Below are 111,633 nucleotides of genomic sequence, written 5' to 3'. Positions count from 1 at the left end.
CCGGGCCGGCCACGCGAGCCGCCCCGCCGCCCGCCGCCGCGCCCGCGCCGGCCACACCGGCTCCCGCCAAGGCGCCCGCGCCCCCGACCGCGAGCGCCCCGGTGAGCGCCGCGCCGGCGCCAAGGGCGGGTCCGCCGGTGACCAGCGCCGAGGCGAGGTTCGGTATGAAGACCGCGAGCATGGCCAGCAGGATGGCCGCCACCAGGATGCTGAGACCTTCGTAGATGTCGGGATTGGTCGACGGCTGAAGCTGGTCGAAGATCGTTCGGGCGCCAGAGACGACGATGGCGAGGGCCAGCACCTTGAGCCCCGAAGACACGACGTAGCCCAGCGGTCGTTCGGCGAGGAAGGCGGATCGGTTCCAGATGCCGAACGGCAGCAGGACGAACCCGCCCAGGGTGACGATCTTGAACTCCAGAAGGGCCACGACGATCTGGAGCGCCAGCACGGCGAAGGCCAGCATGATGCCGATCATGGCGAGCCCGAGGATCAGGGCGTCGGCCATGTTCCCGACGACGTCCAGCGGGTTGTCGACGGGCGCCGGCGTCTCCCCCAGCGCCTTCACGATCTCCCAGCCCTGGGCGAGGATCGCTCCGGGGTTCAGGAAGTCGGCCCGGCTCAGCGATCCCCCGCCCGCCGTCAGGCCCAGTTCGATGAAGCCGGCGTAGATCGTCTCGGACAGGCGCTGCCAGTCGTTGATCAGCCAGGCGAAGGCCCCGATCAGCAGCACCTTGCCGAAGCCCGAGGCCAGCACCTCCCGGTTCGGCGATAAGGCCCACTGGATGCCGGTCAGGGCGACGACCAGGGCGATCAACAGGCCGAACACGCCATTCACCGAGCCCTGCAGGGCGTCGAACCCGGCCGAGATGGTGTTGGAGAACACCACCATCAGCTCATTCGGGGTTTCCACTCCGACCGACATGACTCGGCTCCTCAGTCGCGCGCGTGGGAGAGCGGATCGAAGCTGGGCGGCGCCACGGTTCCGGCCGTCCCGGACCAGCGCCGACGGCGGGCCTCGTCGCCGGACGCCCGATCCGCGGCCTCTCTGGCAGTGGCTTCGGCGAGCAGGCGGGACTGGGCGAGCATGATGGTGCGCAGGGCGGCAAGGTCTTCGGCGAGGACCGCAAGCATCTGGTTGGTGGACTGAACGGCCGCCGTCTGACCCGTGGCGCCTTCGCTCGCCGACAGGGCTCCGCTGAGGCGACGATCACGACCCTGTCCCAACCGCTCCAGTTCGGCGGCCGTCCGGGCCACGTCCTCGGCGGTCCGGCGCGCGGTCTCGGTGCGCGCCCCGCCCTGGGCCAGCAGACGATCGAGGTCCGCCCCGGACAGGTCGTCGGGATAGAGGGACCGGAACTGTTGCTCCAGGCCGCCGATTGAACTGGCCAGGCCTCGTGCGGATCGCGCCAGTTCAGCCATCTCACGCAGGGACTGGCTGTTGTCGGCGAGGTGGCTGTAGGGCGAGGCGGCCAGGCTCCGGGCCTCGTTGGCGAGGCTCTCCAACTGGCGAGCCGCCTGCAGCAGATTGGTGATGTGGTTGGTGGGATCGACCACCACCAACTGGGCGGAGACCGGGGTCGCCCCCATCATCCCGGCGGCCGCCAGACAGGCGATCAGAGCCCTGAGCGGATTACTCCGCCGCGAGCGGCGGGGCGAAGGCGTCGAGAACAGCGTCAACATGGCAAACTCCCTTGGCTGTGAGGAATTCCCGCGCGAACCGGTCTTCGCCGGCGCGTGCGAGGATGTCGTCGATGAGGGTCTGATCTTCGGGCGACCCGGCGCCGCACAGGGCGAGGGCCACGCCGGTCAGACGCAGGTCGAAGAGCCGGCGGCCCGCGGGCTGGCGCCAGTAGTAGGCGCGCTTGGGCGTCGCGAAGGCGATCAGCTCCAATTGTCGCCGGTTGAGTCCGAAGCCCTGGTAGAGGCGGGCCGAGGCGGGTTCGAGCGCCCGGGGATTGGGCAGGAAGACCTGGGTCGGGCAGCTCTCGATCAGGCTGGAGGCGATCGGCGAGGCGGCGACATCATCCAAGCTCTGGGTCGCGAAGATCACGGCCACACGCTTCTTGCGCAGGGTCTTCAACCACTCGCGGATCTTGGCCGCAAAGGCGGTCTCGCCCAGGAACAGCCAGGCCTCGTCGAGCACCAGCAGGGTGGGCCGTCCGTCGAAGCCGCGCTCCAGATGATGGAAGAGGGCCGACAAAACCGGCGCCACGGCGGACGGCGTGCCCATGAGGCTCTCGAGTTCGAAGGTGTCGAAGCGGGTCGGGACCGGGGCCTCGCCCTCACCGTCGAGCAGGCCGCCATGCGGCCCCTTCAACGTCAGGGGCTCAAGGGCGGCCGCGACGGCCCGGTCCTGCACCAGAGCGCAGAAGACCGTCAGGGTGCGCTGACCGACCGGAGCCTCGGCCAGGGCGCCGAGGGCCGACCAGATTTCCTCGCGGACGCGGGGCACGGGCTCCAGACCGGCGAGCCGCACGGTCTCGGCGATCCATTCGGAGGCCCAGGCGCGCTCACCCTCCTCATCGATGCCCGCCAACGGCCGAAGCGAGAAGGCCGCGCCCGGCGCCAGCGCCCGCCACCGTCCCCCGGCCGCCAGAGTCGCGGCGCGAGCGGATCGTCCCTTGTCGAAGAACACGACCCGGGCGTCCGGATAGCGGAACCACTGCAGCGCCAGGAAGGACAGGAGCGCGCTCTTGCCCGAGCCCGTCGGTCCGATGACCATGGCATGGCCGACATCGCCGACGTGCAGCACCAGCCTAAAGGGCGTCGATCCCGTGGTCCGCGCGGTCGCGAGCGGCGGGCCGCCAAGGCACTGATCCCCCATCGGCCCGGCCCAGACCGCCGAAACGGGCAGCAGGTCGGCCAGGTTCAGTGTCGACACCAACGGCCGCCGGACGTCCGCGTAGGGCTCGCCCGGAAGAGAGCCCAGCCAGGCCTCCACCGCGTTCAGATCCTCGATGCGCGCGACGAGACCCTGGGCGTTAAGGGCGGCTTCGACCGCGCGCGCCTTGGCGGCGGCGCCGGCTTCCTCGTCGTCGAGCACGGTTACCGTGAGGGTCAGATAGCCATAGGCGCAACTCTCCGCCCCCAAGGCCGCCAGCGCCCCATCGCATTCTTCCGTCTTGGAGGCGGCGTCGGTGTCGAGGAGGGGCACCTCCTCCTTGGTGATGGCCTCGCGCAGCAAGACGCCGACGCCCTTTCGCTTGGCGAACCAGCGCTTGCGCAGACGAACGATCTCCCGCTCCGCTTCCGGCTTGTCCAGACCGATCCAGCGCGCGGTCCAGCGGTAGGGAAACGGCAGGGCGCCCAGGGCGTCCAGCAATCCCGGTCGGGTCACCGAGGGCAGACCGCGTACCGAGATGACCTTGAGCCAACGCCCGCCCAGTCGCGGCGCGACGCCTCCCGAGAGGTCCGCGTCCGCGAGCCAGGCGTCGAGGAACATCGGCTCGTCCGGCGGCTCCACCCGGTGGCCGCGCGGCGACACGCACTCATGGAGCCAGGTCAGAAGATCGGCGTCGTCGAGCGGCGCCACCTCGGGCAGGCCGTCGCGCAGGAGGTCGAGGGTGGTCGCGGCTTCCCGTACGAAGGCGGCGAGCGCCTGACGCCAATCCGCGTCCGCCCTGGACAGGCCGTCGAACAGCCAGCGCTCGATCCGACGGGTTTCGTCAGCCGGCGGCAGCCAGGTGAGGGCCAGTCGGAAGTCGCTTTCGAAGGCCGGCTCGCCCGCCTCGAACCGTTGGCGACGCTCCTCGTCCAGCAGCCAGGCGATGTCGGTGTCGAACCGGCTTTCGGGATAGGGCGTGGCCTCGCGCCGACGCGCTTCCATGTGCAGACACCAGCCGGTCCCCAGGCGTCGCAGGGCGTTGTTGAGGCGCGCCCGCACCGCCATGAGCTCGTCCTCGGTCGATGAATCCAGATCCGGTCCCCTGAACCGGAAAGCCGTGGTGAAGGAGCCGTCCTTGTTGAGCACGACGCCGGGCGCGACGAGGGCGGCCCAGGGCAGGTGATCCGCCAGGGCGGCGGGACGGCGGCGGTGTTCGTCGAGGAAACGCATCCGACCCTCACGCGTCCAGATGGCCGGGCAGGGCGAGATGCCGCTTCAGGACGTCGAAGAAGCGCCGGTCGGCGCGCGCAGCCCACAGGCCGATCGCATGGGCGGCGGCCCACCACAGCAGGCCCAGCCACCAGATCCGCAGGGCCAGACCCAGCACCATGGCGATGGTGCCCATCGCGATCGCGTAGTCCCTCGGCATGCCGGCCATCAGGACGGGCTCGGCCAGAGCCTGCGCGACCGGCAGATCCCAACCGTTCGGACGACCGTCTGGAGCGGAGCCGGTCATCAGCCGATCTCCGCCCCTCCGGCGAAGCCGAAGAAGTCGAGGAAGAAGGTCGAGGCGGCGAAAGCGATCGACAGACCGAACATGATGCCCAGCCCTCGGCGCATCGAGGAGCCGTTCTCGCTCATGGCGATGCCCGCCCCGAAGATCACCACGGCCACCACGGCGGCCGCCTGGACCACCGGTCCCGTGATCGACTGGACCACCTGCTGCAGCGGTCCCTCCCACGGCATTCCCGATCCTCCGGCGAGAACCGGCCCGGCCACCATCAGGCCGCACGTCATCGTCGCGCCGAAGAGCCGGCGCCCCAGTATCCGTCGCATGTCAGACTTCCTTTGTTTCAGCGCATCTCAACGCGCCGCAACACATTGCAAGCAAATATACCCACAGGTTGTCAACAGGTCGCAGTGAATATTCTTCTCGACTTTTCGAAGACTTTAGCTCGACTCGTCTCAACTTAGGATAAGACTTGTAGAGACTTGCGTCCAACGACTTGGGGAGAACTCAGCATCAACTCGCGATGACTTGGGCTTGGAGCCCGCCACGGCTGCGTTCCTGCCGTGCGCAGCCACATTCTCCGGTGCTCAAGCCAGGCGGGTGATCGCGTAGCCGCCGTCGTCCGACGGCTCGACCCCGAGCACGGCTTCGACTGTCCGGCCGGTCTCGGTCCGCCGGATATGGACGATCCGGTCGACCGCCTGAGCGATCGCTCGACGGGGCGTGCGGGCCGAAACCTCCGCGATGAGGTCCTCGACGCGGCGTAGTACATCGTCGGCCGAGTTGGCATGGAGGGTCGACAGACCGCCGGGGTGTCCCGTGTTCCAGCTCTTCAACGTCTCCAGTGCGGCGGCGCCGTCCCGCATTTCGCCAACCACAATCCGGTCAGGCCGCATGCGAAGGGCGTCCCTCACCAGGTCCACCACGCCGATGACGATCGGCTGCCGCCGAGTGAGCACCGAGACAACGTCCCAGGCCGAGCACTGCAGTTCCGGCGTATCCTCGACCAGGAACACCCGATCTCCGGCAAAGGCCGGCTCCGCGAGCACCGCATTGGCGAGAGTGGTCTTGCCCGACCCTGTCCCGCCCGAAATCAGGATGTTCATCCGGCCGGCTGCCGCGGCTCGAAGTGCGTCGGCCTGACCAGCGGTCATCACACCATCGCGCACATAGTCGTCCAGCGTCCAGATTACGGCCGGACGCTTGCGGATGGAAAAGGTCGGGCCCGGCGCCACGGGTGTCAGCAGCCCCTGGAACCGCTCGCCTGTGCCGGGCAAGACGCCCGACACGCGCGGATCATCGCGCGTGACCGTCTCGCCAACATAGTCCGCGATCAACCGGACCACCCGTTCACGCGCCTCGGCGGTCAGGCTCTCTCCGGTGTCGCGTCGCCCCTCCCCGCTTCTGTCCAGGACGAGACGCCCATCGGGATTGGCCATGATCTCGACCACAGCGGGTTCGACGAGGGCCTCCAGAACGGTTTCGCCGAGCGCGTGACGGAGCGCCTCCAGCTTTCGATTGGCGATAAGCGGATTTTCGCTCATCAGTTCGGCCCGAACGATCGTTCCTCTGCAGGCACGCCGCCCTCCGACGTCGCCCGCCCGGCGACGATCCTGGCGGCTGTCGCGTCCAGCAGGCGCTCGATCCGGCGGTCGACGGCCGCCTGAACGGTCGGGTCCTGGTCCACAACCGCGTCGGGCAGGCGCAGGAAGAAGGCCCGGGCGACCTCGATCAGAAGCTCCTGGACGATCTGCATGTCCCGGGCGGTCGAGCGCATATGGTCGCGAAGACTGCGGTCCAGGTGCAGGAGACGATCATCCGGATCGGCGTGCGGACTCTTCTGGAGTCCCCGGGCAATCACCCGTCCCGCCGCCTGGCTGAGCGGAACCTTGCCCACCCGCGCTTCCCGGTTCAGGGCCGCGACCACCTTCTGATCCGTCAGATAGACCTGCACGCGGCAGGCGCCGGCATCCTTCCTAGCCATCACCCAGTCCTCTCAAGTGATCCAGAGCCGCGTCCTGCGCAGCCATCTCCTGCGCCACCCGCCCGTAGATGTCGGCCACCCGGGCGGCGACCTTCCGCTCGTCCATCGCCGCCGCGACCTCCTTGAACAGCGGCAGGGAGGCTTGCGGGTCTTCGCCACGGCTGCGGCGCCCCGCCCAGGGATGGGGCGCGACAGGCGGGCCATCCAGCCCAATGGACTGATCCGGCGCCACATCGTGCGCCCGGGTGCGAAACGGCTCACGCTTGTCATAGTGGAGCTTGCGCGTCCGAAGCGGTCGGACGCCGGCGGCGAACACCAACTGGACATCGTCCGGCAGTGAGCGGATCTCGCCGGGCTCGACCAGCGGTCGCTCGATTTCCGATCGCGACACCGAACTCCGCCCGGCCCCGAGACCCGCCGGCGCGCTCCGGCTCGACCGGGTCTCCAGGACCGTCCCCGTGAGCTTGGAGACCTTGTCCTGGGTCAGCGGATCGAGCGCCGAGAAGGCGGTGTAGACGGCGCAGTTGTCGAGGATGGTGTTGTTGGCCCCGTAGGTTTCGACGATGTCGTTGAGCGACTGGGCCACGAACATCACCTTCACCCCGTAGCCGCTCAGCAATCGCAGCGACTTCTCGAAGAAGCTCACCCGACCCAAAAGCGGAAACTCATCCATGAGCATGAGGAGCCGATGCTGTTTCGGCCGGCCGTCCGCCGCCTCCCCCTCCTTCACCGTGAGCGCCTGGGCGGCGGCGTAGAAGAACAGACGCACCAGCGGCCGAAGCGCCGCCGCGTCGGCGGGCGCCACCTGCACATAGAGGGACACAGGCACCTCGGCGCACATCAGGTCCGCCATCGAGAAGTCCGAACGCGACAGGGCCCGTTCGACATCCTCGCCCGCCAACCACTTCAGATAGGACCGAGCCGTGCCCTGGACCGACGTCCGGAAACGGTCGTGCATGGCCGCATAGCCTTTCACGGCCGTGGCGATGAAGGGATGCACCTCGGGCGAACCGGATATTCCAATCCGGTGCAGCGTCCGCCCCATGACCTCGGCGGCATCGTCCAGATCCGCCAGGAGCCCCCGAACCGTCAGCAGCGTCTTGTCGCCGTCCTCGGCGGTGTAGAGCACGTGAAGGATCACCGCCTCGAGGATCTCCGAAGCCGCCCGGTCCCAGATCGCCTCGTCGTCCCGCGCTCCCCCGGGGTCCGACAGGATCGCGACCAGGCGCTGGACATGAGCGAGTTCCCCCGGGCCAGGAAGGATCTCCGCCAGCGGGTTCCAGCAGGCGGACGCCGGATCGCGGGGATCGAAGTAGAGCGCGTGGCTGAAGCGGGACCGCCATCCGGCGCTCAGTCTCCAGAGCTCGCCCTTCGGGTCATGCACCAGAACACTGGCGTTCCAGGACAGGAGAGTCGGCATGACATGGCCGCGCCCTTTGCCGGACCGGGTTCCGCCCGTCACGAGACTCGGGCGCAGATCGGTCGTCGCCAACAGCTGCCGGCCAAGCAGGCCAAGGATGCAGCCGCCCGGGGCCGTCAGACCGGCGGCGCGGGCCTCGGCCGCTCCGCCCCAGCCCCGGACCCGCCTTATCCGGCCGGCGCCGTCGACCAGAACGCCGAGGCCCAGGCCGCCCATTCCCCCCAGGAGGATGAGTGGGGCGCAGGACCCGACCGCGCGGGCCGCCTCCTCACCAAACCGAAGGCGCCAGACATAAATCGACCACGGCGGGTAAAGGGCGATGTCCGGCGCGGGACGCCAGGCAGGGCCCAGAACGGGGTCGGCCCCGTAAAGCCAGGCAAAGGCCTGTCCGGCGGACTGTGAACCGAGCAGCAAGCCCAGGGCCAGCAGGATCAGCCGGATCCTCACCTCAGTCGCCGTCCGCCGACCGCGGACCGCGGCGCTCAACCTCCAGCACCAGAAGGGCGGAGGCGTCCATGCGTCGACGGTGATAGCGGGTGACCGCTTCGGTCAGATCCTGCCGGGCGCCCTCGCGGCCGAGATGGGCCAAATGGGCCGCCTCGGCGTCGGCATCCGGGAACAGGCGGAACTCCGCGTCGCCCAGCATGCGCAACTGGGCGTCGACCCGTCGGAAGGCATCGACCAGTGACCGATTTCCCGTGGCGCGAACCAGACGGTCGAAGAGTTCGCGCACCGCATCCTCGGCGGACAGGTCCGGTGCCGGCGACGCCTGGGCGGCCAGATCGATGGTCAGTTCCAGGCTCGTCGTCAGCGCCCGCAGGCGGAGCCAGAACCGATCCCGCAACATCGCGGCATCGAGCCGCGGGGCGAGGTAGCCCGCACGCGGCGCGCGCTCCAGGAGGCCTTCGCCACAGAGCCAGGCGAGCGCTTCGCGAACCGGTGTGGTCGACAAATTGAGGCGACGCGCCTCCTCGATGATCACGATGGACCCGCCCGGGCTGTAGACACCCCGCAGGGCTCGATCGCGAATGTTCTCGAGCGCCAGGCTGAAGGGATCGCGGGCTCTCGGCACAGCCAACTCCGTACAGATAGACTCCGCGTTATCGTCAGCCCGTCGGCCTTCGCCAATGGATTGCATCTCCCGGTTGGCCGATCCGCAAGAAATCGTCGGCAAGCCCGCAATAAACCGGCGGTCGGACCGCAACTTTCTTGCGGATGCGACAAATCAGCTAGGGACAGATACACGCGAGCGTTGATCGCAAGGCGATCCCGTCGCACGATGACTCACCGTCGATCACATACCGGGAGCAATCATGGACGAGACCTCGTTGGAGTCTCGGGACGACGGGAGTCTTCGATCGGCGGTGTTGAAGGGCGTGCGGAGACTGCGGGGTCTGTCCACGCAAGAAACGGCGACCGCGCTCAACATGCCGCTGCGAACCTACGAGCATTTCGAGGCCGGCCATGGGCGGCTCAACCTCGACTACCTGCACCGCTTCAGCGTCGCCACAGGCTCCGACTTCTACGGCCTCATGCACGCCATCGCGATCGGATCGCCCGAGTTCGCCGTGCGGACGGCCGACAACAAGTTCATGACCACCTTCACCATCCTGCTCCAGGCCTATGACCGGCAGATGGGAGACCGCATCCGAGACCTCGACGCCCGCTCGCTGATCGCCGCGTTCGGAGAGATGTTCGACGCGCTCGCAGAGGTTGGCGGCCGACGGGCAGAGGAGGCGGAGACCTTCCTCGAGGAAGGCCGGACGGACCTGAACTCGCGCCGGCCCAAGCCGGGACGCTGACGCAGATATACGCCGGATATAGCTTTGCAGCGGCTTCATCCGGGCGCTGACTGATCGGGCCACATCCGTGGCGATCAACCAGGGAGACTACGATGAAGACCACCAGGATCGCGCTCGTCCGTCTCGGCAGCGCCCGGGCCCTGACCCAACTCGAGCCCGAGGGTCGGTTCGCCGAGATCGGCCTCGACCGCAGCAAGACCCCGGTCTGACGCGGAAGGGGCGGTCGCCTCTCCATGGGGCGACCGCCCTTTGCGATCCGGGCCCTTTCATCGTCTCCCGCACCACCGGAGAGACCCTGATGAAAACGACCCGACTGACACTCATCCGCCTCGGCCGCGCCCGGGACCTGACCCGGCACGAAGTCGAAGGCAACTGGGCCGAGATCGGCGTCATGCGCAGCCGGACGCCCGTCTGAACGTCTGCCCGGGCGGCCGTCAAAGCGATCGCCCGGGCTTTTTCCAGCGACCGGGACATGCCTGAAGACCACACCGTTTTCCTAGCGCCCCACATCCATCTGGCGCGATGCCACGATGACATCGTGGTCCTCGACATCCTGGGCGACGACTATGCCCTCCTTACCGACGCGGCGGCGATGATCCGGTTCGAACCCGATCCGGGGCGGATCACGGTACCCCGCGACGTGCACGATGATCTGCTGGCGGCCGGCCTCCTTGCCGCTCACCCCTCACCGGCTCGCTTCGCGCCGCCAGAACCGGTGGGAGACGTCCCGGCGTGGACAGACGCCCTGCCCCGGCGACTGCTGATCGGCGCGGCGGTCAACAGCCTGGCGGCGAGCGTCAGCTTCGCCCGCGCCCCGTTCGACCATCTGGTCGCCACGGCCGCGCGCCGCTCCACTCCGGATCGGGACGTCAGCGACGATGAGGCATCGCGGGCGATCGGCGCCTTCCTGGCCATCCACCCCTGGATTCCCTTCGAGGGCGACTGCCTGCAACGCGGCTATCGTCTGCATCATCATCTGCATCGATCAGGCATCCCGGCCCGATGGGTGTTCGGCGTGCGCACCTGGCCGTTCCTCGCTCACTGCTGGGTCCAGGTCGGTGACCGCGTCGCCGGCGATACGGCGGAACGGGTCCGCACCTTCAGCCCGATCCTGGCCGTCTGATGGGCGCCTATCTGCTTTGCAGCCAGTCCGCCGACTGCGGGGTCGAACATCCCCTGTCACCTAGGCTTCAGGAGCAGGCGCGCGCCGCGGGCATGACCATCACCCCCCTGTCCGACGCAACCTGGCTGGCTGTCGCCGGCCCCGGCCGCCCCGCCTCCACAACGATCGGCGGCTGGACCCTCGTCGGCGAGGTCTTCAATCGTCACGATCCCGCCGTCCGCCAGATCCCCGACGATGATCCGGCCTCCTACGAGAAGAAGATGCTCGCCCGCTTTTGGGGGCGCTTCATCGGCGTGCGTCTGGACGGCAAGGGACGACTGGCCGCGCTCCTGCGTGATCCGTCCGGCGCCCTGGATTGCCTCTGGTGGGCGCAGGGTCCGGTCACCCTCGTCGCCTCCCAGGTTCCAGAGTGGCTCGCGCGGAGCGCTGGCGCCGGCTGGCGGATCAATCCCGCCCGCGTCGAGGCGGCGCTTCATGATCCATATTCGACCTCGGGCGATCTCCTTATCGACGGCCCCGCTGCTGTCCTGCCCGGCGCCATGGTGACCCTGAACGACGGGATTGTGAGCGAGCTCTGGCGGCCTGACTGGCTGGCCCGGTCAGCGCCCGCCCTTTCTGACGACGAGGCCGCAGAGCGACTGCGAGACGCTCTCGACCAGGTCGTCGCAGGCGTTCTGAAGTCTGGCGGCGTCCTGGCGGCCGAGGTGTCGGGCGGTCTCGATTCCAGCATCGTGGCGGCGACACTGGCGCGGACCGAGCCCGACCGGGTGCGGCTCTGGCTGAACGCCTGGGGACCCGACGCCACTGCCGACGAACGGCCCTGGGTCGATCTTCTGGCGGCACACATCGGGATCACCGCGACGTGCCAACCCCGTGCGACCGGCCGGCTGACCCTGGAGATGCTGACCCATCTCACGCTGGGCATCCGGCCCGGACTGGCCGCCATGGATGCCCTTCATGACGCCGACTGGGCGCGGCGGTTCGTGGCCGCCGGCATAGACACGGTCATCACAGGCAAGGGCGGGGACTCGATGTTCATCCAGCCAGCGGACGCCGGCGTCTTTGTCGATTTCCATCGTCAACGGGGATGGCGCGCGTTCCTCTCCAGAGCCAACATCGACCTCGCACGCTGGAACGAGCGATCGGTCTGGACGCTGATCGGGGCCGCCCGTCGGCCCAGGTATACGCCGGCGGCGATCGATGATCCCAATCCGTTGCTGCGTCCCCGCATCCACCCGGAGATCGCGCGCCATCCCTGGCTTCAGGGCATCGACGATCTCGGACCGGCCAAGCGACGCCAGATCCTGGGTCTGGTCCAGGGATGCGGCCTTCACGGGGCGTCGTTCCAGACCGAAGTGGCGACCGTGTTCCATCCCCTTCTCGCCCAACCGGTGACCGAAGTCTGCCTCGCCCTGCCAACCCCCCAGTTGACCCTCGGACGGCGAGATCGCGCGCTCGCCCGCCGGGCCTTCTCCGATCGCCTGCCAGACGCGATCACCACCCGAAGGTCCAAGGGTGAGATGACCGCCTTCTATGGTCACCTGATCGCCGACGGGCTGGACGTCCTTCGGCCCTGGTTGCTCGACGGGCGCCTGGCGGCCATGGGGCTGATCGATCGCGACAGGGGCGATGTCGCCCTGACCCGGGAGTCCCTCGCCTGGCGTGGCGGCTACGTCGACATCATGACGACGGCTGCGATCGAGAGTTGGGTCCGGGCATGGGAGCGGCGCCTACCGGGAGGTTGAGCGCCTCATCGCCGAGCGTGCGGTCGAGCCAGTCGAAGATCTCCCGATAAACATCGCGCACATTGGCCGGACTGGCGTTGGAGTGACTCTCGCCCCAATAGGTCGCCAGTCGCGCCCATTTGCCCTGCCGGTGCATCGCGGACAGCATGCGCTGGGCGTTTGCCATGGGCACATAGTCTCGATCGGCGGTGATCAGCAAAAGCGGCGCGACGATCCGGTCCGCCTGCATGTAAGGGCTGGCGCCTGCATACTGATCGGCCTCGGACCAGGGCGGACCGCCCAGTCTGGCCTGCCCGTTCTCGACGGCGCCCGGTGCAGTATCGAGCGACATCGCATACTCCGGCCAAAGCCAGGCATGGGGTCGCAGTTCGCCCCATTTGGCCGCCGGATCCGTCGGCGCGGCCCAGGCGACCACACTTCGATATCGCGGCGACCGTGTCGCGATCGCCAGGGCGGTGTATCCCCCGAAACTGTGGCCCAGCAGGGCCAGCCGGTTCGACGGCAAGCCGGGTTCTTCGGCGAGCGCGGCGTCGACCGCCGCGTCCGTCGCACGGGTAAAGTCGTCAAACATCGTCGGCCGTGTCGTCTGACTTTCGTCGGGCAGGGCCGCGGACAGGACCGCGTAGCCTTCGGTGGCGAGGATTTGCGCGCGCGGCCCCAGAGACTGGAGGCCTGTCGCCTCCACATAGCGGCCATCCTCCACGACCCCGGGGTAGACCATGACGATAAGCCCCCTGACCTCGGTCGCCGTCCGACCAGGCGGCAGGAACAGATAGCTGGTCACGGCCTGTCCGAACGGATCGCGATGATGGATCGGTTTCGCCTGAGGGATGGCGACCTCGGCCAGGTCAGCATTCACGCGATCCAGCACCCGATCCACCCCCGGCGTGGCCAGGGCGAGGGTCTCCACACCCTGATCCAGACATGCCGTCAGGATTCCCGTCCGCACAACAGACCGCCCGATCAGGGTGCCGTCGCAGGTCTGCGTCGAGGTTATCCCTGTGGCTCCGCCTCGATCCAGAATGCGCGTCCCGGAGGGCGATCGCGCCGCGATCCAGGACTGCCTCGGGGGCTCGTTCGCCTGGATCCGGAACGGGGTCATGAGCGTGAAGGTGCGGCCATCGCTCAGGGTATCGCCTTCGGCGGACAGCGGCCTTGTTTCGCCGCCGCGCCCCAGAGACCACAGTCGTCCTCCGGCGAACGCCAACGCCTCGTCATCGAGCACGGCGGACAGCCGCGACGGAGATGACGCCATCCCCTCCGTCAGATTGAGCGGCGCGCCCGCGCCGAGCGTCCACCAGTCGAACCGGTCGGACCCGGGTCGTCGGGCCCGCAGGATGGCGTCCCGCCCGAGCCAGTCGGCCTGAACGACCCGGACTTCATCCACGTCCCGCCCCTCTTCGAAGGGGCGCAGCCCAGCCGTCTCGAACCGCTTCAGATCGCCGTCGATGCCGGCCGCGAGCAACGTGGCGGCGCCCCATCCCTCCCCGTCCCGACGCGCCCAAATCAGCACGGCGTCACCGGCGGGAGACCAGCGCAGGAGATGCGGAGCCACGTCGAGGTCATCGCCCGGACGAACCGCCTCTCCCGTCCCAACCGCTACCAGGGTCAACCGGCTACGGGTCTGGACCGCGCTCTGGGCGATCGAGCTCAGTGGGACCCTCGCCACCGGCGCCCCGGATGTCAGGACCGCGATCCGGTCTCCGGCGGGGGACGGTGCGAAGTCCCGTATCGCTCCCTCGGCGAGGACCTGTTGCAGCCCCGTCCGCACATCGAGCACGATCAGACGGACCGGCGGCGCCGCGGCGTCCGTCGTCACCTGGCCGGCGCGCGTCTCGACCCGGGTCCGGGACGGCTCGCGCCCCTCGGCCGTCCGCGTCCACCGTTGGTCCATCTCCGACTGGCCCGTGCCATCGAAACGCAGAAGCCAGGGCAGATCCCCGCCCGGCCGAATGGTGAGGGCCAGCCGGTCCGCGTCCAGCCATGCACTCGTCACCCCGTTGACTAGGTCCGGCGTGAGACCGGTCCACCTCACCGATCGATCCGCCAGAGTCACGACGCCGATCTCAAGCCGATCCCCGCTCAACCGGTGGACCAGAAGACGACGACCGTCCGGCGACCATGACCCCAGCAAGAGGCCAACGCCTGGCTCCGAGGGCAGGAGGTCTTCCGGCGCCCCACCGTCGGTTCGGGCGATCTTCAGGTCGCTGACGGCCCAACCCGACCGGTGGGACCGATCGAACCGGGGCGCGGTATCGTAGGGACGCCGCCGTTCATAGACGACCCATTGTCCATCCGGAGAGAGCGAAGCCGTACCGAAGGTCTCCATCGAGAGGACATCGTCCAGGGACAGGGTTCGGCCCGGTGCGGCGACGGGCGGGCCGTCCTGCAAGGCGAGGACCGGGCCAGCGGACGTCAGGCAGGCGAGCGCCAGCGCCGCCGCGAGGCGGTTGTGAGCAAACATGATCCGCCTCTCACCAGCGACGGATCAGTTGCAGGCTCACGACACGGCCCAGAAGGTCCGCCTGGCCCGGATCGTAGCCGAAGCCCGTCGGGGAATCGTAGAAAGGCGGGTCCTGGTCGAAGAGGTTCTGGACGGTTCCGAGAATCCGCCAGCCCGCGAGAACGCCAGACGCCGGAGACCATCCGACCTGCAGGTCGGCGGTGTTCCATGCCTCGATCCGGCGGTCGGCGTCATCCCGGTAGGCCGACACATGGCTCCAGTGAAGCCCGGCGCTGAAATCAGCCCACGTCCAGACCGCGCCCGTTCGCGCCCGCAGTCGGACCGGGTAACCGATCCGGCCAAGGACGGACTGGCCCTCCGCCGTGGGTGTCAGCCGTGTCTCGTAGTCGAGCAGCCAGGACGCCCCGGACTCGATCGTGACCCTGTGATCCCCGAACGCGAAGGGTCGCGAGGCCTGAAAGTCGAGGCCCCGGACGCGAACCGCCGCCGCATTGACCCAGCGTGCATCCAGGATCGCGCCATAGGATACTGGCGGGAACAACGATCCGTAGGCGTAGGCGGGATCGTCGGTGAACGAGCGGATCAGCGCCAGGTCCGCCGCGCTGTTCGCCGGATCGATGATGCGGACGAACGGGGCCAGGGCCGGATCTGTCAGAGCGGCGTCGAGGTGCTCGTTGACGGGTTGGGAGATGCGGTTGTCGAACCGCGTGTCGAACAGGTTGACGCTCAGGCGAAGACCGCCGCCTCCCTCGTAGTCGCCTCCGAGCGTCCAGGTTTCCGCCGTTTCCGGCTGGAGCCCCGCATTGCCGCCGTAGCGGTACAGCGACAGGATCGAGGCGCCGTCACCTCGCGTCACGAAAGTCGGCGCGGACTGATCCGCATCGTTCAGCTGCGGCAAGGAGGGCGCCCGGAAAGACGTGCCCCACGAGGCCCGCAGGTTAAGACCCGACACAGGCGACCAGACCACGCCCACCTTCGGGTTGGAGGTTCTGCCGAAGTCCTCGTAGTCCTCGACGCGCCCCGCCAGCGACAGTTCGAGCCGTTCGATCCCCGGACGGGCGTTGGCTTCTCCCACCAGTGGCACGCGCACTTCCGCGAAGAGCGCTGAAATCGTCCGGTCACTCGAAGGGGACACGATGTCCAAGGGCGCGACCGAACCGGTCAGCGTCGACAGTCGGGTGTCGAACGTCTCGCGACGCATCTGCAGGCCGACCGCCACATCGACATCGCCGCCGGGCAAAGACAGGGCTGATCCCTGAAGCAGGAGGTTGGCGGACTGGGACCGACTGCGATCCAGTGAGGCCGAGTAGCCCGAACTGATGAAGTCGAGCACCGCGGCGCCATTGGCGTCGCCCGCGCCGAACGGGTTGAAGAAGCCGTCACGAGACGCGGAATAGGCGGTGGCGGGATTTTCCAGCGTATTGCCGAGAGCCTCATTGAGGAAGGCCGAGTTCACGATGCCGAACGTTCGCTTTTCGCCCCGCTCCTCGGCCCAGGCGAGATAACCGTCCAACGTCCAGCCGTTCCCGAGATCGTAGTCAGCGCCGGCTGTGAAGCCGAGGCTCCGGGACTCGCCTTCCTGCCGACTGTTTCCCAGATCCTCCAGGAAGGAGTAGCCGATCAAATGCCGCGTCGATCCATTGGGCGATACGAAATGGGGGTTGGCCGAGGTGACCTGAAAGATCGTCACAGACCCCGTATTGGCGAAGCCGTAGTCCCGCTGGCTGAAGCGCAGATCCGCTGACAGGTCGAGCCGGTCGCCGATTGATTGGCGGACGCGACCGTAGACGCTGTGTCGGTTCACTTCGGGCAGAAGGTCCACCCCCGCGATCTGGCCACTGAGATTGGTGGCGCCGGCGACGAAGTCCGACGGGCTCTGCGCCGTCCCCGAACTGTTTGGCCGAATGGCCCAGGCCGAGACATATCCGCCAGTGCCGGGATCGACGGCGACGATATTGCCCGGCACGCTGTAGAGCATACGCCGGTCCGAGCCTCCGAACGGACGCAGATCGCCATCGCGTGTGAATGCTCGATCCCCCGCGCCCAGCGGATTGGCGTCCTGATACTCCCACGACAGATACCCGCTCCCGCCCGACCAGGTGGTCCCGGCGATATGGGACACCGTCACATCCTCGGCGCCGCCTCGCGCGGCGCCCACGCGCACTCGGCTCTCCTGGCCGTCGAGCGATCGGCGCATGATGACGTTGACGACGCCCGCGACGGCGTCCGAGCCGTATAGGGCCGAGGCGCCATCGAGCAGCACATCGACCCGCTCCACCGCGGCGGATGGCAACGCCGACACATCGGCGAACTCCCCGCGCGAACCGGTGCCCGCCATCCGTCGGCCGTTGATGAGGACCAGGGTCGCATCCGCCCCGAGCCCCCGCAGATTGATTCCGGTCGCCGCCACGCTGTTGGAACCGGCAGGGTCCGCACGCGACAGCAACGCCGCCGGCGTTCCCGATCCGGAGTAGTTCTGGGGCAGATCCGTGAGCGCCTCGGCGACCGTCGCAAATCCGCGCCTGTCGAGTTCATCCCGGCTCAAGGCGACGACCGGCGACGCCAGTTCTCCGGACGATCGGAGCAGAGTGCCAGTAACCACCACATCGCCGAGTTCGGTCGTCGGCGCTTCCAGCGCGGCCTGCGCTCCCGAACGACGCACAACGAAAACTCCCGGCCGGCTCTGGCTCCAGGTCAGGCCGGACCCCCGCAGCAGCAGATCGAGAGCGGCCGCCGGCGCGTGTCGTCCGCGGAGCCCCTCGGACCGAAGGCCCGCGACCAGGTCCCCCGGCACGAAGATCTGTTGATCGGACTGGGCGGCGAACGCGTTCAGGGCGTCCCGTAGCGAGCCCGCCGCGATGTTGAAGTCTCGAGCCTCCTGGGCGCTGACGGGCCCGGCGGCCAGAACGCAGGCGACCAGGGCGCTTCCGGTCAGCAGGTTCAATCGGTTCATGATATTGTCTCCTCCCCTCGACGCCATCTGGCGACGTGGGAGAGACGGGCGGCAGGCGCCCGAACCCCGGAGCCCGACTGATTTATTTTGTCCGCCTTGAGAGGATCAGGGCGCCGTCTGAACGATCGCGCATGGCGAGGTCCAGCCCTTCGGACGTCGCCGAGGCGAAAGCATCCCGATCTCCTGTACGGAACACACCGTTGACCGGCACCTCGCCAAGATCGCCGCCCTCAAGAACGATCGGGTCGTCCAGGTAGCGGTTGACCTCGTCCACCGCGGTCCGGAGCGGCGTGTCCTCGAACACCAGGCGTCCCACGGTCCAACTCGTTTCGGTGCGGGCGTCGACGGCCCTGGTGGTCACCCGTTGGGCCGACACCCTGGCCTGCTGCCCCGGGGACATTCGCGCGGGCGGCGCGCCTGCGCGTCTCACAACATCGACCGCTCCCGACACGAGGGTCACGCGCACATCATCATCCGACCGCCGGACATCGAAAACCGTGCCGACCGCGGTGACGTCAGTCGACCCCGCGCTGACAATGAACGGACGGGCGCGATCATGCGCGACCGTGAACAGCGCCTGCCCTTCCTCCAGGATGATCCGTCGCTCTTCGCCGGACATCTGGACCCGAACCCGTGTCGCTGTGTCGAGCCGGACCGTCGATCCATCCGTCAACTGCAGGAGCCGCTGTTCGCCAACGCCGGTCGAATAGACAGACCGGCTGTCCATCCAGGCCCAAGCGCCAAGGGCGAGTGCGGCGGCGGCCAGAACGCTGACGACGCCGTAGAGCGAGCCCCGTATGCGCTCGCGCATCCCGGAGGCCGGCTTTCGATCCATGATTTCGGTCAGGACATCATGCATCTGGGGGTCGCCGGACAGTCGTCCTGAAGCGGCCCAGACCTTTTCGACGCGCCGATACGCCTCCGCATTGGCGGGTTTCGACCGCCAGGCGAAGAACTCCTCCAGCGTCTGGGTCGAAACGCTGCGGACGCCGAGTCGGGAGTGCCACTCGGCCGCCTCTGTATCCGCCGCAGCAACCCGGGTGTTCGGGTTGGCCATGTCGCGCCCCATAGTTATCGCCGGAGCTTGGCTGCGCAGTGCGCCAACGCCTTGGTCATGCGCCACTCAACCGTTTTCGGCCTGATACCCAGATGCTCGGCGATCTGGTCATTCGTGAGCCCGCCGAGCCGAGACAACACAAAGACATCGCGGAGAGGTTGTGGCAAGCCAAGGATTGTCTCGCGGAGGAGCAACGTTTCGTGTTGTTCTGCACCTACCAGATCACCGGGATACGGCGAGGCAGATTCCGCCCGCTCCAGAGCGACCTGCTTTCTGGTCTCGGTCGTCGCAGAGTTCACCGCCACTTTGAGAAGAAATGACTTCGGGTGTCTGATGGCATCCATCGAATGAAGCTTGGCCATGCTTAGCCAAGTCTCTTGAAGGATGTCCTCGCTACGATCGGCGCCAAACCGCCGGCGAACTTGGCCCTTAAGCCAAGTGCCGTACTTCTCATAGAATTTGGCGAGTGTGGGGCTCTGCCGATCGTTCAGGCTTCCTGCACTGTCTGACAAGTTGCCCTCCTACTGACGTGCCCGCGATGCAAATCAACCACTCCAAAATCATATCGGGACATCTCGATTAGTCACTATAGTGACTGGTTCGATATGAGCTTTCTAGTGCGCTTGGGCCATGGGTTTGGCTCAAGTCTTCGGCAAGAATGTTCGGCGCGTTCGGGCTGAGCAGGACGTGACGCTTGAGGCGCTCGCCCATGATGTGGGCCTGTCGTACAGCTATGTTGGTGAGATCGAGCGCGGACGGCGAAACCCGACGCTTGCGGTTGTTGAGCGCATAGCGAGCGCCCTGCGGGTGGACCCGCTGGATCTCCTGCAGAAACCCTGAACCTGGCAGCGCCAATCTTCTGCCATCCGCCGTGGGACAAACCCGACGGTGAAGCGAACGCCCTGCACTGTCTGACAAATTGCTCTCCTACTGACGTGCCCGCGATGCAAATCAACCACTCCAAAATCATATCGGGACATCTCGATTAGTCACTATAGTGACTGGTTCGATATGAGCTTTCTAGTGCGCTTGGGCCATGGGTTTGGCTCAAGTCTTCGGCAAGAATGTTCGGCGCGTTCGGGCTGAGCAGGACGTGACGCTTGAGGCGCTCGCCCATGATGTGGGCCTGTCGTACAGCTATGTTGGTGAGATCGAGCGCGGACGGCGAAACCCGACGCTTGCGGTTGTTGAGCGCATAGCGAGCGCCCTGCGGGTGGACCCGCTGGATCTCCTGCAGAAACCCTGAACCTGGCAGCGCCAATCTTCCGCCCTCCGCCGTTGGACAAACCCGACGGTGAAGCGAACGCTCGGCACGGCCGGCAGATGATCTATCGCCACAGTTGCTTCCGAGACTCACTGGATTCGGCCGCGACCGCGTGGGAAACTGCGCCTCGAAATCGTGATTTGCTCGCAGAAACTGCAGCAGATCGTAACAAACCTGGCGCGGAAACTGTGACCCTCGTTATCTCCAACTGCAGCAAAAGAAAGCGGACCCCGCTCGACCCGACGCTGCACGCTGGCGCCTTGGCGGAGGGGTCTTCGGCCACCGTAGCGACGGCGTGGGCCAAACGTCTGCGGGCTGCGAAGCCGACCGTCTTGGCTGGCGAACTCTATGGCGGACGGGCCTTTCATGACGCGGCCAAAACCGCGAAGTCGCTCGACGCCCGTCTCGCCATCGTGTCCGCTGGCCTCGGGTTGGTCGCTGGAACGACGTCTGTTCCCTCCTACAGCCTGACGACCGCCGCCGGTGATCCGGACGGCATCCTTGTGAAAACCGCCAGCACGCCATCGGAATGGTGGGCGTCAATCCAGACCCAGTCCCCCTTTCACACCACCGCCGTCGAGACCGAGGATGGACTGATCCTGGCGGCGCTCTCGTCCGGCTACCTCGCCATGGTCGCCGAAGAGTGGGCCCAGTGGCCGTCAGAGCGCCGCGATCGCCTTCGCCTTTTCACGAAAGAGCAACCCCACGGCGCGGCGGAAGATCTCCTGCCCGCCTGGATGCCCTATGACGATCGTCTCGACGCCCTGGGGAACGGACATGCCGGCACCCAAAGCGACTTCGCTCAGCGCGCGCTCAGGCACTTCGCCTCCGCCATTGCCGCCGAAGGCACCCAGGATGAGCATCGTCGCGCCGTGGAAGCGAGCCTGGCGGGATACTTCGCTCGCCAACTTCCCACGCGAGCGAAGAGGTCGGACGAGGAGATCACGGCCATCATCAAACGCGACTGGGACATCGTCCAGGGGCGGTCGGGGGCCATGTTGCGACGGCTGCGCGACGACCTGGCCACAGCTTGCGAGCAAGGGCGGTTCAAACGTCTGTTCGCGCTCGTCTCCGCCGCCAGAAAAAACGGACGTGTTCGATGAAGGGGGCCAAGCTCTCGGTTCGCGCGCTCAAGACCCGGCAAGGTCCGGACATTGAAGTGTACGCCTTCTTCCTGCCCGGCGATCAGGTCACCGAGGTCGCCGACATCAGCCGCCTGCGACGGGGCGAGGGCAATCTCGAAGGCTTCCAGCGTAAAGAGATCCGGGCCCACGTCTCGGAGATCGCCGAGTTCCTGAGCCAGGGTCCCGTCCTTTTCCCGAACGCTATCATCCTGGCGCTGTCTCCTCAGGTCCGGTTCGAGTCCGCCCGCGGTCCCGCTGCCGAGCGGGGCGACGTCCGCAGCGGAGTGCTCCACATCCCGATCCGGGCGGAAGGGCAGAGGGCCGCATGGATTGTCGACGGCCAACAACGATCGCTCGCACTGTCGAAAGCCAAGCAGGCCCAACTGCAAGTGCCGGTCGTCGCCTTCATCTCGGACGAAGTCGAGACCCAGAGGGCGCAGTTCATCCTCGTGAACAAGGCCAAACCGCTGTCGTCCCGACTGATCGACGAACTGCTGCCAGCGATGTCGATCGCCCTACCCAAGTCGCTCAAGCCGAGACAGGTCCCCAGCGCCCTGTGCGCCGCGCTGGCGGACCATCCCGAGTCTCCGTTCGTGGGGCTCATCAAACGCGAATCCCAGAGTGACGGCGCAAAAGGCGTGGTGACCGACTCCGGCCTGACGCGGGCGATCGCGGCCAATCTGCGTCCGGCCGGCGCGCTTGGCGCCTATGATCTCGAGGGCGGGACGGACGCCGCATTCCAGGCGCTCTGCATCTACTGGAGCGCGGTCCGCGACGCCTTCCCCGACGCCTGGGGCCTGTCCTCCGAGGACAGCCGCCTGATGCATTCGGCCGGCATCCAGGCGATGGGCGCCCTGATGGATCCGATCTGGACCCGCGCCGACGCCAGCGCCGACCCGGCCGCGGAAGTCGCAGCCGCCCTGGACCGCATCGCGCCCCGATGTCGCTGGACGAGCGGCGACTGGGAAGGGCTGGGCTGGGCCTGGGACGACATTCAAGCCACCAGCAAACACGTCAAAGGTCTGAGTGAGCATCTGCTCAAACTCGACCGAGAGCTTTCGAGGCCGACCCGTTGAAGTTCATCTATGCCGACAGCCTGGACTTCGTGGATCCGGGCTACGACTTCATCAACGATCGCAACACCCCGGGCCGCAAGCCATATTGGGACGATGCCTATCCGCACGAGATCCTCGGCTATGCGCCCTATCACGGGATGCTGGTCTCGCGGGGGATCGTCGGAGACGGGCCGGTCAGGGGCAAGTACACCGAAGCGCAGGCCATGCGTTTCCGTCGGGTCGGCGCGCGCGAGTTTCTGCGCCTCAACAAGCCGGAGTTCGCGGATCTGGACCTGTTCGGAGATTGCGGCGCCTTCACCTACGTCGCCGACGACAATCCGCCCTACACCCCAGCCGACACGGTGGAGTTCTACCACGACTGCGGGTTCACCCACGGCTGCTCGGTCGACCACATCATCTTCGACTTCGACGAGAGCGTCTTCGGAATGACCGGCGGTTCGGCCGAAGCGCGCCGGCGTTACGACATCACTCTGGAGAACGCGGACGCCTTCCTGCGCGAGGCCCGGAGCGTGAAGGATTTCACGCCGATGGGCGTCATCCAGGGCTGGTCGCCGGACAGCATGGCCGAAGCCGCCCGGCGCCTCGTCGCCATGGGGTACGACTACCTCGCCATCGGAGGCATGGTTCCGCTGAAGGCCGAGCAGATCAAGCGGTGCCTCATGGCGATCCGGGACGCCGTCCCGCCCTCGACCCGACTTCATATTCTCGGCTTCGCCAAGCCCAACGAGATCCACGAGTTCGTGCCGTTCAACGTCACCAGCGTCGACACGACCTCGCCGCTGATCCGCGCCTTCAAGGACGACAAACAGAACTACTGGCTCGGAGACGGCCCCCGACTGTCCTACTACACGGCGATCCGCGTTCCCCAGGCGATCGAGAACCCGCGTCTGCAGCGCCACGTACGCCAAGGGGATTTCAAGGCGGAGCACCTCACCCGCATGGAGACCAGCGCTCTGGCGGCCTTACGGGCTTACGACCACGACGACCAGGATCTCGAAGCGGTTCTTGAGACGGTTCTCGAGTACAACGCCGTGCTGGCGACTGGACAGGCCTACGAGTTTGTTCGCGACAAGCCGACCATGGAAAAGCTGCGGTCGCGCTACCGAGAGACCCTGACCGACAAACCCTGGCGCCGCTGCGGCTGCCGAATCTGCAAGGACGTCGGCATCGAGGTGATGATCTTCCGCGCCAGCAACCGCAACAAGCGCCGCGGCATCCATAACCTCGCCGCCTTCAAGACCGTCGTCGACGCTCTCACACCCGCCAAGGACCAAGCCGCATGACGACCCTGAGCTTCATGGCGGCGCGCGCGAAACAGAGCGCCGTCCACGACGTGCTGACGTTCGCCGCGACCGCCGAACAAGTCCTGAGTTTCTCCGAGATCGACCGCGTCAGCCGGGATGGCGAAGGCGTCCTGAGCGGCTTCCAGCGCCCCCAGATCGCCGGCCATATCCGCGAGATCCGCGACTACCTGGAGACGCCGACCGCCATCATTCCCAACGCCATCGTGGTCGCCTTCACCGAAGGCGTGACACTCGAGGAGATGGGGGACGGGATCTGCAAGGTCACGATCGACCTCACGGACGGGCCCAAAGGCCTGGTCGTGGACGGCCAGCAGCGACTGACCGCACTGGGGCTGTCCTCCCGCAAGGACTTCCAGCTCTTCGTGTCGCTGATGATCTGCCAGGACGAGGCTGAGCTGCGCCGCCAGTTCGTGCTGGTGAACAACACCCGTCCGCTGCCGAAGTCGTTGATCTACGAACTGCTGCCGACCGTAGACGGCCTGCCCGACCGGATGCAGAGCCGGCAACTGGCGTCCAAGCTGACCGACCGGCTGAACTTCAATCAGTCGTCCTCCCTGCATGGGATGATCCATCTGCACACGAATCCGTCGGGCGTGATCAAGGACACGGCGATCCAGAAGGTGCTGATGAACTCACTCAGCGACGGCATCATGCGGGCGATGATCACCGAGCCGAACGGCGAACGGCAGTGCTTCGATCTGATCAGCGAGTTCTACAAGGCCGTGAAGATGGCCTTCCCCACGGACTGGTACAGCCACAAGCCCTCGACCTCCCGCCTGGTCGGCGGCGCCGGCATCCAGTCGCTCGGCTACGTGATGGAAACCCTCGCCCAACTCGGCGGCGCCCGCACCTGGAGCCAGTTCCTCGACGGGCTCGCCTGCCTGGAGGGTCGGACGGCCTGGACCTCAGGCCAATGGGACTTCGGCAATGGCGATGTCCGGTTCTGGAAAGCGATCAATGTCACCGCCGGCGACATCTCCATGCTGGCGCGATACCTCGACGGCATCGTCCGCAAGGACCTGCGCGCCAGACGCGCCGCCGCGGCCGAGGCCGCCGACGCATGACGCTGCGCCAAACCCGCGACTCATGATCTTCTCTCGCCACGCCATGTATGAACTGACCAAACAATTCCGCTTCGACTGCGCCCACACCCTCGAACGTGTCGTGGAGACCGAGGGCAGCCGGCGCATTCACGGCCATTCGTACCGCGCCCAGGTGACCCTGCGCGGCAAGCCCAACCCGGTCAGCGGCATGATTATCGACACCTCCCTGCTGGCGATGAAGCTGGCCCAGGCGCGCGATGCGCTTGACCACCGCTTCCTCGATGAGATCAACGACCTCGGCCCCGGCACGATGGAGAACCTCTGCGCCTACATCTGGCGCAAGCTTGAGGATGACATCCCCACCCTGTTCAGCGTCACGGTGCTGCGCGACTCGACCGAAGATCAGGTCACCTATTTCGGCGAGGCGGCGTGAGCGGCGCCCTTGTCCTGTTCTCCGGCGGACAGGACTCCGCCACATGCCTGGCCTGGGCGCTGGATCGCTTCGACCACGTCGAAACCATCGGCTTCGACTACGGCCAACGACACCGCGCTGAACTTGACGCCCGCACGGTTGTCCTCGACCGGATCCGCGCGCTGAAGGACTGGGGCGACAAACTCGGCGAGGACCGGATCCTCAATCTCGGCGTCCTGGGCGAGATCAGCGACACCGCCCTGACCCAGGACGTGGAGATCGTCACGGCAGCCTCGGGCCTGCCGAACACCTTCGTGCCCGGCCGCAATCTGTTGTTCCTCACCTTCGCCGCCGCGATCGCCTACCGGCGCGGCCTAAAGCATGTCGTGACGGGGGTCTGCGAAACCGACTACTCCGGTTATCCGGACTGCCGGGACGACACGATCAAGGCGCTGCAGGTCGCCATCAACCTCGGCATGGAATCCCGGCACGTGCTCGAGACGCCGCTGATGTGGATCGACAAGGCGCAGACCTGGGCCCTGGCCGACGCGCTCGGCGGCGCTGAACTCGTCGAGTTGATCCGCGCCGAAACCCTCACCTGCTACAAGGGTGACGTCGACACGATGAACCCGTGGGGCAGAGGCTGCGGCGAATGCCCAGCCTGCGACCTCCGCCGGAGCGGCTTTGAACGCTGGGCGAGCCTCGCGACACAAGCGTAACTCTCACTTTACGGTTGCAAATCAACTTCATCCGCGCGAGCGTCACCGCTCAGTTCGGGGAGTGTCGATGAGTCCGGTCCAGCCGGTCCGACCGGTGTGCGACCGGCGGGCTTTCGAGTGCGCTTTCGCCATCGAAATCGGCGACCGGAGGCTCGTCGTCCAGTGTTCGTAACCGCCATCGCGGGCGAGGCGCGCCACTGGGGGATCGGCAAGCTGATCGCCCAGAATGGCCCCGACTGCACCGTCGAATATTTCGATACGCCGATGGACGAGCCAGTCCTTCATCAGTGTCTGGCCGCCGACATTCGGAGCCTGACCCTGCCGTCTCAGACCCGGGTCTATTCCTACAATTCGGGACTCGCGGCCTGGGAAATCGGCCGCCTCCTGGATGACCATGGCGACACTCAGCTCGTCCGGTTCCCGAACGACATGACGCGACACCTCGACGTGGGGTCCGTGTACGTTCGTTGGGATCGCCCCATCATCGATCCGACCCGTTTCCTGTCCGCCGGGATCACCGAAACACCCCGTTTCACGGACGGTCGCGCGCCGTTCATGCGATCGTTGCTGCGACAGCGCGCGGCTTCGCTGGGCATGTCCGCCCTCGCCTCATCCGCAATCGAACTGGAAGCACACCAGGTCGAGGTGGTTCGTCGCGTTCTCCAGGACCCCATCCAGCGCTATCTGCTCGCGGATGAGGTGGGCCTGGGCAAAACCATCGAAGCCGGCGTCCTGATCCGACAGTGCGTTCTCGACGATCGGGACGACGCCGTCGTCGTCATCCTGGCGCCTGACGCCCTCGTGTCTCAATGGCGGGCGGAGCTCACCACCAAATTCTTCGTCGGCGACCTCCTGGACAGCACGATCATCGTGGCGCCGCTGTCAGCTCGGCCCGACAAGATCCGCCGCCATCTGGCTGCCGCGACGATGCTGGTGATTGATGAAGCTCACCATCTCACCACGGACTCCCGGGCGCCGGAGGCCGCGCTCTACAGCGAAGTCGTGGCCGCGGCGCCGGCCATCGACAGGGTCCTGCTCCTGTCCGCCACGCCGGCTCTGCACAACGAGCGCGGATTCCTGCGGATGCTCCACCTCCTGGACCCGACCGGCTACCCGCTGGACGGCGAGGCGGCCTTCCGCAAGCGCATCGAGGGACGTCAGGCTCTTGCGGAAATCGTCGCCTCGCTGACGCCCGACAACGCCCTGTATCTGGACGATACGCTCGACCAACTCTCCGAGATGTTCCCGGACGATGTCCGGCTCATGAGCGAGGCGGGGCGCCTGCGTCAGATCATCGTGACAATGCCGCAGGAGGATGATCCGGACCTGATCACGGCGATCGATCTTGTGCGCGACCATCTCAGCGAGGTGTATCGCCTCCACCGGCGGGTGTTGCGCCATCGGCGCCGGAACGTCGCCGGCCTGACGCCGGATCGCGCGGGCGCCGAGGTCGTCCGATACCGGTCCGCGGCCAGCGGTGCGGCTGCGGCGGCGAGCGAGAACTGGCGGTTCGCGGAGATGGTCGGGCAAGACGCGACGGCGGTCGATGCCGGCAGCCTGTCCGCGTCCCGGGATCTCGCCGAGCGCCAGGCGACCTACGCCATCAACCCGGCCTCCGAACCTCCACCCCAAGGCCCCCGGGCGCGGGCCGAGTATCATCAGACGCTGACGTCGACGATCGCTTCCCAGCGCGCCCGCGATCGGATCGATCAACTGGGCATCGCCCTGCGTGACCGGTTGACGACGAAGAGCCAGTTTATCGTCTTCTGTTCGGACCCGGAGACCGCCGACGAGATCGCGAGTTCGCTGAAGCAGTCTCTTGATCGCCCCGTCGATCGTCACGACCCGGCGAGCGACGACTGGCGGGCTTTCGGAGACGACCCCACGCGGACCGTGCTGGTCTGCGATCGCCGTGCGGAGGAAGGCCTCAACCTGCAGGGCGGTGAAAAAACCATCGTCCACTACGATCTTCCGTGGAATCCCAACAGGATCGAACAACGTCTCGGTCGCGCGGATCGCTATGGTTCCGGCGCCTCGGTGAAATCCCTCCTGCTGTGCTGCGAGGACGACGTCACCGAACTGGCCTGGAGTCGCTACGTCGACGAGGGCCTGCAGGTGTTCGACCGATCGATCGCCAGTCTGCAGTATCTCATTGAGAAGACCGTCCACGATCTGCCGGCCCTGCTTCTCACGGAGGGTGCCGAGGGCCTTGTCGACCTGCTGGCGCAGGATGGCGGAGACAGCGGGCGCATCGCCCGCGAGATCCGAAACATCAACCAGCAGGATGCTCTGGACGCCCTCGGATCGCCCCCCGCGGACACGCTGGACGCCCTGACCGACATCGACGACGAATGGCGTCAGATCGAGGCTGATCTGGGCGGATGGATCCAGACGACCCTGATGTTCGGTCGCAACCCGGAGCCCCCCGGCGAGGCTCCGTCAGGCCTGGGCGGCGCATTCCGCTACCGGTATCTGACAGGGGCCCAACACACCCTTCTGCCCCTGGACGCCTTCTTCAGACACTGCGAGCCGGCTATTGATCGGGATGTCCGGGTCACCCGCTCACGCGACGTATGGACAACACCCTACAGCTATCGTCGGCTGTCCGTCCTGTCCCGCCAGGGACGCAGTCTCGGGACCCGATTGCTCCGCTACGGCGATCCCCTTGTGACCGGTCTGCGGTCTCTGGCGGAGCGTGACGAACGCGGTCGGTCCACAGCGTTCTGGCGGCATCTTCCGGAGTCCGAAGGCGGCTCGCCACGACTGTATTTCCGGTTCGATTTCGTCGTGGAGGCCGACATCGCTCCGGCGTACGACATTCTCGAACTGGGCAATCGGCTGACGCCAGCCGCGGCCTCCTCCCTCAAGCGTCGTGGCGACATGGCGCTGGAGCCGAGCTTCCACACGATCTGGCTGGACAGCGAACGGCGCATCGTCTTCGACGCCGAACTTCTGTCCGCGCTCGAAGCACCCTATCGCGTGAATGCCACCGATCGGGGCGGTCGGGATTTCAACATCAACCCCAGACGATGGCGCGCGCTCAAGACGCTCGGCGTCGACCATCTCTCCGATTGGGCGGATCTGTGCAGCGAAGCCCGCGCCGCCGCCGAAGCCGCCTTGCGAAGCCTGCCGGCGCTCAATGAAGAACTGGCGGTCGCGGCGCGCCGGGCTGAAACCCTCGCCTCGGGCCGCCTCGGATTGCTGCAGGCGAGAGCGGCGCGAACGGGACAGTCCGAAGGCAGTGACGAACGCGACCTGCGGCTTGAAAGCGATCTGGCGGCGCAACTGATCGACGGCATCCGAACACCGAAGATCTCGCTCGACGCCGTTTGCGCCTGCTTTGTCAGTGCCGACCTGGCCGTCGCCACAGCGTTGGCGCGGATATGACGGAGAGCGCGCTCGACTTTGACGGCCTGTCGGTCGTCCTTGAACGGTGGCCCGACGCAGCCATTCCCAATCATGCATACGACGGCGTATTCGACCGGGTGCGGCAAATCCTAGTTTCGGCTCGCGACAGCGGTGTCGCCGATCGCATGGATGATCTGGCGCCCATGCTCAAACACCTGCTGAGGCGGGAGACGCTGCAGACCGGCGCGCCCGCTCAACTGCGCGTGCCGATCGGCGCACCATGGCCTGATGTTCAGACCTGGTCGCGATACGGTCTTAACGCGCACAGCAGCACCGAAACCCACATTCTGATCGAAGGGCGGGCGCATCGACCCGACTGGTTGGCCGACACGGATCGGCCCCTGTTCGATGACGCCTTCGCCGAGACCCGTGCTCGTCGGGACTGGTCTACACTGATCGATCCCTTCCTGGCGGAGGCAAGCGGCTTTTCGACCTACGTCACGCCGGGTCAGCGGGAGGCCGTGCGCAGCGCCTTTCTCATGCCTCCGGGCGAAACCCTGCTGGTCTGCCTGCCGACCGGGTCAGGCAAGAGCTTCGTCGCCCAGGCTCCGGTGATCGCCCGAGGACTCGAAGGCGGACTGAGCCTGTGCGTCGTCCCCACCACGGCGCTCGCCCTGGATCAGGCCCGTCAGACGTTGCGCATGCTGTCTTCGAAACTGCTGTCCGGCGTTCGGCCCATCCTCGCCTGGCATTCCGGCCTTTCAGCCGAGGAGAAGGGTGAGATCAAGGCGGCGATCCGCGAGGGACGCCAGGGCATTCTCTACTGCTCACCAGAGGCCATGACCGGCGCCCTGCTGCCCTCGCTCTACGCCGCGGCCAGGGCGGGACTTCTGGATTACCTGATCATCGATGAGGCGCATCTGGTCAGCCAGTGGGGCGACGGGTTCCGGCCTGCGTTCCAGATGGCCGCCGGCGTTCGCCGTGGTCTCCTGCGGGAGTGTCCGGGCTCTGGCTTCCGCACCATCCTGATGTCCGCCACGCTGACCGCGGAAGCGATCGATACGATCGACACCCTCTTCGGCCCGCCCGGCGCCGTGCAAATGGTGTCGTCGGTGCACATCCGGCCCGAACCGCAATACTGGATTTCGCGCGAAGATGATGACCGACTGAAGGAGGACAAGGTTCTTGAGGTGATCCGGCACGCTCCCAGGCCCGTCATCCTCTACGTCACGAAACGGGCCGACGCCCGAACGTGGTGCAGGCGTCTGAAAGCCGAAGGCTACAACCGGGTCGATATGTTCCATGGCGAAACGCCGGACGTGGACCGCGACCGGATCATCGGAGCGTGGTCACGCAATGAGATCGACGTGATCGTCGCGACATCCGCTTTCGGCGTCGGCATCGACAAGAGCGACGTCCGGACCGTCGTGCATGCCGCGGTGCCCGAGACCGTCGATCGGTTCTACCAGGAAGTCGGACGAGGCGGGCGGGACGGCGCGGCGTCCGGGTCTCTTCTGATCTACTCGGCCAAGGACCTCGGGGTCGCCGAGCGCATCGGAACCCCGTCGCTCATCAGCGAGGAGCTGGCTTTCGAGCGTTGGGACGCCATGGTGCGAAACGCCCGGCGGCTTGACGATGTCGGGCTCCGCCTCGAGATCGATCTCGCCACGGTTCCGCCGCGTCTCAGACAGCAGACGGACTACAATGCCGCCTGGAACATGCGCACCATCATCCTGATGGCGCGTGCCGGCATGCTGGAACTCGACGCGTCAGCGCCGGAACTCCTCCAGCGTGACGCCGACGAAGACAAGGCCGCTTTCGAGGATCGGGCTGAGGCTTACTGGGCCGAATACTACATGCGCTGCGTCGTCGAGATTCACGAGGCGGGGCATCGCGACCAGACGACCTTCACGGCTCGCCTTCAGGAAGAACGACAGACCTCCTTCGACAATGCCCATCAAAATGTGGAACGGCTGCGCCGACTGATCACTGGAGACCAGGAAGTCGGCGCCCTTCTGAAGGACCTTTACCAGCACTATGCGCCGGGCCGCATGGTCGTCGTGTCATCATCGTGCGGCGGCTGCCCGGTCCATCGCCGCGAAGGCGTCCGGGACGTCGACTACTCCGAACCGGCCGTGTTCGGGATCGAACGGGTCACAAGTCAGGACCTGAGCGTCTGGCGAGACACTTTCCCGCATCTGGCGCGAAACCGGATCGTTTTCCTTGTTCTCCCCGACCCCATCGACCTGATCCAGGTCGGGTCCGTCCTGGGAGAGGCTGTCTCCCTGTTCAACATCAGGGAGATCGGCGTCACCGAGGATACCCGCGTCGCCCTTCCGCGGCTCAGTACGCTACATCGCAAGGCCGAGAATCCGTTCGTCATGATCCAGGATCTCGCAGAAGAGGCGATCATGCCGACGCTCTACCCGGTCGCGCGGATCAGCGTCGTCGCGGCGGGTCCGATACCTGCTCATCTGCTGGAGCTTGACCGGCCCTTGCATATAATCGTCGCGGGGGCCGACACACCCGATCCGTGGCATCCGGGACGCCGCCTCGGCGACGTCGGCGCCAACACCCTTACTCTCGAGCAATTTCGATCAGGCTCTCGCTCATGAGCGTTCTCAACCAAGCCAGTGATGGTCAGTTCAATGTTCTCATCGCCCTGGTGCGTGCGTCGGTGAGGTTCGGCCCTCGCGAGCGGGCCGAACTGTTAGCGATATGCGGGGCGGACGCCCCCGGGGTGGATTCCAGCAAGCTCAATTCGACGTTCATCCGCTGGCATGAACTGGGCCTCTTCGAAGCGCCGGATGGCTCCACGGTCCTCAGCGAGCCCTATCGAAAGCGACTCGGAAAGGACCCGGACAAGGCGGAGGCCGGGCTTCAGGCCGTGGCCCGCGAAATTGTCCTGAAACCGGAGAACAACCAACGCTTCTGGGAGGCGAAGGAGAACAAAAGCGCCGACCTGACGCGCGCGCTCGCGTGGCTTCTGGCTCAGGACGTCTACGCCATCGACACCTCTTCCCATTACGCGATCGAGGCGCTCGAACGCGACCAGGTTCGCGAGGAGTCCAAGCTCGTGCTGCAGAACGACACGCGCTGGAACGGCCTCAAGGCCTGGGCCACCTACCTCGGGTTCGGGCGAGGGGACGCGTTCACGATCGATCCGACGCCTGCCCTGCGCGACGTGTTGCCGGATGTCCTTCCCAACTCGTCGCAGATCACCGCTCGCGACTTCCTGGGACGGGTCGTCGAGCTCCTGCCGGTCCTGGACCACGGGATCTACCGCCAGATGGTGGAGGGCGTGCTCGACGACAAAGCCTGGTCGAAGCCGGCTGAGAACCGGCTTTCGACCTCGTTCTCGAGGGCGATCGAAAGACTGGCTCAGGCCGGCGAACTGGCGATCGAACAGAAGGCCGATGCCGCGGACGGACTCCAATTGACAGGCGTGAACGGCCGTCTCTGGCGATCCTTCACCCACGTGTGGCGACCTGCCCAAGCGCCGGGAGCGCGGAGATGATCGACGCCTACTGGCCGAACGCCGCGCAGGTGAACGCCTGCATTAAGAACGAGGCGGAGACCGCCGATGTGGCCGTGCTGCTCGCGGTCCACCAGCCCTCGCCCCTGACCACCCGGGACGTGGGCTCGGGCCTCGAAAGTGAAGTTTCAGAGGAGGCGCTCCTCGAGGCCTTCCTCACCGACGATGTGCCAGCAGGTTTCCTGCTCTTTCCGATCACCGGAGCCTCGGGTGTCGGCAAATCGCACATGATCCGATGGCTGGATGCCCAACTCCAGCGGTCGGCGAAACGCGATCGCCTCCACATCATCCGGATTCCCAAGAGCGCCAGCCTACGCACGGTCGTGGAACGGATCCTTGAACCGCTGGCGGACAACCCGGCTTACGCGAAGGCTCGCGGCGAACTCACCAAAGCGGTGGCTGCTGTTGATATCGAGGCCGCCGCCGTCACCTTCCGCGCCCACCTCGAGATCACCCTGAAGGAGATCGGCGCGCGCCTCGAAACCGAGTACCGAGAAAACCCTGACCGGACGGACCTGCGCCTCCGGATCGGTCATTCCCGCGACTTGCCCAAGCTCTTCGCGGACGCCGCTCTGGCTGATCATTTCCTGGAAAAGGTGCTGTCCCGGATCGTGCAACGGGCGCTCAAGGGACGTGCCGAGACGAGCACGGAGGAGGACGACCGGAAGAGCCGGTTCGTGCCGGAAGACCTTGAACTGCCGCAACACGTCGACCTGAACCAGGCGGCGCTGGCGGTTAAAAGCTATTTCCAGCGCAACCTTGCCTCGGCTGACCCGTCGAAGATCAAGATCGCCGTCGATCTGCTGAATGATGCGATTGATCCGGCGATCGGCAACGTGTTCCAACTCCAGCAATCCACCGGAGGCATGACCTTCCAGGACATCATCCTGGCGGTTCGGGAAACCCTCCTTCAGGAGGGTAAGGACCTCGTCCTCCTCGTTGAGGATTTCGCGGCCCTGTCCGGTATCCAGGATGCCCTCCTGAAGGTTTGCATCCAGGAAGGCAGCTATGGTGGGAAGACGGTCCGCGCCACGATGCGGACCGCCATCGCGCTGACAGACGGCGTCCTGTCCTTCCGGGACACCATGTTCACTCGGGCGCAAAAGGAATGGGTCGTCGGCGGCCGCGACCTGAACGACGCCGAAATCAAGGATGCGACCGTCAACCTGGTCGGCGCCTACCTCAACGCCGCGCGGTGGGGCGAGACGGAACTGCAACGGTTGTTCAAGCCGACCGCTACCGGGACGGCTAGCGATTGGCTGCCGATCTGGCGCGACGACAACGACGCCGACCGGGACCAGACGTTGCTCAACGCCTTTGGCTACTCAGCGGCCGGCGCGCCGCTGTTCCCCTTTAACCGGCAGGCGATCTCGGTCCTCGCCGAGACCCACCTGATCAAGAACGGCGTCCTGGTTTTCAACCCGCGCAAGATCATCAACGAGTTGCTTCGCAATACCCTGCTGCTTCGTCGCCTTTACGAAGCCAACAACTTCCCGTCGGCGGATCAGAAGACCTTCGTCCCGAACGCCTTCCTCGCCGGCTGGATCAAGCGTACGAACCAGAGCGAGAGCATTCGTCACAGATTGGCAGCCTTCCTGCCGGTCTGGGGCGGCAATCCGTCCGACGAGGACGGACTATCACATCTGCCGCATGGCCTCTTCGACGCGTTCGGCCTCCCGACGCCGCACAAACTGGCCAGCATCGCCTTCGTCGAACCCGCGACAGACGCTGCCTCGCAAGCCGCATCGGCGACCAGCAACGCGAGCGCACAGGCAGAGCCCGTCCCTACACCGGACGGCGACCCCTTCGTCACCCGATGGCTGTCGGTGCTCGACGACTGGGCGCGGGGCGTTGAACTTGGCCAGAGTGACGCGCGGTCGATCCGCAACGCCCTTCTGCCACATCTTGAGAGATCGATGGAGTGGCCCCGTCTGCGCGTTCGCAAGCGCGCCATACCCGCCACCAGTCTCGCGATCCCCAATGCCAGGGGCAACCCTCCCAAACGGGCCCTTCAAGTCTGCGAGACATCCGAGGATGAGGACGGCGCCATTCGCGCGGGGTTCCTCGGCGCCCTTCGGTACGAGGAAAGGCGGTGCGGCTGGACCTACCCCGAAGCCGATGACGACTATGTCGCCGTTCATGCGATCATCGATCGGCTGGTAGCCCAGGCGGAGCAGATTGCTGTTCAGGATGCGGAGTTGCAGGTCCAGACCCTGGCGCAGGGTTTGCTCGTCCAGGCCCGGATCGGCGGCCTCGCTCCTCCGCTTAAACCCGGAAACGTCAGCGCAACGCTGAAGGGCCTCTTTGACCCCCTTCCGGAATTCAAGCGCCAGGACTTCGAGCCGGGTTGGGATTCGCTGAGAGAGGGCGTTCGATCACCCATCGGCGGACGCCCAGCGCGAGACTTGCTGCAGGCGGAGCTTCACGGACTGCTCTCCGTATTCCAGGGGAGTGGCGGCACCCCCTTCGCCATCGATAGCGTTCGCTTGCTCGACAGCCTCGGCCGGACGCCGGAAGACCAATCCCTCGCCGAGGATGTCAGCCCGGATATCCTGAACTATCTTCGACCCTTCGGTGATAAGCGCGTCTGGCTGCAACTTCAGCCGCTCATCACCAAGCTTCGCCAGTTCCGGGCAGAACTGGCGGTGTACGTCGACGACGATTTCGACAAGGCGAAATTTATCGAGGATTTGAAGGCGATTGTCCGCCTCCTGTCCGAGACCAGCACCTGGCCGGAACGTGCGGACCTCGGCGTCAAGGCCTTCACGCAACTCATCGAAGATTTCAGGACCAGTCCCATCGTCGAACTGGTCGACAAGGCAAGGATCGCGGACGAAGCGTCCGCGGATCAGGTGCACAAGCTGCTCAATGCTCTGGGTTCACTTGACCTGACCCAACTGGCCCGCACACGGTCTTTCCTTGAAGCCGCCGAGAAGATCGTCACCCTCGCCCAAAGCAATGTGGATAGGAAGTACGCGCTCAGCGACCAGGCCGACCCGGATCGTATCGCCAATGAGATCGACGATCTTCTGGCCAGCTTCGATGTGCATCCGAACCCTGCCATCGATGGAGCGGCGTCATGAGCTTGACCCTCCCGACCCGGGTCGCTGAACTGCGGGATAAGCTCGGGCGTTTGCAGGCCCTTTCCAGCAAGCAGGCCGAGGCCAGTGAACTCGCGGGCCTGAGAGCCGATCTCGCCGCGCCGGCGCAGTCCCTTGGCAGCCTCTCGGCGCGCCGGAGGCTCCTTGAACAGGCCTCTGTTCCAGTGAGCAGCCCGGACAGCCTCGGCAGGCTGCGCCGCAAAGCCAGCACGGTGCGTGAAAGGTTCAAAGCCGACCGGACCGCTACCACTTTGAAGAAGGGACAAGGCTGGCGTCTCATGGTCGATGAAGCCGCCGTCGCCATCGTCGATGTCGACAAGGCTTTGCACGACGCCTGGCGCGACTATCGAGCCACCCTGTTCTCGGGTGAGGCGCCGGGCAAGATCCGCAGCGTACTCGCAGGCACGAAGGAAAATACCGACGCCCTCGAAGCCTATCGGGTGACCCACGAGAAGTTCATGCAGCACTTCCAGTCCCTGCCGACGGAACCGGCGGCTATCGAAAGGGCTCGTGCGCTCGCCGCAGAACTGGTGCGAATTGCCGAGCGGTTCGACTACAACGTCAATCCGGACGTGAAAGCCTTCCTCGCAGCCGTTCAGGCCGGCGGCGCGCCATTGGCGATGCTGACAGACGACGTGCTGGTCTGGTTGAAGGACGGCAACGGCATGAACGGCTACCGGATCCGGGCCGTGGATACCCAATGAGTCCTGACGACGCCCTCGTTTTCGCCGTTCTGGACCAGGTGGAGCAACTGGAAGCTCGCCTCCTGTCCTGGGGACTGGTGGATGCCTTCATACCCGATGCCGACCTGCAGGCGATCGTCGGGGATCAGATCGACCAGCTTGCATCCTTCGAGGGGCTGACGCTGACGACAGTGGACGCCGTCGTCGATCGGCTAGTCGCGCTCGGGCTCGTCTTCGACGTGGGCGAGGATCCAGGCGAACGGTATCGGTCGCGAATGGCCGAGAGCGTCCGGCTGATGTTTCGTCTGCGGCAGTTGTTCCCCAAACACGACGGAGCGAACGGCTGGCAAGTCGCCCCAACCCTGGTCGCCGACTTCCGGTTCATATGGCGGAGAAGGCGATATCCGCGGCGCGAGATCATGCCCGCCCAGGCGCTGTCCGACATCGGCAGCGCGGCGGATGAGCCTGAAACCCGCTCCGCCCTGTCCGCGCTGATCGGTCGATACGGGCCCAAGTTCAGGCTCGCCAACTTCCAGGTCGAGGCCGCCAAGAGGATCCTCTCCGGCTTCAGCCAGCCCTATTCCCGCGCCACCCTTGTCAGCGCCGGGACGGGCAGCGGCAAGACGCTCGCCTTTTACCTCCCGGCGCTTGCCCGCGTGGCGACCCACATCCAACGCGACGAACCGGAGAGCCGCTGGGTGAAGGTCCTGGCTCTCTATCCGCGCAATGAACTGCTGAAGGACCAGTTCGCGGAAGTTTATGAGCAGGCGCGATCGCTCGACGCCGAACTCGCGGCCAAGGGGCGGCGAAAGATCCTCATCGGCACGCTTTTCGGACCGACGCCCCAATCGCACAAGAGTGTCGCGACCGGCCATGACAAGTGGCCGCCCCACCCTGACGGACTGATCTGCGAATACATCCGCTGTCCGACGGAAGGCTGCGGCGGCGACCTTGTATGGCGAACCGGCGATCGCGAGAATCGGGTCGAGAGCCTCCATTGCGACACCTGCGGTCATCACATCGGCAGCGACGAAATCATCCTCACCAGGGATCGTCTCGAGGCGGTCAGCCCCGACATCCTCTTCACGACCACGGAGATGCTGAACCAGCGGATGGGAGACTCCCAGTATCGCCATCTTTTCGGCCTCGGCGGTCGGGCCGAGCGCGCCGTCGAGATGATGCTGCTTGATGAAGTGCACACCTACTCGGGCCGCTCGGGGGCGCAGGTCGCATTTCTCCTCAGGCGTTGGCGCAAGATGCTGCGCAAGCCTGTCAGCTTCGTCGGTCTGTCGGCGACACTGCGCGATGGCTCCCGCTTCTTCGCGCGCCTGACCGGGCTCAACGAGCAGGCATCTCTGGAGATCGCTCCCGTCTCGTCCCAGATGGTCGAGGAGGGTGCGGAATACATGCTCGCCCTGAGAGGCGATCCGGTGTCGCGGACCGCACTCCTCTCCACGACCATCCAAGCGGCGATTTTGACGTCCCGAACGCTCGATGCGCCGCTCACGCGCAAGAGCGAAGGGATTTTCGGCGAGCGACTGTTCCTCTTCACCGACGACCTCGACGTCACCAATCGCATGTACTTCGCGATGCTGGACGCCGAGGGGCGCAACTCGGCCGCGCGGCATGACATGAACCGCCACCCCCGGGGTGGACTCGCCGTCCTTCGTCGTCCGATGCCCAACCGTCAGCGCAAGCTCCACGGCCAGGACTGGGCAGTTCCGCAGGAGATCGGCCATCCCCTGACCCCGACGGATCGAAAGGCCGTCGGCAGGGTGATGTCGCTGGACCCGGGCGTAGGAAAGAACCTCGATATCGTCGTGGCCACCGCGACTCTGGAGGTCGGGTTCAACGACCCGCGCGTCGGTGCTGTCATTCAGCACAAGGCTCCACGAGACGTCGCCCAGTTTCTCCAGCGCAAGGGTCGGGCGGGCCGCTCGAGACGCATGCGTCCATGGACCGTGGTGGTTCTCTCTGACTACGGTCGCGATCGCATCGCCTATCAGGCGTACGATCTGCTGTTCGATCCGGAGCTCTCCGTCCGCAGTCTACCCACGAGCAATCGATACGTCCGTCGGATTCAGTCGGTCTACGCCACGTTCGATTATCTGAGCGAGCAACTCGGAGGAGCGCCCAAGGGCAGCGTCTGGCGCGACCTCGTCAAGGCGTCCGACTGGGCGGACAACCGGACCCGTCAGGCCCGGCTCGCCCAGGCGATCTCGCGCATCCTCAACGAACCGGCGGAGCGGGATCGATACGCCCAGTATCTCGCCAGAGCGCTTCGTCTAGACCCGGGAGAGATCGATCTTCTACTCTGGGACCAGCCGCGTCCGCTACTGACCGAGGTGCTGCCCACAGCCTTGCGGCGCCTTGAAACCCGGTGGACCCAGACGCCGCCGATGACCGAGACGGTGATCAACAACTCACCGCTCCCGGAGTTCGTCCCGGCCAACCTGTTCAGCGATCTAAACCTGCCCGAGGTCGTCATCCATCTCCCGCCGATCAATGGCGGGGACGCCGATCCGAGGGTGATGCCGATCTTGCAGGCCATGCGCGACTTCGCCCCTGGACGTGTCTCGCGGCGTTACGCGCTACAGCATGGCGGAGAGCGACATTGGGTCTGTCCCGTTCTCAATGACAGCATCAGTCAGGCGATCGACGTCTCCACCGTCATGGAGGCGGACGTGCTGGGCCACTGGTCGATGTGGTCGGGCGATACAGTGTTCAGCCTTCCGGTGCTGCGTCCCCTGGCGATCAGGACGGCGCAGACGCCGCCGAATGTGCTCGACACCTCCCAGGCGATACTCGAGTGGCGGACCCAGATCGTGACGCGCTTTGCAGGAATGGCCTTGCCGCTTCCTCGCAACAATCCATGGTCCGATCTGGTGACAGAGGTGCGGTTCCTCACTCACCAGAATCTGTCGCCGATCGAAATGAGGCGCTTCGCCATTGCGAGCCATGCCGACATCCGGTTCCGGGACGGATCAACCACCACCAAGACCTTCACCTTCGAGAACCAGGAGACACAGGCTGCGGTCGGCTTCACCCTGGCTGTCGACGCCTTGCGGCTGGGCATCGCTTGCCCGACCGACTTATGGTCCTCGCTGGGTGGTGAGGACGGCGCGCTGTATCGGGCCATCCGGACGGCCCGTTTCCATCACCAGGCGCGGCAGGGGCCTTTCCTCGCTGCGGTGGACAATGTCTTCGCCCGCGAATGGCTGGCGCAAATCCTGATCTGCGCCCTGACCGGAGAAGCTGTTCTCAAAGGCGTCACTCTGGAAGAAGCGGCCCTCAACCTGCAGCGGGATCTCGCGGATCTGTCGCTCCAGGCCACCCTGCTGGTTCTCTTCCAGTCAGCGATGGTGGATGACGCTGACGCCCACGGCAACGTGCAGGACAAGCTGCGCGCAGATCTGGAAGGCTACCTCCAGGACCCCGGCGTCGTTTCGGACCTCTACCGCCTCGCCACCATTCTATGGACGCCCATCGACGCAAGTTGGGAGTCTTGGCTTCAGGAGAAATTCTGCGCGACGGTGGCGGCCGCGGCAATGAAGGCGATCGCGAGCCTTTGTCCCGAGATCGATTCCGACAGTCTGGTTGTAGACGTGCAGAGCGGTCCTAGCGAGGAGGATGACATCTTCCGGTCCGAGACCACGGCAGAAGTCTGGATTAGCGAACTGTCCCCCGGCGGGAACGGCCTGATCGAGGACGTGCTCAAGCAGTATGCGGACGATCCTCGCCGCTTCTTCAGCCTCATGACGGCGGCCCTCCGTGACAATGAGTTCCTGCTCAGCGATTTCCAGATGACTCGTTTCCTGACGGAGGTTCAGGACGACCCGTCGGGCGACCTCGGTGCTGCGACGGCCGAGTATCGGGCGGCCTACGGCGCGTCGGAAAGTCACGCCCGGTTCACGCGCCTTCGGGAAACGCTGGCCCGCCAGGGCTATGTCACCGGGCACTCCTTCATCGTCGCGCTCGCCAATCGCGTGCTGCGTCCCGGCAGCGGACCGGCAAGCGATGCGTTTCTTCTCGACGCCCTGACGCGATGGACCACCGAGGAGACGCGCCTTGGCGTCGAACTCGACGCGCGGGTTCTGGCCTATCGCCTCGCCAGCCTGCCGAGGATCGATGACGCGCTGATGGAGGCCGGCATCGAAACGCCCGCGGTCGGGGCGGACCAGTGGCGCTTCAGCATCATCTACGGCCTGCTCTGGCCTCGCGGGGCACAGATCCGACGCTCCGGTCTGGAGCTGTATTCATCCTTCGGAGAGATCGCCCCCGCGGAACCGCTGCTGATCAAGGCGTTTCTGGGCGAGGGGCTCGATGTGATCGATGTCCGCGACGAAGACTGGCGGGCTCGATGCCTCGACAGGCTCGGCGCTCTTGGCGCGGCGACGCTCGTGTGCCCGATGAACGAAGCGGATCGCCTGTCGGGCGCGTTCAGCTTCCTCGCCACCAATCCCGTACAGTCCGACTATCTGTCCGTCTTCGCGAGGGTGCAGGCGGTGAGGCGGGTGGAGGACACACTGGCCGTGGACGTGGATATCGCGGAGGCCGTCCAATGACCTTCGAGAGCCGCAGAATCTTCAAGAGCGTCGCGACGAGTCAGAACCTGGTCCGCGAACTTCTGCAAATGATGGTTCTGGCCGAAGCGGTCTCGCCCGGCGATCAACGCGCCTGGCTGGTCAGCCCGTGGATCAGCAACGTCGTCCTGTTCGACAACCGCGCCGGAGGTTTCGCGTCCGTGAACCCGGCTTGGGGCGAACGGGAGATCCGGCTCATCGAAGTGGCGTTGCACCTCATGGCGCGTGGCACCCGTCTCGGGATCGCGACGAATTTCGACGACCACAACGACGCGTTTCTCCATGCGATGCGTGTGGGAGCGGATGAGGCGGGTCTGTCTGACAAGCTGCTGATCGTTCGCCGCCAGAACCTCCACGTGAAAGGCATTCTGCTCAAGCGTGGCCTTCTGACGGGCTCGATGAATCTGACCTACAACGGGCTCGAACTGAACGACGAGACAGTGGTCTACGACACGGCGAGCAGCACCGTCGCCCAGGCGCGGCTGAACTTCGAGGCCTATGCGAGGAGCGAAACGTGATCGGCTCTCTTCCCGAGGCGGAACACGTCTGGCTGCAGAAATACTTCAGCGAGCCGAACGGGCTTACCTGGGACGCGCTCGTCTCGGGAACAGCGCGCCGAGACCAGCTCGACGCCGTAGCACCCTGGCTCGTCGCACTGGCCGGCCCGGCCTCTGACGGGCCTGTCATCCTCCCCTTCTATCGCGGCGAGGAGTTGGCCGGCTGGTACGCGACGGCCCGAACCGATGCCGGCCAGCACGCGCTGAAGTCCACCATCAAGGCGTGGCTTGGATCGTCATATCTGAGCGCCCTGCAACCCGCCCCGTCCAGCAACCCGTCATCGGCGGCTCTTCAGGAGCGATTCGGACGCCAGGTTCTTTCATTCACCGGAGCCGACAAGGCCGCGATCGCCGCGAAACTTGCGCTCTACGCTAGGCTCGCCAGCCAACGTCCCGCGCTGGCTCGCACAGGGCCGCGGCCGGTTGGCCTGATCCGATCCGATCTTGAGAAGGCGCTCGGGTCCAGGGACGAGACCTCGGCGCTCCGCCTTATCGCCGAACTCAGGGCGACCGGAAGATTGAATGAGGAGAACCTCAAGTTCCTCGACGTCCGTCTCAAGGCCGGATTGGGACAATGGGACCAGATCGCGCTGGATCACTGGTCGATCCGAAATCTGTCCGAGTTGCCTCTTCCGCCCCAGACGCTCTCCGACCTGATTGAGGCGCTCTATCGGGTACACCTCGACGACGCGGAGTCACGCGGCGACATCGACGGCGTCCTGAGCGCGTTCACGGATCAGATCCTCTCGCCCTATCCCCGGCTGTTCGCGTCCCGCCACGGCGTCCGAACCCCGCGGATCGTCAAGGCCTTCCTCCTGCATGAGGTCGTCCAGCCCCGGCCGACCGCGCAGATCCTCGAGACCCTGGCGGACCTGCTGCCAGATGATGAGACAGAGTGGGCGGCCCCCTACCTCGCCGCGACGGTGGGGGAGGCCGCCGAGCCTCGTGCAGTGCCGCCGGCAACGCCCAACCTTGAGCCGCCAAGTCCCGCCCCCTCGACCCGGGCGGAAGATGGTGAAGGGGCGTTCGACGATGGGCTGTTCGACCGGGCCTTCGAGATGGACCTCGCGCTGCCGCTTCACCGTAAATCGGTCTCACGATTGCTTTCGTGCGTTCGCTTCATCGGAACTGACGAGGCGCGCGTCAGATTCCTCGCGGCGGTAGACGACCAGCCTTCCGTTCACGACAGTCTGTCGGCGTCTCTAAAAGATCGAATCGCAGAACTCAGGACCGTCCAGAATTCGTCAGGCCCGGCCGAAAGTCTGACGCCGGTGACGGGATGGCTCGACTGGGCTCGCCGGTTGGCCGACGGAGGCGATCCAGATCAGGCCTCCGCCGATGCCTTGGACAACCGGTCGACTTGGGAGACGGCCTCGCTGAGGCGAAACGCCGGCCAATGTCGCGAATTTGCGGACCTTATCGGCAATCTCACCGGACCTGCGGCGGATATGATCCGGCAAGCCTTGCCGATGATCGTTGCCGCATTCCTGCCCGATGATGAAGCCTACGCCCCGGCGTCGAAACCCGTCGCCCAGATGGCGCTCATGATCATCGCCCTCGGCGACTCTGTATCCCGCTCAGACCTCGAGGTGCTCTCGACGGTTATGTCCGCCTTGCTCGACCTGGGGCTCAGCAGCGCCGAGTACATCGCGGCTGTTCAGGACCTCGCGTCCGTTCAGCAGCAGGTCGCTTCATACGCCAACCTGGCTTGGTCGCTGGACATTTGTGAGACGCTCGCGATCGCCCCCGTGCCGTCAGCCGAAGCAAGCGAAGCACGTCTCCACCTGTTCGTCGCCATACTGGGCCAGTGCCAGGCATTCGCTCACCGATTGGTCGCGTCCGACTATCTGCCTATAGAATATCTCGCCCACGATTTTGGCGTGGATCCGTTGTCGTTTGCGACGTTGAGACCGTCTGGCGAGAGCGCCGAAGAGACCTCGGACGCAACGGATCTTACGGGTAAACTGGTCGGCATCTACACGCTGACTGAGACGGCCGGAGCCCGCGCCAAGGCCGCATTGCAAAGCCTGTATCCTGGATGTCTGGTCGAACTGAACTCCGACAAGGTCAGCACTTCGGCGCTCGCCAACCTTGCGCGGACGGCAGACATCTTCATCTTCGCCTGGCGTAGCAGCAGCCACCAAGCCTTCTACTGCGTGAAGACGGCACTTGGCGGCAAGGACCCGATCTATGCCGCCGGCAAAGGCACCGCGAGCATTGTGAACGCGGTACGGGAAGCGGCGGCTTGATGTCTCGGGGGTAGGCCTCGAGTTCAACGTGCAAGGTCTGAACCTCTCGTCGGCAGTACCTGCGCCAGACCGGTCGGCGAGACCCTCAACTCAGCGATCTGTCCCGCCTTCAGGCTCGGGCTTCCGGTCCGAAGCCTGGCGTAGTGTTCGACGCCGTCGCCGTCCCGAACCACCGCCCAGGGCGATGCGCCGGCTTCATCGTGAAAGCCGGTCGTAACCACCCGACCGCGTACCGTTCCTGCCTCCAGAACACGAACCTCGCGGGCGCCCTCCAGTCGCCGCTGGTTCAGCGTTCGAATGATATCCCGGCGCATCTGCAGGCCGCGCAACCTGGACTCCAGATCGACGTCGAGACGATATCGACGGCCTTGGCGGGTCGCGAGGCCAAGCCGCTCCAGGTGCCTGAGCCGGCCTCTCGTCAGGGCGGCCCAGGCGTCGGTCGCGCCGACGCCATCCTCGACCAGTCCGTTCTCGTCCAGCTGAGTGATCAGTCGGCGGTCGAAGCCGGTGAACCGGTCGGCCTCTGTCTCTTTCCAGATCCGCCGCTCGGCCTCCACCCGCGACAGATCGCCGAGCCGTTCCTGGGCCACCTCCTGCGCGCGCGCGCGAAAGCCGTAGCCAATGTAGTCCCGTGGGATCACCAGATCCCGGCCGTCGGTTCGACGACCTCGCAGGAGGACGTGGGCGTGGGGCTGATCGGTATCGAAGTGACAGGTCGCGATCCAGGCCAGCTCGCTGTCGCCGAGGTCCGCACAAACCCGCCCCATGACCTCGCGCACATAGGATTTCATCTCCAGCCGCTCGCCGTGTTCGGGTGAGATGATGAACCGGAAATGGTGTCGATCTTCGCGCCAGTCTGCGGTCTCGGCCGGCGCGCTCAGGGCGTTCGATCGGTCATTGAAGAACTCCGGACGATCGCCCTCCACGCCCGCACCGGACCGACCCAGATAGGCGACATGTTTGCCAAGGCCTGCCCCGCGTTCAAGGCCGCGGCCCATGTGCCGGGAAACCAGCGCCTTGACGATCACCCTCTGGCGGACATCGAGACGGAAGGCTCGACCGGAGCGAGTCTGGGCGGCGCGAAGCACGCCGGACCGATCCCCGAGGGCAAAGGTGCGTGATCCCGCAAGACGCCTCAGTAGTCCGGTCCGGACACTGACGGCGTCCGTTTTGAGACGATTGGGAAGGGCGACACGCGGCCCATCCACACCGGCCCTGACAACAGGATCGAGTCGATCGTCGATGGCGCTTCGCACGGTCATCGGTGGCCTCCCGGGACACTCGGTCCCCACGCCACGTCGGCAAGTCACCGCAAGTCGGCGCGGCCTCTCCGACGTCGCCACAAGTGACGGGAAGAATAGAAGAAGCGGGAACCGCCAAACACTCCCTTTTATCTTGCCCTCCAACCTCTTACGCAGATTTCCATCATCACCGTTCAATGTCTGGCGCAGGTCGTCCCACCCCGTCAAAGGTCCGACGAGCTCCCGGTCGACAGAGAAAAACCCGCCCGGCCGGAGCCGAGCGGGTTGATGTTGCACGAGCCTGGGGTCAGGCCGCGCGCGCCTTGATGGACAAATGTCGCAGTCCGTTCTCCATCGCCTTCTGACCCAGGTTGAGCGCGGGCCCGAACGGCCGGTGATCCATCCGTTCTTCGGCCACGGAATGCGCCAGGGTCAGGCAGACTTCCGGCTCCAAGGCGATCAGTTCATCATTTGCCCGGAAGGGAGCCGCCTTGCCGTGGGCATCGAAATCCGCCCGGGCCAGGATCAGCTTCACGCCCTTCTGCTGAGCCCATTTGATCGCCAGTTTCTCGGAGCCTTTCGCCCCGGTCGTCGCCAGGGCCATGTCCGGCCACTCCGCCTTCGCCCAGTTCAGCGCGTCGAAGATCCGGCCCGCGTCCTCGGCGCTATCCGCCGCCGGCGCACCCCGGAAGGCGATGACCGGACCGCCCGGATCGGCCTCTCCGGCCCGGCGACTGCGGATCGCGCGGATCGCCTGCTTGGCCTCCAGTTGCGCCGCGGTGAGATGAGTGCCGCGCCGCGACCCGCGCCAGGCCGTCCAGACCTCGCCGGTGGCGACCGTCCAGGCCTCCGAAGCCGCATCCCGGATCAGTTCGGCGGCCCGGGTCGCCACATCTCCGGCGCGAGCCCGCGACGTCGCTTCCTGAAGTTCGGTATCCGCCGCCTCGGATCCATCGAAGTCCCGATCCAGAGCCCGCATCGCATCCCGCGCGCGATCTGCATCCCGCTCGATCCGGCCGGCCGCCGAATGGAAGGCGCCGATGAGGGCTTCGCCGAGGAGGACCTGAAAGTCTTCCAGCGCCGTTCCGCAGATCACATCCACCAGTTCGGTCATGAGCGCGCGCCCGAGATGGACCAGGGCGTCTTCGGTCGGGTGAGGACGAACGTCGCCAAGGGAGGCGGTCAGGTCGTCAAAGGCGGAGTCGGTCTTTGCGGCGGCGAAGACGGGAGTGCTGAAGGAGGTCATGGGTTCATTCCTTGGGAATGCCGTGCGCCCCATGCGCAACGACCCCGCTCCTGGCCACGACGGGGTCCCCGGCAGTCACCGGAACGGAGGGCTGCTCGCCCTCCGTGGAGGGGAACGGCGCAGCCGTTGACTTCCGGGGTGTCGTGACAGGATCGGAGGGCGTTGTGTGGGGGCAAGTCGTCGTCGCCCTTCGCGACGACGACACAACTCGGCGCATCGCTTGCGCCGATACCGTCGCACGTCCCGGGCGCCGGTCAGGCCCGCGGCGTCCAGCCGCCAGCCATGACAAAGGCGGCGATCTCCGAAGAGATCGCCGCTTGGTCTGTCAGTTGCAGGCTCGCCCCCTGTTCAGGCCAGCCCGGCCATCGCCAGGAGCGAGGGGAGCCCGCCAGGCGGCGTTCGATACCCAACCTCGGCATGACCCGAGCAGAAGGCTCCCCGCGCCACGGGGCGACCGCAGAACGACACCCCGGTGCGCGGATCGCCGTAGGGCCACCGGCACTGTCCCGAACGCACGGTCAGAATGCTGAACCCGCCGGAGGGCAGGTCGACACACGCGCGACGCCGGGCCTGATCAGTCCCTTCGCCGCGCCCCTGGTCCTGGCCGTCCTGCTGGACAGGCGACGGTCGTTCGACGGCGGCCTTGCGGACAATCGGCCGTTCCGGGCGGCCGATCGACAAGCCCATGCGGTGCACCTTGCCGAGTACGGCGCTTCGGGTGATGCCGTTCTGCAGTTCGGCGGCGATCTGTTCGGCGGTCCGGCCCTCGCGCCAGAGCGTCTTCAATCGTTCGATGCGGTCGTCGGTCCAGGCTGAGGCGGTCATCTCGGATCTCCCGATCATCGGACCGGATCGGCCCGCCCGAACCCACCCTTCCTCCGCCCTCCCGCGACCATGCGAAGACGGCCCGGGACATCGCCCCGGGCCGTCTCGCACTTTCGCCCGCCCTAGAACGGGATGTCGTCGTTCAGGTCGTAGCCGCCAGCCGGTTCGCCCGCCGCCCCGCCCGTGGGCTGATCATCCGAACCGTCGGCCTCCCGACGATTCTTCAGGCGGATGTCGCCGACGATCAGGCGCAGGTCGTAGTGCTCGACCCCGTCCTTGCCGGTCCAGGTGTCATTCTCGACATGACCCTGGATCACCACCCGCGTGCCCTTGCGCGCGAACGGCGCGATGTATTTCTCGGTCGTCGTCTCGCTGAAGCACAGACAGTTGAAGCCGGTCGTGCGCTCGCCCGGGGTGCCGGACTTGCGGAAGCGGGTCGTTTCCAGAACGCGGAAGCTCGCGCGCTTCCGGCCCGATCCCTGGGCCGACAGGATGGAGGGGTCGGCGGCCAGATAGCCTTCGATGATTAGCGTCTGCATGGTCAGTCTCCTGTTGATGGGGTGAAGGGGAATCAGGCCGCCCGCGCCTTGCGGCGACCGGCCCGGGGCGCCGCCTCGGAAGACGCGTGAGACGGGGCGGCTGACGGATCGTCGTTGGCGGCGGCGTCCCGGGCCTCGGCCCAGTCCAGCACCGTCAGCCGATTAACCACCAGTTCCTTCGCCGTACGCGCCTGGCCGTCCCGGGTCTCGTAGGCCGTGTCGATGAAGGCGCCGGTCACCACCGCCTCGCAGCCCTGGGCGAGGCCGCGCGCGATGACCTTCTCGTTCAGGCCCTTGGACCAGGACACGCAGTTGACGCCGACGAGACGGTCCTTGCCGCCGGCATCGACGCCGCGCTTCTCGATCAGGCGGAAGATCGCCTTGCCGAAGTCGTCGCTGATCTGGGGGGCGGCCGCCAGACGGCCCGTGAACACCATGGTCTGCATGTCAGTCTCCTTGGAACCGAAGCCGCCGGGGAGCCGATCTCCCCGATCCCGCTTCGCCCGGGACCTCCCTTCCCTTCCTCCTCCCGGCGGGAACCGCCTTCAGCCGCCTTGATGGCCCACCGTCTGAAGAAGACCGGGGCCGTCGCACGACCGTGCGACGACCCCACAGCCCGATCACTCCGCCGCGTGGGCGATCGCCGCCTCTCCCTGAGGCGTGATCTCGAACGCACCGGCTCCGTCGTCGTCTGCTCCGGCCTCCGCCCCCCGGGCCGCCGGCGTCGTCGGCTCCCGCATCCGCCGGATCGTCAGTTCCGTCGTCATCAGCCGCCGACCAGAGCAGCGCCTTTGGCGCCCAGTTGCGCGCGGCCGCCGTCGCCTCGACGAGGACGACAAGTTCGGCCTTGCCCGGAACGCCGGTCGTGGGCGCCGCCTTGCCCATGTCGGCCAGCATCGTCAGAAGCATCGGCTTGGAGTGGGCGGCCAGGAAGGTCGCATCCGGCGTCCAGTGCCGGGTGATTTGGGCTTTCGACAACGCGGCGAGCTCCGACGCCTCCGCACGCGCCGCGCCCCGGATCAGGTCCGTCCGCTCCTCCCGCAGGTCGATGGTGAGGGCCGTCAGTTCGGCCAGGAGCCCCAGGCGGTCCTCGTCCGCCAGATCGTGAATCCAGCGGATCGCCGTCTGGCCGGAGGCCTCCCACGCAGCGCGGCGGGCGTCGATCCGCTCATGCACCACTCCATCGAGGTCCGGGATCACGCGTCCGCCCCGGGGCGCGAACACCTGTACGCTGACGGCCAGAACGGATTCGCTGCGGGGCACGCCCCTCTGGACCACGGTCAGAAACAGACGCGTCAGCAGGGCGGTGAGCGCCGTACGGGGATCGTCGGCCAGGGCGCGCATCAGCCCCCGGGTAGCGACATCGGTTCTCAGCGCATGCAGGCTGTGACCCACACCCTCCACCTCGGGTTCCGGCGCATCCGCAGTCGGCGCGACGAATGCCGGGGTCTGCGCCTCGACGTCCGCCGGATCCTCGTCGGTCCCGCCGATCCCCGTCTCGCGCTCCGGTTCGATGGGGGTCCAGGCCTTCACCTTGAGACCGGTGCGCGTCGATGGACTGAACACCAGGGTGGTGACCGCCCGCCCGCCCAGGGCGATCTGGTCCATGGCGAGACCAAGTCGGATCATGGCCACCATCGCCCGGTCGACATCCTCGGCGTCGGCCGCCTCCGAGATCGCAAGGCCGACGCTGTCCGCGCCCGCCTCGTGAGCGGCGCGCGCGTCGCGGTAGGCGTCCATCTCGGTCGCCGGCAACATGCCGCCATAGACATACCCGGGCGTCTCCAGGTCCTCGGGCAGGTCGATCTCGCCGGCCGCCGCCACATGGACGGTCAGCCCTTCGAACTCGAAAGTCTCCGCGATCGACCGCGCCCGTGCGGTCCAGAGTTCGGTCAGAATGGCCGGATCGAGCAGGACCGGGGCGCGCTCCCCGAACAGATCCGCCTCGGTGCGCCCACCCGAAGCCGCATAGGCTTCGGCGCTGACGAGCGCGCACCGGGGGTCAGCCGCCGTGACCTGGGACCGGTCCAGCTTCTCGGTGATCCTCCAATCGGCGAACCCGTGGCCGTCCAGCGCCGACTGCGCCAGCAGCTCTTGTTCGGCAGGGTCCGGCAGCCGCGCCAGAAGCTTGGCCTGCCTGAGGTTCATCCGTCCGGCGCGAAGGGCGTCCAGCGCGACCTCCGGCAGGGCCGAGAGGGCCGCGAGGCGTTTGATGTCGACCTCCGCATGACCGAGCGCACGGGACATGGCCGGCACGGTGAGCCTGGACTTCAACATCCGCCCGATCGCCGCGATGATGTCGGCGACATGGACCGGAAGGGCGGTGTTCGTGAGCACGGCCGCGGCGGCCTGGCGCGCCGGATCCGTCTCGACAAAGACGTCCACCAGGAAGCCGTCGTCGATCCGCCCCTGCTCCAGCAACAGGCGCAAGGCGAGCAGTCGCCGGCGACCATCCAGCGCCATGAAGGGTGACTCCCGGCGTCGGCCCGGACGAACGGTGATGGGCTGCAACTGACCCGCGGCGAACAGGGTGTCGGCCAGAAGCGGAATGTCGTCGTCGGCCGGTTCGCCGGCGCGCAGATTCTCGGGCGCGACATCGACCTCGCGAAGGGCGATGGACTGGCGCGCCCGCGTGGCGGTCGCCTCGAACGGCGTCTGGACGACAGCCAGGGCGGATGAAGAACGGGTCATCGGTTATCTCCCGCCGGCGGTGAGGACCATCCCCGTCGACCGGCGCCCGTCAGCCCCCTTTCTTCCGCCTTTCCGCCATGGCGAAGGTGTTCCAGTCCTCGGCCCCGTGCGGCGGCAGGGCGAGCGCGCTCTCGACGCCTGCCGTCTCCAGGCGTCTCAACAGAGTTTGCGCGGCGGTCTCGCCGGGTGCGCCCCGGTCGGCGGCGATGATCACCCGTCGGATCCGGCCGGGCGGGGTCCAAACGGCGAGGTTACGGGCCGACAGCAGCGCCCACGCCGGCAGGCCCAGATGATCCGACGCCGACAGGACGCTCATCACGCCCTCGCCGACGACCAGCTCTGTCTCGGCGAACGCGAGACGGACGGCCGAACCGGCGGGCGCGAGGCCCACCATCTTTCGCGAGGGACGGAGCCGTTCGTCGCGTCGCCCGGATGGCGAGAGGTAGGTCAACTCCACTGCGGTCAGGGTCTCGTCCGGTGCGGTTATGGCGGCGATCAGCGCCGGCCGGGTGGCCCCACCGGACCGATAGACCGAGATCTCGGCGGCGCCGTGATGGCGCAACCCGGCCAGTCCGGCGGGATCCTGCCGGATGGCGCGATGCTCAAGGTAGCGTCTGGAGGTCGTCGCGGGCGCAAGGGTGCCGGCGCCCTCCCACAAGCGTTGCGCCGTCGCGATCCTCTGGGCGCGGTCCGGCCTTGGGCGCGCTGTGCCCGCGCCCGTCCGGCCCGACCCGAGAACCCGGCCAGACCCGTCAATGAGACCGAGATCTCGCAGATGGGCCCGCACGCCCGACCAGGACGCTTCGCCAAAGCAGTGGACCACCAGACGGTCTCCGCTCAGGAGCAGGGACACCGATCGATCCGAGGCGCTGTGCCCGGGGGCGGGAATACTGGCGCGCGTCCCGCCGGCGTAGAGGTCGCCGCCCAGGGCGGCGACGATCGAATGCAGGGACATCACGGCCTCACATCAGACCCAGGGCGCGAAAGCTCGCCGTCCCCTGTCGCCCGACCACGAGATGGTCATGAACCTGCAACCCGAGCGCCCGCGCCGCCTCCACGACCTTGCGCGTCATTTCGATGTCGGCCTGGGAGGGTGTCGGGTCCCCTGACGGGTGGTTGTGCACGAGGACAAGCGCGGACGCCGACAGTTCCAGGGCGCGACGAACCACTTCGCGTGGATAAACCGGGGCATGATCCACTGTCCCCTCGGCGCGCCACTCGTCCTGCAGGAGGCAATTGCGGTGGTCGAGGTAGAGCACCCGGAACTGCTCACGGGGGCACTGGGCCAAGGCGATCCGGACGTAGTCCTGCAGTGCGGTCCAAGACGCGATCACCGGCCGTCGGGCGGCCTCCGTCCGGGAGAGCAGAACCGCCAGTTCGCGCACGGTCTTCAGGTCGAGGACGACATCGTCCTCAAGGCCCGCGCGACGAAGTTCGCTCGCATCGGCTGACAGCAGCGCGCCCAGTCCGCCGAAGCGCGTCAGGAGGGCGCCAGCGGTCCCGTCGGCGCCGTCGATGCGCCCTAACAACTGCTTGAGCAGGTCGAGTTCGGGGCGATCCCGGCCCTCTCCGCCCGAACACTGTCGCGACGTCAGCGGCCGAGCGGTGGGTTTGGCGAGTATGATCATGGCGGGCTCCTTTGCCGCTCCCATTCGGAGCGCCCGTCCGCCGACCTTCCTTTCCCTCGTTCGACCTTGCCGCAGGGTCTCACGACGGTCAGGCTGAGGCGATGAAATGGCTGCTGATCGCCTCGCCCCTCCTGCTGATTCCGACGGCCGCCCTGGCCGACCCTTGCGAGGGCCGCCTGCCGTACCGCGCCGGCGAGACCTTCTCGGGCGTGGTCCGATATGTCGGCGATGGCGACGGGCTGTGCATCGGCCCGTCAACCGACCCCTCGACCTGGATCGAGGTCCGCCTGTCGGATTTCGACGCGCCTGAACTGAACCAGACCGGCGGCCGGGCCGCCCGGGAGCGCCTGTCCGGACTACTGCGCGGTCGGGTGCTCGATTGCGTCGCGGTGCGGGGCCGGAGCGGCCGGGTGATCGTCTATGACCGCGTCATCGCCGCCTGTCGCCTGAACGGACGCGCGGTCGGCGATCTTTTGCGCGCCTCCGGGGGTCAGGAGGGCGGCCGCTGAAGTCCGACATTCATTTTCCGGCTTCCACGCTCTCCGCAATCAGGCCTAGAAATTCCCTTCGTTCACAGGGGAAATAGGTGGCCAAGATCAATGTCAAATGGGTCAGGACCGACCTGATCAGCGTCTCGGATCAGGCGCGCGATCTCGGGTTCGACCTCCGCAAGTTCGACCAGCAGGATGAGGATGTTCGGGCCGCGGTTCGCAAGGCGTCCATAGACCGGGTTGTCCGGGAGGTCCGGGAGACCTGGGATGACGCCGCGGATCCAAAGGCGAAGCGGTTCAGCGATGTGCGCAACGGCGTCTATGCGATCTCGGTCGGAGACGGGTTTGGTGTGAAGTACGCCGGGGGCGTTTCGGAGGTCATGTACATCGGGCGCGGCGTCTTCTCGAACCGGATCCGCTCCCACCTGCACAACTGGATCTTCGACATGTCGCGATCGCTTCGCGACGTCTCCTTCCGCTTCTACATGGGCTCCATCGGAGACAAACGAAGCCCCGAGTCCTTCAAGGACTTCGAGCACTTTCTGCTCGATCAGTTCAGGGAGAAATTCGGCGAGAAGCCTCTGCTGAACAAGTACGCGGGCCGTGAGGGTCGGATCGCCCACGAGTTCAACGGCGACTGGAACGCGCCGATGAACAATCGGGGAAAGAACTATCAATGGGAAATCCGGCCCACCGAGAAGAACGCCTGGTTCAAATACTATGAGGACGAATGATCGTCCCGGGCCCGTCCCAGACCGTTCACCTCAGGCCTCTTCACTGTCGTCCCACACGCGGTTGAGCACCTGGGCCGCCAAGGCGGCCTTGTCCTGAGGAAGAAAGCGGCCGTAGTGGTCCGCGACCGTGGCCGCCGTGTCCTGGATGGCGTAGCTGGCCTGCTCGTAGGAGCCCGTCTGTTTGAGAATATGGGTGGCCAGCACGTCGCGGACGCTATGCGGTCCGTGCGGCAGGAGACCGGGAATGGCTCCGCGTCGCGTCCAGGGATTGTAGATCCCGTACCTCTGGATCGTCAGTCGCCAGGCTTCGTAGAACGTCTGCTGATTGTAGGAGGGATCCCGACTGGTGCGCTTCACCGTCTTGATGAAGAAGACGCCCGGATCGGGCGCGCCGTTCAGCAGACGGTCCCGATGGACGCCGAGGTAGGCGTCGATCCACGCGTAGAGATCGCCAAGGTCCGGCAAGAGCAGCCTGAAGGGTCGCTTGGCGAAATAGGCGGAGTGGGCGTTCTTGAACGCCGCGCAGGGGATGAAGACCTCCCAGCCGGCGTCCCGATCGTTCCAGCGGAGTTCTCCGCATTTCAGACGTTCGAGATCGCGCTCGCTGGTGTGCGGCTGGCCCCGTGGACGGATCAGAAGCTGCCGCAAATTCTTCTGCCGAAGACCAAGGTGAAGCCCGAGCCGGAGCATCAGGAAGCTGCGAACGCTTTCGGCCGCCGCCCTGGGATGGCGGCGCGCGTCGGGCATGCGTTTGAGGATCTCGTCGGTGATCTTGCGATACTCCCGAACCGGGCTCGCCGCCTCCAGCACGGGCAGCAACGGTTCGAAGGGATCACGATGCACCCGGGCGACCCGCAGGATTTCCTTGGCTCGCGCCAGGGCGTGTTGATGCATGGCATCGCAGGCGCCCGCCCAGTCGCTCCGGATGCGCTGGATGTCGTCGGCCGAGATCAGACCGTCGATCGGCGATAGCGCCTCGGCCAGCGCCGGGCTCTGTCGGAGCCAACCCGTGCCCGTCCGCGTCAGGGCGGCGGCCAGAAGCAACATCTCCGCCTCCCATCCGGTGTAGAAGCCGCGCCGGGTCTCCCGCCACTGGACGTACCAGTCCCAGACGTCCGGAGAGATCAGGAGCGCGAAGGTCAAGCGGTCGTGGGGCAGCCCCAGGCCGGCCGTCACGCTGTCGGGCGCCGCGGCGAGCGCACCGAACATCAGGCCGAGATGCTCGAGCTTCTGGGAGGCGGTCTCGGCGCCCCAGACGCCCGATCGTTGAAACCCCACCGCCGTGAGCGTCCGCGTCTTGAACCGCAACAGGTCCGCCATCTCCCGCTCATGGCTTTCCGGCGGAACGAACTCCGCCCGGATCTTTGGAGACGTCGGTCGTCTGGACGTCTCCAGCAGGTGATCGAACCGCAGGGCGAAGCGGTGTTTGGAGATCGCCGAGTGATAGCGATGGTAGGCCGTGCCGCCCGTCAGGATCGACGAGCGCACCCAGTCGATGATCTCGGTCTGCTCCGCCGCAGGCCGACGGGCGAAGTCATCGGGCAGATGCCAGGCCAGGCGGCGCCGTTCCGCCAGTGGAATGCCGGGGAGCACCTGCCCGCTCACCGCGCGCCCCTGCCCCAGGCGGGATCGCAACGCTCCGGGCGTCAGGCCATACCGCGTTTCGATCAGATCGACGGCTCGCAAGCTGGCGGCGGTCTCTGGCGCCTTGGCGTCCCGGCGCCAGGCGGCGAGCGTGGTGCGATCGACCTTTGCGCCCTTGGTGACCAACGCACGGTGGAGCATCCACGCGCTCTCTCCGTGCCGCTTCATTTCCGCATCGAGCGCGGCTCCGAACCCCTTCGCCGTCGTCGGTTCGTCCCACAAGGCGGCCGGATGCTCGACGAGCGGTTTCGGGGGTCTTCCGCGCCCTCTGCGCGGTTCGGCGGGCATGGTCTTTTCGGCGGCGAGAGCCGCGGGGACATCGGGCATGGGGTCTCTTCAATCCGTCGTCGGGTCGACGACCGATGAGAGACGTTTGGACCAAGCGATGACCCTGATCCGGATCCCAAGCAGGCTGTGGATAGTAGTCGCGCGAGTTCGCCCCGCGGACGTCACCCAGACCGCGTCACCGCGTTCAGCCCTTGGCCGAAAACGCCCTCAGGCTGTCCAGCGCCGCCTGGACCTGGTCACCCAACCGCAAGGGGTCGGTGGCGTACCGACCGAGATCTTCCCTCCAGTTCGGCTCGGCCTCCAGCCAGGCCTGAAGCCGTTCCGCCTCGACGCGGAACTCGGGATGGACCTCGAAAATCCGGTTGGCCAGACGGTTCGAGGCGAACCGCGCAACGGCGGGCTGATCCTGCCGGAAGTGCTGGATCCCGCGCGCGACCGCGTCGAACTGGCTCGCCGCGATGTCCTGGTCGTACCGGCGCATGAAGTTGGGACCGGAGAGTTCCGCGATCGCCCGGAGCGCTTCGCTCCGCGCCCGGATATGGTCCACGAGGTCGTCGATCATTCCGGTCGTGCGGCCCTCCCGGATTAGCCGTCCAGCGACCCTGGTCATGGCCGGGCCAACGAGCCGTAACAGGTCAAGGCAGCGGCGGCGGACATAGGTCAGCGTCAGGCCGGCCTGTTCAGCGAACTCGCCGAGCGTTTCAGGCGTGAAGTCCTCAAGGCGACCCGCGCCGGCCATAGGCATCGCCATCCGGGCATGCACTTCCGGATACCAGGATGTGGACAGCAAGTCGTAGAGCGGCGCGAGCCGCAGGCCGTCCCGGTCATAGAGCAGGCTGAAGTTCTTTCCGTGCGCATCGGCGTTGCCGATGATGAGGTTGAACAGGGCCGCATCGATCAGGGCGAGGATGGCGTTCGCCGGAACCCGGATGACCTGCCTCAGAAGATCGAAGCTCCGCCTGAAGGTCGGCCCGCCTTCAGCGGCGTACTTGTGCTCGGGCATGACGCCCAGGGCCTGACAGAAGTCTTCCTGATGGAGACGACCCAGTCCCGCGTCGGCTCGCTGGACCCGGTCATAGCGCTCGACCAGCAGAAAGAGTTGGTCCTTCGCGCGGCGCAGTTCGACCGGCGCGACCGCCAGCCCCAGTTCTGCGGCCAGTCGCATGCAGAAGGCTTCGTTCTCCGGGAAGGTGGGGTACTCCTTCGGCGCCGGCTTGATGATGTGGGTCGTCGGCTGACCCGCCGCCGGCAGGGCCACGGCGCCATCCACCAGAACGACCGGCACCTTGGGCTGGGCTCCGGCGAGGGAGAGACGGATTCCTTCCTCTCCGGCCAGGAGCGGTCGTCGGGGCAGGCCGGCGAGAATGTCCGCCAGTCTCGCTTCGTCCAGAACGGTGGCCTTGCCCGTAGGATCGGGGACCGGAACGGCCTCGCCGACCGGCCACAGGGTGAGCGCGCCGGCGACGTCGCCGCCGAGCCCTTCCAGAAGGCCGAAATCATTCTGCTGCGAAACGCCCAGCGCCCTGGCCGCCTCGGTGCGGGGCGTTTCCTCGGGCAGCAGGCCGGCGAAGAAGGGCCGCGTCTGGGCCCGACTGAACGTCTCCGCCTGGTTCGGAAGCGAGATGGAGACGCCGGGCGCGCGCGGAGCGTCCAGCCACGCCGGAGCGTAGCTGAACGTCATGTTGCCGTTCTCATTGAGGGCGAGCACGCCGACTTCCGTCTCATCCCACCAAACCGTCAGCGCCCGGCTCAAAACCTGCCTCCGTCAATGATCCGGTGCGTTGGGGCTACCTCCAGGCTCAAGCCCAGCGCCGTGAGGACCTGAAGCACCTTGCCGAGTTGGGCGGTCTGCTTGCCGCGCTCCAGTTCCACGACGAACCGCAGCCCCACGCCGGCGCTCGCCGCGAGCTGATCCTGTCGCAAACCCGCCGCCTTGCGCGCGTCCCTGACGGCCTCACCGATGTTCACATGCGCCATAGAAATTTCCCGATCGGGAAAAATCTAGAGTGTTCAGGCCAGATCGCAAGCATTATTTCCCGATCGGGATAATTTGCGCGCAAATCGGCCGATATGTCCCCATACTTTCCCGATCGGGAAATATTCTGGCCTGAGTCTCTAATCCGATCAAAAGTTTCCCGATCGGGAAAAATGTGCCGTGTGACGGCCTCATATATCCACGAACTCGTTGGCTCTCGGACTGTATCCGCGAAGCGTCATCCGCCCGCCGCAGTGAAGCCGCCGACACTTCGCCGACTTCCCCCAGGGGCTCCAGTCTCGCCCCTTGGCCCGGGCGATGGTGTCGACGTTCGCGACCATGGCCAGACCACACCGGCCGCAATGGGCGGTGAGCTTCCACTCCCGCCGCGCCATGTCGCCGATCGTCGGGCAGTAGCCTTGCCAGTCCTCGTTCGACCACATGCGGAAGCGGGGATTATGCCCCATGGCCAGGCATCGGATTGCCGGCCTTGTCGGCGACCTGCTCGATGACCTTGTGTTTGACCTTCGACCACCAGTGCACCCGCATCCAGGCCTCCTCGCCGGTGAACTCCGGGTACTGACCTGGCGACAGGAAACTCAGATGGTCGAACAGCCCGCCCGAATAGCTCAGGACGCAGTAGAGCGTTTGAGAGCCGTCATTCGGCAGGGACCGAAACCGACGCAGATGCAGGATGCGCTCCTGCGGATTTCGCTGGGCCATGTCAGAACCACAGGGCCAGGGCGGCCGGATGGATCGTGCCCTCGGCCGCATAGGCGTCGCGGGTATAGGCCACCGTCGCCTGCCGGCTCCCGCATACACAGCGGAAACGGGTGGACGCGCCTTCCCTGGGCCAGTCGCGAGCGTCCGAGAAGTAACGGCGCTGATCGATCAGGGCGGCATGTCCGCAGGCCTTGGCCAGACAGCGAACGACCATGCGGCGGCCCACGGGCGGCGGGATGTCCTCCCGCGCCATCTTCGGTTCACGATCGGCGATCATCAGAGCGGCGCCAGACCCAGAAGTCGGCCGATGCGTCGCGCCTGGACCTGATCGACCGCGCCGGGCGCCACGGCGTCTATGGCGTCGAGCAGGGCTCGCACGCGCCCCTGCCCGTCGGAACCCCTGGCCCACAGGTCGGCGACCAGATGGTCGAGCGTCACGGTATCGGGGGTGGGAACTGCGCCCATCGCCGTCTCTCCTCATGCTGCTCCGACCCGGATCGCTTCCACCACACGGACGGAATGATCACAAGAACAAAACCGGAACATTCTGTGGAAGTTCCGGAGAGGATCGCCTATATGAAGGTCATGACCGATCAGACCGACGCCGAGTTGGTCATCTTCGGAGGCCGCCTGAAGAGCGGGTCCGTCGGCTATGCGAACGACAACGGAGACTTCGTCCCGTTCGAACGCGCCCAGCTTTGGAACCATGAGCGAGCGATGACACGGGCACGCGATCTTGCCGTCTCGATCGGTCGGACGGTGTTAGTGGCGCCCCTGCGGTGCGGCATCCCGGACGTCGAGGTCCTGGAGATGGTGTCGCCCGACCGCGCCTAGTTCAGCGATCCCGTCCTCTTCGCCAGCTCGCCGCGCTCGATCAGCGCCTGGCCGATCTCGATCGCCGCGTCGGGCGTGAACACGAAACGGCTGGTCCGCCCTTCCAGCAGCAGAAGCTGTTCGACGGTCTCGGCCGCGACCAGCTCCAGGGCCACGGCCTCGTCCACCACGCCGGCGCTGAACTGAACCACCGGACGCAGCGGCGCGTCGTCGTCATCGCTCAAGCCTCGGCCTCCAGCGGATCCCGTTTGCCGCCGCGCTGAACGATGGTCAGGGCGCCCGCCGGCAGCGGACGCTGCAGGGCCAGCGCCTCGTCCTGAGGCGCCCGCATCCAGACATCCCGTTCTTCGGCCGTCGTCAGGATGACCGGCATCGCCTTGGGATGGAACGGCGCGACATCCGGACTGGCGTCGGTGGTCAGGAAGCCGAAAGCTTCGAACTCTTCCCAACCGGTGCTGATCTTCCGGACGCAGGCTTGAGGCGTCCAGACACCGGCGAAGAAGGCCAGCGGCCGGTCCTCGCCCAGTGCGAACCAGACACTTTCGGTCCGATTGACCTGGTCGGGCTCGTTGAAGGATGTGAACGGGACCAGACAACGGTTCTGCGGCCCCAGCCAAGGCCACCAGTGTCGGCTTTCGGTTCGCCGGATGTTGGTCGTGCCCTTGTCAGGCTCCATCCGCAGCAGTTCGTCGAAATCGACCGCCCCGCCCTTGGCCCGAACCTTGTCCGCCCGTTTCGTCGCCGCCTCGAACAAGGCCCGTTTGCTGCTCGGCATGCCCCAGCGGGCCATGGCCAGCTCCAGCGGGCCATCCGCCTGGACGCGCAAGATCGGCGCGGAATAGTCCGGGAAGATGCCCGGCATCGGCCCGAAATTGCCGATGTCCTTGGTCATCGCGGCCACCATCTCGAGGATGGCCTGCAGACGGTGCGACAAGCTGTAGAGATTGCACATGTCGTGACCCTACATGACCGCCACCGGTTGTTAAGCGGGGCCCGTCACGCTGGCGGCCCCTCATCCGCCCGCAACAATTCAACCCCGACCCCGCTGCCAGCAACGCCAGTCAAACCGCGGAAGTCCGAGCGATCGAAGACGCCGAACGACGAAGAGCCGCCCCCCGGCGTCTTGAGGCCGCAGGGGTCAGACATCAAACCCGGCGTCTCGCAGTTCCTTCAGCCGTTTTGCGCGCGACTCCTCGATCTCTTCCTCGGTCTGGTCGAACGTCGTGTGCAGGATGTTCAGGAGTTCGGGCCGGAAGCCCGGAATCAACGCGGCCGCATCGCCCTGCATGTCCCGATGCCACAAGGCGGAGCGGTGGATGGGCTCCTCATCGACAGTGACCGACTCACCTTCAAGGATCACAAACTTGGCGAGGGTGTCGGACCGATAGATGACCCGAAACACGGACTCGTACAGGTGGTTCTCGAACTCCGGGCCAAGGTGGTGCCGCAGGAAGCTCATGATGCCGTTGTAGGCGAGACCCACGCGAACCAGACGCGACGCATAGCGGGGCGATGGGTCGGCGTACCAGGTCTCAGCGAGACGGCCGAGGGCGTCTCCGACGTCTTTCAGGCACGTGAACTTGTTCGTCTCGCCCGGATAGAAGTCGGCGGTCAGGCGATGGATCGTCCCCCCATAGGTGACGAGCGCCATGGCGACTTTCGCGCCGTAGAAGTCAGCCCACATCTCGAGGCCACGATAGTCCTCGATCGGCTGTCCGCTGGCGCCGTGCAGGTGTTGGTGAACCAGGTGTGCGATCTCGTGACCCAGTGCGAACAGGTGGAGGAACATCGTCATCGGCGAGTCGACGACCTGATCGGCCATGTCCTTCGGCAGGAGGATCACCACCGCATCCTTGATCGCCCGGATGGTGGGCGCGCCGACGGTCCCGACGACGACGTTGACGTGAGGGGCCTGGCCCGGCTCGAAGAAGGCTTCGAAGTCCATGGCAGCGGCGAGGGCGAGGTGGCGACCGGTCACTGCGGGTCGTTCAGGATGGGGTTGGGGCTGGGTCATGGGTACACATTGAAAGGGCGCGCGGATCGCCCGCGGGCATTACGGTATCGGTTACGAAAATCGGCGCCGGGTTGAATCGCAGGGATCGGCGGCCAGGCCTCAGGCCCAACCGCCGACCCCTTCGGCATCACGCTCAGGCGCAGGACGGGAGCGACAGGAGGTTGTCGTTCGCGCGGCCGTCGGCATAGGTGCGCAGGTACTTGCCGTTCGGCCCGTTGACGACGCCGATGTCGCCACGGTTGCCGTTGACCAAGGTGTAGAAGGTGTTGGTCTTCGCTTCGATCGAAGCGATGACCTGGGCCCGGGTCCAGTACCAGCCCGAGCCACCCAGGTGGGTGATCCCCTCGTGCTTGCTGTCCCGGTCTTGCTTGGTGATGCAGGTGACGCGAACGTCGGCCATATCAATCTCTCTCATAGATGTGTTGGATTGAGAGCTGGCGCGACAGGTCCCCGGCCTTGCACGCAGCGATGGGCCTGATAGGGACAATGTGCAGCGTCGCGTCAGCGTCGTTGGGAGGGGGTGGCGGCCCGGGTCCTTCCAAAAACTGGGGCCGTCTCCTCTCCGGTCGTTTCCTGGCGAACCGCGTCGCGCGGTCGATCCGAAACGGAATGCCTGGGTGTCTGGGCGCTGAATCTCCTTGCTGAAGGGCTCTCGGCTCAGTTCGGCGTCACGCCGCTGAACTGCTCGAGGATGTAGTGATAGGCGGTGTCCCGGGTCTGGCGGGTGCTGCTCAGGCTCCAGCCCTGCGGCTTGCCCTGGCCATCGAACTTCTGAACCAGGATCTTGCCTTGCCAGCCGGGGTTGCCCTGCTGGTAGGGGTCCTCACTGTCCCGGGCCATAAACGGGCCGGTGAACTGGCCGTCGATGGTGATGTCGCCAGCCAGACGGGCCAGACCTTCGCGCCAGTCGGTCGACTCCCGCCAGTTCTTCCCGGCCTTGTTGAAGTCCTCCCAGATCTCGAACGCGAGACGGAACATCGGGAAGAACATGATGTTCGACATCGCGAAGGAGGTCTTGCGCAGATCCTGACGGGCCTTGCCGGAAGCCGTGGGCAGGAAGGCCGGGAAGTGTTCGGCCCAGACGGTGTAGAAGGCGCAGAAGAAGGCGATCAGGTCGGCGTAGGCCTCCTTCTGCTTCTCGAGGCCCCGGAGCTTGACGTTGAACGGCTTGATGGCGACGTCCAGCGTCGACACCGTCGTGATCTTGCGCGAGGCGGCGGCGATGGTGTTCGCGCGGGTTTCGACTTCGCTCGGACCGAAGATCTCGCATTTCCTCTGCAGTTCGGCCACGAAGCGACGGCTCGCGGTCTTGTCGGAGAACATGTCGATCGATGCCGAGGTCGACGGCTTCTTGCCCTCGACATTGTATTCGTCGAACAGCTTGCCCTCCATCTCGCGGGGCACGTTGAAGACCTGCACCAGGATGGCGCTTTCCTCTGCATCGTCCGGATCGAAGCCCTCCAGCCAGCGGACGAGGCTGTCCTTGTCGACCGTCTCGCCGTCCTCGGCGATCACCACCTCGTCGGGAACGGTCTCGCTGTCCGTCTTCCATTGCTTGAGCAGGTAGTAGGCGTAGTGCCGGTGAGCACTGTCGGGCACGGTGATCGTGGAGTGGAGCGTCAGGCGACGGTTTTTCTCGTCGTAATCGGCCGCCGGCCGGTTCGGCTCGCGCCGGGCGTTCCAGATGACGTCCGGGTTGAACAGCATGCGATCGCCCTCGCCGGACAGAGCCATCAGATATTTCGCGGCCATGGCCTCGGCGCGCTTGCTCTCAATCAGCAGCTTGTCGCTGTGGATGTCGATCAGGCTGTCGGCGTCGTAGACGTTGTCCTCGGACACCTTCATGCCACGCTGGTACTTGGGCGCGTACTTGATGTCCCCGTCAGACAGCGCCTGCGCCAGGTCGCCGATGGTGATTTTGCCGACGAATACGGCCCCGATGCCGGGGCGCTTCACGCGGTGAATGTCGCCGATCACGACATTCTTGGTGAACATGGCCATGGGAAAGCTCCGTAGCGCCGCAGACAAATCACGGCTTAGCCGCGTCCTAGCACCTCGGATTTCGTCTGTAAACAGCTACGAAGTCGCAACGAAGAAGATAGGTGCTTTTCTGCGAAGCGTCGGCTTCCGACCACCTCCTTTTGACTGGCGGTCTCCAACCAGGGAGGGCCGTGCGGATCGGTTTTCAGGGACGCGCTAGACAGAACGTCGTTCTCAGGATCAACCTGAGGGTGGAGCGGAGGGACCTATGCGGGCGATCTTGGCGGTTGGTGTGACTATCGCAGCATTGTCAGCGGCGACGCCTGGCCATGCCTTCGGCCTAAGAACCCACCTCTACATCGCCGATCAGGTCTGGCAGGATGTCAATCAGGACTGTCTTGTGGGCGTCGGCGGCCGATCCGCTCCCATCGAGCCCGCACTCTGCCAGGCAATCCGGAACAACCGTGGCGCTTTCCTCGCCGGCGCCATCGGACCGGACGCCTTTCCGGACCTGCTCGTGGGCCAGAACTATGTGCACCCCGGCACGCCCGACGGACGTCAGACCGCCGACTGGCTCCAGCATGTGCTGGAAACGGCGCGGACGCCTGAAGAGGTCGCCTTCGCCTATGGCCAACTCATCCATGCGGCCGGAGACACCTTCGCCCACAGCTACGTCAACAACTACGCCGGCGGCGTCTTCGAACTCACGGCCCGCTGGCACAAGGATGTCGAAAAGCGGCACTTCCAGCTCGAAAAGTACATCGATCAGCACCTCAGCTATCAGGCCCCCGTCGACGAACTGAGAGTCCCGTCAGGCCTGCTCGTCCGGGCCATGGTGGAGACCTCCTATGTTCCCGGCGACTTCAACCTGACCGAGGCCGACCTCAGGGCTTTCGGGAGAGGCCCGGGGCCCGCCGCCCAACAGGCGGCCGCCCTCTTGGCGGTCAAGGTCGGCCGGGCCGCCCCCGCCACGCACATGACCGCGATGTGGGCCATGCTGGAGGTCTCCAGCCGGGAAGCGGATGCGGCCGTCTGCGCCGATATTGTGGCCACCCACCGCCTCGCCGACGCTTATGGCCAGTATGTCCAGGCCGAGGCCGCGGCTCGCGGCGTGACCCTGACCTGGTCGTCCCGGTCCGCCGCTCCGAATGTCTGCACTCCCGAAGCGCAGGCCGCCGCCGAGGCCGAACTGGATCGCGCTGACGCCTTGCGATCCCATATCCCCTGGCATGACCAGGCGGTCAACGAACGCGACACGTGGCTGGCGACCCTTCCGTCAGCCCGTCACCAGCGTCTGGTCGCCACCCGCGCGGCGTATCTCGAGGCGATGAGGGCAAGGGAGGAGACCAAGGCGATCGCGGCCTTCGCTCCACAATGGCGGGATGATGTTCGCCTCGCCGTGGAAGCCTATATGCAGGCCAGTCTCGCATCCGCGCGGATCATGGTGCGGAACAGCGAGCCCTATCCCACGCCGGAGCATCGCCGGCGTTCAACCAGCCAGCCTTACAAGGCCTGGTGGGACTGCTACGGCCCGGTCTTCTCCGGTGATCCGATCGAGGCGGCCGATGCGCGGTGCGCCCGCTTGGCCAGTCTGGAGGTGGATGACAGCCTGTCGGACGTCGCCCTGCGCACCGGCATCGGCCGGGCGCCTCGCGGACTTCTGTTCACCTATCTGCGTCTGCAGGACTGGGCGGAAGACCTCCGCAACGACATCCTTCTGGGGCTGGCCGAGCAGGTGAACCCGGCCGCGGTGGAACTGGGCGAAGGCATGCTGGAGCCCATCCGCGTGACCCGTTCGGACATGAACGCGACGTTCCGGGCCGGTCGCAATGGCCAGATCACCTTCCAGTGCGTCAGCGACTTCATCGACGTCGATCTGGGCCTGCTGACCCAGAAGGGCGGAAACGACGAGATCCTCCCGGACGAACCTTGCCGGGACCGGCCGGCGGGCGGCGACGGCGCCGGCGAGTTCTTCGATCCGGCCCGGGTCGTGCCGGTCCAGCATGCCGTCACTCTTGGCAAACTGGCGCTCGTGGGCCGCCAGGAGGTCAGCGATCTCGCCTTCGACTGGTCCGGCGAACGCCCTGCCCTCGGCAGCCCCAGCCAAAGCGGCCGCTACTCCGTGGTGCTGGACATGGCCCGATCCCTGGACGGCTCGCAACAGTGGACGACCATCTCCCTGCCGCCTCCGCTCGCGCGGGGCCTCGCTACCGGCACCCCCACCCACGGCGCCGGATATCCAGCCGAGCGCGCGCGTGACGTAGTGGCGACAGTCCCACTCGACCCGGTGATCGATCAGGCGCGGCCAGGGTTTCCCTTCTACCGCACCCCCAACCTGCGGCGGACGGCTTTCGCCGCACTGTTCCCGGGTCCCTATGAGGGCCAGATCCTTCGCCGGGTGGAGTACGGCGTCAACCTCTACCCCTTCCGGCCGTGCGACGGCGACCCGTTCCGCCCCGGGTTGTCAGGCCCCGAACGCACTGAACTCTGTCCAGAAGTCAGGTCACCTGGTCAGAGAGCCGTGGACGATGCCGGCGCCGCCCTGCGTCGGGCCTGGACCGAACAGCTTGATCGCTGCCTGGGTCGCGAGGACGGACGGTTGACTCGACTTCAGGCGGGCTGCCTCCGCTAAAGTCGCCGAAACGGACGTTCGGCCCTGCCCCGACATCCCCGCTATGCACCGAAGGATGACTGACGCCGAACGACTCGACGCCTTGCTGAACCTTGTGGATTCGGAGCGCACGCCGGACCCCGACGCCACGGCGCGCCTGATCGTGCTCGGTCTGGCCGAGCGTCACGGCAAGGGCGTGCGACCCACGAACGCTGGATGGGTCGTCCTGGGCGACAGGGGCCGCCCGTTCCAGAACTAGGCTGCCCGGTCCGTCAGGGCTCTTCGGCGATCATCCGCGGCAGCTTCGGCGGTTTCGACGACTTCGGCCCCTTCGGCTTCAGACGGGCGACGGCGGCGCCGGCCCGACCGCCGAATTCCGACACGGACTTGGCGACCTTGCCCAGGGTCATCGTCCTCTCGGCGCGGAAGGTCGCTTCGATCCCGTCCATCGCCAGTTCCTCACGCTCGTCCAGGCGACCGTCGGCCTCGACCACCTGACGCAGGAAGGCCAGCAGTTCCGCCTGCATCGCCGCGCCGTTGCAGTCGGGGCTCGCGGCCTGGAACTCGGCGAGCGCCTTGGCGATACCCTTGATCGGCACGTCGCCGGTGTTGGCGATCAGAACCTCGAGCGCCTGGGCGACGTAAGCCGGGTCATAGCCCCACTCCTCGACGAAGTGACGGGCGATGGCCTCACGCTCGGCCGGATCTACGTCTCCGTCGATGGAGGCGACACGAACCGCGAGCGCACCGATCAGGTCGAACAGTTCCATGCCCAAAAGATCGATCGGCGTGTTGATGAAGCGCGGGATCGTATCGACCATGGCGTCGGTCTGCTTCCGGACCAGACGGGAGACGCCGTAGTAGGCGCCGCCTGTCGCGACTGCCGCCGCGATCACCCAACCGACAGGCGTCGTCGCGGCGCCGATACCAATGATCGAAAGCCAGCCGGCCGATGAGGCGAAAAAGGTCCCAGCCACGATCGGCGAGGCCGCGGCGGCGCCCGCCGTCATCGCCACGCCGGCGACGTCGTACAGGCTCTGGATCCCCTTCTTCGCCCGCAGGATCGCGTAGGCGTCCTCGCCGATCCGCAGCTTGCGCTTGAACTTCAGGGAGTCCGCGACAACGCATTCGAGGTCGTCACCGAAAGCCGAAACCTCAGGCTCCGTCCGGGTCTTGCAGCTCATGCGACGCCCGAAGCCCGCAGTTGATCACCCAGACCCTTGAGCCGGTGGCGCATGCCGCCGTCGGTCAGATCATCCAGCGCCCCAAAGCTAATGCCGACGATCAGAAGCAGCGGGGTCAGGACTGGCGCGAGCACCGGCCCGACCACAGGGATGGAACTGATCAGGTAGGAGAGGACAAGGGCGGCCACCACACCAAACGCGACCCCCGGATAGGCCTTGGCCAACTCGAACACGAAGGCGACCACACGCGCGCCAAGGTCGATAATCTTGCCGCCGACGACGATGGTCGTGTCGACCAGGGACGCAAGCAGCGCCTTCATGTCGGCTGACGCCTCCAGACGCTCGATCCGCCGACTGATCGCGGCACGATCGACGCGCAACGCACCACCGGTCGCTTCGGTCATTCTGCTCACACCCCATTGAAGGGCGGTCCAAGCCGCCCTTTTTTGAACAGCTACCCGGACCTGTGAGGCTCGGCAACCGGCGCGCGATCCAAGGGCCATCCACGGCGACAGGCGGGTCAGATCAATTCGGCCAGCACTTGGATGTCGGAGGTCAGTCGGGTTCCGTAGAGCCGGTCAAGGCCGCCTTGACGGGCCAGATTGATGAACTGGTTCTCTCCGATCACCAGATCGGCATAGGGCACCGCGGCGGTGTAGGCGAACATGTCTCGCGTATCGTTCTCGGTCAGATCGCGCGACTGACCTTCGAGGCGTGTGGTCATCTCGCGTTCCGCGTTCAACGTCGGGCAGTTGCGGATCAAGGCTTTGGCGGCCTTTTCGCCCATGTCGCTCACTGAAGACCAGGGCAGGCCGACCTCACGCGCGACCGAGAGCAGGAAATCCAGGTCGTCGATCAGCATCGTCGCACCGTAGGCGCGTTTGCGAACGGCCCCCGATTGGTCGGCCCACGCTACACGGCGCGTCTCTATCCGCCGAAGCAGTTCCGCTGCCCCCCGACTGAACATGCCGACGCCCTCGGCCCGGCGATCGGCGTCGGCTTCCATGATCCAGTCATAGGTGAACCGGGCGGGCTCTTGCCGGATCGCATGCACCACCGGCGCCGGAACCAGTTCCTCGTAGCGTCCATCGGACAACTCGAGAAAGGCTTCGAGGAAGACGTCAGACAAGAACCATCCGTCCACCACCGGAAGATCTGTCAGACCTCCTGCGGCGCGAAAGACGGCTGAGGCCTCGACCTCGAGCCGCGCCTGTCTGCCTCTGAAAACCCGCCCTTGGCTGAACGTCGCCTGGACATGGGCCATCCTGTGCCGGCGGTCCGGATCGCCAATCTTGTAGGTCTCATAGAGGGTGGACATCGACAGCGGGAACACGAGGTCTCCGCGATCAAGCGCGGGACAGAGCGCTGTCAGTGTTGCATGCAAAAGAGCGTGGCGCTCCGGATCGTAAACCGCCCGCGCGACGTCCACCCATTTGTTCTGATCGAGATAGACCACCTGCACAGTCAGTCGAACTCCGACATGCAGCAGGTCTTGAACTTGCGGCCGCTGCCGCAGAGGCAACGGTCGTTCCGGCGTTTGATGTTCGCATGAGCGATCAGCAGATCGGCCGAGGCAAGGCTCGCGTCGTTCTCCAGGTTCCTGAGCTCAGCAATCTGGTCCCGAGAGAGATCACGCAACTCGCCGGCCGGAAACTGTTCGAACCACAGGTTCCGAGCGTCGATCGCTGCAAGGAAGGCCCGAGCTAGCCCGCCATGCTCGAGAAGCCTCCGGCGGTTGGGTCGCCGCGGCGCGTTGGGACCGGCATATGGCGCAGTCGGATCGGGAAGAAACAGCACCCGATCGATCTGGATGCCGTGGGGCGTGATATCGACCAGCCCGTCGGGCCCTCGCCAGACGGCATGGTGTTCGGCTTCGACCCAGAGCTCCGGCCGCTCCCAGATCGCCCAGCCGACGACGTACTCTCCACCTTGGCTGGCCACCTGTCGCTCGACGTTGCCGTAGCATTCTTGCGGCAGGCTTTCAGACCCGGGGCGGTAGGCGACGAACGTCGGCGTCGCTGTCGGGTTGATGTCCGCGCAAAGCGCCATGACGTCGGGCGTGATCTCCGCAGGCGTCCGCAGAAGATTGCTCACGAAGCGTTCTTCACTGACTCGCGAATACATACGCCCTCCCGCTGCTCGTCGCCCCTAAGCCCCTCCCACCGGCGTCACCTCTTGAGGATCTGCTGCGCGCGATCGATCAGCCTGGCCCTGTCCCAGCGAACGGCAGCCTCCGAAATCACTTCTGGCGGGACCGGACAACCACGCTCCCCGAGCGCTTCCTCGATCATGGACTCGATCAGGGACCGGTTCTGAAGTGCGACGCGAATCTTGTTCGGCAAGGTAGACAAGTCGGACCCGTGGCTCGGCGTACCGTCCGTGTTGATCACGAACCGCTCGTCTTTCTTGAGGTAGACATGGACGTGTGACTTCATCCCCGTCACGTGCGCCCCGTCCGCACGGGCCCGCCAGCCCTTGCCGATGTCGTACCACTGGCCTTCTTCCAAAAAGCGCTCGGCCAGCAGTGACGCCTGAGCATCGCTTGCCTCTACGAAGATGAACACGCCGGTTGGGACAGTCATAGGTTCGCGTTTCCTCTCAGTCGCTGGACAGTTGTTACATACGAGCGTGATGCAGCCTAACGATGTCTGGGGTCGGGGGGGTGGCCGAACTCCGTCCAATCGCATCAACAGGCTCGGAGATTGACATCCGCCGAAATCTGCGGCCGACGCGTTGAACCCTAAGATCGCCGGTGGAGGGCTGAAGTCGGCGTCGCGTTCGCTAATCCTGATGGCCAAAGTCGCCAACCGCAAATGATCAGACTGCGTTTCGAGTCTCCATGGTCGCGTCATCTGGCGTCTCCAACGCGCCAAGACCGGACATTGGCAGCACGCCCGATTGGCGACCTTCGGGGAGCAATCGCGCCGGTGGCGATTCAAGGGTTGAACGTCGATTTGCAAATTGCGACCCTACCGTCAGGGGCGGCCTGCATGCATTCGCCTGGCGATGCCCACAATGCCCGTCGCCGAGCGTTTGCTACCGCAAATTTGTGCGTAATCCATCGCCCCAACGGATGAGGTTTTATGTGACTGACACCCAACTCCGTATCGAACATCTACACCTCCGCGACGTCGGCGGTTTTCGTGAGATGGAAATTAATTTTGGCCCCAGGCTGAATATCATCTGCGGCCCGAACGGCGTCGGCAAAACGACTGTGCTCGACGCTATCGGGTCCGTATTCATCGCCAACTATTCGATGGGTGCGCTTCGGCGCCGGGCCGGGAGCGACCGTGGCGTTCTTGACTACACCGCCATCTACCAGTCGCAGTCATTCGGCGGATCTGGCGAACTTACCAACTTCGCTCCGAGCGACAACATGCAGCCGTTCGGCCTGAAGCAAAATGCAGCGGCTGATCTAATCTATGTGAAAAGCAGCCGGGACTTCGCCTACACCGCCTTGGGCGGCGTAATGCGGGATCCTGACAAGCAGTCTCATGAGTACCAGCAGCAGTTGTTGAATGGCATTTCGGTTTCGGACGTCAAACAGTGGTTTGCCAACCGATATTTGATGGAACCGCACGGTGCCAAATGGCCGAACTATAGGCGGTCCAACCTTGCCTTGGCGAAGACCTTTTTCTCTCTTTTAGACGCTGAGGTGGAGCTCAGTCACGTCGATAGCTCGACGTTTGATATCCTGCTCAACACACCATCGGGTATGATCCCGTTCGAATACATGTCGGCAGGATTTCGTACCTCGTATGGTCTCATCTTCGGAATACTGAAGGAGCTCGAATTCAGGAAGCTTGAGGTGGCCGCGGAAGATTTCACGGGTCTGATCATGGTGGATGAACTCGACCTTCACCTGCATCCAACTTGGCACGGTCCCATGCTGCGCGCGCTCGAGGCCGCCTACCCGCGCGCCCAGATGGTGGTTACGACCCACAGTCCTCACATGGTCCAACATGCGCGACCGGACAACCTCATCATCCTGCCTCGCCATGGCTCTACCCCGCGGCATCTAGATGGCGTCGACGCCGAGTTCGGCCTGATCGGCTGGACGGTCGAGGAAATCCTGCGGGATGTCATGGGAATGGACGATCCGCGTCCGCCCGCCTTTGCGCAAATGATGGAGGCGTATGAGACGGCGGTCACCAAACAGGACGAGGTTGCGATTAAGGCCGCCAAGACGCGGCTTTTGCGGGCGTTGCATCCGTCAAGCGTTGTCCGACAGATCATCGAGATCGACACGCTCTGATGATCCGCCTGAATCGACCCGATGCTCCGCCTGTGCTCTCGCCGGTTTTTGTCGCCGAAGGTGTCGCTCGCTTTGCTCTCGATGGCAGCGCCGTTTGGAACGTGGACGAGATCAAGAGAGCTCTGTCCGAACTGTCGAGCGGTAAGTGCGCCTATTGCGAGGTCCGGCTTGGTGAAGGTCCGGCCTATCTCGAGGTAGAACATTTTTACGCCAAGGGGCATTATCCGGGTCGCGTTCTTGCCTGGGAAAATCTCCTGCCCGCATGCCGTCGATGCAACGCGAAGAAAGGGGATTGGGACGTCGCCCCGGCTGGCCAGATGATGGTGGATCCAACCATCATGGCGCCTCCCATACATATTCAGCTGGACGAGGCCTACCGGCCCCTAGGCCGCACACCGGTCGGTGAGATCACAATCCTGGAGATCGGCCTCGACGACATCGATCGGCTGGGGGTGAAACGCTACAAGATCGGCGAGGCCTTCAAGCGAAAGCTGGAAGACCTTCTAGACCGATATGTCAGCCTGCCGGTAAACGCATCCTTGCACCGACGTCGAGGCGTCGTTCGAGCTGTACGAGACGCTGTTGCGAAGGCGGGATCGGACGCGCCGTTCAGCGCCGTCATCGCGACAGTCATGACACGCAGCCCCGCCTACGCCGCCCTCAAAGCGGCGATGGAGGCCGCCGGCGACTGGAGTGCTGAGCTTAGAGCGGCCGATGACATAGCGACGGCCGCATCTCTCACTTGATGCAACACCGCAGCAGAAAGCAGAGCCGGAACGCGAGGGGCGGTACTGCGCCAAGAGCGGACACCAACTGCCCGCCAACAAGACGACATTCCAATCGAGGCTCCGGGCTATCGAATGCCTGTGACCTCTCCGAGTGCCAAACACGGGAATCCGCTCTATTGCGGACAACAACATTCTCCGCCGCGATGCACTACCCGACCGTCACCTGATGCTCGGGGGTGAGGCAGCGGCCCAAATTGCTCGCTTCACCCCGCACAGCAGGAGAGCTTTGCTACATCCATGTCGAAGGTCTGTGCGGCGAGTTTCAGACCTTCGACCGTGGTCAGATAGGGGAAGATCGTCGCCCCCAGCTCGGCGGCCGTCATGCCGTGTTTGATCGCCAGCACCATCGTCTGAATTGCGTCCGCGCCTTCGGGGGCCATGATCTGCCCGCCGAGAAGGCGGTCCGTCGTCTTGTCGGCGATCAGTTTGATGAGCCCGCGTGTGTCGCGCGCTGCCAGTGCCCGGGGCACCTGATTGAGTGCGAGCAAGGACACCTTGATATCCAGTCCGCGCGCCCTCGCCGCCGTTTCAGTAAGGCCGACACTCGCGACCTGCGGGTCGGTGAATACCACCGCCGGCATGGTGCTGTTGTCGTAGCGATGGTCATTGCCGCCGACGGCGTTGCGCGCGGCCAGCTTCGCGGCATAGGCCGCCATATAGACGAACTGGTCACGCCCGGTGACGTCCCCGGCTGCGTAGACGCCTGGGGCCGTGGTCTCGAGATGGGCATCGACGACGATCCCGCCATGGCGGGACAATGCGACGCCCCGTGACTCCAGTCCCATGCCGTCACTGTTCGGCTGGCGGCCCGTCGCGATCAGCACCTGCTCTGCGGCGATGACCTCGACCGCCGCATCCCGGTCGCGCGCCGCGCCCTTGCCGGGCGGACGGTCGCAGGTGAGTTCGATCCCGTGCTTCGCGTGCACAATCCGCTGGTAGCCGACCCCGGTGCACACCCTGATACCCTCCGCCTCCAGATAGGTCTTAAGGGCGACGCTGAACTCCGGGTCCATGTCGGGCAACAGCCGGCTGCGGCAACAGATCGTGACGGCCACGCCAAGCCGGGCGAACATCTGTCCCAGTTCAACACCGACTACCCCACCGCCGATCACCAGCAGCGACCGGGGCAAACGTTCAAGCGCCAGCGCCGAAGTGCTAGTGAGCCACGGGACGCTATCCAGCCCCGGAATTTCGGGAACGGCGGCGCGCGCGCCCATCGCCAGAATAATCTTGCCGACCGGCATCGGTGCATCATCGACGAGCAACCTGCCGTCGACAAAGCGCGCCCGGCCTTCGACATAGGTCACGCCCGGATAGGCCGGCAGCAGGTCGACATATTTCTTCTGCCGCAGACCCGCGACCAGCTCATCCTTCGAGGCCGCGAGCGCAGCCCAGTCTTCCAGCTTGAGGCTGCCCCCCAGGCCGGGAAACCGACGGGAAGCCTGGCCGGCATGAACCGCTTCAGCGGCCCGGATCAATGTCTTGGACGGGACGCAGCCGACATTGACGCAGGTGCCGCCGATCGTCCCATGGCCGACCAGCGCCACCCGGGCACCCAGATCGGCTGCGGTGATCGCGGCGGAGAATCCCGCCGACCCCGCGCCGATGACGGCGACGTCGAAACTCGCATGGCCGGATTTTTTCGCGGTACCCGAACAGCAGTCGAGGTCCTTTGCGGGCTTGTTCATCGTGCAGTCCGTTCTGTTGGGTGGGCCAGTAGTGTCATGGGTTCAGCCGACGCGCGCGTGAGTGGCCTCAGACCATCGATCCGATGTCCGAGGCGAAGCTGGGGTAGGCAAAAATCATGGCCTTGATCTGGTTGGCGGTGAGCCCCGCGCCCATGGCCATGGCGAACAGATTGATCTGTTCCTCGGCCCCCGGCCCGATCAGATGCGCGCCGAGGATCAAGCCGGTTTTCTGTTCCACCAGCACCTTGAATCCGCTCGTGGTCGCCCCGACCCGCATCGACGAATACCAGCCGGAGGTCTTCTCGAAATGCGTATCGAACTCCAGACCCTTTTCCGTCGCCGCCGTCTCGGACAGCCCCACGGTCGCGACCGGCGGCAGGGTGAAGACCACGCTGGGTATCGGCGGATAGGACACGAGCCGTGCGTCCTTCCCGGCCAGAAGGTTCTTGCCCGCGATCCGCCCTTCATAGGCCGAGACCGGGGTCAGGTTCAGCCCGCTGTCGGCACAATCCCCGGCGGCGAAAATGGCGGGATTGGTGGTACGCATGGCGGCGTCGACCTTGATTCCGCGCTTCCCGGCGTCCACCCCTGCAGCCGGCAGGTTCAGATGGTCGATATTGGGCACGCGACCGGTCGCATGGACCACCAGATCGCAGGTCAGCACCTGGATGCCGGACGGCGTTTCATAGGACACGGCGAATTCGTCGCCCTGCTTCTCGACCTTGAGGACTTTCGCCTCGGTCTGCACGTCGATGCCCAGTTCGGTCGAGGCCTCCACCAGCATCGCCACCAGATCGGCGTCGAAGGGCCCGAGCGGCCGCCCGGCCATTTCCAGAACCGTGACGGCGCTGGCTCCGGCGCGTTGGGCGATATGGGCGAACTCCATGGCGATGAACCCCCCGCCGACAAAGACGATCCTGTCGGGGCGCTCGGACAACTCCAGAAATTCCGTGCTGGTCGTCAGCAGGTCCTCGCCGGGAATGTTCAGCGTCATCGGCCGTGCGCCGGTGGCGATGTGGAAATGCTTCGCGCGCAGGGTCTCGCCGTTTAGCGTGATCGTATCGCGCCCGATGAAGCGTGCTTCGCCATGCAGCGGGGTGATTCCGGCCTTGCGGAAGCCCGCTTCGATGCGCGACGGCATGGCGTCGGTGAAGGTGCGCTTGAACGCCATCATCTCGGGCCAGTTGACCGAGGGCCGCGCCTCCAGGCCCTTGCCGGCCATGGTGTGGGCCCAGTCCACGCCTTCGGTGACGGCAATCAGCATTTTCTTGGGATCACAGCCCCGCAGCGCACAGGTGCCGCCGTAGGGCAGGCTGTCGATGCTGGCGACTTTCCACCCCGCCGCCGCCGTCATCCGGGCGACGCCGTTGCCGCCGGTCCCGGCCCCGATCACGATCAGGTCGTAGTCATATGTGTCGGTCATGTCAGTCTTCTCCATTTCGGGGGCCTGCAGCCTCTGACGATCGGCGCTGTCCGGTGGGCCGTCGATCAGGTGGTCTTCATCCGCCGCCGACGCCGCCAGACGGCATAGACCGTCAACGCGGCGAACACGGCCAGCGCGGGCAGCAGCACAACATCGAGCCAGCCCGTCAGCGCAGAAAGCCCGACGACGCCCAGCAGCACCACCAGCACCGGAGCAAAGCAGCACAGCGCCACAATGACGGTGCCGATCACCCCCATCCGCAGCAGCAGGCTGTCGGTCCCGTCCGTCTTGTCAGCCTTGTCAGCCATAACGCCGTTTGATCCTGAAGACGCGCAGCCTTCCCCGGCTGCAGCCCGAGGCCGGGATGCACGCGATGCATTGCGTTGGTGGCCTGGTCCCACCCCCATGCGGGGGGGCGGGAGCTCTGGCGCCGATGAAGGCCGTCTTGTTGCCTGCGGGGCCTAGTTTTGTACGACGCGGGCGGGATAGCCGGCATTGGTCGAGGCGGCCGCGATCTGCGCGGCCGTGGCGCGCGCCGGGTCGTAGGTGGCGCGGGCCGTCTTTGCGGCGAAGTCCACTTCGACCGAGTTGACGCCCGGCACGCTCTCCATCGCCCTGCGCACCGTGATCGGGCAGGTGGCGCAGGTCATGTGCTCAATGGCGAAAGTCGTCTGCTGCTGGGCAGCGGCGGTCGCCGCCGGACGGTTCTGTGCCGGTCCATCAAACGCGACGGCGGCACCGACGCCAGCCACGGCCACAACGGCCAGGCCGATCAGAAATGTCTTTTTCATGGGTCTTTCCTCTCAGTAAAAATAGGGAGCCCACCAGTTGAGGGTGAGCGCGATGATGACGACGGCCAACCCGAACCAAAGGGCCAGTTTCGTGGTCCGCGCCGATTGCGGGCGAGCGCAGTAGGTCCCGTCCTCGCAGGGCGGCTTCGGCTTGAAATAGACGTGCCAGAACCCGTAGCCGAGCAGGGCCAGGGTGACGGCGGCGACATAGGGTTTGTACGGCTCAAGCGCCGTCAGGTTGGCGATCCACGCCCCTGAAATGCCAAGCATGACCAGCACCAGCGGAACGATGCAGCAGGCCGACGCCAGCACCGCGCCGATCAGCGCGCCGCCCGCGATCCATCGGCCCTGCTTCGCGCCCTCGTCCGGCGTTGATGCCGGTGGCTCCGGCTCCGGTGCTGAAAACATCGATAAGTTCTCTCGATTTCTTTCTGACTGATTTCAGCGTAATCCCTGTAGTTGCTACAGACACAAGGGCTTTTTTCATGGTGCTTCAGACGGGCTTGTTGCGGGCCCAATTGGCGAAGCTGACCGGGTGCAACCTCGAAACCATCCGCTATTACGAGAAGGTCGGACTGCTGCCCCCGCCGCCTCGTTCGGCCAACGGTTACCGGGTCTATTCGCCAGACCTGACGCAGCGGTTACGGTTCATCCTGCGTGCGCGGGATATCGGCTTCTCGATGGAGGAGACCCGCTCGCTGCTGGCGCTGACAGACACCGGGACCCAGACCTGTGCCGAGGTCAAACACAAGACCGAAGTGCAGCTGGAGGATGTGCGCGCCAAGATTGCCGATCTGCGGCGGATGGAACGGATCCTCGCCAACGCCGCCGCGAAATGCTCGGGCGGGGAAGTACCGGAATGCCCGGTTCTGGAGGCGCTTACGTCAGACTGAGGGCGCAGAGCGGACCCTGGTAAGGTCTGAAATGAGTCAGAACCGGCTGTCGATCAGGTGAAATTGTCGAGCCGCTCGACGAACTCGAACGCCAGGTTCGACCCGATCACCTGAACATTCTGAACACGATAACTGGCCACATAGGAGGTCCGACGAACCGGTTGGCCGTCCGCACCCAGGTCATCATTGGTGAGGATCACCGTTCCCAACCGGATCGCTTCGATGAAGGGTCCCCACTTGGGGTCGATGCCGACATAGGGATCGACATAGGTCATCTTCACTTTGCTCGTCCTGCACCAGCACGCATGGACGCAGGGAAGGCTCTGTCCCTTCCAGATGGCGAACCATGAACCGCGTTGTCCTGCCGGCTTGGCCATGGGTCTCTTCATCCTCACGGCACCGATTGGGCTGCCCGGTGAAACTAGGCGAAACGCCACCGCTCAGCGCTGATACCGGCGTCAAACTCCTGATGAAACCGGTCGAAACGCCCCGCCCGGTTTCAGCGAGTTTTGCGTCGATTGCCCCACTAGCGCCCCACTAAACTCGGACGCTTGAAAAAATCATCCGAGACCGGAACAACTGATCTCGTAAGTAACTGTTTTCATTGAGGAAAAATGGTGGACGCGACAGGGATTGAACCTGTGACCCCTACGATGTCAACGTAGTGCTCTCCCGCTGAGCTACGCGTCCGCCGTGGCGGGTCCGGAGTGGTCCGGGCCGGGAAGGCGCGGTCTATAACCTGACCTGTGCAACGTCCGCAAGGGCAAACAGGCGAGGTGCCTGTGTCAGGCGGCGGCGACCATCTTTTCGACCTCGCCGACCAGGTCGCGCAGGTGGACGGGCTTGGACAGCACCTTGGCCTGGGGGCTGGCCTGGGCTGCAGTCAGGGCGACGGCGGCGAAGCCGGTGATGAACATGATGCGTATGCCGGGCTGGCGAGCCGCAGCGACGCGGGCCACCTCAATGCCATCGGCTCCGGGCATGACGATGTCGGTCAAAAGCAGGTCCCACGGCCCCTGGTCCAGGGCATCGATGGCGTCGTCGCCATTTTCGCAATCGACCACGGAATGACCGGCCCGCTCCAGGGCGCGGGTCAGAAAACCGCGCAGCGAACTGTCGTCCTCGGCCAGAAGAATACGCGCCATATGTGGAAATCGTCCCGTCGTTTCAGCGGTAACGCTACGCCCGGAACGGTAAACCCGCCATGAAAATCACCGGTCGGGCGAGCGGGGAAGCTGTGGATGGAGCCTGTTTCCAAGCTGGCGAAACAGGATATGGCTCCGGGATGGGTCAGGGTGGCGAGACACGGGACGACAGGGAGGCGGACGCTGCGCCTTACGTCATCACGCGTGCCGCGCGGCCGGGGCGGTTCGTCTTTGCGTCTCCGCACTCCGGGACGATCTATCCATCGGACATGACCGCGTCGCCGCATCTGGACGAGGCGGGGCTGCGTAGCGCCGAGGATGCCTTGATCGACCGATTAATCGCCTCGGGGCCAGACAAAGGGGCAACGGTGATCGCCGCCACTGTTGGGCGGGCCTATCTGGATCTGAACAGGGACCCTGAAGAGCTCGATCCGGTCTTGATCGAGGGCGTGGAGGCCCGGGCGGCGACGCTGCGGACCTCGGCCGGTTATGGGGTGGTGCCGCGGCTGTCGGGGGACGGGCACCCTCTTTATGACCGCAGGCTGTCGCGGGCGGAGGCGGACGCGCGGATCGCATGGGTCCATCGGCCCTACCATGAGGCCCTGGCGGACCTGATGCAGGCGACGCAGGCGCGGGAAGGCTCAGCCGTACTGATCGACTGGCATTCCATGCCATCGAGGGTGACGCGAACGGCCCCGGGGGTGCGCGGCGTCGACGTGGTGCTGGGCGACCGGCACGGCACGGCCTGCGATCCGGCCCTTACCCGGCGGCTGAAGGCGCTGTTCGAGAGCCTGGGGTGGCGCGTGGCGGTGAACCATCCCTACGCGGGTGGGTGGACGACGCAGGCGTGGGGGAGACCGGTCGAGGGCCTTCACGCCGTGCAGATCGAGCTGAACCGCGCCCTTTATCTGGACGAAGCGACACGGTTGCCGGGGCCGGGGTGGTCGCGTTGCGAAAAGGGTGTGGCGCGGGTCATCTCCGCCCTGCTGACCGACGGCTGATCAACTTGAGTGGCGGGCAGAAAAAAGGCCGCGCCCGAAGGCGCGGCTTGGAAAGTCTATAGGGAGGAAACGCCCAGGAAGGGCATGACGCCGAAGCGTCGAAAATCAAGCTAGTGTGCGGTGCACAATCCGTCAAGTCGGTATTTCGCACCTGCAGTAACGCTATGTAACGGGACGTTTGGCCTTCCAGCGATCATCGTAACCGGTTTCAGCGGCAAGTTTCTCCCCGCGCGGCACGCGTATGCGAACGCACGGCCGCTAGCGCGAGTCCAGCAGACGCCGTGCGTTACGCAAAGCCCTGGCTGCGGGCGATGCGGCCTGTCGCCAGATCAGAAGACCGGTGGTCAGGGCAACGCCCGCCGCCAGCCATATCGGCCCGAACAGCCAGGCGGCGGCAGCCAGTGAGAAATAATAGCCCCGCACGCCCTGGCTGAACGCGGCCAGCGCCGGGTTCATGACGCCCGTCGCCGCTTCGCCCAGCGCCACCCGGTCGGCTTCGCTGTGCGCTTCCGGAGCCGCGCCGATCAGGGCCAGCGCATAGTTCAGCTGGCGGATCGACCAGATGAAATCCAGAAAGCCGCGCGCCAGGCAGACCAGGACCAGCGCCATCTTGGCCTCCATCAGCTTCAGCGGCACCTGTTCGGCCCCGACCACCGCAAAGCCCTGCAAGGCCGCCTCGCCGCCGAACAGGACGCTGGCCACCGCCGCGATCAGCAGCAGGTTGGTCGAGGCGAAAAAGCTGGCGGTATTGATGGAGTGGCCCATCAGCTGGCTATCGACAAGCCGGACTTCGCGGTGGGTCATGGCTGTCATCCAGACGCGCCGGATCACCGTCATGTCGTCATTCAGCGAGCCGCTGCTGCGCGCCAGCAGTGTCAGGAAGGGCCCATAGCCCAGCCAGCACAGCAGAAAGAGCGTCAGGGCCAGTCCGTCCAGCAGGGTCATGATCGTACGTCTCCAGTCCCGGACTTCCTGCCGTCTGGGACGGTGCGCGGCAAGGGCATGGGGCCGCAATGCTTGCCTATGGCCCCTGCGAAGCCTATCACGCGCGCCTCCCCGTCTTGCAGTGCACCACAGTTGAGCCCGTCATGAACATCGACGCCATCCCCGTCGGCCCCAATCCGCCCTGGGACCTGAATGTCATCATCGAGATCCCGCAGGGCGGCCTGCCGGTGAAATACGAGATGGACAAGGACTCTGGTGCCCTGTTCGTCGACCGCTTCCTGCACACGGCTATGTACTATCCGGGCAACTATGGGTTCGTGCCGCATACCCTGGCCGACGACGGCGACCCCTGCGACGTGATCGTGCTGAACCCGTCGCCGGTGGTGCCGGGCTGCGTCATCCGCTCGCGCCCGATCGGCGTGCTGATGATGGAAGACGAGGCCGGCGGAGACGACAAGATCCTGGCCGTGCCGGTCGACAAGCTGAACCCCTACTACACCGACATCGCCAGCTATCGTCAGCTGCCGGCGATCCTGGTCGAGCAGATCGAGCACTTCTTCACACGCTACAAGGACCTGGAGAAGAACAAGTCGGTCAGGGTCAAGCGCTGGGGCGACGCCGGCGAGGCCGCGGAACTGATCGCCGAGGGCATGCGGGCGTATGAGGCCAAGCAGAAGGCCGACGGCCAGGCCGCCAACGCAGCCTGATAAAAAAAGGGGACGAGGCCACGACGGCCTCGCCCCTCTTCAATTCTGCAGCCCTCGCTCAAACAGCGAGCCGCCGCGCGGCGAGCGTTAGCGCTCCTCCCCAACTAGAATGGCAGAATGTTGCGCTGGCGGCTGTAGGCCATGGTGCCGACGTTGGCGCCGGCACGCAGGCCGACGCCGGTGCGGATTGGAGCCAGGACGATGCCGTCGGCCCGCTGATAGTTCACGCCCAGCCCGCCGATAAGATAGGCCGTGCCCTCCACGCCCGGGTAGCGGCGATAGATCATGTCGGGGTGGTACAGGCCGTAGACCAGGGTGAAGACCCGGCTGGCATTGCCGCCGATGTCCCAGCCGATCGAGATTCCCTGCCAGAACACCTCCTGCGAGGCCGACAGGTCCTTCATGTGCAGGGCCCCGCGGCCGTAGCGCAGCCCGACGGCGGCGGCCCCGGCAGCCTCCTCGCCCGCGATATAGGCGGTCGGACGGTCACCATTGTCGGCGAAGATGCGCTCGATCGCGCCGCCGATGGCCTCGGCCGCGATGCCCAGTTCGCGCGAACCGGCGGCGACCAGTTCGTCGGCGGTATAGGCTTGGGCGTTCTGGTCCGAGCGGATCGGATAGTTGGGGTCGGCGGGCTGGCCATTGGTAGTGGCGCAGGCGGACAGGCCCACGGTTCCGGCGGTGGCGGCGAGGCCCGAAAGGATCAACTGGCGGCGATGCATGGCGTATGGCTCCGAAGGCGAGACGGTCCGCCCGACTGACGCGGGCGCTGACGACACCGTCGCCGCTCTTTGAGTCAGCCTTGCGGCGGCAAGGTTAACGGAACCTTGCCGCGCCTTGCATTAGGCCCGCAGGACCGCGCCTGTCTTGGCCGCCGCCGCGATGATCTTGGCCGACAGGGCCTCGATCTCGGCGTCGGTCAAGGTGGCGTCGCGCGGCTGGATCAGGACTTCCAGACCTATGGAAGCGTGGCCTTCAGCGACGCCTTGGCCGCGATAGACGTCGAAGACCCGCACGTCGGTGATCAGGGTCTTGTCCGCCCCCGCCACGGCACGGATCAGATCGCCCGCCGCCTTGCCATCCTCGACCACGAAGGCGAAGTCGCGGCTGAGCGGCATCAGATTGGTCAGCTGTGCCGGGCCGCGCGTCTTGGCCCTGGCCCCGCGGGGTTCGGGTACGGCATCCAGCATGACCTCGAACGCCAGCATGGGGCCATCGGCGTCCAGCGCCTTGAGCACACGGGGGTGCAGGGCCCCGAACTCCGCCAGCACGGTCTTCGGACCCAGTTGCAGACGGGCTGACCGGCCCGGGTGCCACCAGTCGCGGTTCTGGCCCTGAACCAGTTGCAGGGAGGCGACGGGTGCGCCCAGCTGGCTCAGAAGCGCCATCAGATCACCCTTCAGGCCGAACAGAGCGTCTTCGCCGTTTCCGCTCCAGTGGCGGGACGCATGAGGCGCGATCAGGCCGGCTATGACGGTACGCTGGCCGGTCGGCTGGTCGTCCAGATAGATGGGACCGATCTCGAACAGAGCCGCATCGGCATGGCCGCGGGCGGCATTGCGGGCGGCGGCCTGGATCAGGTTTGGCAGGGCCGAGGGCCGCATGAAGTCGAGGTCCGACGCGATGGGGTTCTCGACCAACAGGCGGTCATCGCCGCCGCCGAACAGGGCTGCCGTCGATTGCCTGGTGAAGGACCAGGTAACGGCCTCGGCATATCCTATGGCGGCCAGGGCGCGCCGTGCCAGCCGCACGCGGGCCTGACGGGCATTCAATACACCGCGCGACGGGGCACCCTGATCCGGAAGTGGCGTGGACGGCAGAGCGCCATAGCCCTCGATGCGGGCCACTTCCTCGACCAGGTCGGCGGCTCCCTCGACGTCGCGACGCCACGATGGCGGAGTGACGGTCCAGGGCGAACCGCGCGCGATCTCGAAGCCGAGGGCGGTCAGGATGTCGGCGATACGGTCGTCGCTGAGGGTCAGTCCGGTCAGACGCTCGACATGGGCGGGGTCGAAGGCGACGGGCGCGGGCAGGGCCGGGGCCTGACCCGCCACGATCACCTCGGACGGTTCACCGCCGCACAGATCCAGGATCAGTCGCGTGGCCAGTTCCAGCCCCGGCACGACCGAGGCCGTGTCCACGCCGCGTGCAAACCGGTACTGGGCATCGGAGCTGAGGGTCAGGGTACGTCCGGTCTGAGCCGTCGCGATTGGATCGAACCAGGCGCTCTCCAGGAAGACGTCGGTGGTATCGTCTGAACAGCCGGTGCTCTCGCCACCCATGACGCCGCCCAGGCCGATGGGACGCTCACCCGCCGCATCGGCGATGACGCACATCTCGGGGGCCAGGGCATAGGTCTTGCCATCCAGGGCGATCAGATGCTCCGGCTCTCCCGTATCCGAGGCGACCTGTCCGCCGCGCACGACGATCTCGGACCCGACCAGCTTGGCCGCATCATAGACGTGCAGGGGCCGGGCGCGGTCGTAGGCGATCAGATTGGTCACATCGACCAGCCGGTTGATCGAGCGCAGGCCGATGGCGCTGAGGCGGCGTTGCAGCCACTCCGGCGACGGGCCATTCTTGACCCCCCTGATCAGGCGTCCGGCGAAGACCGGGCACAGTTCTGGTGCCTCGATCCGTACCGTGATGGGGCAGGCAAAACCGCCGCGCACCGTGGCGATCTGATAGTCGATCAGGGTGCCCAGGCCGGTCGCGGCCAGATCGCGGGCAATACCGGCGACGCCTAGCCAGTCGGGGCGGTTAGGCGTGACCTCGAAGTCGATGACCGGCTCAGCCCCGAAGACGGCGGCAGCGGGTGTGCCGACCTGTAGCTGATCAGGCAGGTCAAGAATGCCGTCGCTGTCGCCCGGCTGTTCCAGTTCGCCTGCCGAACACAGCATGCCGTTGGAGACCACGCCCCGCACCGGCTTTTCGACCAGGGTGACGCCCAAGCCGGGCACATAGGCCCCGATGGGGGCGTAGATGGTGGTCAGGCCCGCCCGTGCGTTGGGTGCGCCACAGACGATCTCCTTCATCCCGTCGACGGTCTGGACCTGACAGACGCGCAGGCGGTCGGCATTCGGATGCTGTTCCGCCGAGACGATCTTGGCCACCGTGAAAGGTGCCAGGGTGGCGATGGGATCGTGGACGTCCTCGACCTCCAGCCCGGCCATGGTCATGGCCTCGGCCACCGTGGCGGCGTCAGCGTCGGTGGTCAGATGGGACTTCAGCCAGGAGAGGGTGAACTTCATGTTGTCTAGGCAGTTCCGGGGACGCGCAGCAGCTGATCCAAGATTTCTGAGGGGCCGGTGAAACCAACATTGAGGAACTCGCAACCGTCAAACAGCGTGTTGCGGAAGGGGATGGTGCCCAAGGCCCGCTTTCCCTCTGCCCGTAGAACCAGATTCCGCATGTCGCCATCGGGATCGCCAAAGTTGCAGTCTGTGAACTGGACCCCGATGGACACCAGCATGATTGCCGGACCTTGCAGGCGGCATCCGCGAAATGTTCGATCCGTGATGACGCCCAATCCCGGGCCGTGGTTCGCAACATGCAAGTCAAAGAGGTTGAGATCGACGTCCTCAAACACAGCCGTGCGGAGATCTGACGCAATCCGAATGTCGCGTGTGATTGGAAGCCGGCTCATAGAGAAGCGCTCGTTTGACTGCGAATGCCAGAGGCCATCTCGTCCAAAAGCTGATCGGAGCCGGTGAAACCTACCTGGACAAAGCGGCAGCGCACAAATCGACAATTCGAAACGCCGACCACCCCGGCCATCTTCACATCGCTGACGGGGCGATAAAGCAGGGACTTCACATCGGTCGTCGTGCCCATCGCACAATTGTCAAAGAAGGTCCCGTTCATCACGGCCATCACTGCTGGACCTTCGATCACGCAATCCGTGAACGTTTTGTCCTTGATCGCCATCTCGCCAGCATTCCAGTGTTGAACAGCGAGCATGGGAAGCCAGACTGCTTCCTTTTCGAAGCTGGTGCGGGCTACCAGCGCACGGCCAGCGGCCTCTTCAGTAGACATCGCGTCGGGTTGGTCGGTCATGATCTTCCTAGCTCAGCCCAGAGGCCGGATTGGGGGCAGCGAAGGCGGAGAAGCCGTAGTGGGCCAGCCAGCGGGTATCGCCCTCGAACATGGGGCGCAGGTCGGGGATGCCGTACTTCAGCATGGCCAGACGATCCACACCCATGCCGAAAGCGAAACCCTGATATTCGTCCGGGTCGATGCCACAGTTCCGCAGCACATTGGGGTGCACCATCCCGCAGCCCAGAATCTCCATCCAGCTGTCGCCCGTGTTCAGCTTCAGCTCGCCACCCGAGCGGTCGCAGCGGATGTCCATTTCGGCCGAGGGTTCGGTGAAGGGGAAATGGTGGGGCCGAAAGCGGGCATCGACCTGATCCAGCTCGAAGAAGCGGGCGACGAAGGTCTCCAGCGTCCACTTCAAATGGCCCATGTGGATGTCGCGGTCGATTACCAGACCTTCGACCTGATGGAACATCGGGGTGTGGGTGGCGTCTGAATCCTTCCGGAAGGTCCGGCCGGGCGCGATGATGCGGATCGGCGGCGTCTGCGACATCATCGTGCGCACCTGCACCGGGCTGGTGTGGGTGCGCAGAACCTTGCGCTCGCCGGTCTCGGGGTCAGGCTTCAGGAAAAAGGTATCGTGCATCTCCCGCGCCGGATGTTTGGGCGGGAAGTTCAGGGCCGTGAAGTTGTGAAAGTCGTCCTCGATGTCGGGCCCTTCGGCGACCGCAAAGCCCATGTCGGCGAACAGGGCGATCATTTCGTCCATCACCTGCATGGTCGGATGCACGCTGCCGGCCCGGCGCGGTCGCGACGGCAGGGTCAGGTCGATCCGCTCGCTCAGCAGGCGGGCATCCAGCTCGGCGACCTCCAGCTCTGACTTTCGGGCCATCAGTCCGGCGGCGACCCGGTCGCGCAGGCCATTGATGACCGGCCCCTGCTCGCGCCGCTCGTCCGGGCTCATCGCCCCCATGCCCTTCAGCAGACCGGAGATGACACCTGTCTTGCCCAGAGCCGAGACGCGAATGGCCTCGACGGCGGCGACGCTGTCGGCGGCCCCGATGGCATTGATCAGGTCGAGTTCGAGTTGGGCGAGATCGGTCATGTCGGTGTCGTCTAGCGGCTGGGGCGCAAAGCAAAAAGCCCCCCGGCGCGAACCGGGGGGCTTTTCAGCATCCGTTGCCGGAAATCAGGCGGCTTTCAGCGCGTCGCGGACCTTGTCGGCGATGGCCTTGAAGGCACCTTCGTCGGCGGCCATCGCGGCCAGCACCTTGCGGTCCAGCTCGATGCCGGCCTGGCCCAGGCCGTGGATGAATTGGCTGTAGGTGAAGCCTTCGATGCGGGCGGCAGCGTTGATGCGCTGGATCCACAGGGCGCGGAAGTTGCGCTTCTTTGTACGGCGGTCGCGATAGGCATATTGCCCGGCGCGGTCGACGGCGGCCTTGGCCGTGCGGATGGTGTTCTTGCGACGACCCCGGAAGCCCTTGGCCTGTTCCAGAACCTTCTTGTGTTTGGCGTGGGACGTTACGCCCCTTTTGACGCGAGCCATGATTTTAGATCCTTCGGATGTCCCTATCGTTCGCGCCGCGGGCGCTCACTGCTTAAGGGACAATGTTCAAATTCAATGCGGTGAAGTCAGATCGATAGGTGCTCTGCGCCTCAGGCGTAGGGCATGTAGGACTTGATCTTCTTGGCGTCGGCGTCGGCCATGACCGAGGTGCCGCGGTTCTGGCGGATGTATTTCGAGTTGTGGCTGATCAAGCGGTGACGCTTGCCTGCCACGCCGGCCTTGACCTTGCCAGTCGCCGTGAATTTGAAGCGCTTCTTGGCGCCCGACTTCGTCTTCAGTTTGGGCATTTTCACTCTCTTTTTGAGTGGGCTACCGCCTGTCGGCTACTTGAGCCCATAGGGGTAACCCTGATTGAGAACCGCCCAGGCATGCCTGTTCGCCCGGCGGTTCGGTACGCGAAGGCGCGGCTTGTATGGGAAGCGCGGCCGAAAGGCAAGTCGCGGCGTCAGTCGGCCGGATTATGGGCCTGCAGAAACCGCATGGTCTCGGTCAGCATCCGGAGCCGCGTGTCCGATCGCGAGAGCCAGTGATCCTCGCCCTGCAGTTCGATGAACTCCACCGGCTTGTCGGCGCGCCGCAGCGCCTGCGCCATCAGACGGCTCTGCTCCAGGGGGACGACGGTATCGTCACGACCGTGGATCAGCAGGATGGGAGCGTCGGCTCGATCCGCCAGTCGCGCCGGCGAGCGCTCGTCCAGCGACCGGTCGCCCAGACGCTCTGCGCCCATGAAGCGATTCCAGTAACGGACCGTCTCATTGTTGCGATGCTCGCCCGCGCGAGCCTCGACCTCGACCATACGGCGCAGATCAGACACCCCGTTGACCGATACGGCGCAGCGATAAACGCCGACATCCAGCGTGGGACCGGCTAAGGCCGCATAGCCGCCATAGCTGGCGCCAACGATACAGACGCGTGCCGGATCGATCAGGCCCTCCGAAGCCAGCCAGCGCACGCCGTCCGAAAGATCGGTCTGCATCTTGCGGCCCCATTCGCCATAGCCGGCCTCCATGAAGGCCTCGCCATAGCCGGTGGACCCACGGAAGTTGGCTTGAAGGACGGCGTAGCCGCGCGAGGCGATCGCCTGCGCCCACCAGTCAAAGCCCATCGTGTCACGCGCCGCAGGGCCGCCGTGCGCCAGCACTACCAGCGGCAGCTTTGCAGCATCAGTCACGCCCGGCGGCGTGGTCAGATAGCCATTGATCTGCAGGCCATCCGCCGCCGCATAGGTGATGGCCCGCACGGGCGCGACCTGTTCGGGCGATATGGCCTCATAGGCATGACCGATCTGGTTCAGCTGATTGTCTGCCAGGTTCAGCAGATAGTAGGTGCCCGCATCGCTGGTACCGCTGGTGAACAGGACCGCATGTTTGAGGTCCTCGCTCCAGTTCAGAAAGTAGGGCGAGACATCGCCCAAAGTGGCTTCGGCCTGGGCCCAGAGCAGGCTCGCGTCGGCATCGGCAAAGGCATAGATCTGGCGGTCATTCTCGAGCCTGCTCGCACCGATCAGCCGCCCGGTCCGCGGATGGAACAGCAGCGATTGCGGCTGGAAATCAAACCGCACAGGACGCCAGGCACCAGTCTCGAGATTGACGTCGAAAAACTCGGCGCTTTCGCGGTCCGGGCGATCGAGATCGGGTCGGTCCGCCGCCACGATGACGCTGTCGCCGCTCATACCCATGCCCACCAGGTAGGGCGCGTCGATCAGGGCCGTCGTCCTCCAGACCCGGCGGAAGGCGTCGTCGCCATGACGCAGATACAGGTCCCATTCGCCCGTGACGCTCTTGTATTCGCTGCGGGCCACAGTCTTTTTCGCGGTCGGGTCAAAGATGAAATCATCGACTTCGCGGCCCATGGATTCAGCGACCCGCGCCCGGCCGGTCTCCGGATTGACGCGGTAGAGGTCGATGCGGCCGGCCTGATCCGGTGCATAGGCGCGAACCAGGAGGTCATGACCGTCTGCGTTCTCTACGATCGTGACGGCGCTCAACAGAGCCGGGAAGACACCTCTCACATTGCCCAGGACAGGGGTGATCCGAGCCGTCGCCGGGTCGTAGATCTGGCCTGCCGCCAATTCCGTCTCGTCTATGCCCAGGTTCCGGTAAGACTCAGTTTCCGAGGTCGTGATCAGGACGCGATCCTCGCCGATCCATTGCAGGTCCCGAACCTTGGCGTTGCCTGCGCCGACGTTGCCCAGCTGGCTCTGATTGGCCAGATCGATCAGGATCAATCGGCGCTGCTCGCCGACGACCCTGATGAAGGCCAGGCGACGACCGGACGGAGATAGCTGCACCAATTCAAGCGAGGGTAAAGCGCCATAGGCTTCGAGCGGCGGAGGTGAAAGCCTTGCGGATGCATCGGTGGTCGATTGTGCCACAACAGAATGTGACGCCATTGCCAGCGAGAGGCCGACCAGAACCGGGCGCATCCAGGTGCGCCATCCAAAAATCCACACTGCCTTGGCCCTCCCCCCGGCGGCTAGACCTACTTCGGTGCCAGGATCATGATCATCTGGCGGCCTTCCATGCGCGGGGCATATTCGACCTTGGCGACTTCGTCGAAGTCTTCCTGGACCTTGTTGAGCAGTTTCATGCCCAGCTCCGGGTGGGCCATTTCACGGCCGCGGAAGCGCAGCGTCACCTTGACCTTGTCACCCTCGTCGAAGAAGCGGTGCATGGCCTTGGCCTTCACCTCATAGTCGTGGGTGTCGATATTCGGCCGCAGCTTGATTTCCTTGAGCTCGACAATCTTCTGGCGCTTGCGGGCCTCGGCCTTCTTCTTCTGCTCCTGGAAACGGTATTTGCCGTAGTCGAGGATCTTCGCCACCGGGGGTTCGGAGGTGGAGACGATCTGAACCAGGTCCATGCCCGCCTCTTCGGCGGCTTCCAGCGCGGCGGAGGTCGGCATGACGCCCTGTTTTTCGCCGTTCTGATCGATCAGCAGAACGCGCGGTGCGCGGATATCCTGGTTCATGGGGGGGCCGTCCTTGACGGGCGGCTGGTTCATCGGACGGCGAATGGGCGGCGTTTCCTTGCGTGGACGAAGATAGTGTGACGGCGCGGCAAAGTTCGCGACGGATCGCGCGCTTCACTCTGCTGGCCTCTATATGACCGCGAATGCGCCGTTTCACAAGGTTCGGCGCGTGTATGGCCTAGCGAATGAAGTCGTCGTGCAGGGCCAGAACCGCCTGGAACACGTGATCGACGCTGAGGTCCTCGATCGGCGCGAACTGGCCGCGCGTCTCGTTGGAGGCTGCGGTGCGGGTCTTGGGCCCCCATGGCCCATACAGCCACCACTCAGTGGGCCCGAATAGGCCCAGCGTCGGCTCGCCCAACGCCGCCGAGACATGCATCAGCCCGGAATCGTTGCCGACGAAAAGGTCCGCCCGGTCGATGGCGGCGGCCGAGGTCAGAATGTCGCCCTTTCCCACGAAGTCGATCCCGCGCACGCCGGCGGCCTGAAGCGCCGGCGTGGCCGGGGGGCGGTCGCCCGGCCCACCAACCGGCATGAAGCGCCAGCCGTCGAAGCGTGGTTCAGCTTTCAACCTTTCGACCAGCGCGCCCCAGCGGTCGGCAGGCCAGCTCTTGCCCGGCTGATGCGCGATGGGGGCCAGAGCCATGATCGGGCCTGGCCCGGCACCGGCTGCCAGTTGCGGATCGATGACGGCGGCGGCCTCGGCGCGGGCCTGTTCATCCAGCCAGATTTCGGGGTCCAGCGGCGCGTTCGACCCCATCAGGCGCGACACCATCTCGACCTTGCGCAGCCCTGTTTCCCATGAGCGATTGTAGACGACGCGGCGCTTGGCCGGGATCAGATAGCTGAGCGCCGAACCTCGGATGTCGATGACCAGATCCCAGAGTGTGCCCACGACCTGTTTCCACAGCTCGAGCCAGTGACCAGCCATCTTCTTCTTGTCCAGCACGATGGTGCGCACCACGCCGGGTGCCGAGCGAAAGAAAGGAGCGGGCGGCCGCCCGCAGGCGACGGTGATTTCCGCCCCCGGCACCTGTCGCGCGATCTCACGGATGACGCCCGACGAGATGACGCAATCGCCAATGCGGTTGGAGGTGACGAACAGGACTTGCGGCGCTCTGGACATGGGCCTGTGTTCCGCCATCGCACGACCGGGTCAAGTCCGGCCAGTCATTCGAAAGGGTGACGAACTCAGCGGGACGCGGCACAAGACGCCATGACCGACATGCAGACCCTGACCCGCCCCGACGGCGAAACCCTGGCCTTCAAGCGCGTTGTGGGCACCGGCCCGACCGTCGTCTGGATCGGTGGATTCCGTTCCGACATGGAGGGGACCAAGGCTCTGGCCCTGGATGCCGCGGCGCGCGAGCACCGCTGGAACTTCGTCCGCTACGACCATTTCGCGCACGGGCAGTCGTCGGGCGACTGGCGACAGGCGACGATCGGGCGCTGGCGCGAGGATGCGATCGCGCTGATCGACACTCTGGAGGGGCCGATCATTCCGGTGGGATCATCGATGGGAGGCTGGATCGCGCTTTTGGCCGCACTCGCGCGACCAGAGCGGGTAAAGGCGCTGGTGCTGATCAATCCGGCCCAGGATTTCACCGAACGGCTGATGTGGCCCGGCCTGGCCGATTACGAGCGCCAGGCCATCCTGCGTGACGGCGAGACGACGATCGTCGAGGAGGGGCTGGGCGAATACGTCCTGACGCGCACCATGTTCGAAGAGGCGCGACAATGGCTGCTGCTCGACGGTGAAATCAGCATTGCTGCGCCGATAGAAATCCTTCAGGGGCGAGACGACGCTGTCGTACCTTGGCGACATCAGATGCGACTGCTCGAGGCACTAGTGGGCGGTGATCTCAGCCTGCAGCTGATCGACGGAGGCGATCACCGGCTGTCGTCACAGGCAAATCTGAGCTATTTGGTTCAAACAGTTGCTCGGAACCGCTGACCGGCGTTCACATTTCATGTGTAGACCGAAGGAAACATGACCGATGCGTATCGCCTTAGCTTCCACTGTGCTGGCTCTTTCATTAGCGGCTTGCGCTTCGTCCCCCGGACAGGACCGCTATACGAGTGAGTTCAACCGGCTCTCAGCTGACTGCGAGGCTCGAGGCGGGATTCTTGCCCCGACCGGAGTCCAAACCGGTCGTCCGCAAACTGACAACGTATGTGAACTCCGCAACGGCGGCGGGCGAATTCCCAACCGCTAGGGTAGCTAAAGGAGGGCGCTGATTGCAGCCCTTGCCGCATGACCCAGATCGGCTCGCTTGAGAGCCAGAGCCACGTTGGCCGTCAGGAGCCCGATTTTGTCCCCGCAGTCGTGGGTGGTGCCCTCGTACTCGACGGCCGTGAACATCTGCATTTTCATCAGCTGTGCCATGCCGTCCGTCAGCTGAATCTCTCCACCCGCCCCGCGCGGCTGGTTCTGTAGAATGCCGAATATTTCGGGTTGAAGGATGTAGCGCCCAGAGATGGACAGATTGGAGGGGGCTTCACCGCGGGGCGGCTTTTCGATCATGCCCTTCATCACGATGCGGCTGCCAGTCCGACCGTCGGGATCGACGATGCCGTATTTGTGGGTCTCGGTTTCAGGCACGGACTCGACGCCGATGACATTGCCGCCGACCTCGGCATAGACCTCGGCGAGTTGCTTCAGGGCCCCCGGTTGGGAGTCGACGATCACATCCGGCAGCAGAACCGCGAACGGCTCATCGCCAATGATGTCGCGGGCACACCAGACCGCGTGACCCAGACCCAGCGGCTGCATCTGGCGTGTGAAGCTCATCTCGCCGGCAGTCGCCAGTTCGGCGATCATGGCGTCCAGAATCTCGGTCTTGCCCTTGGCCGCCAGCTGAGCCTCCAGCTCGATCTGGTGGTCAAAATAATCTTCGATGGCCCCTTTGGATCGCCCCGTGACGAAGACGATGTGCTCGATTCCGGCCTCGCGCGCCTCTTCCACGATGTAACTCAGGATCGGCCGATCGACGACGTTCAGCAGTTCCTTGGGCGTGGTCTTGGTTCCGGGCAGGACCCGGGTGCCCAGGCCCGCGACGGGCAGGACGGCCTTGCGAAGACGGCGAGAATGATCGGTCATGGATGTTCCTGAGAGGCGGATCGAAGCAGCCTAACGCATTCGCGGGCCGTTGCGATCACTCAACCGTTACGGACTTGGCCAGATTGCGCGGCTGATCGACGTCCGTGCCCTTCTGAACAGCGGTGTAATAGGCCAGCAGCTGTACCGGCACGGCATAGATCAGCGGGGCGATCAGAGGATGACAGTCGGGCGCATCGACGCGGCGGATGCCCGTGCCATGCAGATCGGGCGCGGATTTTGGCGCAATCATGATGACGGGCCCACCGCGCGCGGCCACTTCCTGAAGGTTGGACGCAGTTTTTTCGAACACATCGTCCAGCGGCGCCAGGGCGACGGTCGGCGTTTCCTCGTCGATCAGGGCGATGGGGCCGTGCTTCAGCTCGCCCGCAGCATAGCCCTCGGCATGGATATAGCTGATTTCCTTGAGCTTCAGCGCGCCCTCCATGGCCAGTGGGAACATCGACCCGCGACCCAGGAACAGCACATCGGTCGCCCGGGCCAGATCATGGGCCACGGTCTTTAGCGCCTCCTCCATCAGCATGGCCTCGGCGATCAGGCGCGGTGCCTCGAACAGCGCCTTGACCAGTTCGGTCTCGCGGGTCGCGTCGATCCGGCCGCGCTGGACGCCCGCCGCGACGGCCAGGGCCAGCAGGGCCGCGACTTGGGCGGTGAAGGCCTTGGTGGAGGCGACGCCGATTTCGGGGCCCGCATGCGTCGGCCACAGGTGGTCCGCCTCACGCGCCATGGACGACGAATGCACATTGACCAGGGCGGCGGTCTTCAGGCCCTTCGACTTGCACCAGGACAGGCTGGCCAGGGTGTCGGCGGTTTCGCCGGACTGGCTGACGGCGACGGCAAGGGTGCCTTTTGACAGGGCCGGGCTGCGGTAACGGAACTCGGACGCGATCTCGACATCGCAGGGCAGGGCCGCCAGTTTCTCGAAGGCATAACGACCGATCTGACCGGCGTAGAAGGCCGTGCCGCAGGCCACGATCTGGATGCGTTCGACCGTGGCGAAGTCGGTGTCGCCGGCCTTGGCTTTCGCATTCACGAAGTCGAGATAGTGGCTCAACGTGTGCTGGACGCTGTCGGGCTGTTCATGGATCTCCTTCTCCATGAAGTGGCGATACTCGCCCTTCTCGACCAGGGCGGATGAGGCGGAGACCGTGACGATGGGCCTTTCGACCGGTTGGCCCGAAACGTCGAACATGCGTGCGCCGTCGCGGTTCAGGGCGACGAAATCGCCCTCGTCCAGATAGCTGATCTTCTGGGTGAACGGCCCGACCGCCAGGGCGTCGGACCCCAGATACATCTCGCCCTCGCCCCAGCCGACGACCAGCGGACTGCCGCGCCGCGCGCCAAGGATCAGCCCATCCTCGCCTTCGATCAGCACGGCCAAGGCATAGGCCCCGGTCAATCGGTCCAGCACGGACTTGAAGGCCACCAGCGGGTCGTTGCCCTTGGTCAGTTCGCGATCCAGAAGATGGGCGACGACTTCGGTGTCGGTCTGGCTTTCGAAGACATGACCCTCTGCGGCCAGATCAGCCTTCAGTTCGGCGAAGTTTTCGATGATGCCGTTGTGCACGAGAACGACGCGGCCTGCCTTGTGCGGATGGGCATTGGTTGTGGTCGGCGCGCCGTGGGTGGCCCAGCGGGTGTGACCGATGCCGATCGTCGAACTCAGCGGCTCGGCGGCCAGCACGGCCTCCAGCTCGCGGATCTTGCCCTTGGCGCGTCGGCGCTCGATCACGCCATCGACCAAGGCGGCGACCCCGGCAGAGTCATAGCCGCGGTACTCCAGCCGCTTCAGGCTGTCGATCAGACGGGGAACCGCCGGGCCGGTCCCGGTCACGCCGATGATGCCGCACATGGAAATCGTCCTTCAGGGAAACGGGAAAGAGCCCCACTTTGCGTGCGGGCGCATGAGGGTCTAATCCGACCCTGAACTGTCACAGGTCGGATTAAGCGACAGCGGCGGGGTTCGCATCTAAAAAGCGGTTTCGCAAGGTTTCTGCGACACCGATCCAGGGAAGACAAAGCTTGGCCGAGAGACGCTATTTCGGGACCGACGGCATTCGGGGCCGCGCCAATACCCACCCCATGACGCCCGAGGTGGCTCTGCGCGTCGGCCTGGCGGCGGGGCGGATGTTCATGTCCTCGGACGACCGCCGGCATCTGGTGGTGATCGGCAAGGACACGCGCCTGTCCGGCTATATGATCGAGCCGGCGCTGGTCGCCGGCTTCTCCTCGGCGGGGATGGATGTCCTGACCTTCGGTCCCCTGCCGACGCCGGGCGTGGCCATGATGACCCGGTCGATGCGGGCCGATATCGGGGTGATGATCTCGGCCTCGCACAACGCCTATCTGGACAATGGCATCAAGCTGTTCGGGCCCGACGGCTACAAGCTGTCGGACCCGGTCGAGCTGAAGATCGAATCCATGATGGACGAGGCGCTGGATTCCGGCTTGGCCCCGCCGGACAGGCTGGGCCGCGTCAAGCGCATCGATGATGCCCAAGCCCGCTATGTCGAGATCGCCAAGGCCAGCTTCCCCAAGGGCCTGAGCCTGCAGGGTCTGCGTATCGCCGTCGATTGCGCCAATGGGGCGGGGTACAAGGTCGCGCCGACAACCTTGTATGAACTCGGGGCCGAGGTGGTTCGCGTGGGCGTCGAACCGAACGGCCTAAACATCAACGCCAACTGTGGCTCGACCCATCCCGAGACGCTGGCCAAGGCGGTCGTGGCGCATAAGGCGCATATCGGCATCGCCCTGGACGGCGACGCCGACCGGCTGATCGTCTGCGATGAAAAGGGCCAGGTGGTGGACGGCGATCAGATCATGGCCATGGTCGCCATCGACTGGGCGCGACGCGGCCTGCTGACCGGCGGCGGACTGGTCGCCACCGTCATGTCCAACCTGGGGCTGGAGCGGGCTCTGGCCGCCGAGGGTCTGACGTTGGAGCGCACGGGGGTCGGCGACCGCTATGTCATGGAGCGGATGCGCGAGGGCGGCTTCAACATCGGCGGCGAACAGTCCGGCCACATCATCCTGCATGACCACGCCACGACCGGTGACGGCCTGATGAGCGCGCTTCAGGTCCTGGCCGTCCTGATCGAATCCGGCCGCCCGATGAGCGAACTGGCCCGCCAGTTCGACCCTGTGCCGCAGTTGCTGGAAAACGTCCGTTTCAGCTCGGGCAAGCCGCTGCTGGACCCTGGCGTCAAGGCCGCCATCGCGGATGCCGAAGCGCGCCTCAGAGGCCAGGGCCGCCTGCTGGTCCGCCCCTCCGGCACCGAAAAACTGATCCGCGTCATGGCCGAGGGTGACGACGAGGCGCTGGTCAAGGCCGTGGTGGCGGATGTGGTCGCGGCGGTGAAGGCGGTGGGTTAGTTCTGGAGGGGGTCTGTTCCGAATCGGTTAGGCCCGACCGTTCCTCGTAGGCACAGCATCACAATCAGGCTGATCAGCCCGACCATGTAAGCCACGTTATTGAAGAAGAGCAGGAAGAACAGGGCCAGATTGGGCTCAGCAGCCTCAATCATGCCGGTCATCATGATCGGAAAGAAAACGACGCCGAAAATCAGAAACGGGACCGGCATCAGGCCCCACAGCGCTGACTTTCCTAGATCATGAAGGCGGCGGCTGACGGCGGCCGCCAGCAGCGCGACATACATCACAATGCTGACCCCCAAGACGGCAAAAAAGGCCGTGAAGTCCGGCATCAGGCCATAGCCCGAGACATCCACTTCTCTTGAATAGTAACCCGGTCCGCTTTCCACCGTCACGACTTCGGGGTGGGTCTCGGCAATCCGCATCGCCTCGGCCCAGAAGCTCGACATGGCCCAGAGCATGGCGACACCCATTACGACGAAGGTGAGAGCGACCGCGACGCCCGCATAGGGCCAGAACTGACTGCGTCGATCGCGTCCGGAAAACCGGGTCAGGCTGCGAAAGCCGCGGATGATCGGGTTGGTCATCGGTTCATCCCCCGTACCGATTCCACGGTCAGCACCACATCGTCCGGTGTGCCCAGCCCGCCGACCGGGCACCTCGCCGCATTGAACTCCAGATCATGGCAGATGCGGACCTCGCGCAGTCGGTTGCCGGAGGCGACGGCCACATAGACGGCGTCGCGGGGCAGGCCGGGGTTGGCCGCCACAAAGGCATCGCGCAGCTGGCCTGCGGTGGGTCCACGCGCACCCGGGGCCAGCATCGTCGGATCGGGGCGGTTCAGGCCGTCATAAAGCCGTGCGGCATCGGCGAAGTAGGCTTCCGGCGTGTCCCAGCCACAGGTGCCGTGCGCGGCCCATTCGTGTTGGATCAGATCGACCGAGGGCGTGCGGCACAGGTTGGCGCGGATAGTGGCCTCTGGCACCTGCGTTGCCGGGCGGCAGTAGCGGGGATAGGGCCGTCCGTCCGCATTGGGCCACAGGCCGTGCAGGGTCCAGCCGAAGCGATTTGTGCTGCCGCAAGCCAGATCGCCTTCACCATCGCCGCCATCCCTGCACGTCTCTGGCATCCAGGTAACGGCCAGCATGTGGAACAGGATGGTTCGGCCAGCCACGACCTCGTCCGGTCGTACCACTTCCATTTCGGGCAGGGCGATGCGCGCGGGCAGAATGCAGGTCTCGGGCCCCGCGGCCGCGGTGACGAGGGAGTCCGGGGTCGTATTCAGCCGCGCCTCGCACGATGCCACGGCCAGGCTGGCCAAAGCCAGCAGACCGGCCAAACCCATTCGTTTAATCACGTCGTCTCCGTCGTGGTCGCGGCCAGCGTCGCCGTCACATCCTCGATCCGTTTGCGGATATCGGGAACGGCGATGGTTTCCCAGAAGGCGGCTCTTGCCGGCGGTCCCAGGACCAGCAACCGGTCGTCCGGCACGCCGTCGGCATCCAGCACGCGCCCCTGCGCATCCAGGTCCAGCCCAAGCCCCAGGTCATCCAGCCTTGCCCTACCTGCGGCGATCAAAGGCCCGGTCAGATGATCCTTCGCGGGGTCATGCCCCGGCCCGGTGCAGTCGATCAGCCATCGGCCCGTGATCGGCGGCTGGTCCGGTCCGCGCCGGGGCCGCCAGTCCACGGTCACACGGTCCGCATCCTGATCGATCCGCCGGATGCGCCCCGCCACGATGGTCAGCCGACCTTCGGCCTCCAGCGCTTCCAGAGAGGCGGCGATAGTGTCGGCGATCCGGTGCCGATGCACGTCCCACCAGGGGCGCAGGTGCCGCACGAACCGCGCACGCAGATCGCTGTCCGCCGCCGCCCACAAGTCTGCGGTGAGGGGCCTCAGGCCCTCCATCACCGAGCGCCAGCCGCTCTCGTTCGCCATGCGCCGGGCCTCGGCCAGACGACGCGAGGCGGGAGCGAGTTTCAGCATGCTGGTGGGAGGGGCGGGGGCGTCCGGCAGTGCCTCATGAGCGCGGGGCTTCAGCCCTCGCCGAGACAGGGCCGTCGCCTTGCCTCTCCAGCCCCGCGCGACCAGCCACTGAACCACATCAACCATGGTCAGGCCGGTACCGACGATGATCACGTCGTCCTCGTCACCAATTCGGTCCAGCGCCCCGGCGGCCCAGGGATCGCCGATCAGCCGGCCCTCTATCTCATCCGGCGCAGCCGTCTTCGGGGCCGGGTTGCCGGTGGCCAGTACGGCCGCGTCAGCCTGGATGAGACGTCCATCGGCCAGTCGCACGCCAGCGTCTTCAACCGCTGCGGCCTCTCCGACGACGCGGGTGATTAGGCCCGGATGCGCTGCTTCGACACCCGCCAGCCGGTTCTGCACATAGAGACCATAAAGCCGTCGAGGTGCGAAGCGTTCGGGCGCGGCTTGGTCGGGATGATGGGCCTTCAGCCAGTCGACGAAATCGTCGGGCCGCCCCTCGACCGCGCTCATCCGGTTGGAGCGGACGTTCAGCAGATGTCCGTCGAACGGCGTCGAATAGGCGACACCCAGGCCGAAATCGCCACCCCTATCGATGACCGTCGATGCGATCCCGCTTTCGGCCAGCCGTGCCGCCAGCATGGCCCCCGAAAAGCCGCCGCCGACGATGGCGATGTGTCTGCCTGTCATGGCTCCCCCGAACCCGGCCAACCGCGGCTCAGATTTCCTGATTGTACGCGCCGATCTCGGAGTATTTGGCCAGTCGCGGCTTCACCTCGTCGTGGAACAGGGCGCGCATGTCGTCGGCCGAGCGCATACTCTCGACCACCACCACCAGTTCGGGCTTGTTGGACGAGGCGCGGACCAGGACCCATGACCCGTCGTCCAGATGCACGCGCACGCCGTTGACGGTGATGGCTTCGACGATCTTGCGGCCCAGAATTTCGCCGCCTGCATCGGCCAGGGCCTGATACTCGGCAACGATCCGCTCCAGCACCTCGTATTTCAGCTCATCGTCGCAGTGCGGCGACATGGTCAGGCTGGTCCAGGCGTCGGGCAGGGCAGCCTTCAGCTCGCTGAGCTTCTTGCCGGGGTTCCGATCCAGCATGGCCAGAACGGCACCGGCCGCCACGATGCCATCGTCATAGCCATGACCGAGGGGCGCATTGAAGAAGAAATGCCCCGACTTCTCGAACCCGGCCAGGGCCCCCAGTTCGGCGGTCTTGCGTTTGATATAGCTGTGGCCGGTCTTCCAGTAGACGGTTTCGGCACCATTGGCCTTCAGCACCTCATCGGTCTTGTAGAGGCCCGTCGATTTCACATCGACGACGAAGGTGGCGTTCGGATGCAGGGCGCTCAGATCGCGGCCCAGCATCAGGCCGATCTTGTCGGCGAAGATTTCCTCGCCCGTATCGTCCACCACGCCGCAGCGGTCGCCGTCGCCGTCGAAGCCCAGCGCCAGGTCGGCCCCGGTTTCGCGCACCCGCTCGGCCATCTGCATCAGCATGGCGTGGTCTTCGGGGTTTGGGTTGTATTTTGGGAAGGTGAAGTCCAGGCGGGTGTCCATCTCGATCACCTCGGCCCCCATCCGGCGCAGGGCCTCAGGCGCGAAAGCACCGGCCGTGCCGTTGCCGCAGGCCGCGACGACCTTGATCGGGCGCGTCAGTTTCACCTTGGACACGATGTCGGCGATATAGGCCTCGCGGAACCCCTCGACGCGAGTCAGCGAGCCGCCGCTGCGGCTAACGCCTTCGCCGTTCAGGACGATGTCCTTCAGACGCCCGATCTCGTCAGGACCAAAGGTCAGCGGCGGCTGAGCCCCCATCTTGACGCCGGTCCAGCCATTCTCGTTGTGGCTGGCGGTGACCATGGCCACGCACGGCGCATCCAGCTCGAACTGGGCGAAATAGGCCATGGGCGACAGGGCCAGGCCGATGTCCAGCACCTCCATGCCGCCTTCCAGCAGGCCGATGATCAGCGCCTGTTTCACCGACAGGGAGTAGGAGCGGAAGTCGTGGCCGACCACGATGCGCGGCGTCTGCCCGATCTCATGCACATAGGTGGCCAGGCCCAGACCCAGTGCCTGGATGCCCAGCAGGTTGATTTCCTTCTCCAGGATCCAGCGGGCGTCGTACTCCCGAAACCCCGTCGGCTTGACCAGGGGCGTCGTCTCATAGTCGGCCGTATTGGGTTTCAGATCCTGTCGGGGCTTGATCATCGTGTGGTCCTGATGCGTTTCGCCCCTGGTATAGACCGGCCGTCGGGACCGTCACAACGCGAGAGCGGCACAAGTGCTGCAAACCTTGACCGGTCTGTGGCCCCGGCCTACCCAAAACGGACCTGTTCGGAGAGTTTAATGCCCCGCCTGATCCTGCTGCGTCACGGCCAGAGCCAATGGAACCTGGAAAACCGCTTCACCGGATGGGTCGACGTCGACCTGACCGCCGAAGGAGAGGCTCAGGCTCGCAAGGGCGGCGAACTGATTGCCCAGGCCGGTTTCAACCCGACGGTGATGCTCACCTCGGTGCTGAAGCGCGCGACGCGGACCGGGGCGCTGGCGCTGGATGCGGCGGGCCTGAAGGACGTGCCGGTGGTCGAGGACTGGCGGCTGAACGAGCGTCACTACGGAGGCCTGACCGGTCTGGACAAGGCCGAGACTGCGGCCAAGCACGGCGAGGATCAGGTGAAGATCTGGCGGCGCAGCTATGACATCCCGCCGCCGCCTCTGGCTCCCGGCGGGGAGTGGGATTTTGCGGGCGATCCCCGCTATGCCGGCAAGGCCATTCCCGACACCGAAAGCCTGAAGACGACGCTGGACCGCGTCCTGCCCTACTGGAACGAGGCGATCGCGCCGCGACTGAAGGCGGGCGAGGACGTGCTGATCGCGGCGCACGGCAACTCCCTGCGGGCCATCGTCAAACATCTGTTCGCCGTGCCGGACGACCGGATCGTCGCCGTTGAAATTCCGACGGGCAATCCGCTGGAGATCGATCTGGACGCCGACCTGACCCCGGCCGCCGCGCGCTACCTGGATGCGGCGCGGGCGACCGAACTGCCGCCCCTTCCGGGACACGCATCATGACGGATGGCCCCAGCGAGGCCCAGGCCGCCTCCGACGACATCCGCTTCATGGGCCGCGCCATCGCCCTGGCGCGCGGAAACATGGGCAAGACCTGGCCCAATCCGTCGGTCGGCTGTGTCATCGTCAGGGACGGCGAAGTGGTGGCGGAGGCCGCGACGGCCGCGGGCGGGCGCCCTCATGCCGAGGAACAGGCCGTCCCCGCGGCGGGCGAAAAGGCGCACGGGGCCACCGCCTATGTGACGTTGGAGCCCTGCGGGGCGCGATCTTCGGGCCGCACGTCCTGTTCGCACTTTCTGATCGAGGCAGGCGTGGCGCGGGTCGTGATCGCCGCGGTCGATCCCTCGCCTTTCGCGTCAGGTCGAGGCGTCGAGCGGCTGAAGAAGGCCGGGCTGGAGGTCGAGACGGGCCTGCTGGCCGATCAGGCGGCCGTTCTGTACGAAGGCTATCTGCACAGGGTCGAGACCGGCCGTCCCATGGTCCGCATCAGCGCCGACGGAGACGGGTTCGACGCCCGCTTCGCCGCCTCGGCCAAGGCCGACCTGACCACCGAACTGAAGCGCCTGGGCGAGGCGGGCTACACCCGCGTCTGGGTGGGGCCGGGCGACCTGGCCGAGGCCCTGGCCGAACAGGGCCTTCTGACCGCCTGATCTTCGTTCCCTGCAAGGCTTCCTTAAAGCCTCGCCGTTAAGGATGAACGTCATGACGGGGGAAACCGCGAACACTGTCGCCAGAAGGCGCATCGAACAGGCCGAACTGGACGCCATCTGCGCCCGGCACGATCGGCTTTGGCAGGCCAAGCCGGGCGGGGCCCGCGCCGTCTTCGCCTGGATGGACCTGTCGGGTCTGGACCTCAGCGACCGTCATCTGGCCGACGCCGACTTCTCCGCCGCCTGCATGATCGGGGCGAACCTGTCCGGCTCGCGGCTGGACAATGCGGTTTTCTTCGGCACCGACATGCAGGACTGCAATCTGTCCGAGGCCAGCCTGCGGCGTGCCGATCTTCGCGGCGCCTGCCTGCGCGGCGCCGACCTGACCGGCGCCGATCTTTTCGAGGCCGACCTGCGCGAGGGCACCATCGCCTCTGCCGACGCCAAGATGGGATACCGGGTCATCGAGGCGCGCTCGCGCAACGAGACCCAGGCTCAGGGGGCCTGTCTGGCCGGGGCTAATCTGGAACGATCCAAGCTGACCGGCGTCGTCGCGGTTGCGGCCGACTTCTCTGATGCCATCATGAAGGACTGCAAGCTGGTCCGGGCCAATCTGAAACAGGCCAGCTTCCGAGGGGCGGATCTGGCCGGGGCCGATCTGTCCGGCGCGGACCTGTCAGGTGCCGATCTGCGCGACGCCATTCTGGTGGGCGTGAAATCGGCCATGTGGCGCACCGACGGGGCGGACATGTCCGGGGCCCTGACCGACACCAAGTCTGCGGGTGAGCCCGTCTCTCGCATGCCCGCCGCCAGCATGCTGGCCGAACACGCCCAGTGGTGCGAAAGCGGTGGCGCATCCGGTCAGCCGTCTGTGTTCGACGGGGTCGACCTGCGGGCCCTGCGGTCGATCACCGGCTACAATCTGACCGCGCTGTCGGCCAAGGGCGCCGTCTTCTATGGTCTGGACATGGAAGGAGTGCAGCTTCAGGGCGCGCATCTGGAGGGGGCCGATCTGCGCTCCGTCAATCTGAAGGGGGCCGACCTGCGGGGGGCCCGCCTGAAGAATGCGCGACTGAACGGCTCGGATATGCGCGGGGCGCAACTGGGCCCGCTAATGATTGCGGCGGATCGGCTGCTGCCGGCGGACCTGACTGGCGCGACCCTGCGCGGCGTCGATCTGTCGGGGGCCGACATGAAGCGGGCGGTGCTGACCGGCGCCGACCTCAGCAGAGCCCGCCTGCACGGGGCCTGCCTGCGTCAGGCCGAACTGACGGACGCCGATACCCACGGCACGCATGGACTGGAAGCGGCGATCAACGCCTGACACGAAAAAGGGGTGGCGCGAACGCCACCCCTTCTCTCAGCTCACACTGACGTCTGCAGTCAGGCGGCCTTGGTCTTTTTGCCTTCGATCAGGGCCTTGCCCGACCCGATCTCGATGCGGCGGGGCTTCAGCGCCTCGGGCAGTTCGCGGGCCAGCTCGATCGACAACAGGCCATTGACCAGGTCCGCACCCTTCACGACGACATAGTCGGCCAGCTGGAACCGGCGCTCGAAGTCGCGCTCGGCCAGGCCGCGATGCAGATAGGTGCGCTGCTCGACGTCGTCATTGGCGGTCTTGCGGCCCGTGACGGTGAGCAGGTTTTCCTTGACCTCCAGGTTCAGCTCTTCGGGCTTGAAGCCGGCCACGGCGATCTCGATGCGATAGGCGTTCTCGCCCGTCGTCTCGATGTTGTAGGGCGGCCAGCCGTTTTCCTGGCTGGTGCGCGCGGCGCTTTCCAGCAGGCTGGCCAGACGGTCGAAGCCGACGGCGGAACGATAGAGGGGGGTAAAGTCGACAGTACGCATGTCATCCTCCTGAGGATCAGCAAGGTTGAACCGTTCCCGCGTTTTCAAAGCCCGGAACGGCGGTTGGGGATCAGCCCGCACGGCCCGATGCTCGGCCCCGTTCGGTCTGGAGGACCCGAAATCGGCATCCTCGAGAGACAAGGTGGGAAACCGTTTTGCGGCGTCAAGGGGTCTGGAAAATGCGTCCTTCTGTCCTGACCAACGGATCGAGACTTGCCCCCGTTGGCAGGGGATGGTCAGGGTAGCGCCACTGCTCACCGCATCCGGAACCGACCCCATGCGCCTGCTCGCCCTCGCCGCCCTGACCGCCGTCGTCCTGCCCTCCACCGTGCTGGCCCAGGCCCTGCCCGCCATGCCGACCGCCAATGAGACTCCGGCGCAAAGAGCCGAGCGCCGCGCCGCCATGACCCCGCCCGTTGCTCAGGAAGACGCCGCGCTTCAGGCCGCCATCGGCTCCGACGCGCGTCCGGCCGCTGACGTGGCCCGCGACGCCTACCGTCACCCCTTCGAGACCCTGACCTTCTGGGGTCTGCGACCAGGCCTGACCGTGGTCGAGATCGAGCCGGGCCGCGCCGGCTGGTGGAGTCAGATCCTGCAGCCCTATGCCGAGGCGACCGGCGGTCGCTACGTCGCCGTCAACCGCCCGCTGGAAACCATGGGCGTCGAAGACGGTCAGGCCGACATGGTCATCGTCGCGCGCGCTTTTCACAACTGGCACCGGGCGGGTCGCACCGATGCCTATCTGGCGGCCTTCTTCAAGGCGCTGAAGCCCGGCGGCGTTCTGGCGGTCGAACAGCATCGTAGCTTCGATGGCCTGAACCCCGACCAAACCGCCCCGACCGGCTACATGCCCGAAAGCTGGGTGATCCGCGCGGCCCAGAACGCCGGCTTCGTCCTGGATGCCCGCAGCGAGCTGAACGCCAACGCCGCCGACGACCGCGATCATCCTTTCGGGGTCTGGACTCTGCCGCCCGTGCGTCGCTCCGAACAAGACGGCCGCACTCTGACGGCAGAGGAACGCGCCGCCTTCGACGCCATCGGCGAAAGCGACCGCATGACCCTGCGTTTCCGCAAGCCGGAATAGGCGCAGGTTTTGACCCTGATGGTGAACCTGTCTACTCCCGGACGGATCGTTTCCGACGGGAGGCTTGATGACTGAGGCGAGGACGAACGGCAGGCTTGTGATCTCTCGCCGATCCTGGCTGGCGGGCACGGCTGCGCTGGGTCTGACCGCCGTGGCGGGGTGTGGCCAAGAGGAGCCTTCGGCCCGCGATGCGGTGCCCGAAAGCCCGACCGGTCCACCCGAGGGATCTCTGGAATGGGCCATCGCGGGGCCCTGGCGCTCGGCCAGCGATCGGGCTCGGGACGCCGACCGGCACCCGATGGAGACTCTGCGCTTCTTCGGCCTTCAGCCGACCATGACCATCGTCGACTTCTGGCCGGGCAGCGGCTGGTACACCGAAATTCTCGCCCCCTATCTGGCCGAGGGTGAGGGCCAATACATAGCCGCCGGTTTCCAGACCGGCCCGCTGACCGACCCGGCCCAGAGCCAGCTGATGGCGGCCTTCGAACAGCGCTTCACCACTGACAAGAGGCTTTACGGCGAGATCGTCCTCAGCGCCTTCGGCCCGACCTCCGGCCCTGTGGCCGAAGCCGGGACGGCCGACATGGTCCTGTTCATGCGCTACATCCATGCCTGGATGGCGGCGGGCATTGCCGAAAAGGCCTTTGCCGATGCCTTCGCGGCGCTGAAGCCCGGCGGCATCCTGGGCGTCGAGCAACACCGCCTGGGCCCCGAGCAGGATCAGGACCCCGCCGCCGCCAGCGGCTATGTGCAGGAGGCCTTCGTCAAACAACTGGCTGCCGAGGCCGGTTTCGCCTTCGTCGCGGCGTCGGAGATCAATGCCAATCCGGACGACGACACCGACCACCCCTTCGGCGTCGAGACCCTGGCTCCCTTGCGGCTGACCGCTCCGCGCGGTGAGCCTGCCGATCCCGAGTTCGACCGAACCGAATACGATGCCATCGGCGAGAGCGATCGCATGACCTTGAAGTTCAGGAAACCCGAGTGACCGATACGACCGCCTTCACCGCCGATGCGCCCCTGATGGGGGTTCCGGGTGCTGCGCCTCCGCCCGGCGGCAAGGGCGAATGGTTTCGCGGGGCCGGGGGGCTTCGGCTCCGCGCTGCCTTCTGGACACCCTCGAGCCTCGTTGCGTCCAAGCCCCTCGGCACGGTTGTGGTCAGCCCGGGCCGGACAGAACCGATCGAGAAATACTATGAGGTCATAGGCAACTTTCTGGCTCGGGGCTGGTGTGTTCTGGCGCATGACTGGCGCGGCCAAGGCCTTTCGGCTCGCCTGCTGCCAGATCGGCTGAAGGGTCACGCCCGCGCCGTCGAGGAGTTTCTCGACGACTATGACCGCCTTCTCGACGCGTTCGAAAACCGCGCCCCCAAGCCCTGGATTATGGTCGGTCACTCCATGGGGGGCGTGCTGAACCTCTTGAGCCTGGAACAGGGTGAGACCCGCTTTGCCGGAGCGGTCCTGTCGGGCCCCATGCTGCGCATCAAGACCGGCAAGCGAGCCATGTGGTCGGTCAAGCTGGCCGTGCGCTGGAACCTGCGCCATGGGCGGGCCGGGGAATATGTGCTGGACGATGCCGACGACCCCTTCGATCACACATTTGAAAAGGACGCCCTCACCACGGACGAGGCCCGCTATGACCAGTGGCGACAGCAACTCTATGCCTGCCCGCATCTGGCCGTCGGCGGCCCGACCTGGGGCTGGCTGGCGTTCGGACTGACTGTGGGCGAACGCGCGCTGAAGACGGGGGCGTTGAGGTCCGTGCGGATCCCGGTCTGCATCGTTCAGGCCTCGGACGATGACAGGGTCTGGAAACAGAGCAGCCAGTGGGCCGCCCGGCGCATACCGCGCGGCCGCTATGTCGAGGTGCCGGGGGCCAAGCATGAGGTCATCATGGAAACCGACGACAAGCGGGCGGTTTTTCTGGACGAGTTCGACGTGATGGCCGCGACCGTCACGCCGGAAAACGGCACGACGCCGGCCTAGAGCGCCGCGCGCCTGAGGGTCACCAAAGCCTGCTCGCGGATCGACACATCCCCGACAGCCAGAATCTGGCCATTGCCGTCGGGCGCCTCGCCCCGCCAGTTGGTCACTGCCCCGCCCGCCGATTCGACAATGGGTACCAGGGCCGACCAGTCCCAGACCTTCAGACTGGTCTCGGCCACCAGATCGATCCGCCCCGCCGCGATCATGGCATAGGCATAGGCGTCGCACCCCAGCCGGGCCAGACGCGCCGCCGCCCGCACCTGGGTCCAGGCCCCCTGCTCGGCCCCGGTGAAGATGTCTGGGTCGGTCGTGGCGATCACCGCCTCGGTCAGGTGCGGGCAGGGGCGCACCTTGAGTGCCTGTGAATGGGTGCCTTTCAGCAGGTGCGCGCCAGAGGGGCCGCCGACGAAAATCTCGTCCAGATATGGCTGGCCGATGATCCCGACCGCCGGCTGTCCCGCCACACGCAGGCCGATCAGATTGGTCCACAGCGGCAGGCCGGCGATGAAGGCGCGCGTGCCGTCGATGGGATCCAGCACCCAGACATGCTCGGCGTCAGGCCGGTCCTCGCCATACTCCTCGCCGATCACGCCGTGGTCGGGATAGCGGTCGGCGATCATCCGGCGTAGCGCCACCTCCGCCTCGCGGTCGGCCTGGGTCACCGGATCGAATGCGCCCGGCCCGCCTTTGTCGACCTGCTCATAATCGCCCCGAAAGAACGGCAGGCTGACCCTTGCCGCTTCCCGGGCCAGATCGATGGCGAAAAGTTCGTGTTCGGTCATGGGAGCCGTGAGGTAGGGGAGTAGGGAGTAGTGAGTATTAGATCAGGAAGCGTCTGATGTCGGCGATTATCCAGACGCGATCGCTCGCCGGGCCTTGAAGCCTACTACCTACTCCCTCAGGCCGCCTCGCCGTCGTGGAGCGACTTGGCGAGGTCCAGCAGGCGACGGCGAGGGCGCTCGTCCAGTTGATAATAGGCCTGGATCAGGTCGAGGGTTTCCTTCCTGGAAAACATCTCGCCGCCCTGACCGGCGCTGCCTCCCCGTTCCATGGCCTCTTCCAGACCGTCGTAGAAGTAGCTCACCGGCGATTCCAGCGCCTCGGCCAACTGCCACAGGCGGGCCGCGGAGATGCGGTTTGCCCCGCACTCGTATTTTTGGATCTGTTGAAAGCGGATGCCGACCTGGTGGGCCAGCTGTTGCTGGGTCAGCCCCAGCAGGCGACGCCGACGACGAAGGCGGCGGCCGAGATGAAGATCGATGTCAGTAGCCATATGCCCGTTCCCTGCAACTGTCCCGATGCGGGACAACTCGCCTGTCACGGCGCAAGGGGCATGCCGCGCTCTCGCGCAGGGGGAATGCGGCGAAAATCGGGGCTGGCTGAGGGTGGAGTTTGGGCACCCACGCAACCTGATTGTCGCATGCGCATTTACTGCGCGAGCTTCGCTTTGGAAGAGAGGGACTACACTATGGGTATCATTGGATGGATCATCATCGGCATCGTCGCCGGCTGGCTGGCTGAAAAGGTCATGGGTCGTAGCCACGGCCTGATCACCAACCTGATCGTCGGCATCGTCGGCGCTATCTTGGGTGGCTGGATTTCGGGCACTTTCCTTGGAGTCGACATTGGCGGCTTCAACTTGGTCACCCTGATCGTCGCGTTCCTGGGTGCCTGCCTGCTGCTGTTCCTGCTGGGCCTGGTCAAGCGCCGCGCATGATCTTCGGATCAGTAGAATAGAAGAAGGCGGCTCCAATCGGAGCCGCCTTTTTTTTGTGCCTGGGCCATCGCCGGATCACCAAGAGCCGCGCCAACAGTCGACGCCTTGGTCATCCTCTTCGCAGCCGTAGCTTGACGTGACAGGCGCTTTGCGGACGTGTGATATGTTCAGGTCACGGTCCGCTCGATCCGCCAGGCGCAGCTACCGGCTCAAGATTGCGCATCAAGCAGCAAAAAGGGCGGCCCCGAAGGGCCGCCCTCTTCATGTCGTCGAGCTGAACTTACTCGGGTGACGTTGTGTCGTCGTCACCGTCCGTGGTCGGCGGCGAAGCCGGGTCAGTCGGTTCGGCGGGCAGCGTGGGCTCGCTGGCGGCCGGAGGCGTCATCGGCTCCGACGTCGGGGCCGGCGGTGCGGTCTCCGAAGCTGCCGGAGCAGCACCTTCGATCGCCGGAGCGGCGCGGAACTGTTCGGCATTCCAGCCGACGGTCACGCCGGGCCCGTTCTGCTCGACGCCACCCGAGACGGGCACGCCGCGCAGTTGACCGTCGCTGCCACGCACTGTCAGCTCCTGGCCAGCAGGCGTGGAGCGGGCTCCTTCCAAGGTTCCCAGCGGAGTGCCGTCAACGCCAGCCACGGGTGCACCGGGCGTCAGGATCAGGGTTTGCGGCTGAGCCGGTGCTGTGGCCGGAGCGGCCGGAGCCATCGGCTCCTGCGGCGCGGTCGCCGGGGCAGGAGGAGCGGGGGGCGTCTGCGGAGCCGTGCTGTCCTGGGCGAACGCAGGAGCGCTCATCAGAAGCAGGCCGGCGACACCAGAGAGAAGCGCGGTCTTACGCATGATATCCACCTTGATTACGCGAGCGGGAGGAGGCTCGCCACGACATAAAAACACGGATCATTGCGGATTGTTTCGTGTGCCCCGAAATGACCTTTTCCTTGCCGGGTTTGGCCGATTCCGGGTCTAAGTCGGCCATGACTGTGGCCCGTCCCGTTCGCTGGAGACTATTCAGGCGTCTGGGGGCCCTGGCGTTCGAGGCCTCGCCGCAGGTCTTCGCCATCCTCAGCTTTCTGGCGGGCCTCGTCCTGTTGGGCTCGGCGGCGACACCGGCGATCGGCGGGCGGCTGGATGCTCTGCTGAGCGTGGCCCCGCCGTTCCTGATCGATCTTTCCCACTTTGCCGCCAGTCTGGCAGGATTTGCCCTTATCCTGCTGTCGGCCGGTTTGTGGCGTCGTCGTCGCGGGGCGTGGTGGGCGGCCGTCATCGTCCTGCTGGCGGGCGTGGCCTTTTCCCTTCTGAAGGGTCTGGAGTGGGAAGAGGCGATCGAACTGGCCGTGATCGCGGCCTTTCTGATCCCGGCCCGCAAGGCCTTCGATCGTCGCTCGCGGTTGGACGAGCCCCTGTCACCCTTCTGGCTGTTGATGCTGGTCGTGGCCGTGGCGGCAACCCTGTGGCTGGGCTTCTTCGTCTATCGCGACGTGACCTATTCGGATGAGCTGTGGTGGACCTTCCTAACAGATCGTCAGGCGTCAGGGTTTCTGCGCGGAGGCTTGGCCGTGGCCCTTCTGACCGTCCTGGTCGTGGGTCGTTCCCTGATCAGCGCACCCGGTGCGCGCAGTCACGGTCCGGCTTCGCCTGCCGACGTCGCGCGTGCGGCTGAACTGATCGAGCGTGCGGATCATGCCGCGCCAGAGGCCTGGCTCTCCACACTAGGCGACAAGGCCCTGTTCTTCAGCTCGAGCGGCGACAGCGTCCTGGCCTATCGCGTCATCGGTCGTCGCTGGATCGCCATGGGCGAGCCGGCCGGTCGGCGGGACGAGCGGGTCGGCCTGTTATGGGACTTCGCCGCCCTGGCCGATTCCTACGGCGGCGCGCCGGTCTTCTATTCCGTGGGCGAAGGCCTGCTGGGTGATCTGGCGACGCTGGGCCTGGCCGTGCGCAAGGTGGGCGAGAGCGCGGTCATCGACCTGGCTACTTTCTCGCTGGAGGGCAAGGCGCGCCAGAACCTGCGTACCGCCGTCAGCCGCGCCGAACGCGAAGGGGCCAATTTCGAGCTTTTGCCACCCGGCTCGGCGGTGGACTTGGCCGACCAACTGCGAACCGTGTCCGACGCCTGGCTGGCGGGCCATGAAGGCTCGGAGAAGGCCTTTTCGCTGGGTCGGTTCGACGTCGGTTATCTGAACCGCACACCTCTGGCCGTGGTGCGTCAGGGCGGGCGTGTCGTCGCCTTCGCCAATCTGATGCCCGGTCGCGGACCTGCTCCGGTCATCGCCGTCGACCTGATGCGGCATGTGGAGGACGCGCCGCCCGGGGTGATGGACTATCTGTTCGTGCGTGCGATCCAGTGGGCGAAAGCTCAGGGTTTTGCCGCCTTCGATCTGGGCATGGCTCCGTTGTCGGGGCTGGAGGATCGCCGCCTCGCCCCGGTCTTCGCAAGGGTAGGGGCCCTTGTCTTCGAAGAGGGTGGGGCGCTCTACGGGTTTCAGGGCTTGCGGGCCTTCAAGGCCAAGTTCGGCCCGGTCTGGACGCCCCGCTTTATCGCCGCGCCACCTTCCACGCCGCTGGCCTTCGCCCTGCTGGATGTCGCCATGCTGACCAGCGGTGGCTGGCGCGGAATGCTGGGATTGAAACGCCAGGCATGAAAAAGGCGACAAGGCCCTGGCCCTGTCGCCTCAACTCAATCGGTCCCGAGACGCTTAGTCGTCGCGCGAGCGCTTCTTGCGGAAGCTGGGGTTCAGGACCTGTTTGCGCAGGCGGATCGACTTGGGCGTGACCTCGACCAGTTCGTCTTCCTCGATATAGGCTATGGCCTGTTCCAGCGACGGGCGGCGCGGCGGGGTCAGGCGTACCGCCTCGTCCTTGCCGGCGGCGCGGATGTTGTTCAGCTGCTTGGCCTTCATCGGATTGACGTCCAGGTCGTCCCAGCGCGCGTTCTCGCCGATGATCATGCCCTGATAGGTCTTTTCGCCGGCCCCGACGAACATCACGCCGCGGTCCTCGAGATTCCACAGGGCGAAGGCGGCGGTTTCGCCGTCTGAATTGGAGATCAGCACGCCCTTCAGACGACCCTCGATCTTGCCCTTGTGCGGCTCATAGTGGCTGAACACGCGGTTCAGCACGCCCGAGCCGCGCGTGTCGGTCAGGAACTCGCCCTGATAGCCGATCAGCGAGCGCGACGGGCACGACAGCTGGATGCGGGTCTTGCCCGCACCCGACGGGCCCATGTCCTTCAGCTCGGCCTTGCGGGCCGACAGCTTCTCGATGACGATCCCGGAATATTCGTCGTCGACGTCGATCATGACGTCCTCGATCGGCTCCAGCTTTTCGCCATTCTCGCCGGTCTGATAGACCACGCGCGGGCGCGAGATGCTCAGCTCAAAGCCTTCGCGGCGCATGTTCTCGATCAGAACGCCCAGCTGTAGTTCACCGCGACCGGCGACCTCGAAGGCGTCCTTGCCGCCGGTTTCGGTGACGCGGATGGCGACATTGGCCTCGGCCTCCTTCAGCAGGCGGTCGCGGATCACGCGCGACTGGACCTTGTCGCCTTCGCGACCAGCAAGGGGGCTGTCGTTGACCGAAACGGTCATCGAGATGGTGGGCGGATCGATCGGCTGGGCGGGCAGGGCCTCGGTCACTTCCAGAGCGCATAGGGTGTCGGCCACAGTGGCCTTTGACATACCGGCGATGGCGACGATGTCACCGGCCTCGGCACCTTCTTCGACCGGCTGGCGCTTCAGGCCGCGGAAGGCCAGCACCTTGGTGATCCGGCCCTGTTCGATGGTCTTGCCGTCGCGATCCAGCGCCTTGATGGCCAGACCGGGGTAGGCCTTGCCGCTCTCGATGCGGCCGGTCAGCAGGCGGCCCAGGAAGGGGTCGCTCTCGATCAGCACGTTCAGAATCTGGAACGGCTTGTCCTTGTTCTCGACCTGTTTGGGCGGCGGCACGTGGCGCACGATCAGATCGAACAGCGGGCCCAGATTGTCGGACGGCTGGTTCAGGTCCAGCGTGGCCCAGCCGGCGCGGCCCGAGGCATAGATGTGAGGGAAGTCCAGCTGCTCG

At 65.8% G+C, this 111,633-nt stretch carries 105 protein-coding genes and 1 tRNA gene (1 of these 106 running past the window's edge); 39 read left to right on the top strand and 67 right to left on the bottom strand.

The window, feature by feature from the left end; genetic code table 11:
- From trbL to ACE3TH_RS07710, 9 genes are all read right to left on the bottom strand, one after another.
- Positions 1 to 922 (bottom strand): P-type conjugative transfer protein TrbL (trbL, locus tag ACE3TH_RS07750; protein ID WP_374598918.1); only part of this gene is annotated, 922 nt, incomplete at its 3' end.
- Positions 923 to 933: 11 nt separating this feature from the next.
- A complete protein-coding gene (locus ACE3TH_RS07745) occupies positions 934 to 1,680 on the bottom strand; it encodes a conjugal transfer protein TrbJ (protein ID WP_368925615.1) in 747 nt (248 codons plus the stop codon).
- Positions 1,631 to 4,054 carry a conjugal transfer protein TrbE gene (gene trbE / locus ACE3TH_RS07740; protein WP_368925617.1) on the bottom strand — a complete coding sequence of 808 codons (2,424 nt, stop codon included), beginning with the start codon at positions 4,052 to 4,054 and terminating at the stop codon, positions 1,631 to 1,633. The genes ACE3TH_RS07745 and trbE overlap by 50 nt, the downstream gene beginning before the upstream one ends.
- 7 nt (positions 4,055 to 4,061) lie before the next feature.
- Positions 4,062 to 4,340, bottom strand: a complete 279-nt coding sequence (locus ACE3TH_RS07735; RefSeq protein ID WP_368925619.1) for a VirB3 family type IV secretion system protein — start codon at positions 4,338 to 4,340, stop codon at positions 4,062 to 4,064.
- Positions 4,340 to 4,660 carry a TrbC/VirB2 family protein gene (locus ACE3TH_RS07730; protein ID WP_368925621.1) on the bottom strand — a complete coding sequence of 107 codons (321 nt, stop codon included), beginning with the start codon at positions 4,658 to 4,660 and terminating at the stop codon, positions 4,340 to 4,342. Before ACE3TH_RS07730 ends, ACE3TH_RS07735 begins: the two co-directional genes overlap by 1 nt.
- Before the next feature lie 261 nt (positions 4,661 to 4,921).
- Entirely contained in the window at positions 4,922 to 5,878 is a 957-nt protein-coding gene (trbB, locus tag ACE3TH_RS07725; protein ID WP_374598915.1) for a P-type conjugative transfer ATPase TrbB, read from the bottom strand.
- A complete protein-coding gene (locus tag ACE3TH_RS07720; RefSeq protein ID WP_368925624.1) occupies positions 5,878 to 6,318 on the bottom strand; it encodes a hypothetical protein in 441 nt (146 codons plus the stop codon). Before ACE3TH_RS07720 ends, trbB begins: the two co-directional genes overlap by 1 nt.
- Entirely contained in the window at positions 6,311 to 7,954 is a 1,644-nt protein-coding gene (locus ACE3TH_RS07715; RefSeq protein ID WP_374598913.1) for a type IV secretory system conjugative DNA transfer family protein, read from the bottom strand. The genes ACE3TH_RS07720 and ACE3TH_RS07715 overlap by 8 nt, the downstream gene beginning before the upstream one ends.
- 232 nt (positions 7,955 to 8,186) lie before the next feature.
- Positions 8,187 to 8,810 carry a GntR family transcriptional regulator gene (locus ACE3TH_RS07710; protein ID WP_374598911.1) on the bottom strand — a complete coding sequence of 208 codons (624 nt, stop codon included), beginning with the start codon at positions 8,808 to 8,810 and terminating at the stop codon, positions 8,187 to 8,189.
- Positions 8,811 to 9,051: 241 nt separating this feature from the next.
- Between ACE3TH_RS07710 and ACE3TH_RS07705 the strand changes: the two genes are divergently transcribed.
- From ACE3TH_RS07705 to ACE3TH_RS07695, 3 genes are all read left to right on the top strand, one after another.
- Entirely contained in the window at positions 9,052 to 9,540 is a 489-nt protein-coding gene (locus tag ACE3TH_RS07705) for a hypothetical protein (protein WP_374598909.1), read from the top strand.
- 472 nt (positions 9,541 to 10,012) lie between these two features.
- Entirely contained in the window at positions 10,013 to 10,663 is a 651-nt protein-coding gene (locus tag ACE3TH_RS07700; protein ID WP_374598907.1) for a lasso peptide biosynthesis B2 protein, read from the top strand.
- Between the two features lie 92 nt (positions 10,664 to 10,755).
- Positions 10,756 to 12,408: an asparagine synthase-related protein gene (locus tag ACE3TH_RS07695; RefSeq protein ID WP_374598905.1), complete on the top strand. Its 1,653-nt coding sequence runs from the start codon at positions 10,756 to 10,758 to the stop codon at positions 12,406 to 12,408.
- On the opposite strand, the gene ACE3TH_RS07690 is transcribed toward ACE3TH_RS07695, so the two are convergent.
- The 4 genes from ACE3TH_RS07690 to ACE3TH_RS07675 form a co-directional block, all read right to left on the bottom strand.
- Positions 12,344 to 14,872, bottom strand: a complete 2,529-nt coding sequence (locus ACE3TH_RS07690; protein ID WP_374598903.1) for a prolyl oligopeptidase family serine peptidase — start codon at positions 14,870 to 14,872, stop codon at positions 12,344 to 12,346. The two genes, ACE3TH_RS07695 and ACE3TH_RS07690, sit on opposite strands and share 65 nt — an antisense overlap.
- A 10-nt stretch (positions 14,873 to 14,882) precedes the next feature.
- Positions 14,883 to 17,825 carry a TonB-dependent receptor plug domain-containing protein gene (locus ACE3TH_RS07685; protein ID WP_374598901.1) on the bottom strand — a complete coding sequence of 981 codons (2,943 nt, stop codon included), beginning with the start codon at positions 17,823 to 17,825 and terminating at the stop codon, positions 14,883 to 14,885.
- A gap of 82 nt (positions 17,826 to 17,907) precedes the next feature.
- The gene (locus ACE3TH_RS07680) at positions 17,908 to 18,882 is read right to left on the bottom strand and encodes a FecR domain-containing protein (protein ID WP_374598899.1); all 975 of its coding nucleotides are present in this window, start codon (positions 18,880 to 18,882) and stop codon (positions 17,908 to 17,910) included.
- 14 nt (positions 18,883 to 18,896) lie between these two features.
- Complete coding sequence (locus ACE3TH_RS07675) at positions 18,897 to 19,394, bottom strand: RNA polymerase sigma factor (RefSeq protein ID WP_374598897.1); 498 nt, start codon at positions 19,392 to 19,394, stop codon at positions 18,897 to 18,899.
- 118 nt (positions 19,395 to 19,512) lie between these two features.
- On the opposite strand from ACE3TH_RS07675, the gene ACE3TH_RS07670 reads away from it, so the two are divergent.
- From ACE3TH_RS07670 to dpdD, 16 genes are all read left to right on the top strand, one after another.
- Complete coding sequence (locus ACE3TH_RS07670; RefSeq protein ID WP_374598895.1) at positions 19,513 to 19,722, top strand: helix-turn-helix domain-containing protein; 210 nt, start codon at positions 19,513 to 19,515, stop codon at positions 19,720 to 19,722.
- Between the two features lie 196 nt (positions 19,723 to 19,918).
- Positions 19,919 to 20,128 carry a helix-turn-helix domain-containing protein gene (locus ACE3TH_RS07665; protein ID WP_374598895.1) on the top strand — a complete coding sequence of 70 codons (210 nt, stop codon included), beginning with the start codon at positions 19,919 to 19,921 and terminating at the stop codon, positions 20,126 to 20,128.
- Positions 20,129 to 20,205: 77 nt separating this feature from the next.
- Complete coding sequence (locus ACE3TH_RS07660; protein ID WP_374598893.1) at positions 20,206 to 21,249, top strand: hypothetical protein; 1,044 nt, start codon at positions 20,206 to 20,208, stop codon at positions 21,247 to 21,249.
- The gene (dbpB, locus tag ACE3TH_RS07655; protein WP_374598891.1) at positions 21,246 to 22,346 is read left to right on the top strand and encodes a DGQHR domain-containing protein DpdB; all 1,101 of its coding nucleotides are present in this window, start codon (positions 21,246 to 21,248) and stop codon (positions 22,344 to 22,346) included. The genes ACE3TH_RS07660 and dbpB (ACE3TH_RS07655) overlap by 4 nt, the downstream gene beginning before the upstream one ends.
- Positions 22,343 to 23,629 carry a tRNA-guanine transglycosylase DpdA gene (dpdA, locus tag ACE3TH_RS07650; RefSeq protein WP_374598889.1) on the top strand — a complete coding sequence of 429 codons (1,287 nt, stop codon included), beginning with the start codon at positions 22,343 to 22,345 and terminating at the stop codon, positions 23,627 to 23,629. The genes dbpB (ACE3TH_RS07655) and dpdA overlap by 4 nt, the downstream gene beginning before the upstream one ends.
- A 14-nt stretch (positions 23,630 to 23,643) precedes the next feature.
- A complete protein-coding gene (gene dbpB, locus ACE3TH_RS07645) occupies positions 23,644 to 24,714 on the top strand; it encodes a DGQHR domain-containing protein DpdB (RefSeq protein ID WP_368925583.1) in 1,071 nt (356 codons plus the stop codon).
- A 22-nt stretch (positions 24,715 to 24,736) separates the two neighbouring features.
- Positions 24,737 to 25,126, top strand: coding sequence for a 6-pyruvoyl tetrahydropterin synthase family protein (locus ACE3TH_RS07640; RefSeq protein WP_368925581.1), 390 nt, complete (start codon positions 24,737 to 24,739; stop codon positions 25,124 to 25,126).
- A complete protein-coding gene (gene queC, locus ACE3TH_RS07635; RefSeq protein WP_374598886.1) occupies positions 25,123 to 25,824 on the top strand; it encodes a 7-cyano-7-deazaguanine synthase QueC in 702 nt (233 codons plus the stop codon). Before ACE3TH_RS07640 ends, queC begins: the two co-directional genes overlap by 4 nt.
- A 96-nt stretch (positions 25,825 to 25,920) precedes the next feature.
- Positions 25,921 to 29,211, top strand: a complete 3,291-nt coding sequence (dpdE, locus tag ACE3TH_RS07630) for a protein DpdE (RefSeq protein ID WP_374598884.1) — start codon at positions 25,921 to 25,923, stop codon at positions 29,209 to 29,211.
- Complete coding sequence (gene dpdF / locus ACE3TH_RS07625; protein WP_374598882.1) at positions 29,208 to 31,787, top strand: protein DpdF; 2,580 nt, start codon at positions 29,208 to 29,210, stop codon at positions 31,785 to 31,787. Before dpdE ends, dpdF begins: the two co-directional genes overlap by 4 nt.
- Positions 31,784 to 32,689, top strand: coding sequence for a protein DpdG (dpdG, locus tag ACE3TH_RS07620; RefSeq protein WP_374598880.1), 906 nt, complete (start codon positions 31,784 to 31,786; stop codon positions 32,687 to 32,689). The genes dpdF and dpdG overlap by 4 nt, the downstream gene beginning before the upstream one ends.
- Positions 32,686 to 35,790, top strand: a complete 3,105-nt coding sequence (gene dpdH / locus ACE3TH_RS07615) for a protein DpdH (RefSeq protein ID WP_374598878.1) — start codon at positions 32,686 to 32,688, stop codon at positions 35,788 to 35,790. The genes dpdG and dpdH overlap by 4 nt, the downstream gene beginning before the upstream one ends.
- On the top strand, positions 35,787 to 36,512 hold the full coding sequence (locus ACE3TH_RS07610; protein ID WP_374598876.1) for a hypothetical protein: 726 nt from the start codon (positions 35,787 to 35,789) through the stop codon (positions 36,510 to 36,512). The genes dpdH and ACE3TH_RS07610 overlap by 4 nt, the downstream gene beginning before the upstream one ends.
- The gene (dpdJ, locus tag ACE3TH_RS07605; RefSeq protein WP_374598874.1) at positions 36,509 to 41,056 is read left to right on the top strand and encodes a protein DpdJ; all 4,548 of its coding nucleotides are present in this window, start codon (positions 36,509 to 36,511) and stop codon (positions 41,054 to 41,056) included. The genes ACE3TH_RS07610 and dpdJ overlap by 4 nt, the downstream gene beginning before the upstream one ends.
- Entirely contained in the window at positions 41,053 to 41,592 is a 540-nt protein-coding gene (gene dpdK, locus ACE3TH_RS07600) for a phospholipase D-like domain-containing protein DpdK (RefSeq protein ID WP_374598872.1), read from the top strand. Before dpdJ ends, dpdK begins: the two co-directional genes overlap by 4 nt.
- Positions 41,589 to 43,880, top strand: a complete 2,292-nt coding sequence (gene dpdD / locus ACE3TH_RS07595) for a protein DpdD (RefSeq protein ID WP_374598870.1) — start codon at positions 41,589 to 41,591, stop codon at positions 43,878 to 43,880. The genes dpdK and dpdD overlap by 4 nt, the downstream gene beginning before the upstream one ends.
- Before the next feature lie 23 nt (positions 43,881 to 43,903).
- On the opposite strand, the gene ACE3TH_RS07590 is transcribed toward dpdD, so the two are convergent.
- From ACE3TH_RS07590 to ACE3TH_RS07555, 8 genes are all read right to left on the bottom strand, one after another.
- The gene (locus ACE3TH_RS07590; RefSeq protein WP_374598868.1) at positions 43,904 to 44,968 is read right to left on the bottom strand and encodes a DUF3363 domain-containing protein; all 1,065 of its coding nucleotides are present in this window, start codon (positions 44,966 to 44,968) and stop codon (positions 43,904 to 43,906) included.
- 460 nt (positions 44,969 to 45,428) lie between these two features.
- The gene (locus ACE3TH_RS07585) at positions 45,429 to 46,367 is read right to left on the bottom strand and encodes a DUF2493 domain-containing protein (protein WP_374598866.1); all 939 of its coding nucleotides are present in this window, start codon (positions 46,365 to 46,367) and stop codon (positions 45,429 to 45,431) included.
- Between the two features lie 348 nt (positions 46,368 to 46,715).
- Positions 46,716 to 47,192, bottom strand: a complete 477-nt coding sequence (locus ACE3TH_RS07580) for a GcrA family cell cycle regulator (protein WP_374598864.1) — start codon at positions 47,190 to 47,192, stop codon at positions 46,716 to 46,718.
- A gap of 122 nt (positions 47,193 to 47,314) precedes the next feature.
- Positions 47,315 to 47,731, bottom strand: coding sequence for a single-stranded DNA-binding protein (locus ACE3TH_RS07575; protein ID WP_374598862.1), 417 nt, complete (start codon positions 47,729 to 47,731; stop codon positions 47,315 to 47,317).
- Between the two features lie 32 nt (positions 47,732 to 47,763).
- Positions 47,764 to 48,177 carry a single-stranded DNA-binding protein gene (locus tag ACE3TH_RS07570; RefSeq protein WP_374598860.1) on the bottom strand — a complete coding sequence of 138 codons (414 nt, stop codon included), beginning with the start codon at positions 48,175 to 48,177 and terminating at the stop codon, positions 47,764 to 47,766.
- A 1-nt stretch (position 48,178) separates the two neighbouring features.
- Positions 48,179 to 50,422 (bottom strand): ParB/RepB/Spo0J family partition protein, encoded by a 2,244-nt coding sequence (locus ACE3TH_RS07565; protein WP_374598858.1) that lies wholly within the window; start codon positions 50,420 to 50,422, stop codon positions 48,179 to 48,181.
- A 49-nt stretch (positions 50,423 to 50,471) separates the two neighbouring features.
- On the bottom strand, positions 50,472 to 51,377 hold the full coding sequence (locus ACE3TH_RS07560; protein ID WP_374598856.1) for a toprim domain-containing protein: 906 nt from the start codon (positions 51,375 to 51,377) through the stop codon (positions 50,472 to 50,474).
- A gap of 7 nt (positions 51,378 to 51,384) precedes the next feature.
- Positions 51,385 to 52,050 carry a RadC family protein gene (locus ACE3TH_RS07555; RefSeq protein WP_374598854.1) on the bottom strand — a complete coding sequence of 222 codons (666 nt, stop codon included), beginning with the start codon at positions 52,048 to 52,050 and terminating at the stop codon, positions 51,385 to 51,387.
- Positions 52,051 to 52,151: 101 nt separating this feature from the next.
- Here ACE3TH_RS07555 and ACE3TH_RS07550 point away from each other — a divergent pair, with 101 nt between their 5' ends.
- Together ACE3TH_RS07550 and ACE3TH_RS07545 are read left to right on the top strand one after the other, a co-directional pair.
- On the top strand, positions 52,152 to 52,559 hold the full coding sequence (locus ACE3TH_RS07550) for a thermonuclease family protein (protein WP_374598852.1): 408 nt from the start codon (positions 52,152 to 52,154) through the stop codon (positions 52,557 to 52,559).
- Between the two features lie 77 nt (positions 52,560 to 52,636).
- Positions 52,637 to 53,275 (top strand): hypothetical protein, encoded by a 639-nt coding sequence (locus ACE3TH_RS07545; protein WP_374598850.1) that lies wholly within the window; start codon positions 52,637 to 52,639, stop codon positions 53,273 to 53,275.
- A gap of 30 nt (positions 53,276 to 53,305) precedes the next feature.
- On the opposite strand, the gene ACE3TH_RS07540 is transcribed toward ACE3TH_RS07545, so the two are convergent.
- From ACE3TH_RS07540 to ACE3TH_RS07515, 6 genes are all read right to left on the bottom strand, one after another.
- Entirely contained in the window at positions 53,306 to 55,246 is a 1,941-nt protein-coding gene (locus ACE3TH_RS07540) for a hypothetical protein (RefSeq protein ID WP_374598848.1), read from the bottom strand.
- 145 nt (positions 55,247 to 55,391) lie between these two features.
- Positions 55,392 to 56,960: a type II toxin-antitoxin system HipA family toxin gene (locus ACE3TH_RS07535; RefSeq protein WP_368925575.1), complete on the bottom strand. Its 1,569-nt coding sequence runs from the start codon at positions 56,958 to 56,960 to the stop codon at positions 55,392 to 55,394.
- Positions 56,957 to 57,184, bottom strand: coding sequence for a type II toxin-antitoxin system Y4mF family antitoxin (locus tag ACE3TH_RS07530; RefSeq protein ID WP_368925573.1), 228 nt, complete (start codon positions 57,182 to 57,184; stop codon positions 56,957 to 56,959). Before ACE3TH_RS07530 ends, ACE3TH_RS07535 begins: the two co-directional genes overlap by 4 nt.
- Positions 57,185 to 57,638: 454 nt before the next feature.
- Complete coding sequence (locus ACE3TH_RS07525) at positions 57,639 to 57,905, bottom strand: hypothetical protein (RefSeq protein WP_368925572.1); 267 nt, start codon at positions 57,903 to 57,905, stop codon at positions 57,639 to 57,641.
- Position 57,906: 1 nt separating this feature from the next.
- Complete coding sequence (locus tag ACE3TH_RS07520; RefSeq protein WP_368925570.1) at positions 57,907 to 58,182, bottom strand: hypothetical protein; 276 nt, start codon at positions 58,180 to 58,182, stop codon at positions 57,907 to 57,909.
- The gene (locus ACE3TH_RS07515; protein WP_368925568.1) at positions 58,182 to 58,370 is read right to left on the bottom strand and encodes a hypothetical protein; all 189 of its coding nucleotides are present in this window, start codon (positions 58,368 to 58,370) and stop codon (positions 58,182 to 58,184) included. The genes ACE3TH_RS07520 and ACE3TH_RS07515 overlap by 1 nt, the downstream gene beginning before the upstream one ends.
- Positions 58,371 to 58,490: 120 nt before the next feature.
- Between ACE3TH_RS07515 and ACE3TH_RS07510 the strand changes: the two genes are divergently transcribed.
- Positions 58,491 to 58,739, top strand: coding sequence for a hypothetical protein (locus ACE3TH_RS07510; protein ID WP_374598845.1), 249 nt, complete (start codon positions 58,491 to 58,493; stop codon positions 58,737 to 58,739).
- On the opposite strand, the gene ACE3TH_RS07505 is transcribed toward ACE3TH_RS07510, so the two are convergent.
- The 5 genes from ACE3TH_RS07505 to ACE3TH_RS07485 all read right to left on the bottom strand — a co-directional run bounded on the left by ACE3TH_RS07505 (position 58,736) and on the right by ACE3TH_RS07485 (position 62,754).
- The gene (locus tag ACE3TH_RS07505; RefSeq protein WP_368925564.1) at positions 58,736 to 58,963 is read right to left on the bottom strand and encodes a hypothetical protein; all 228 of its coding nucleotides are present in this window, start codon (positions 58,961 to 58,963) and stop codon (positions 58,736 to 58,738) included. The genes ACE3TH_RS07510 and ACE3TH_RS07505 overlap by 4 nt on opposite strands.
- Complete coding sequence (locus ACE3TH_RS07500) at positions 58,960 to 59,691, bottom strand: SOS response-associated peptidase (RefSeq protein WP_368925562.1); 732 nt, start codon at positions 59,689 to 59,691, stop codon at positions 58,960 to 58,962. Before ACE3TH_RS07500 ends, ACE3TH_RS07505 begins: the two co-directional genes overlap by 4 nt.
- A 186-nt stretch (positions 59,692 to 59,877) precedes the next feature.
- Positions 59,878 to 60,717, bottom strand: coding sequence for a hypothetical protein (locus ACE3TH_RS07495; RefSeq protein ID WP_374598842.1), 840 nt, complete (start codon positions 60,715 to 60,717; stop codon positions 59,878 to 59,880).
- A gap of 169 nt (positions 60,718 to 60,886) precedes the next feature.
- Positions 60,887 to 61,153, bottom strand: coding sequence for a DUF3892 domain-containing protein (locus ACE3TH_RS07490; protein ID WP_128720652.1), 267 nt, complete (start codon positions 61,151 to 61,153; stop codon positions 60,887 to 60,889).
- A gap of 257 nt (positions 61,154 to 61,410) precedes the next feature.
- Positions 61,411 to 62,754 carry a DNA sulfur modification protein DndB gene (locus ACE3TH_RS07485; protein WP_368925558.1) on the bottom strand — a complete coding sequence of 448 codons (1,344 nt, stop codon included), beginning with the start codon at positions 62,752 to 62,754 and terminating at the stop codon, positions 61,411 to 61,413.
- A gap of 247 nt (positions 62,755 to 63,001) precedes the next feature.
- On the opposite strand from ACE3TH_RS07485, the gene ACE3TH_RS07480 reads away from it, so the two are divergent.
- Complete coding sequence (locus tag ACE3TH_RS07480; RefSeq protein WP_374598840.1) at positions 63,002 to 65,365, top strand: zinc dependent phospholipase C family protein; 2,364 nt, start codon at positions 63,002 to 63,004, stop codon at positions 65,363 to 65,365.
- A gap of 55 nt (positions 65,366 to 65,420) precedes the next feature.
- Positions 65,421 to 65,603 carry a hypothetical protein gene (locus tag ACE3TH_RS07475; RefSeq protein WP_368925553.1) on the top strand — a complete coding sequence of 61 codons (183 nt, stop codon included), beginning with the start codon at positions 65,421 to 65,423 and terminating at the stop codon, positions 65,601 to 65,603.
- A 13-nt stretch (positions 65,604 to 65,616) separates the two neighbouring features.
- Here ACE3TH_RS07475 and ACE3TH_RS07470 read toward each other — a convergent pair whose 3' ends face one another.
- The 5 genes from ACE3TH_RS07470 to ACE3TH_RS07450 all read right to left on the bottom strand — a co-directional run bounded on the left by ACE3TH_RS07470 (position 65,617) and on the right by ACE3TH_RS07450 (position 69,110).
- Entirely contained in the window at positions 65,617 to 66,528 is a 912-nt protein-coding gene (locus tag ACE3TH_RS07470) for a TerB family tellurite resistance protein (RefSeq protein ID WP_368925551.1), read from the bottom strand.
- Positions 66,525 to 66,932 (bottom strand): hypothetical protein, encoded by a 408-nt coding sequence (locus tag ACE3TH_RS07465; RefSeq protein WP_368925549.1) that lies wholly within the window; start codon positions 66,930 to 66,932, stop codon positions 66,525 to 66,527. Before ACE3TH_RS07465 ends, ACE3TH_RS07470 begins: the two co-directional genes overlap by 4 nt.
- 116 nt (positions 66,933 to 67,048) lie before the next feature.
- Positions 67,049 to 67,990 (bottom strand): hypothetical protein, encoded by a 942-nt coding sequence (locus ACE3TH_RS07460; protein ID WP_374598837.1) that lies wholly within the window; start codon positions 67,988 to 67,990, stop codon positions 67,049 to 67,051.
- A gap of 2 nt (positions 67,991 to 67,992) precedes the next feature.
- Positions 67,993 to 68,622, bottom strand: a complete 630-nt coding sequence (locus ACE3TH_RS07455; protein ID WP_374598835.1) for an SEC-C domain-containing protein — start codon at positions 68,620 to 68,622, stop codon at positions 67,993 to 67,995.
- 74 nt (positions 68,623 to 68,696) lie between these two features.
- Entirely contained in the window at positions 68,697 to 69,110 is a 414-nt protein-coding gene (locus ACE3TH_RS07450) for a hypothetical protein (RefSeq protein ID WP_374598833.1), read from the bottom strand.
- 503 nt (positions 69,111 to 69,613) lie between these two features.
- On the opposite strand from ACE3TH_RS07450, the gene ACE3TH_RS07445 reads away from it, so the two are divergent.
- Positions 69,614 to 70,783 (top strand): AAA family ATPase, encoded by a 1,170-nt coding sequence (locus ACE3TH_RS07445; protein WP_374598831.1) that lies wholly within the window; start codon positions 69,614 to 69,616, stop codon positions 70,781 to 70,783.
- On the top strand, positions 70,783 to 71,529 hold the full coding sequence (locus tag ACE3TH_RS07440; protein ID WP_374598829.1) for an HNH endonuclease: 747 nt from the start codon (positions 70,783 to 70,785) through the stop codon (positions 71,527 to 71,529). The genes ACE3TH_RS07445 and ACE3TH_RS07440 overlap by 1 nt, the downstream gene beginning before the upstream one ends.
- A 245-nt stretch (positions 71,530 to 71,774) precedes the next feature.
- Here ACE3TH_RS07440 and merA read toward each other — a convergent pair whose 3' ends face one another.
- The 5 genes from merA to ACE3TH_RS07415 form a co-directional block, all read right to left on the bottom strand.
- Positions 71,775 to 73,259 carry a mercury(II) reductase gene (merA, locus tag ACE3TH_RS07435; RefSeq protein ID WP_021696246.1) on the bottom strand — a complete coding sequence of 495 codons (1,485 nt, stop codon included), beginning with the start codon at positions 73,257 to 73,259 and terminating at the stop codon, positions 71,775 to 71,777.
- A gap of 67 nt (positions 73,260 to 73,326) precedes the next feature.
- On the bottom strand, positions 73,327 to 74,682 hold the full coding sequence (locus tag ACE3TH_RS07430; RefSeq protein ID WP_021696245.1) for an NAD(P)/FAD-dependent oxidoreductase: 1,356 nt from the start codon (positions 74,680 to 74,682) through the stop codon (positions 73,327 to 73,329).
- 65 nt (positions 74,683 to 74,747) lie between these two features.
- The gene (gene merF / locus ACE3TH_RS07425; RefSeq protein ID WP_021696244.1) at positions 74,748 to 74,990 is read right to left on the bottom strand and encodes a mercury resistance system transport protein MerF; all 243 of its coding nucleotides are present in this window, start codon (positions 74,988 to 74,990) and stop codon (positions 74,748 to 74,750) included.
- 153 nt (positions 74,991 to 75,143) lie between these two features.
- Positions 75,144 to 75,473 carry a cation transporter gene (locus ACE3TH_RS07420; protein ID WP_021696243.1) on the bottom strand — a complete coding sequence of 110 codons (330 nt, stop codon included), beginning with the start codon at positions 75,471 to 75,473 and terminating at the stop codon, positions 75,144 to 75,146.
- A 12-nt stretch (positions 75,474 to 75,485) separates the two neighbouring features.
- Positions 75,486 to 75,881, bottom strand: coding sequence for a mercuric transporter MerT family protein (locus ACE3TH_RS07415; protein WP_021696242.1), 396 nt, complete (start codon positions 75,879 to 75,881; stop codon positions 75,486 to 75,488).
- Between the two features lie 77 nt (positions 75,882 to 75,958).
- Here ACE3TH_RS07415 and ACE3TH_RS07410 point away from each other — a divergent pair, with 77 nt between their 5' ends.
- Positions 75,959 to 76,366 carry a helix-turn-helix domain-containing protein gene (locus ACE3TH_RS07410; protein WP_045318677.1) on the top strand — a complete coding sequence of 136 codons (408 nt, stop codon included), beginning with the start codon at positions 75,959 to 75,961 and terminating at the stop codon, positions 76,364 to 76,366.
- Between the two features lie 53 nt (positions 76,367 to 76,419).
- Here ACE3TH_RS07410 and ACE3TH_RS07405 read toward each other — a convergent pair whose 3' ends face one another.
- From ACE3TH_RS07405 to cpdR, 3 genes are all read right to left on the bottom strand, one after another.
- Positions 76,420 to 76,743: a hypothetical protein gene (locus ACE3TH_RS07405; protein ID WP_374598825.1), complete on the bottom strand. Its 324-nt coding sequence runs from the start codon at positions 76,741 to 76,743 to the stop codon at positions 76,420 to 76,422.
- A 238-nt stretch (positions 76,744 to 76,981) separates the two neighbouring features.
- A tRNA-Val gene (locus tag ACE3TH_RS07400) sits at positions 76,982 to 77,056 on the bottom strand.
- Positions 77,057 to 77,151: 95 nt separating this feature from the next.
- Complete coding sequence (gene cpdR, locus ACE3TH_RS07395) at positions 77,152 to 77,511, bottom strand: cell cycle two-component system response regulator CpdR (RefSeq protein WP_296170203.1); 360 nt, start codon at positions 77,509 to 77,511, stop codon at positions 77,152 to 77,154.
- Between the two features lie 59 nt (positions 77,512 to 77,570).
- Here cpdR and ACE3TH_RS07390 point away from each other — a divergent pair, with 59 nt between their 5' ends.
- Complete coding sequence (locus tag ACE3TH_RS07390) at positions 77,571 to 78,512, top strand: N-formylglutamate amidohydrolase (protein ID WP_374598823.1); 942 nt, start codon at positions 77,571 to 77,573, stop codon at positions 78,510 to 78,512.
- A 258-nt stretch (positions 78,513 to 78,770) separates the two neighbouring features.
- Here the strand turns inward: ACE3TH_RS07390 and ACE3TH_RS07385 are convergent, their stop codons facing one another.
- Positions 78,771 to 79,457, bottom strand: a complete 687-nt coding sequence (locus ACE3TH_RS07385; RefSeq protein WP_374598821.1) for a DUF599 domain-containing protein — start codon at positions 79,455 to 79,457, stop codon at positions 78,771 to 78,773.
- Between the two features lie 143 nt (positions 79,458 to 79,600).
- Here ACE3TH_RS07385 and ppa point away from each other — a divergent pair, with 143 nt between their 5' ends.
- Complete coding sequence (gene ppa, locus ACE3TH_RS07380) at positions 79,601 to 80,164, top strand: inorganic diphosphatase (RefSeq protein WP_374598819.1); 564 nt, start codon at positions 79,601 to 79,603, stop codon at positions 80,162 to 80,164.
- A gap of 104 nt (positions 80,165 to 80,268) precedes the next feature.
- Here ppa and ACE3TH_RS07375 read toward each other — a convergent pair whose 3' ends face one another.
- The 10 genes from ACE3TH_RS07375 to ACE3TH_RS07330 form a co-directional block, all read right to left on the bottom strand.
- Positions 80,269 to 80,886, bottom strand: coding sequence for an EipA family protein (locus ACE3TH_RS07375; RefSeq protein ID WP_374598817.1), 618 nt, complete (start codon positions 80,884 to 80,886; stop codon positions 80,269 to 80,271).
- A 120-nt stretch (positions 80,887 to 81,006) separates the two neighbouring features.
- A complete protein-coding gene (pheT, locus tag ACE3TH_RS07370; protein WP_374598815.1) occupies positions 81,007 to 83,415 on the bottom strand; it encodes a phenylalanine--tRNA ligase subunit beta in 2,409 nt (802 codons plus the stop codon).
- Positions 83,416 to 83,420: 5 nt separating this feature from the next.
- Positions 83,421 to 83,810 carry a hypothetical protein gene (locus tag ACE3TH_RS07365; RefSeq protein WP_374598813.1) on the bottom strand — a complete coding sequence of 130 codons (390 nt, stop codon included), beginning with the start codon at positions 83,808 to 83,810 and terminating at the stop codon, positions 83,421 to 83,423.
- Positions 83,807 to 84,220, bottom strand: coding sequence for a hypothetical protein (locus tag ACE3TH_RS07360; protein ID WP_374598811.1), 414 nt, complete (start codon positions 84,218 to 84,220; stop codon positions 83,807 to 83,809). Before ACE3TH_RS07360 ends, ACE3TH_RS07365 begins: the two co-directional genes overlap by 4 nt.
- Positions 84,221 to 84,227: 7 nt before the next feature.
- Positions 84,228 to 85,304 carry a phenylalanine--tRNA ligase subunit alpha gene (gene pheS, locus ACE3TH_RS07355; protein ID WP_374598809.1) on the bottom strand — a complete coding sequence of 359 codons (1,077 nt, stop codon included), beginning with the start codon at positions 85,302 to 85,304 and terminating at the stop codon, positions 84,228 to 84,230.
- 84 nt (positions 85,305 to 85,388) lie between these two features.
- Positions 85,389 to 85,748 (bottom strand): 50S ribosomal protein L20, encoded by a 360-nt coding sequence (rplT, locus tag ACE3TH_RS07350; RefSeq protein WP_292173351.1) that lies wholly within the window; start codon positions 85,746 to 85,748, stop codon positions 85,389 to 85,391.
- A gap of 110 nt (positions 85,749 to 85,858) precedes the next feature.
- Positions 85,859 to 86,056, bottom strand: a complete 198-nt coding sequence (gene rpmI / locus ACE3TH_RS07345) for a 50S ribosomal protein L35 (protein ID WP_003166435.1) — start codon at positions 86,054 to 86,056, stop codon at positions 85,859 to 85,861.
- 158 nt (positions 86,057 to 86,214) lie between these two features.
- Positions 86,215 to 88,059, bottom strand: coding sequence for an alpha/beta hydrolase family protein (locus ACE3TH_RS07340; RefSeq protein WP_374598807.1), 1,845 nt, complete (start codon positions 88,057 to 88,059; stop codon positions 86,215 to 86,217).
- 191 nt (positions 88,060 to 88,250) lie between these two features.
- Positions 88,251 to 88,772, bottom strand: coding sequence for a translation initiation factor IF-3 (gene infC, locus ACE3TH_RS07335; protein WP_374598805.1), 522 nt, complete (start codon positions 88,770 to 88,772; stop codon positions 88,251 to 88,253).
- Between the two features lie 145 nt (positions 88,773 to 88,917).
- On the bottom strand, positions 88,918 to 89,865 hold the full coding sequence (locus ACE3TH_RS07330; protein ID WP_374598803.1) for a glycosyltransferase family 9 protein: 948 nt from the start codon (positions 89,863 to 89,865) through the stop codon (positions 88,918 to 88,920).
- A 90-nt stretch (positions 89,866 to 89,955) separates the two neighbouring features.
- On the opposite strand from ACE3TH_RS07330, the gene ACE3TH_RS07325 reads away from it, so the two are divergent.
- A complete protein-coding gene (locus ACE3TH_RS07325; RefSeq protein ID WP_374598802.1) occupies positions 89,956 to 90,693 on the top strand; it encodes an alpha/beta fold hydrolase in 738 nt (245 codons plus the stop codon).
- A 267-nt stretch (positions 90,694 to 90,960) separates the two neighbouring features.
- Here the strand turns inward: ACE3TH_RS07325 and galU are convergent, their stop codons facing one another.
- Together galU and glmS are read right to left on the bottom strand one after the other, a co-directional pair.
- Positions 90,961 to 91,839 carry a UTP--glucose-1-phosphate uridylyltransferase GalU gene (galU, locus tag ACE3TH_RS07320; RefSeq protein WP_374598800.1) on the bottom strand — a complete coding sequence of 293 codons (879 nt, stop codon included), beginning with the start codon at positions 91,837 to 91,839 and terminating at the stop codon, positions 90,961 to 90,963.
- A 55-nt stretch (positions 91,840 to 91,894) separates the two neighbouring features.
- Entirely contained in the window at positions 91,895 to 93,709 is a 1,815-nt protein-coding gene (gene glmS, locus ACE3TH_RS07315; RefSeq protein ID WP_374598798.1) for a glutamine--fructose-6-phosphate transaminase (isomerizing), read from the bottom strand.
- 170 nt (positions 93,710 to 93,879) lie between these two features.
- On the opposite strand from glmS, the gene glmM reads away from it, so the two are divergent.
- Positions 93,880 to 95,229, top strand: a complete 1,350-nt coding sequence (gene glmM / locus ACE3TH_RS07310; protein WP_374598796.1) for a phosphoglucosamine mutase — start codon at positions 93,880 to 93,882, stop codon at positions 95,227 to 95,229.
- Here glmM and ACE3TH_RS07305 read toward each other — a convergent pair.
- Genes ACE3TH_RS07305 through ACE3TH_RS07290 form a run of 4 tightly spaced genes read right to left on the bottom strand, consistent with a single transcriptional unit; the run spans position 95,226 to position 99,433 of the window.
- Positions 95,226 to 95,816: a DUF805 domain-containing protein gene (locus ACE3TH_RS07305; protein ID WP_374598794.1), complete on the bottom strand. Its 591-nt coding sequence runs from the start codon at positions 95,814 to 95,816 to the stop codon at positions 95,226 to 95,228. The two genes, glmM and ACE3TH_RS07305, sit on opposite strands and share 4 nt — an antisense overlap.
- On the bottom strand, positions 95,813 to 96,574 hold the full coding sequence (locus tag ACE3TH_RS07300) for a ribonuclease T (protein WP_374598792.1): 762 nt from the start codon (positions 96,572 to 96,574) through the stop codon (positions 95,813 to 95,815). Before ACE3TH_RS07300 ends, ACE3TH_RS07305 begins: the two co-directional genes overlap by 4 nt.
- Positions 96,575 to 96,582: 8 nt before the next feature.
- Positions 96,583 to 97,905, bottom strand: coding sequence for an FAD/NAD(P)-binding protein (locus ACE3TH_RS07295; RefSeq protein WP_374598790.1), 1,323 nt, complete (start codon positions 97,903 to 97,905; stop codon positions 96,583 to 96,585).
- A gap of 28 nt (positions 97,906 to 97,933) precedes the next feature.
- Positions 97,934 to 99,433 (bottom strand): phosphomannomutase/phosphoglucomutase, encoded by a 1,500-nt coding sequence (locus ACE3TH_RS07290; RefSeq protein ID WP_374598788.1) that lies wholly within the window; start codon positions 99,431 to 99,433, stop codon positions 97,934 to 97,936.
- 138 nt (positions 99,434 to 99,571) lie between these two features.
- Here ACE3TH_RS07290 and gpmA point away from each other — a divergent pair, with 138 nt between their 5' ends.
- From gpmA to ACE3TH_RS07275, 3 genes are read left to right on the top strand one after another with little or no spacing between them, the layout of a single operon-like run.
- On the top strand, positions 99,572 to 100,297 hold the full coding sequence (gene gpmA, locus ACE3TH_RS07285) for a 2,3-diphosphoglycerate-dependent phosphoglycerate mutase (RefSeq protein WP_374598786.1): 726 nt from the start codon (positions 99,572 to 99,574) through the stop codon (positions 100,295 to 100,297).
- Positions 100,294 to 100,944 carry a bifunctional diaminohydroxyphosphoribosylaminopyrimidine deaminase/5-amino-6-(5-phosphoribosylamino)uracil reductase RibD gene (gene ribD / locus ACE3TH_RS07280; RefSeq protein ID WP_374598784.1) on the top strand — a complete coding sequence of 217 codons (651 nt, stop codon included), beginning with the start codon at positions 100,294 to 100,296 and terminating at the stop codon, positions 100,942 to 100,944. The genes gpmA and ribD overlap by 4 nt, the downstream gene beginning before the upstream one ends.
- A 52-nt stretch (positions 100,945 to 100,996) precedes the next feature.
- A complete protein-coding gene (locus ACE3TH_RS07275; RefSeq protein WP_374598782.1) occupies positions 100,997 to 102,268 on the top strand; it encodes a pentapeptide repeat-containing protein in 1,272 nt (423 codons plus the stop codon).
- A gap of 59 nt (positions 102,269 to 102,327) precedes the next feature.
- Here the strand turns inward: ACE3TH_RS07275 and ACE3TH_RS07270 are convergent, their stop codons facing one another.
- A complete protein-coding gene (locus tag ACE3TH_RS07270; RefSeq protein WP_296168522.1) occupies positions 102,328 to 102,792 on the bottom strand; it encodes an Hsp20 family protein in 465 nt (154 codons plus the stop codon).
- Between the two features lie 277 nt (positions 102,793 to 103,069).
- Here ACE3TH_RS07270 and ACE3TH_RS07265 point away from each other — a divergent pair, with 277 nt between their 5' ends.
- The 3 genes from ACE3TH_RS07265 to ACE3TH_RS07255 all read left to right on the top strand — a co-directional run bounded on the left by ACE3TH_RS07265 (position 103,070) and on the right by ACE3TH_RS07255 (position 105,862).
- Entirely contained in the window at positions 103,070 to 103,876 is an 807-nt protein-coding gene (locus ACE3TH_RS07265) for a class I SAM-dependent methyltransferase (RefSeq protein WP_374598780.1), read from the top strand.
- 97 nt (positions 103,877 to 103,973) lie between these two features.
- The gene (locus ACE3TH_RS07260; RefSeq protein ID WP_374598778.1) at positions 103,974 to 104,864 is read left to right on the top strand and encodes a class I SAM-dependent methyltransferase; all 891 of its coding nucleotides are present in this window, start codon (positions 103,974 to 103,976) and stop codon (positions 104,862 to 104,864) included.
- Positions 104,861 to 105,862: an alpha/beta fold hydrolase gene (locus tag ACE3TH_RS07255; RefSeq protein WP_374598776.1), complete on the top strand. Its 1,002-nt coding sequence runs from the start codon at positions 104,861 to 104,863 to the stop codon at positions 105,860 to 105,862. The genes ACE3TH_RS07260 and ACE3TH_RS07255 overlap by 4 nt, the downstream gene beginning before the upstream one ends.
- Here ACE3TH_RS07255 and hisN read toward each other — a convergent pair.
- Positions 105,859 to 106,644, bottom strand: a complete 786-nt coding sequence (gene hisN, locus ACE3TH_RS07250) for a histidinol-phosphatase (protein WP_374598774.1) — start codon at positions 106,642 to 106,644, stop codon at positions 105,859 to 105,861. The two genes, ACE3TH_RS07255 and hisN, sit on opposite strands and share 4 nt — an antisense overlap.
- Positions 106,645 to 106,760: 116 nt before the next feature.
- A complete protein-coding gene (locus ACE3TH_RS07245) occupies positions 106,761 to 107,135 on the bottom strand; it encodes a helix-turn-helix domain-containing protein (RefSeq protein WP_292171057.1) in 375 nt (124 codons plus the stop codon).
- A gap of 147 nt (positions 107,136 to 107,282) precedes the next feature.
- On the opposite strand from ACE3TH_RS07245, the gene ACE3TH_RS07240 reads away from it, so the two are divergent.
- Entirely contained in the window at positions 107,283 to 107,579 is a 297-nt protein-coding gene (locus ACE3TH_RS07240; protein WP_374598772.1) for a GlsB/YeaQ/YmgE family stress response membrane protein, read from the top strand.
- 280 nt (positions 107,580 to 107,859) lie between these two features.
- Here the strand turns inward: ACE3TH_RS07240 and ACE3TH_RS07235 are convergent, their stop codons facing one another.
- Entirely contained in the window at positions 107,860 to 108,414 is a 555-nt protein-coding gene (locus ACE3TH_RS07235) for a superoxide dismutase (RefSeq protein WP_374598770.1), read from the bottom strand.
- 134 nt (positions 108,415 to 108,548) lie between these two features.
- Here ACE3TH_RS07235 and ACE3TH_RS07230 point away from each other — a divergent pair, with 134 nt between their 5' ends.
- Positions 108,549 to 110,216, top strand: a complete 1,668-nt coding sequence (locus ACE3TH_RS07230; RefSeq protein WP_374598768.1) for a phosphatidylglycerol lysyltransferase domain-containing protein — start codon at positions 108,549 to 108,551, stop codon at positions 110,214 to 110,216.
- A gap of 54 nt (positions 110,217 to 110,270) precedes the next feature.
- On the opposite strand, the gene typA is transcribed toward ACE3TH_RS07230, so the two are convergent.
- Positions 110,271 to 111,633, bottom strand: partial view of a translational GTPase TypA gene (typA, locus tag ACE3TH_RS07225; protein ID WP_374598766.1) — the 3' portion only. It continues 470 nt past the right edge of the window; the window shows 1,363 of its 1,833 coding nt (coding positions 471–1,833); its start codon lies off the right edge, out of view; its stop codon occupies positions 110,271 to 110,273.

Origin of the sequence: Brevundimonas sp. (assembly GCF_041919755.1) — a bacterium.
GTDB lineage: Bacteria > Pseudomonadota > Alphaproteobacteria > Caulobacterales > Caulobacteraceae > Brevundimonas.
This window is presented reverse-complemented; position numbering and strand designations above follow the sequence as displayed.

Excerpts from the sequence above, each read along its gene's own strand:
- ACE3TH_RS07530 (WP_368925573.1), bottom strand. The coding sequence starts at position 57,184 with ATGGCGCATGTGAACATCGGTGAGGCCGTCAGGGACGCGCGCAAGGCG.
- merF (WP_021696244.1), bottom strand. The coding sequence starts at position 74,990 with ATGGCTGACAAGGCTGACAAGACGGACGGGACCGACAGCCTGCTGCTG.
- ACE3TH_RS07735 (WP_368925619.1), bottom strand. The coding sequence starts at position 4,340 with ATGACCGGCTCCGCTCCAGACGGTCGTCCGAACGGTTGGGATCTGCCG.
- ACE3TH_RS07420 (WP_021696243.1), bottom strand. The coding sequence starts at position 75,473 with ATGAAAAAGACATTTCTGATCGGCCTGGCCGTTGTGGCCGTGGCTGGC.
- ACE3TH_RS07240 (WP_374598772.1), top strand. The coding sequence starts at position 107,283 with ATGCGCATTTACTGCGCGAGCTTCGCTTTGGAAGAGAGGGACTACACT.
- ACE3TH_RS07490 (WP_128720652.1), bottom strand. The coding sequence starts at position 61,153 with ATGGCCGACGTTCGCGTCACCTGCATCACCAAGCAAGACCGGGACAGC.
- trbB (WP_374598915.1), bottom strand. The coding sequence starts at position 5,878 with ATGAGCGAAAATCCGCTTATCGCCAATCGAAAGCTGGAGGCGCTCCGT.
- ACE3TH_RS07565 (WP_374598858.1), bottom strand. The coding sequence starts at position 50,422 with ATGACCCGTTCTTCATCCGCCCTGGCTGTCGTCCAGACGCCGTTCGAG.
- ACE3TH_RS07610 (WP_374598876.1), top strand. The coding sequence starts at position 35,787 with ATGAGCTTGACCCTCCCGACCCGGGTCGCTGAACTGCGGGATAAGCTC.
- ACE3TH_RS07360 (WP_374598811.1), bottom strand. The coding sequence starts at position 84,220 with ATGACCGACCAACCCGACGCGATGTCTACTGAAGAGGCCGCTGGCCGT.
- ACE3TH_RS07585 (WP_374598866.1), bottom strand. The coding sequence starts at position 46,367 with ATGACCTCCTTCAGCACTCCCGTCTTCGCCGCCGCAAAGACCGACTCC.
- ACE3TH_RS07515 (WP_368925568.1), bottom strand. The coding sequence starts at position 58,370 with ATGGGCGCAGTTCCCACCCCCGATACCGTGACGCTCGACCATCTGGTC.
- ACE3TH_RS07560 (WP_374598856.1), bottom strand. The coding sequence starts at position 51,377 with ATGTCCCTGCATTCGATCGTCGCCGCCCTGGGCGGCGACCTCTACGCC.
- ACE3TH_RS07325 (WP_374598802.1), top strand. The coding sequence starts at position 89,956 with ATGACCGACATGCAGACCCTGACCCGCCCCGACGGCGAAACCCTGGCC.
- ACE3TH_RS07390 (WP_374598823.1), top strand. The coding sequence starts at position 77,571 with ATGAAAATCACCGGTCGGGCGAGCGGGGAAGCTGTGGATGGAGCCTGT.
- rpmI (WP_003166435.1), bottom strand. The coding sequence starts at position 86,056 with ATGCCCAAACTGAAGACGAAGTCGGGCGCCAAGAAGCGCTTCAAATTC.
- ribD (WP_374598784.1), top strand. The coding sequence starts at position 100,294 with ATGACGGATGGCCCCAGCGAGGCCCAGGCCGCCTCCGACGACATCCGC.
- ACE3TH_RS07540 (WP_374598848.1), bottom strand. The coding sequence starts at position 55,246 with ATGCCCGATGTCCCCGCGGCTCTCGCCGCCGAAAAGACCATGCCCGCC.
- ACE3TH_RS07570 (WP_374598860.1), bottom strand. The coding sequence starts at position 48,177 with ATGCAGACCATGGTGTTCACGGGCCGTCTGGCGGCCGCCCCCCAGATC.
- ACE3TH_RS07690 (WP_374598903.1), bottom strand. The coding sequence starts at position 14,872 with ATGTTTGCTCACAACCGCCTCGCGGCGGCGCTGGCGCTCGCCTGCCTG.
- ACE3TH_RS07685 (WP_374598901.1), bottom strand. The coding sequence starts at position 17,825 with ATGAACCGATTGAACCTGCTGACCGGAAGCGCCCTGGTCGCCTGCGTT.
- ACE3TH_RS07730 (WP_368925621.1), bottom strand. The coding sequence starts at position 4,660 with ATGCGACGGATACTGGGGCGCCGGCTCTTCGGCGCGACGATGACGTGC.
- merA (WP_021696246.1), bottom strand. The coding sequence starts at position 73,259 with ATGAACAAGCCCGCAAAGGACCTCGACTGCTGTTCGGGTACCGCGAAA.
- ACE3TH_RS07680 (WP_374598899.1), bottom strand. The coding sequence starts at position 18,882 with ATGGCCAACCCGAACACCCGGGTTGCTGCGGCGGATACAGAGGCGGCC.
- ACE3TH_RS07465 (WP_368925549.1), bottom strand. The coding sequence starts at position 66,932 with ATGACCGAAGCGACCGGTGGTGCGTTGCGCGTCGATCGTGCCGCGATC.
- ACE3TH_RS07330 (WP_374598803.1), bottom strand. The coding sequence starts at position 89,865 with ATGTCCAGAGCGCCGCAAGTCCTGTTCGTCACCTCCAACCGCATTGGC.
- ACE3TH_RS07480 (WP_374598840.1), top strand. The coding sequence starts at position 63,002 with ATGCGGGCGATCTTGGCGGTTGGTGTGACTATCGCAGCATTGTCAGCG.
- dpdJ (WP_374598874.1), top strand. The coding sequence starts at position 36,509 with ATGAGTCCTGACGACGCCCTCGTTTTCGCCGTTCTGGACCAGGTGGAG.
- ACE3TH_RS07245 (WP_292171057.1), bottom strand. The coding sequence starts at position 107,135 with ATGGCTACTGACATCGATCTTCATCTCGGCCGCCGCCTTCGTCGTCGG.
- ACE3TH_RS07475 (WP_368925553.1), top strand. The coding sequence starts at position 65,421 with ATGACTGACGCCGAACGACTCGACGCCTTGCTGAACCTTGTGGATTCG.
- ppa (WP_374598819.1), top strand. The coding sequence starts at position 79,601 with ATGAACATCGACGCCATCCCCGTCGGCCCCAATCCGCCCTGGGACCTG.
- ACE3TH_RS07575 (WP_374598862.1), bottom strand. The coding sequence starts at position 47,731 with ATGCAGACGCTAATCATCGAAGGCTATCTGGCCGCCGACCCCTCCATC.
- ACE3TH_RS07665 (WP_374598895.1), top strand. The coding sequence starts at position 19,919 with ATGGGTTTGGCTCAAGTCTTCGGCAAGAATGTTCGGCGCGTTCGGGCT.
- dpdK (WP_374598872.1), top strand. The coding sequence starts at position 41,053 with ATGACCTTCGAGAGCCGCAGAATCTTCAAGAGCGTCGCGACGAGTCAG.
- ACE3TH_RS07230 (WP_374598768.1), top strand. The coding sequence starts at position 108,549 with ATGACTGTGGCCCGTCCCGTTCGCTGGAGACTATTCAGGCGTCTGGGG.
- hisN (WP_374598774.1), bottom strand. The coding sequence starts at position 106,644 with ATGACCGAACACGAACTTTTCGCCATCGATCTGGCCCGGGAAGCGGCA.
- ACE3TH_RS07640 (WP_368925581.1), top strand. The coding sequence starts at position 24,737 with ATGATCTTCTCTCGCCACGCCATGTATGAACTGACCAAACAATTCCGC.
- dpdH (WP_374598878.1), top strand. The coding sequence starts at position 32,686 with ATGATCGACGCCTACTGGCCGAACGCCGCGCAGGTGAACGCCTGCATT.
- ACE3TH_RS07405 (WP_374598825.1), bottom strand. The coding sequence starts at position 76,743 with ATGGCCAAGCCGGCAGGACAACGCGGTTCATGGTTCGCCATCTGGAAG.
- dpdF (WP_374598882.1), top strand. The coding sequence starts at position 29,208 with ATGACGGAGAGCGCGCTCGACTTTGACGGCCTGTCGGTCGTCCTTGAA.
- ACE3TH_RS07290 (WP_374598788.1), bottom strand. The coding sequence starts at position 99,433 with ATGATCAAGCCCCGACAGGATCTGAAACCCAATACGGCCGACTATGAG.
- ACE3TH_RS07410 (WP_045318677.1), top strand. The coding sequence starts at position 75,959 with ATGGTGCTTCAGACGGGCTTGTTGCGGGCCCAATTGGCGAAGCTGACC.
- gpmA (WP_374598786.1), top strand. The coding sequence starts at position 99,572 with ATGCCCCGCCTGATCCTGCTGCGTCACGGCCAGAGCCAATGGAACCTG.
- ACE3TH_RS07270 (WP_296168522.1), bottom strand. The coding sequence starts at position 102,792 with ATGCGTACTGTCGACTTTACCCCCCTCTATCGTTCCGCCGTCGGCTTC.
- ACE3TH_RS07300 (WP_374598792.1), bottom strand. The coding sequence starts at position 96,574 with ATGGGTTTGGCCGGTCTGCTGGCTTTGGCCAGCCTGGCCGTGGCATCG.
- pheS (WP_374598809.1), bottom strand. The coding sequence starts at position 85,304 with ATGACCGATCTCGCCCAACTCGAACTCGACCTGATCAATGCCATCGGG.
- trbE (WP_368925617.1), bottom strand. The coding sequence starts at position 4,054 with ATGCGTTTCCTCGACGAACACCGCCGCCGTCCCGCCGCCCTGGCGGAT.
- ACE3TH_RS07265 (WP_374598780.1), top strand. The coding sequence starts at position 103,070 with ATGCGCCTGCTCGCCCTCGCCGCCCTGACCGCCGTCGTCCTGCCCTCC.
- ACE3TH_RS07510 (WP_374598845.1), top strand. The coding sequence starts at position 58,491 with ATGACCGATCAGACCGACGCCGAGTTGGTCATCTTCGGAGGCCGCCTG.
- ACE3TH_RS07520 (WP_368925570.1), bottom strand. The coding sequence starts at position 58,182 with ATGATCGCCGATCGTGAACCGAAGATGGCGCGGGAGGACATCCCGCCG.
- ACE3TH_RS07470 (WP_368925551.1), bottom strand. The coding sequence starts at position 66,528 with ATGAGCTGCAAGACCCGGACGGAGCCTGAGGTTTCGGCTTTCGGTGAC.
- ACE3TH_RS07700 (WP_374598907.1), top strand. The coding sequence starts at position 10,013 with ATGCCTGAAGACCACACCGTTTTCCTAGCGCCCCACATCCATCTGGCG.
- ACE3TH_RS07715 (WP_374598913.1), bottom strand. The coding sequence starts at position 7,954 with ATGGGCGGCCTGGGCCTCGGCGTTCTGGTCGACGGCGCCGGCCGGATA.
- pheT (WP_374598815.1), bottom strand. The coding sequence starts at position 83,415 with ATGAAGTTCACCCTCTCCTGGCTGAAGTCCCATCTGACCACCGACGCT.
- ACE3TH_RS07440 (WP_374598829.1), top strand. The coding sequence starts at position 70,783 with ATGATCCGCCTGAATCGACCCGATGCTCCGCCTGTGCTCTCGCCGGTT.
- ACE3TH_RS07580 (WP_374598864.1), bottom strand. The coding sequence starts at position 47,192 with ATGACCGCCTCAGCCTGGACCGACGACCGCATCGAACGATTGAAGACG.
- ACE3TH_RS07550 (WP_374598852.1), top strand. The coding sequence starts at position 52,152 with ATGAAATGGCTGCTGATCGCCTCGCCCCTCCTGCTGATTCCGACGGCC.
- rplT (WP_292173351.1), bottom strand. The coding sequence starts at position 85,748 with ATGGCTCGCGTCAAAAGGGGCGTAACGTCCCACGCCAAACACAAGAAG.
- ACE3TH_RS07385 (WP_374598821.1), bottom strand. The coding sequence starts at position 79,457 with ATGACCCTGCTGGACGGACTGGCCCTGACGCTCTTTCTGCTGTGCTGG.
- glmS (WP_374598798.1), bottom strand. The coding sequence starts at position 93,709 with ATGTGCGGCATCATCGGCGTGACCGGGACCGGCCCGGCGGTTCCCCGT.
- ACE3TH_RS07500 (WP_368925562.1), bottom strand. The coding sequence starts at position 59,691 with ATGTGCAATCTCTACAGCTTGTCGCACCGTCTGCAGGCCATCCTCGAG.
- dpdG (WP_374598880.1), top strand. The coding sequence starts at position 31,784 with ATGAGCGTTCTCAACCAAGCCAGTGATGGTCAGTTCAATGTTCTCATC.
- ACE3TH_RS07295 (WP_374598790.1), bottom strand. The coding sequence starts at position 97,905 with ATGACAGGCAGACACATCGCCATCGTCGGCGGCGGCTTTTCGGGGGCC.
- ACE3TH_RS07525 (WP_368925572.1), bottom strand. The coding sequence starts at position 57,905 with ATGGCCCAGCGAAATCCGCAGGAGCGCATCCTGCATCTGCGTCGGTTT.
- infC (WP_374598805.1), bottom strand. The coding sequence starts at position 88,772 with ATGAACCAGCCGCCCGTCAAGGACGGCCCCCCCATGAACCAGGATATC.
- ACE3TH_RS07555 (WP_374598854.1), bottom strand. The coding sequence starts at position 52,050 with ATGATCATACTCGCCAAACCCACCGCTCGGCCGCTGACGTCGCGACAG.
- ACE3TH_RS07720 (WP_368925624.1), bottom strand. The coding sequence starts at position 6,318 with ATGGCTAGGAAGGATGCCGGCGCCTGCCGCGTGCAGGTCTATCTGACG.
- ACE3TH_RS07745 (WP_368925615.1), bottom strand. The coding sequence starts at position 1,680 with ATGTTGACGCTGTTCTCGACGCCTTCGCCCCGCCGCTCGCGGCGGAGT.
- dbpB (WP_374598891.1), top strand. The coding sequence starts at position 21,246 with ATGAAGGGGGCCAAGCTCTCGGTTCGCGCGCTCAAGACCCGGCAAGGT.
- dbpB (WP_368925583.1), top strand. The coding sequence starts at position 23,644 with ATGGCGGCGCGCGCGAAACAGAGCGCCGTCCACGACGTGCTGACGTTC.
- ACE3TH_RS07375 (WP_374598817.1), bottom strand. The coding sequence starts at position 80,886 with ATGCATCGCCGCCAGTTGATCCTTTCGGGCCTCGCCGCCACCGCCGGA.
- ACE3TH_RS07670 (WP_374598895.1), top strand. The coding sequence starts at position 19,513 with ATGGGTTTGGCTCAAGTCTTCGGCAAGAATGTTCGGCGCGTTCGGGCT.
- ACE3TH_RS07660 (WP_374598893.1), top strand. The coding sequence starts at position 20,206 with ATGATCTATCGCCACAGTTGCTTCCGAGACTCACTGGATTCGGCCGCG.
- galU (WP_374598800.1), bottom strand. The coding sequence starts at position 91,839 with ATGACCGATCATTCTCGCCGTCTTCGCAAGGCCGTCCTGCCCGTCGCG.
- ACE3TH_RS07430 (WP_021696245.1), bottom strand. The coding sequence starts at position 74,682 with ATGACCGACACATATGACTACGACCTGATCGTGATCGGGGCCGGGACC.
- ACE3TH_RS07305 (WP_374598794.1), bottom strand. The coding sequence starts at position 95,816 with ATGACCAACCCGATCATCCGCGGCTTTCGCAGCCTGACCCGGTTTTCC.
- ACE3TH_RS07235 (WP_374598770.1), bottom strand. The coding sequence starts at position 108,414 with ATGCGTAAGACCGCGCTTCTCTCTGGTGTCGCCGGCCTGCTTCTGATG.
- ACE3TH_RS07450 (WP_374598833.1), bottom strand. The coding sequence starts at position 69,110 with ATGACTGTCCCAACCGGCGTGTTCATCTTCGTAGAGGCAAGCGATGCT.
- ACE3TH_RS07275 (WP_374598782.1), top strand. The coding sequence starts at position 100,997 with ATGACGGGGGAAACCGCGAACACTGTCGCCAGAAGGCGCATCGAACAG.
- ACE3TH_RS07485 (WP_368925558.1), bottom strand. The coding sequence starts at position 62,754 with ATGGCCATGTTCACCAAGAATGTCGTGATCGGCGACATTCACCGCGTG.
- ACE3TH_RS07705 (WP_374598909.1), top strand. The coding sequence starts at position 9,052 with ATGGACGAGACCTCGTTGGAGTCTCGGGACGACGGGAGTCTTCGATCG.
- ACE3TH_RS07695 (WP_374598905.1), top strand. The coding sequence starts at position 10,756 with ATGACCATCACCCCCCTGTCCGACGCAACCTGGCTGGCTGTCGCCGGC.
- ACE3TH_RS07415 (WP_021696242.1), bottom strand. The coding sequence starts at position 75,881 with ATGTTTTCAGCACCGGAGCCGGAGCCACCGGCATCAACGCCGGACGAG.
- cpdR (WP_296170203.1), bottom strand. The coding sequence starts at position 77,511 with ATGGCGCGTATTCTTCTGGCCGAGGACGACAGTTCGCTGCGCGGTTTT.
- ACE3TH_RS07365 (WP_374598813.1), bottom strand. The coding sequence starts at position 83,810 with ATGAGCCGGCTTCCAATCACACGCGACATTCGGATTGCGTCAGATCTC.